Origin of the sequence: Hymenobacter setariae (genome assembly GCF_007713685.1) — a bacterium.
GTDB lineage: Bacteria > Bacteroidota > Bacteroidia > Cytophagales > Hymenobacteraceae > Hymenobacter > Hymenobacter setariae.
In genome coordinates this window covers 57,672-173,014 of record NZ_VMRJ01000005.1, presented here as the reverse complement: position 1 = coordinate 173,014, position 115,343 = coordinate 57,672, and the positions used below count along the sequence as shown (strand labels likewise).

Sequence of the window (115,343 nt, the reverse complement as noted above, 5' to 3'; positions counted from 1 at the left end):
TATCGGGTCGGGATCGGCGTCGTTTGAAATTATCCGCGACATCGTGGAGAAGCTGCCCGTGATGGTAACGCCGCGCTGGCTCAACTCGCGCTGCCAGCCCCTAGGTGTTCGCGACGTAGTTTTTTACCTCCAAGCTGTGCTCGACAACCCCGCTTGCCTGGGCCAGAGCTTCGACCTAGGCGGGCCTGATATTCTGACTTATAAGGAAATGCTGCTGGGCCTGGCTGCCGAGCGCGGCTACCGACGCTGGATAGTGACGGTGCCCGTGCTTACGCCGCGGCTGTCGTCGTGGTGGCTGTACTTGGTTACCAGCACCTCTTTTTCATTGGCGCAGAGCCTAGTCGAAAGCCTTAAGAACGATACTGTAGCCGACCCAGCGCGCAGCATCGAGCGCGTCATTCCGCACCAGTGCATGAGCTACCGGGCGGCCCTGGCGCTGGCTTTCCAGCGCATCGAGCAAAACGAAGTGGTAAGTAGCTGGAGCGATGCCCTGAGCAGCGGCACCCTGCGCCAGAACTACATGGACGCCATCCAAATCCCGAAGCACGGCATGTTCTTCGACCGCCAGAAGCGCAAGTTTACCCGCCCCGTGGCCGAGGTGCTCGACAATATCTGGCGCATCGGTGGCGACCGCGGCTGGTACAAAACCGACTGGCTCTGGCGCATCCGCGGCCTCATGGACAAGCTGGTGGGTGGCGTGGGTTTGCGCCGCGGCCGTCGCTCGCCCAGCCGCCTGCGCGCCGGCGACCCGCTCGACTTTTGGCGCGTGCTCGTGGCCGACCGCACCACCAAGCGCCTACTCCTCTACGCCGAGATGAAGCTGCCTGGCGAGGCTTGGCTGCAATTCCGCATCGTGGACCACGCCGATGGCTCCCATACCCTAGAGCAACTGGCAGCCTACCGGCCGCAGGGCCTCCTAGGGCGCCTGTACTGGTACTCGGTGCTGCCGTTTCACGGCATCATTTTCAAAGGCATGGTGGAAAACCTGATTAGCTACGGCGAAGGCGGTAGTTAAGAAAAACGTCTGTCATTGCGAGCGTAGCGAAGCAATCACACCTGTTCAGCCGCGCCATTCGAGTTCTACACTGGTGCGATTGCTTCGCTGCGCTCGCAATGACAGACGTTTTTCTACTAACTCATCACTCTGCACTCACCTCCTTCCCATCACCTGCAGGGTATCAAGAAAAGCCGAGCGATAGGTGTCGCCCAGCGGCACGAAGGTGTTGGTGCCTTTTAAGAAAATCTGGTTGCCATCGAGCGCCCGAATCTTGTCGAGCGAAACGAGGTAAGACTTGTGCACCCGCATAAACTGTCGGGCCGGCAACCGGTCTTCTAGGTCCTTGAGGTTGAGCAGCGTCACGATGCGCTCGCTATCGGTTTGAATGGCCACATAATTTTTCAGGCCCTCGACATACACAATGTCGGCAAAATCGACTTTGGCCATTTTGCCGCGGCTCTCTGTTTTGACGAAGACGTAGTCAGCAGCCGGCCCCTCGGACGGGGCGCTAGGGGGCGCCACGGCCGGGCGCGCCTTTTGCGCGGCTTTCAAAAAGCGCTCGAAGGCAATGGGCTTGAGCAGATAATCGAGGGCTTCGAGCTCAAAGCCCTGCACCGCAAACTCGCTGTAAGCCGTGGTGAGCACCACGCGGGTGTGGCCGGGCAACAGGCGTAGCAGGTCGAGGCCCGAGAGCTGCGGCATATGAATATCGAGAAAGAGCAAGTCTACGGGCTGGGCTTGCAGCAGGCTCAGCGCTTCGAGGGGGTTGGTGGTGGACCCGACCAGGGTCAGAAAGGGCGTTTTCTTAATAAAGGCGCACAGCAAGTCCACGGCACTTTGTTCGTCGTCGACGACCAGGCAGGATATCATATACTAAAGGTCTAGGGTCAGGTGGCAAGTGTACGCGTCGGGCGCGTCGGTAATAGTGAGGCAGTGCCGACCGGGATACACCAGCTCGAGGCGGGCGCGCGTGTTGGCCAGCCCAATGCCCGCCCGGTTTTCCTTAGGTCCGTGGCGCTTGCGGTTGTGCGTTTGAAAGGTAAGCCGGCCGGGCGCCACGTCCAGCTCGATGCGCAGCGGGTGGGCAGGGTCGGCCAGCTCACCGTGCTTAAAGCAATTTTCGACAAACGTAATGAGCACCAGCGGTAAGATGAGCACGAACTGGTCGTTGCCCGTGACCTCAAACTGCACTTGCAGCTGCTGGTGGTAGCGCAGCTGGTTCATGGCGATGTAGTTGTGCAGGTGCTGCACCTCCTGGCTGAGCGGCACCTTGCCCGCCGTATTTTCGTGCAGCGCGTAGCGCATGGTATCGGCCAGCAGCAATATGCCCTGCGCTGCTGGCTCGGAATGCGGGTACACCTGCGCGTAGAGAAAATTGAGCGAATTGAACAGGAAGTGCGGGTTAATCTGACTTTTCAAAAAGGCCAGGTTGGCCTCGTGTAGATTTTTCTCGGCCAGGCGCAACTGCTGCTCCTGCTCGCGCTTGTGCCGCTCGAGCTGCACCGCCCGGCGCGCGAACCAGTAGCCAGTACTGACGAACAGGAAAAACGAGCCGCGGTAGAGCGAGGCTACCCACTGCTGCCCCAAGGTGAAAGGGGCCAGGGGCGCCACTGCGCTAAGCCCTATTTGGGCGCGGCACAAGGCATAAACCGACGTAATAGCCAGGGTGAGGCTGGCGTAGCGCACGTAGTGGCGGCGCCCCACTAGGCGCGGTAGCAGCCAGTCACTATTACTGTAAAACAGCAGTGCGTTTAAGCCATAGTTCAGTAGTATCCAGAAAAAGCTAAGCCGATAGGGATTGATGAAAAACTGGGTCGACTGCTCATAAATGCCGAAGCTGACCCAAACGGCCAGATGAATTAGAACAGGTTTGAGAGAAGAAAGAAGGCGCGGCATCAAACGAAGATAAAGACCTGCCCATGCTGCCCGCTAGCAGCAACCCCTAATACATCCTAGCCACCAAGGGCGAAGTTGAGCTTCGCAGAGCAGTTTTATAAGCTGCTCTATTAGGCGTAGCCGAAGCCTCTTTTTAGCCCGGGAAGCTCCTTCTGCGCAGCGATATCCCATGCGAAAGGCCCGGTTGGTACCCGAAAACGGCGAGTTGGTGTAGCTTTTTTCACCTAGCCCTAAAGCCGAAATACGTTTGCCCTAGGTAATGCAAACGGTGTTGCCCGCGATAAAAGGAACAAGCCAGGCAACGGTTGCCATACCCCCTGCATCTGGGGTAGAGGTAGCAGCTAGCTCGTTTCTTTTTAATGAAAATTTTTCTGCCTACCCCGTAACGTTTGAGGAAAGCTTCGGTACTCGAGGTTGAAAAAGGCTGAAAGTTCCCGCCGAGAGAGCCAATTCAAAAAATATTTTCAGGTCAAAAACTGTGTTTCCAGCCCACCAATGCAGGTTTCGCTAAAAAGTTTGAAACAGTACTATGCGAAACAAAGTACCTGTTGTAAGTTTGTTCTATCAAAAGCCTAGTACTCCTCTTCAACCTACAACCTGGCGCCGCCCGGTTGTGCTTAGGAGGCCACCCTAGCAGCCGCCAACCGGGCGGCAGCCCCTCGCCAAAAGCGCTCCTCGCTGCTGGCCCACGCTAGCCCCCCTGCCTGTGGCAGGCTGGCTCCCTCCCCTTCTCTCGTGCTTTTTCAGGCACCGACGCTTCACCCCCCGGAACCGCGGCCGGCTGGGAACAGAATCGCCATGCCCTTTCAGAACGCCTTTTCTACGCTTCACATCATGGATTACTCGCTGAAAATCAACTCGCTCGTTCTCGCTGCTAGTTTCAGCACCTGGCTCGCCCTGCCCCAGGCAGCGCAGGCCCAGACCGCGCCGGCTACCCTCACTGGCACCGCTGTAGATGGCGGCGCCAAAGCCGAACCACTCGCCTTTGCCACGGTGCTGCTGCGCCGCGCCGAAGTAGCCGATACTAGCCTAGTAACCAGCACCCAAACCTCGCTGACTGGTGCTTTCGAACTAAACAAAGTACCGGCTGGCACCTACCGCCTGCGCATTCAGGCCCTAGGGTACCAGGGGCTGGTGCAGGCCGTGCGGGTGGCCCCCGGCCAAACCACCCTGGCCCTAGGTACCCTAAAGCTGCGCGCTGGCACCCAGCAGCTGGCCGAAGTGAAAGTGACCGGCCAGCAGGCTGTGATGCAGCAAGAGCTGGGCAAGACGGTGATTAACGTAGAAAAGGATTTGAGCAGCGTGGGCGGCACCGCCGTGAATGTGCTTGAAAACGTGCCCTCCGTGGCCGTAGACGCCAGCGGCACCGTGAGTTTGCGCGGCTCTTCTAACCTAACCATCCTCATCGACGGGAAGCCTGCCGGCACCAGCAATGGCGGCCCCGGCCCCCGCCTCGACCAGATTCCGGCCTCCCAGATTGCGCAGGTGGAGGTCATGACGAACCCCTCGGCCAAGTATGACGCCAGCGGCACCGGTGTCATCAACATCATTACGAAGAAGAACAAGAAAGAGGGCTGGAACGGCCAGGCCGCGCTGGTGGTGGGCACCCGCGACAAGTACTCGCCGAGCCTCAGCCTGAGCCGCCACCACGGCAAAGCGACCTGGAACCTAGGCTACGACGGCCAAGACCAGCAGTACCGCACCAACAACCGCAGCGCGCAAACGGCGCTGCTGCCCGAAGGCGGTAGCCTCTACACTACCCAGGAAGGCCTAGGCAACCAGCACAGCCGCAACCACACCCTGAACCTAGGGCTGAACTACGAGCTGACCAAGGAGCAAACCCTGAGCTTGAGCGTACAGCCGCACTACGAGCACCAGACCGAAATCGTGAACAACACCCTCACCCAGCAAGCGGTGGGCTCGCCCACCGTCACTACGCAGGTAGGCCAGGAGATAAACAACGTGAAGGTGAGCGTGATAGAAAGCTCGGCTGACTACCGCCACACCTGGGAGGCCCACAAAGGCCGCGAGCTGACCGCCAATGCTGGCATGGTGAACATCGACGCCAACATTCCGGTGAGCCAGCTGCTGACGGGCGGCACCGCGCCAGCCGGCTTCCGGCAGCAGCAAAAGGTGCAGGCCCAGATTTACTTTGGGCAGGTAGACTACACGCTGCCCAGCGCCGACAACAAAGGCAAGCTCGAAACCGGCGTGCGCATGCAGGCCCTGCGCAACAGTGGCTCTACGGCGCTGTTTGCGCCCACCGCCAACCCCGAGGATGATTTTGTGCGCGACGAGAATCGCTCGTTCGACTACAGCTTTACGCAAGTGATGCCCGCCGCCTACGCCACCTACCAGCGCACGCTGGCCCACGGCTGGAGCGCCCAGGGCGGCCTGCGCAGCGAAGGCACTTTCCTGAATGGCAGCGTAGCCGACGGCCGGGCCAACGTAAACCGCAGTTACATCAGCCTGTTTCCGAGCGCCACGGTGGCCCGCGAGCTGGGCAAGGAGCCGGGCCAGAGCCGCTTGCAGTTTAGCTACGCCCGGCGCCTCAACCGGCCCGACTTTATGCAGCAGCTGCCCATCCAGCTCTACCAAGACCCGCGCAACTACCGCCAGGGCAACCCCAACCTGCTGCCCGAGTTCAGCCACAACCTAGAGCTGGGCCACCAGCTAAACCTGGCAGGCGGCACCAGCCTCACGGCCACTGTGTTTGCCCGCTTCACGCAGAGCGCCATCCAGCGCATCCGCACCATCGACACCCTGGCCACCCGCATCAGCAACGTGGGCGTGGTGACGCAGGAGACCTTCCAGAACCTGGGCAGCACCACCAACCTAGGCCTCGAAATGACCTGGGCCCAGCCCTTAGCCAAGTGGTGGCGCGTGTCGGCCAGCGGCTCGCTCTTCCGCTCCGAAATCGCCGCCAACGCCCTGAACACCGCCAACCGCGCCGCCCTAGCCGGCTCGGCCCGCCTCAGCAACAACTTTACGCCCCGCAAAGGCCTCGACGTGCAGCTCACCGGCAACATTCGCTCGACGGTGCTCACGGCCCAGGGCCGGGTGCTGCCCACCGGCGGCCTCGACCTAGCCCTGCGCCAGCGCCTGTTCAGCGACCGCGCCGCTCTCACGCTCCGCGTTTCGGACCTACTCAACACCCAAGTGCGCCGCGTGCAGCTGGCCACTCCCGAACTACAAACCAGCCTCTACAGCAAGTACGAGACCCGCGTGGGCTGGCTGGGCTTTACCTGGTACATCGGTGCTACCAAGGCCAAGGCCGGCCGCATCGACGCGGCCCCCAGCGGCGGTGGCGGGTTCGGAGGCTAGCCCCCTCCCCCACTTCAAGTAGGGCATACCGGGCCCGCAGTGGTGGCTCGGGTGGATTATCCAATTCATGGCGCGAGCGAGTTGCGGCAGCGGGTGCGGTATGACCTATTTGAACAGACAAATTCTAAGTTTTTGGTCACACAAAATCTTTAAAATCAACACACTACCTTAATCAAGCCCAGCTAGCGGTAGCCTTGCTTTGCACCGCGTTCGCAGCAGTCTCTTTTTCTCTTCTTTCCCTCATCTTTTTCTTTCTTCGTCATGAAAACCACTGCCTTCATCTTCGCCACTACCCTGTTGTTTTCCACCCTAGGTGTTACCGCCCAAGACCTAGCCTTGGTACCCGATGCCCAAGCGCTGACCGGCGTGTATGCTGCTATGCCAGTTGCTAAAACCACCGCCCCGACCTCTGGCATCACGTACTTTGGCGTGGTCAACTCCCAAGACGCCAAACACGAGCAATACACGCAGCTGCGCCAGCTGTTCGACACCTACAAGCCCACGCTGGTGGTGGTAGAAAAACCCGACCTAGGCACTGCCGATACTGAGGAGGCTACCATCAAAACCAAGGGCGCCCCCGGCTATGCCCGCCTACTGGCCCAGCAATACCAAGTGCCCACCGAGCGCCTCGACGACCCAGTGGCCGAGTACAACTACCTGCTGACCAAGATCGATGCCGAGCAACTCAAGCTTTATTATCTGCTGCGCGAAGCCCGGCGCTTCCAGCAGCGCACGGGCGCCTCTAAGGCCTTTACCACGAAGGCCATGCAGCAGCTCATTGCCCAGAGCAAGTACTTCGTGCCCGGCACCGAGCACGTCATCCGGAACGTAAGCGAGCTTAGCGCTGCCTTCACCAAATATTGCCCCGATGGCGGCCAGTGGTGGAATGCTCCCGCTGCCTACTTCTGCCCCCAGGCAGCCACAGCGCTCTACCCCAGCGGCTCGTTTTGCCACACCCTAGGCAGCGCAATCAGTGAGTACCGCGAGCGGTACGTGTACAGCAAGCTGGCCGCCCGCGCCCAGGCCGGCGAGCGCATCTTGGTAGTCACGAGCTGCGACCAGCTGCCCAGCGCCCAGTCGGCCGGCACAGTTGCCGTGAAGTAATGGCCTAGCGCCGGCTAGGCGCGGACCCCACCCCGAGCCCCTCCCCTCCGGGAGAGGGGAGCCGACCGCAGGCATACGCTTGCTGACGTCAGGCTCCCCTCTCCCGGAGGGGAGGGGATGGGGGTGGGGTCTTCACATTAGTGCGTTTTTTCGCCCTTGGCCCGCCCTAGGTATGTAATGCAACTCCCTGGGCTGCGATTACTTTCTTGCACTTTCTTCCTTTTCCTTATGAACGCACGGCTCCTCTTTCTTACCGGCCTATTGGGCGTGGCCACCGCCGCCCGCGCCCAGCAGCTAAATACTGCCAAGCTCGATAGCCTGCTCACTAGCTTGGCTACTAATAATAAGATGATGGGCAGCCTAGCCGTGTCACGCAATGGGCAAGTGGTGTATAATCACGCGTTTGGCTTAGCGCAGCTGGCGCCCCCGGTGCCCGCCACCACCGCCACGCGCTACCGCATGGGCTCCATCACGAAGATGTTCACGGCGGTGATGATTTTTCAACTCATCGAGGAGAAAAAGCTGACCCTAGGCACGCCGCTGGCCACCTTCTTTCCGCAGCTGCCCAATGCCAAGACCATCATCATCGACCAGCTGCTGAGCCACCGCAGCGGGCTGCACAATCTCACGGCCGATGCAGCCTACCTAGGCTACATGACCCAGCCAAAAGTGCAGGCCGAGCTACTGGCCATTATGAGCAAGTATCCCCCGGACTTCGAGCCGGGGGCAAAGTTTGACTATAGCAATTCTAACTACATCGTGCTGGGCTACATCATAGAAAAGCTCGGCAAGCAGCCCTACGCCCAAGCCCTGCAAAAGCGTGTGGTGGCCAAAGCCGGCCTCCAAAGCACTTATTACGGCGGCAAAATCGACCCTAAAAAGCAGGAAGCATTCTCCTACAAGCCCACCGGTAGCGGCGGCTGGCAGCCCGACACCGAAACAAACATGAGCACCCCTGGCGGAGCTGGCGCGGTGGTATCGACTCCAGCCGACATCGACCGCTTTCTGGAAGCGTTGTTTGCGGGCAAGCTGGTGTCGGCGGCCAGCCTAGGCGAGATGAAAACCATCCGCGATGGTTTTGGGCGGGGCATCATGATGATGCCATTTCAAGGCAAGCCCGGCTATGGGCATGGCGGCATCATCGACGGCTTTCAGTCGCTGGCCAGCTACTTCCCCGACGACAAGCTGGCCATTACGCTGAGCACCAACGCCCACAACTATACTCTAGGTGACGCGATGGGTGACGTGCTCAGCATCTGCTTCAACAAGCCCTATAAAATTCCCGATTTTGCGGCCAGCACCTTTGCGCCCGCCGCGGCCGACCTCGACCGCTACGCTGGCACCTACGCGAGCCAGCAGATTCCGCTCAAGGTTACGCTGACCAAAGAGGGCGGCTCGCTCTCTGCTCAAGCCACGGGCCAGTCGGCCTTTCCGCTCGAGCCCGTGAGCCAAGGCGTATTTAAGTTCGACCAGGCTCGCATTCGCATGGAGTTCGACGCTGCCAAGCCTAGCTTTCTTCTCAAGCAGGGAGCCAATACCTATACATTTACGAAGGAATAAGTTGCCTTATTTGGCTACGACTTTCCACTGACGTGCTTCTTTCTTTTTTCTCTTCATGTCCAAACCTCTTTACCTAGCTACGGCGCTACTGTTAGCAAGCGCCGCCGTAGCCCAGCCTACCGTGCCCACCCCGGCCGGCGCCACCAAAGTAAAAACCAAGCATAAGCGCGGCCAAGCCGATGCGGCTACTACCACTGCCCCGATGGCCGCTGGGGCCGCTAGCGCCACCGACTACTCGCTGCCCTATGCTGCCAGCATCACGCCTGAGGGGTTAAAAACTGACCTCGACGTACTGGCTTCGGATGCTTACGAAGGCCGCGAAACCGGTAAGAAAGGTCAGAAAATGGCCGCCGACTACATTGCCAAGGCCTTCGCGGCCGATGGACTGGCCGGCCCAGTCCAAGGCTCGGACAACCCGTATTTGCAGCATTTTACGATGAACCGCGTGAGCATCGACCCGGCTTCGGCCATTCAGGTGGGCGGCAAAACGTACACGCAAGGCAAGGACTTTTACGTGCTATTACCGGGTGGCCTGATAGGTTCTACGGCTCCTTTAAAGCCCACCTTCGCGGGCTACGGCATTAAGGAAGCCAACTACTCCGATGCCACTCCTGCACCGGGCGGCGACCTAGTGGTACTACTAGGCCAGCCCCTCAATAAGACCGGGCAGCCGCTGCTAGGCGCAACCAGCGCGTATGGTGCCAGCGGCCTGCCAGCCCTGACGGCCCGCACCGGCGCCCTGCGCGCCGCACGGCCAAAATCGGTCTTTTTGGTGGCCCCCACGGCGGCAGCGTTTGCACAAACTCCCAAGGACTATGCTCAGCTACTCGGCCAGGAGCAGTTGGAGTTTACCGACCAGCCAACCCAAGGTGGACTCGGTATTGTGCTGGTATCGCCGGCCCTAGGCGCCGCCCTACTAGGTACTACTCCGGCTGGCCTCACCAAGTACGAGAAGGGCGTAACTGCCGCCGGCAAGCCCATTGCTGGTGAGTTCAAGCCTGCCTCTACCAATGTGCAGCTCAAGCAAAAGAAGGAGCCCTTTACCACTGAAAACGTGCTGGGCTACCTCGAAGGTGGCGACAAGAAAGACGAGGTAGTGGTAGTATCGGCCCACTACGACCACCTAGGTATCAAAGATGGCGTGGTCTACAATGGAGCCGACGACGATGGTTCGGGCACGGTGAGCGTGTTGGCTATGGCGCGGGCCTTCACCCAGGCTAAAAAGGACGGGCACGGCCCGCGGCGCAGCATCCTATTCTTGGCCAACGTGGGCGAGGAAGAGGGCCTGCTGGGCTCGCAGTACTACACCGACCACCCCATCTTCCCGCTGGCCAATACCGTCACCGACCTCAACATCGACATGGTGGGCCGCGTGGACAGCCTGCACCAGGGCAAGGGCGACTACCTCTACCTGGTGGGCGCCGACCGACTGAGCACGGAGCTAAACACGCTGAGCGAGGCTACCAACCAGCAGTACCAGCCGATAGCGCTCGACTACAAGTACAACGCCCCCGACGACCCCGAGCACATTTACGAGCGCTCGGACCACTACAACTTCGCTAAGCACAACGTGCCGATTATATTCTACACCAGCGGCTTGCACCCCCAGTACCACAAAGCCACCGACGACGTGGCCCTGATTGACTTTCCGGCCATGGCCCGGCGCGACCAGCTCATCTTCCACACCGCCTGGGCCGTGGCCAACCGCGACCAGCGCATACTGGTCGATGAGAAATTTCGCGCTACTGGCTTTGTGCCCTCGGCCACTGACCTCGACCGCTACGTGGGCACCTACGCCAGCGCGCAGATTCCGCTCAAAGTCACGTTTACTAAAGACGGCACCACTCTGAAGGCACAGGCCACCGGCCAGCCCGCCTTCGCGCTGGAGCCCGTGAGCCAAGGCATTTTCAAGTTCGACCAGGCGCAAATTCGGGTGGAGTTTGACCCAGCCAAGCCCAGCTTCACGCTCAAGCAGGGCGGCGGCAGCTTCGTATTTACCAAAGAGTAGCGCCTCGACTTGCACCTAGGGTTACTTCCAACTTTTTAGCGGACCTTCACCGGCTGCCAGCTCACCAATGGGCTGGCAGCTTTTCGTTTAGCCCTTCCGTTTCCGATGCGTCCTTTTTACTACCTAGGAGCCCTACTACTGCTAGCGGCGAGTGCCAGCGTGGCGCAGCCCACCCGGCCGGTCCCCAAACCCAAGCGCCTGCTCGCCGCCCCCGACTGGTCGGTGCTCTACGCCGCCCGCATTACGCCCCAGGAGCTGCGGCAAGACCTGACGGTGCTGGCCTCCGATGCCTACGAAGGCCGCGGCACCGGCCAAAAAGGCCAGAAGATGGCCGCCACCTACCTCGCCAAGGCCTTTGCCGCTGCTGGTCTGACGGGCCCGGTACCAAACTCCGACAATCCCTATTGGCAGCATTTCAAGCTGCACCGCGTGGGCCTGGATTCGGCTTCGTCCATAAAGATTGGGACCCGGACGTTCGTGCTGAACAAGGATTTTTACGTCATCCTGCGCGACCCTGCGGCGGCAATGGCCACCATTCAGCCCACGTTTGTAGGCTACGGTATCAGCACCCCGGCCTTCGCCGATTTCGCGGCCAATGCTCCCGACTTGCAGCACAAAGACTTAGTGCTGCTATTGGGCGAGCCTCAAACCAAAGCTGGCCAGCCGCTACTAAGCCAAAACGGCCAGCCTAGCCCCTACGGCACCGCGGGCATCGCCGAAATGGGAGCGCGCAGCCCAGCGCTCCGGTCGCTGGCGCCACGCGCTACGTTTCGCATCATGCCCAGCGCGGCGGCCTTCGCTCGCGTGCTGCAAGACTATCCTTTTATGTTTGGGCAAGGGCCCGACGACCAGATAACCTTTCCTGGTGAGCCGCAGTCCTCCCCAACCGGCCCAGGCAGTAACGTTTTTTTCCTTTCGCCCGAGATGGGGGCCGCGCTGCTCGGCACCACCCCCGCCGGCCTGGCGCAGTACCAGCAGGCCGTAGCCGCCGCTGGCAAACCCGTGGCGCCAGCCTTTCAGCCAGGGCCCATCGAGCTGCGGATAGCGAACCGAGCGGACGATTTCACCACCGAAAACGTGCTGGGCTACCTCGAAGGCACCGACAAGAAAAACGAAGTGCTAGTGCTGTCGGCGCACTACGACCACATCGGCCGCAAAAATGGCGTGGTATATAACGGGGCCGACGACGACGGCTCGGGCACGGTGAGCGTGCTAGCCATGGCCCGCGCCTTTGCCCAGGCCAAGAAGGCCGGGCACGGCCCGCGCCGCAGCATCCTATTCCTGGCCAACGTGGGCGAAGAAGCAGACCTGCTGGGCTCGCGCTACTACACCGACCACCCTATTTTCCCGCTGGCCAATACCGTGGCCGACCTGCACCTCGACATGGTGGGCCGCGTCGATAGCGTGCACCAGGGCCAGGGCGACTACCTCTACCTGATAGGCGACAACTGGCTTTCCGGCGAGCTGCGTGCACTGAGCGAAGCTACCAACCAGCGCTACCAGCACCTAGGGCTCGATTATAAATACAACTCCATCGCTGAGCCCAGCCATCTCTACTACCGCTCCGACCACTACAACTTTGCCAAGCACCGGGTGCCGGTCATTTTCTACGCCAGTGGCTTCCACGCCGACTACCACCAGCCCACCGACGACGTGGAGAAAATCGACTTTCCGGCCCTCACGCGCCGCACCCAACTCATCTTTCACACCGCCTGGGCCGTGGCTAACCGCGCCACTCGCCCGGCCCTCTCGGCCCAGTATCGCCCTACTGGTTATGTCGCTGCCCCTACTGACTTAGCCCGTTATGAGGGTATCTACAGCAGTACTCAGCTGCCCTTCAAAATTACAATTAAGAAGGGCAGCGCCGTGCTCACGGCCCAACCCACGCGTCAGTCGCCGCTGCTACTTGCGGCCATAAGCCCCGGCGTATTTGCCTGCGCCGAAGCTGGGCTGCGCTTCCAGTTCGCGCCCGACAAGCCAACATTTGCCCTGCTCGAAAACGGCAAGAACTATATCTTCACAAAAGATTAGCTGTGCTTTAGTCAGTTAGCGCCGAAAACTGATACCTAGGAAATACTCCCTATCGACGGAGTGCGTGAGGGGCATGTGCGCGCCGAAGTCGAGCTGCACGTTGTCGGAGATGTCGAGCTGCGGCCCTAGGTTCACCGAGCTGCGCCAGTTGGCTTGGCGGGTGTCCCAGTAGCCCACCACTTCCACGAAGGCCTGCACGAGCTTGTTGAACTGGTAGTCGGTAGTGACAGTGGGCGTGAGCTGGTAGAAGTGCTGGCCGGCGTCGGGGTCGAAGAAATAGTTATTGGCCACCTGGCCGCCCACGCTCCAGGTTTTGGTGCACTGAAATACGCCGGTGAGCGTGAGGCCGGGCTCGTAGCCGCCGTCGCCCACGGGGCCGCCGGTGGGTAGCTGCACGTAGCCCACTAGGCCTAGGGCCCCGCGGCTATCGTCGTCACCCACCAAGGTGTGCTTGAGGCGCAGCGTGATGTCGCCCACGCCCCGGTACAATTTGTTTTGGTCAAACGGGCTGCCGCCCTGGCTGTCGTCGAAGTTGTGCGAGTAGGTATACGTATCGAGCGCCACCTGAAAATCGGTGCGGTCGGTGAGGCCGATTTTCGCCAAAAAGTGGTTCACGTACCAGTCGTGGCCGTGCTGCGGCCCCTCGTGGCGCGTGAGCAGGCGCAGCACGTCGGTCTCATACTGAAAGTGGCCCGCATCGACCGAGTACGGACTTTCGGTGATGCCAGGGCGGTCGGGCACCATGGGGCGCATGTACTTGCGCGGCGTGGGGTTGAAGAGCGTGTAGTGGCTCTTATCCACGTCGATGGTATCGTTGAGCAACTTGTTTGATTGAGCCAGTGCCGGGCTAGCCATCATTAATGCCCCTAGGCAGCCCGCATAAAAATGGCGCATAGAACAACGTAAAAAAAGGTAATAGCCCGCATACGCAGCCCACTGCGCAGTGACTGAGCGTGACTACTGGCTCCACACCAGTCTTTCCCGGCGTGCTGCCGGGCGCGGCGGCAGCGCGCCCCAGCATCCTGGCCGTACCTTCGTCGTATAAGGCAAAAATTCATCAAAAATCCATGTTCAGCGTGTTCCCTTCCGTTCGTTATACCTTCTTGCTGAGCTTGCTGCTGGCCCTGGGCACAGCCGCTTGCGGTAAGAAGCCCGACGGCACGCCCTACGGCGTAGACCCCGCCCGACTGCCCGAAGGCCGCCGGAAGGCGCATCCGACTACGCTTATTTATAAAAAGGATATGCCGAAAGGCGCCGAGATGAGCGCCGTCACCAACGCCGCCAAAACGGGCCAGCCCACCAGCGCGCAGCCGCTGAGCCCGCCCACCCGCTAGCCCCCTAGGGCGGCAGGTAGTCGGCCCCAAAACCTACCTTTGCGCCGTAATGGAAAAACCCAGCATCCCGCAAGGCACCCGCGATTTTGGCCCGGCCCAAGTGGCGCGCCGCCAATATATTTTTAATGTTATCCGGCGCACGTTCGAAACGTTTGGCTATGCGCCGCTCGAAACGCCGACCCTAGAGAACCTCTCGGTGCTAACTGGCAAGTACGGCGACGAGGGCGACCAGCTGCTGTTTAAAGTCCTGAACTCGGGCAACTTCCTGGTAAAGGAGCGCCGCGGCGAAATCACACCGCTCGTGACGGCCGAGGACCTCGACGCCGGCCACAAAGCTGTGCTGCCGAAGATTGCTGAGAAAGGCCTGCGCTACGACCTCACCGTGCCCTTTGCTCGCTACGTAGCCATGAACCGCGGCACGCTCACCTTCCCCTTCCGCCGCTACCAGATGCAGCCCGTGTGGCGCGCCGACCGCCCCCAGCGCGGGCGCTACCGCGAGTTCTGGCAGTGCGACGCCGACGTGGTGGGTACCGACTCGCTGCTTTGCGAGGCCGAAATCGTGCTGATGATGGCGCAAGTATTCAACGGCTTGGGTCTAACCGATTTTACTATTAAAATCAACCACCGCGGGGTGCTGCGCAACATTTACCAAGCCTTAGGTGGCGAGGGCAATGAAACAGACCTCTTTGTGGCCATCGACAAGCTCGACAAAATCGGGCGCGATGGCGTGAGCAAGGAGCTGCTCGAAAAAGGCTTTTCGGAGCCGACTATCGACACGCTATTTGAGCTGCTAAACGTGGCCGGCAGCTACCCCGAAAAGCTGTCGCGCCTGCTGGCCGGCTTCGTGACCGCGGGCGTGGAGCCCGACGGCCTGCGCCCCGGCGCCGACAGCGAAGATGAAAGCACAGCCTTCTATAAAGGGTTGAATGAGCTGGCTGAGGTACGCGATATTTTGCAGGCCTCGGGCTTCACGCAGTTCGACCGGCTGGAGTTTGACCCCACGCTAGCGCGCGGGCTGAGCTACTACACCGGCTGCATTTTCGAGGTGAAAATCAACAACGTGCAGATGGGCAGCGTGAGTGGTGGCGGCCGCTACGACAACCTCACTGGCTCGTTTGGGCTGCCGGGCGTGTCGGGCGTGGGCTTCTCGTTTGGCGTAGACCGCCTCTACGACTGCCTCGAAAGCTTGGACCTCTTCACCGAAACCGGCGAAACGCCCACCCGCGTGCTGCTCACGCACTTCGACGCGGCCAGTGGCCGGGCGGCCCTACCGCTGCTGGCCGAGTTACGCGCCGCGGGCATCCCGGCCGAGCTGTACCCCGACGCCAGCAAGCTGCAAAAGCAGTTTAAGTATGCCGATGCCAAGGGCATTCCGCTGGTCGTTATCCTAGGTCCCGAGGAACTAGCGGCGGGCGTGGCGAAGATTAAAATTCTACAAACCGGCGAAGAACGCACGCTGCCACTAGGCGAAGTAGTGGGGGCGCTGACGGTATAATCCTAGCTATTCACAGCCAGTAGCGCGGGCTTTTAGTTTGCGAGTGGGTAGTTGCTGCTCACTCGCAAACTAAAAGCCCGCGCTACTATTTAATGATGGTACAATAAGCCTTGCCGCTAGCTTCTTTTATGCCTTATCTCTATCTCGACGAGCCACTTACACTATCCACCCTGGCCGCACTACTGCGCAGCCCAGAAGCCGTGCGCCTGCAGCCCAACGCTGCTAGTCCCTCGCCCGCTGACCCAACCGCTAAAAGCTTAGCGCCGGCCTCGGCGGCTGGCTTGCTCACTGCCCTAGCCGCGGGTACTGGCCCCGAGCTACCGGCTGCGCTGGTACGCCGGATGCTGCTACTGGCGGCCCACCGCCTAGGTCGGACCGATGCGGCCGCAGAGCCGGTAGTGCGGCGCTTGCTCGACTTCTACAGCCGCGAGGTGTGGCCGGTGGTATACGAGCAGGGCTCACTAGGCGCCGGCCACGACCAAGTACCGCTGGCGCACCTGGGGCTGCCCTTGGCCGGTTTGGGTGAGGTCAACTACCAAGGCTACCGCCTAGCCGCGGCCGACGTGCTGGGGCTGTTTGGCTGGGAGCCGCCGCAGCTAACGCCCACCCTAGCCCTAGGTCTACTGAGCGGCAGCGACTTTACTCTAGCCTACGCCACAGAAGCGCTAGAGCGGGCTGACCACTTGCTCCGCGCTGCCGCGGTGGTGGGCGCATTAGCAACCATTTCCGCCCACCTCGACGACCTGCTAGCTGATGCTCGGCAAGCCATTGAGGCTGCCTGCAATGCCACCCCGCCCGCCTTTACCTCCCCTACAGAGCTACTGACAACCAGCCTACCGGCCAGCGCCTTAGACCGTGCTCTTGCGCAGCTAACGCACGCGGCAGCGCAGGTAGGCGCCCAAGCTGCCCAGCGCACGGCGGCACTAATAACGCAGTCGGGGCACCTAGCCGCCGAGCCGTCGCAACAGCTTGGGCTGCTGGCTCTACCTAGGGTAGCGGCCAGCTTAGTGCAACAGTGTGGGGGCTGGACCGATGCGGGCGATGCTCGCCAACCTCTACAAGGTGCCGCCGCTGCCCAAGAAGCCCGCCGCATAGTCGAGCTGGCTGAGCAGATGCTAGGCATCGAGCTACTAGCCGCCGCCCAGGCGCTCGACTTACGCGAGCTAGCTGGGGGCGACCTAGGGCTCGTGCTTAGCCCTGCCTTGACGCAGGCGGTGGCGGCCTTCCGCCAACACGTTACCTTCGCGGCGCACGACCGGGTGCTGGCTCCCGACTTGCACCGGGCGGCGCGCTTTGTGCGCGAGCATGCCTGGGCACAAGAATAGAAGCCGCCCCTGCGTTGTGCTGCTGGTTATGAAAAAACTTTCCGCTTCTTTGGGGCTGCCGCGCCTGGGTTTACTGCTGCTCTTGTGGCTATCGGCCCTGGCCGCGCGCAGCCAAAACGCCTGCCCTACCCCACCCCCAGCCAGCTGCCCCGAGCCTTTTCGGGTGGTAGATGCTGGCACGGGCCAGGAGGTGCGCACCCTCACGGTGGGCTGCCCGGTGCGCTTTGTGCAGTCGGCCTGCCGGCCGGCCACCCGGTCCGACCTACTTTACTACCAGGTTGTGAAGGGCAGCAACGCCGTTCCGCCTAGCTGCCTACCCACCACGCAGGCGGGTGTTACGACCTATACGCCCACCGCCGCCGACGTGGGGCCAGTGACAGTATTTGAGCTTTCCAACCCCGACCCTAGCTCGGGCACGGGCGGCGCGGGCGTGGCCTACATTCGCAATTACCAAGTGGTATCGCCCACGCCGCCCGGCTTCACGGTGGCGGCCTGCGCCAACAACACGGCGCTAATTACGCTACTCAATTCGGGCTACGACCAATACACCGTGCGGGTAAACGGCGGGGCGGCGCAGCCACTTACCACGCAGCCGGTGACCATTGTGCCGGGCGGAACCAATACCTTTTTGGTGACGGGCAGCGTGGCGGGCAGCTCGTGCACCCAAAGCACCAGCCTCACCCTGACCTTGCCGGTGGCCCAGCCGCCGGTGCTGGCGCGCCTCACCCGCACGGGGTCCGCAGCTAGCGGTGGGCCCGCCCAGTTTTCGCTGGCCCAAATACCCGCGGGCTTCACCTACACCTTGCAGGCCCAAACCGCTGGCCAACCTTACCAGAATGTGCCGGGCACGCCGGCCAATATCGGCTCGCCCGTGGCGGGGTTTGAGGTTGGCCAAGTGCCCCCGGGCCGCTATCGCCTACTGCGCACCGATGCCTGCGGCAATACGGCGGCGTCGGCCGAACTACCGACCCTAGGGCTGAGCGGCACGGCCGACAACGGACGCAACACGCTCACCTTCGACCTTTACGGAGGGGCTACCGCCGTAAGCTACTCGCTGGCTCGCAATGATGGCGTGGCGCTTCCGCTGGCGGGCTCAGCTACTACCTACGTCGATGCCAACGTGCAGTGCGGCACAGTTTACACGTACCGCCTCACCGCCACGCTGCCGGGCGGCCAAACGGTGTCGAACCCCCTCACCCTTACTGCTCAATCATCTACCCCACCGCCCACGCCGCTGCTGGTGGCCTCGTTTGACCTCCGCAACCGGGTGGTGTTGACGGCCACGCCCGGCGCAAGCGCCACCACCTTTGGCGCCGGCGGACAGCTGACTATCAGTAAGCAGGCGGGTGGGGCGGCGCCAGTGGCCTACGCCCCGCTGCGCACCGGCCGCACGGGCGCGGCCAGCCTCAGCCTGCGCGATTCGACCGCCCTAGGTACGCTGCTGGCCGCGCCACCCTGCTACACGGCTACGCTGCGCGATACCTGCGGCAATGTCTCGGCCGCGAGCCCATCGTCGTGCCCGGCCTTGCTGACGGTGGAAGCCGCCGACCCCGAGGGGCAAACGGCCCGGCTGCGCTGGTCAGCGTTTCAAGGGCCCGGCGGCCCAGCCGTTGGGGCTACCTATCAGGTACTGACGCTGGCCGCCGATGGCACAGTGCTGGCCATCAGCGCGCCGCTCACTGGGCTCACCTATCTCGACTCGGCCCCGCCCCTCGACCGCCAGATTTTGCGCTACCGCGTGGTGGCTAGCGGCGCCGGCCTGCCTACGGGCGCCCTCAGTTACTCCAACGTGGGCACCCTCACGCGCCGGCCGCGGCTGGTGATGCCCACCGCCTTCACGCCCAACGGCGACGGCCTCAACGATGTGCTTGAGTTAAAAGGTAGATATTTGCAAAACTTCACCTTCATCGTCGTCGACCGCAACGGGCAGGAAGTGTTCCGCTCCACCGACCGCGCCCAAACCTGGGATGGCTCCATCAACGGCCATGCCCCGGTAAATGCGGCTTACGTATGGCGCTTCGACCTGCTGGGCGAAGACAACCAGCCTTTACGCCAAACCGGCACCATTACCATCCTTAAATAACCCTTCTCTTTTTCTCATGCCCGACCAAGACACTTCTAAAGCCGCCCGCTTCCAGGAAATCGCCGCCACGCTCGCCGAGCAAGGCTTCACTGTGGCCCAGCAGGACCAGACGCGCCCCTGGGGCGGTTTTTTCGTGATTGACGAAAGCCAGGCCCAGGCCTTTGCCGATAAGTATTTCGACGGCCGCTCGGTCGATGAACTGCGCATTTCGGGCAAGCTGAGCCCCAAGGTGCTGCTCGTGGCTCCCAACCAGCGCCTGAGCTGGCAGTACCACTTCCGCCGCGCCGAGATTTGGAAAGTAGTGCAGGGCCCCGTGGGCGTGGCCACCAGCCCTACCGACGAGGAAGGTGAAGTGAAATCGTACGAGCCGGGCGCCCTCATCGTGCTCAAGCAAGGCGAGCGCCACCGCCTGGTGGGCCTCGATGGCTGGGGCGTGATTGCCGAAATCTGGCAGCACACCGATGCCACCCAGCCCTCGGACGAGGACGATATCGTGCGTGTGCAAGATGATTTTGGCCGCTAGTCGCTAGTTGACGTAGACTAGCCCCATGAGAAAACGAGTGTTTTGCTTCCTTTAGGCCAGCAAAACACTCGTTTTCTTTGTTCTTAGAAAATCCCAGTTCTTACCGAGTACCAAACACTTTCTCTCATGTCATCCCCGAGCATTTCCCCGGCTACCTACCACCTAGGTCAGTACCAGGAGGCCATCACGGCCGAAATCAACGACCTGAACGCTAAGAATTTTACCGCCGGCTTCTGGCAGAAAGAGGCCACTTTGTGGACCGACAGCGCCGAAGGCCAAGAGAGCATCCGCAGCTTTATGGGTTGGACGCGCGTGGCCGAAACCATGCAGCAGGCTGTACCCGAAATCGAGGCGTTCGTAAAAGAGGTAAAAGAGGCTGGCTTTGAGCACGTAGTGGTGATGGGCATGGGCGGCAGCACCATGGCCCCAATTGTGTTCGAGAAGTCGTTTGAGCGCGCCAATGGTGGCCTGCCCATCTCGGTGCTCGACACCACCGACCCCGGCACTGTGCAGCAGATTGAGCAGTCGGTACCGCTCGACAAGACCTTGTTTATCGTGGCCAGTAAGTCGGGCACTACGGCCGAGCCGCTGGCTTTCGGCGATTATTTCTACGCCAAACTGAAAGAGATTAAAGGCGACAAGGCCGGCGAAAACTTCGTGGCCATCACCGACCCCGGCTCCAAGTTCGTGACCAACGCCACCAACGAGGGCTACCGCAAAATTTTCCTAAACTTCGCCGAGGTGGGCGGCCGCTTCTCGGCCCTCACCTATTTCGGCCTGGTGCCGGCCGCCCTCTACGGCATCAATATCGCTGAGCTGCTCGACCGCGCCGTGACCATGATGCGTGCCTGCGGCAGCGAAGGCGACGTGCAAGACAACCCCGGCCTGCAACTGGGCGCCACCATGGGCGTGCTCTCGAAGCAGGGCCGCGACAAGCTGACCCTGGTAGTACCCGACAAACTACACGACCTAGGTCTGTGGCTAGAGCAACTACTGGCCGAAAGCACCGGCAAAGAAGGCAAGGGCGTATTGCCCGTAGCCGGAGAGCCCCTGGGCACGCCCAAGGTTTATGGCCACGACCGCCTGTTCGTGTATGTGGGCTACGAAGACACCCCCGACACCGAAAACCGCAACAAGCTAAAGGCGCTGCAAGAAGCCGGCCACCCGGTGGTTATCATCCTCATGAAGGAGCCGCTCGACCTAGGCGCCGAGTTTTTCCGCTGGGAAGTGGGCACGGCCGTAGCCGGCGCCGTGCTGCGCATCAATCCCTTCGACCAGCCCAACGTGCAGGAAAGCAAAACTGCTACCGACCGCGTGATGAAAGTGGTGCAGGAACAGGGCCACCTGCCCGCCGGCCCCGCCGCTGCCGCCGAGGCCGATGGCGTGAGCTACTTCACCGATGCCAAAGGCGACGGCGCCGTGGGCACGCTGAAGGCCTTCTTCGCTCAGTCCAAAGCCGGCGACTTCGTGAACCTGCAAGCCTACCTCACCGAGTCGGATGCTATCAGCGCCGAGCTACAAGAGTTCCGCAAGCTGGTGCAGCAAAACCTGCACTTGGCCACTACCTCAGGCTACGGCCCGCGCTTCCTGCACTCGACCGGCCAGTACCACAAGGGCGGCCCCAACACGGGCTTGTTTGTGCAGTTCACGCACCAGAGCCCGGTTGAGTTACCGCTACCCGGCCGCTCCTACTCGTTCGGCACCTTCGAGAATGCTCAGGCCCAGGGCGACCTCGAAACCTTGCAGCAGTACAAGCGCCGCACCCTGCACATCGACCTAGGCGGCAACGCCGAGCAGACGCTGCCCAAAGTAGTAGCCGCCCTGAAAGAGGCGCTAGCTAAGTAAGCCCTAGGCTCTCCAAAAAAGCCGCTGCGGCCCCTGGTGTTCCCGGGTGGCGGCAGCGTCTTTTTTTATGGTCAAATCAGTAAACCGATGGGGTCCGCTGGCACTAGTTTAACTCAGGGCTGAACTGGCGCCAGCAACGGACAGCGACGCTACTTTTTGACAAAAGCGTAATCCTAAGCTAATCAACGCGTCATAGACTAAGTAGAATTTTGAGCCAGTACTACCGCGTATTCATTCCGGGGCAGTGCTGGCGGCTATGCGTATTCTCACGGCTTGGCAAAAATGGGTGACTCGCGATGCCCTCTACGTGGTGCTTCAACTAGCTTGGTGGCTGGTCGATGGCACCGCCCTAGGTGGCCTGCGCTCGGCTTTTCGGGGTAGTGCGCGCTGCGCGGGCCGGGCGGCGGTGCGGCCCCGGCGCATCAAGGCCTCGCCCTACCCTAGCGCTGCCTTATGAAGGCTACGCCCGTACTAGCTGCCCGGCGGCCCAAGCGGCGCCGGGTGCAGGTGGCCGTCATCAGCGACGTGCACCTGGGCACCTATGGCTGCCACGCGCCCGAACTGCTGCGCTACCTCAAAAGCATTCGGCCCGAGGTGCTGGTGCTGAATGGCGACATTGTAGACATCTGGCAGTTCTCGAAAAACTACTGGCCGCCGGCCCACATGCGGGTGGTGCGCCACCTAGCCGCCCGCGCCGCCAAGGGCACCAAAATCTACTACCTCACCGGCAACCACGACGAGCTACTGCGCAAATTCGCGGGCCTCAAGCTGGGCAACTTTCATCTCGACAATAAGCTGGTACTCGACCTGCCGCACGGGCGCACCTGGCTGTTTCACGGCGACGTGTTCGACGTGACCATGCGCCACGCGCGCTGGCTGGCCAAGCTCGGCGGCAAGGGCTACGACCTGCTCATCTTGCTCAATCGCTTCGCTAACTTCTTGCTTACCAAGGTTGGGCGCCCTAGGGTAGCCCTGTCGAAGTTGGTGAAGGAACGCGTAAAAACGGCCGTGGCCGCCATTACCAACTTCGAGCAAACCGCCGCCGACATCGCGGCCGATGAGGGCTACCAGTACGTGGCCTGCGGCCACATTCACCAGCCCGAAATCAAGACGCTGACCACCGAGAAAGGACCCGTTACCTACCTCAACTCCGGCGACTGGGTCGAAAACCTGACGGCCTTGGAGTACACTGCCGAGGCAGGCTGGCAGCTCTACCACTACCACCAGGACCTAGGGCTACCCCCCACTACCGAAGCCCTCCCCGACCCTACCGACCTCGCCGCCGATGCCGACGCGGCTACCCTGCTGCAAGGGCTGCTGGCCGAATTTAAGTTAAAATGAAAACCAGTTGTCGTTGCGAGGAGGCACGACGAAGCAATCTTTCCTTCACGTTAGCTAACGTAAGCAAAGCAGTTTAAGGAAAGATTGCTTCGTCGTACCTCCTCGCAATGACAGCATCTAGTAAATGAGAATACTGTATGCCATCCAGGGCACCGGCAATGGCCACCTTAGCCGCGCCCTCGATATAGTGCCACTGCTGCAAAGCCGCTGCGAGCAACTCGACATCTTGGTGAGTGGGCCGCCCGCCGACCTTTCGCTGCCCTTCGAGGTGCGCTACCAGGCGCGGGGCATGGGGTTTTTGTTTGGCAAAAAGGGTGGTATCAATTTTGTCAAGACGTTTCAGCAGTTCAACTCGGCGCGCTTTGTGCACGAGATACGGCACCTGCCTGTGCGCGACTACGACTTAGTTATCAGCGATTTTGAGCCCGTATCGAGTTGGGCGTGCCGGCTGCGGAGCGTGCCCTGCGTGGCCTTGAGCCACCAGAGCGCCGTGCTGCACCCCGCCGCCCCGCGCCCCAAGTCCGAAGACCCCGCCGGCCGGGCCGTGCTGCGCCACTACGCGCCTAGCACGGCGCAGTACGGCTTTCATTTCCAAGCCTATGCGCCGGGCATTGCCACGCCCGTCATTCGGCAGCAAGTGCGCGCCCTAAAGCCTACCAACGACGGCCACTACACCGTGTACCTGCCGGCCTTTGAGGAGGCTACCCTAGTAACTCAACTGCGCTACCTGAGCCGGCGCACCCGCTGGGAGGTTTTCAGCAAGCACAGCCAAGTACCTGCCACCCACGGCAATGTGCGCGTGTGGCCGGTAAGCGGGCCAGCCTTTCTCGACAGCTTGGCGCGGGCCGAGGGCGTGCTCTGTGGGGCTGGCTTCGAAACGCCGGCCGAGGCGCTATTCTTGGGCAAAAAGCTGCTGGCCGTGCCCATGAAGCAGCAATACGAGCAGCAATGCAACGCCGCCGCGCTGGCTAAGATGGGCGTGCCTATTATCAAAAATCTCAAGCACAAAAGCCTGGCCGTAGTCGATGACTGGCTGTGGCAAGGCCAGCCCGTGCCCGTGCACTACCCCGACCAAACTGCCGCCATTATCGACCGATTGCTGCACGAGCAGCGGCCGGCCGTTGTTCCTTCTCGGGCTACCCTTGCGTAGCCTGCCGTTGCCCATGCCTATCGTTTTAGATTCTGTGCCGGCCGACGCCCTGCCGGCTGCCTTCTTCCCGCCCACCACGCCCGCCGATTTTAGCCGCGCCGACTTCGGCCCTAGGTTCTACTGGGGCGCCTCCACAGCCGCGTACCAGACCGAGGGCGCGTGGCAGCACCAGGGCAAGGAGGCCAGCATTTGGGACGATTTTACGCGCCGCAAGGGCGTTATTCAGCGCGGGGAGCATGGGCGCGTGGCCACCGATTTTTACCACCGCTACGAGCAGGACTTGGACCTAGCTCAGGCAATGGGGCTCACTGACTTTCGGTTCTCGGTATCGTGGCCTAGGGTGCTGCCCAAGGGCGTGGGCGCCACCAACCGCCGTGGGCTCGACTTCTACGACCGGCTGGTCGATGCCTGCCTCGAACGCGAGCTACGTCCCTGGCTCACGCTCTACCACTGGGACTTGCCCAGCGCCCTGCAAGCCCGCGGCGGCTGGACCAACCGCAGCATCGTGGGCTGGCTGGCCGACTACGCCGCCACTATGGCCCACCACCTCGGCGACCGCGTAGGCCATTGGCTGGTGCTCAACGAGCCCATGGCGTTTGTGGGGGCTGGGCACCTATTGGGCGTGCACGCGCCGGGGCGGCGGCACCTAGGGGCCTTTTTGGCGGCGGCCCACCACGCTACGCTGGCCCAGGCCGAGGGCGGCCGGGCGCTGCGGGCTGCATTGCCCGCCTCGGCCCAGATTGGTACCACGTTTTCGTGCTCGTACCTCACGCCGCAGCGGCCCGACTCGGCCCGCGATGTGGCCGCCACCCGCCGCGCCGATGCCGTGCTCAACCGCTTTTTTGTGGAGCCCACCCTCGGCCTAGGCTACCCCACCGAGGAGCTGCCGGCCCTGCGCTGGCTGCTGGCCCGCTACCAGCAGCCCGGCGATGAGGCGCGCCTAGCGTTCGATTTCGACTTTTGGGGCGTGCAGAATTACACCCGTGAGGTGGTGCGCTTTTCGCCGTGGCTGCCGCCGCAGTGGGCCAAGCTAGTGCCCGCCCGACAGCGCGGCGTGGCCTGCACCGACATGGACTGGGAGGTGTACCCCGAATCGATTTATCACATGCTCAAGCAGTTTTCGGCCTACGAGAACGCCCCGCCGCTGGTCGTGACCGAGGCGGGCGCAGCTTTCCCCGATACCTGCGCGGGGGGCCGGGTGGCCGACCATGCCCGCCGCGCCTACCTGCGGGCAGCCATCGGCCAAACGCTGCGGGCCCAGCGCGAGGGCGTGCCGGTCGAGGGCTTCTTTGCGTGGTCACTTACTGATAACTTTGAGTGGGCCGCGGGCTACGGGCCGCGCTTTGGGCTGATACACATTGACTACGAAACCCAACAGCGTACCTTAAAAGACTCGGGCCACTGGTACCGGCAGTTTTTGACCGCCCCGCACCTAGCGCGGCGCAACTAGCGGCGGACGGCCCACGTTTCAGGGGCGGTTCATCTTTTACCGCTACTCCCGTGAAAGCCAACGAAATAATCTTCCGCCAGAATCGCATCGTGTATACACTGATGATAGTACTGGCCGGCCTAGGTCTGCTGTGGGGCTTCTGGGACCGCCAGCACAAGGCCGCGCAGGCGTCGCCTACTTCGGCCGCGCCCGCGGCACCCGTCCGCCCGGCGGCTACCGCCACCTTCTCCCGATGAACTTCTACGGGTAGCCGTTGTTTTTTGGGCTACGCTTACCTCCGGCGTTCGGCGGCGGTTGCGTTACCTTTGTTTTTTGGCACCTAGGGCTTTCTAGGCTGCCTTTTTCTATTTCTTACCAGCGCACCGAAGCAGCGGCTCGCCACTTGCTTCGGCTTGCGCATCAGTAGCATACGACTATGGCATTCGACATGATGGGCATGATGGGCAAGGTAAAAGAGCTGCAAGACAAGATGCAGCAGGCCCAAACGCAGCTCCAGCACATTACCGCCACCGGCGAAGCGGGCGGCGGCCTTGTAAAAGCCACGGCCAATGGCCACCGCCACCTAGTAAAGCTCGACATTGACCCTTCGCTACTGACTCCGGAAGACCGCGAAATGCTGCCCGACCTCGTGGTAGCGGCCACCAACAAAGCTTTGGACGCCGCCGCCGAGTTGGCCCGCCAAGAAATGCAGCGCCAGACCAGCGGCCTGCTCCCCAACATTCCGGGCCTCGACCTGAGCAACTTTGGCGGCTAGCACGTTGGAGCAGAACTCTCTAAAAGGGGCCGCTGCCGTAGCCGATGCTACGGCGGCGGCCCCTTCGCCAGTTAGCGACCTAGCGGAGGTTGCCATTGTTATTCTTAATTACAACGGGGCGCACTTCTTGCGCAAATTCCTGCCCGGCGTGCTGCGGCACGCCGACGGCGCCCGCGTGGTAGTGGCCGACAATGCTTCGACCGATGATTCCCTAGGTTTGCTACGCGCCGGCTTTCCGACTGTAGAGATACTGGCTTTTACCGAGAACCTAGGGTTTTGTGAAGGCTACAACCAAGCACTGGCCCGGCTCGATAGCCCCTATTTTGTGCTGCTCAACTCCGATGTGGAGGTACAGGCCGGCTGGCTGCGCCCGCTCTACACGCTGCTGCACGCTAACCCACGCATCGCGGCCGTGCAGCCTAAGGTGCTGGCCTACGACAACCCTACCCTGTTTGAGCACGCTGGGGCGGGCGGTGGCTACCTCGACGAGTTGGGCTATCCCTTCTGCCGGGGCCGCCTCTTCGACACCCTTGAAACCGACCGCGGCCAGTACGACGACCCGCGCCCCGTGGCTTGGGCCAGCGGTGCCTGCTGCCTGGTGCGCGCCACCACCTGGCGCGACCTAGGGGGCTTCGAGCCGGCGTTTTTTGCTCATATGGAGGAGATAGACTTCTGCTGGCGCGCCCAAAATGCGGGCTACGAAGTATGGTACCACGGCGGCGGCACGGTGCACCACGTGGGCGGCGGCACCCTCCCCAAAACCAACCCGCGCAAGACCTACCTCAACTTCCGCAACGGTCTGGCGCTGCTCTTCAAGAATGCTGCGCCCGGCGAACTGGCTGGCTTTCTTATCCTTCGGGTATTGCTCGATTGGGTGGCGGGGCTGCGCTTTCTGGCGGCTGGCAGTTGGCAAGAGGCACAAGCCGTGGGCCGGGCACATCTCCACTTCATCATGCGCCTAGGGTACTGGCGGCGGCGGCGCAAGCTTGCTAAGCCGCGCTTGCTAGCCAGCCAGCGGCCGGGCACCTACGCGGGCAGCGTGGTGTGGGCTTATTTTGGGCAGGGCAAAAAGCTATTTTCGCAGCTGCTACTTCCTTAGTAACGCTTCTCGCTAAAGATTCTCTTTGGTTTACCATTGGTCCACTATGAGAGCCTCCTATCTACTCTTCGTGCTGGTTTACCTAGCAGGCTGCTCAACTGATGATGCGGCAAAGCACCCTATTGCTTCGGTGGCCTCTACCAATTTACCCACGGCAGCTACCCAGTCAGTACCCGCCGCTAATAGCCCAGAGCAAGCCGTCCGCGATTATTTAAACTGGTATTCCGCCAACTACAACAAGCTGCCTACAAACTTTATAAAAACTGTTGGCGGCAATGATACCCTAGGTTACTACGCCGTCAACAGTCAGGTAACAGAAAACTGGCTGGCCGCCGTGCAAAAGAGCAACTTGGTCTCTGCTACTTTCCTCCAAAATTGGCGCAGCTATTTCAAGCAGTACGCCGATACGTTGCGCCTGCACCCACAAAACGATGGGCCGCCCAGTGGTTTTGACTACGATTTTCTTATGCTCTCGCAAGAAGCCGACACCAAGCTTACCGAGTTGCAGGCAGGCACCTTCACTACTAAGCTGTTAAATCCTGCTCGCGCCGTCGTAGCTGCGTTGGGGCCTCAGCACGATGGCTGGCGTGAGGGCATGACTTTTACGCTAGCAAAATCGGCTGCCGGCAAGTGGCAGATTGATGCGGTAAGTATTCCCGAAAACTTAATTCAGTAGTGGCTGAGCACGGGAGAGTGCGTCATGATAGGCAAGGCTTCTCCCCTTACAAATCCCACACGGTGCTGCGCTGCTGGCGCATGGCGTGGCGGATATTCATCCAGAATACGCCCGCGAAATAGAGCACGATGGGCGAGCCAAACGTAAAAAACGAAGCGTACACGAACGACAGCCGAACGCTGCGCGTGCTAAACCCCCAGCGCTGCCCTAGCGCCGAGCACAGCCCGAAGGACTGCGTTTCGATAAAGTCGGTGACGCGTTTCATAGGTGAATTTCGAAGAGGGTGGTGCAACTTTGCCAGCCCAAGATACAATGCCTGGCGGTTGCCCGCAATTTGTATCGCGCTTATTACCGGCAGATTACCTGCTAAAGTAGTGGCTGGTATACCTGCCTAGGTCGCTTTCTACGTTTAAGCTGCCGTAAAAGACGAGTCCGTTGCAACAAAAAAAACATTTATTTTCTGCCGGCCGCTCGGCTAGCAAGCTGAGCCGCTGGTTTTTGGTGCTGGCCCTGCCCACCGCCTGCTCGCCCTTGCCCAAGATGCTGAAGCAGGCCGAGGCTGGGCGGCGCGTGCAGGTATCGCCGACACCGCTCACGGCCGTGGGCGATGCGGTGCCTTTCGAGGCCACTGCCAAGGCCAATGCCAACCACCTAAGCAAAGGCGCCGTGTACGAAGTGGTGCTCACCTACCGCTACGACCACGACCTGCGCCTTGACACAGTGGGCCGGCTGTCCTTCGCCCACGGCGAGTACACCTACGATGACTCCGTGAAGGGCCGCCTCGTGAGCCGTAGCCGCTTCACCATCCGCAATACACCGCGCCACTCGCCGGGCCAGCTCATGGCTCGCGGCCAGGTGCGCGAAACTAAGCCCCACGGCAAAGTGCTGCGTGCCAGCACCGAAACCTTGGTAGCCCGCGGCATTTCGGACCCCGGCCGCCGCGTGGTAGTCGAAGACTCGGCCCTAGCGCTGCTACCCGAGCACGCCAGCAACGTGATGAGCGGCACGCGCCTGCTGCCGCTGTACTTCGACCAGGGCAAGTGGTTTATCCGCTCGCACCTAGGCACCAATATTGCTGCGCTGGAGGACCTAATTGATGCCAACCAGCACACGCAGCGCGTGCTTATCGCAGCCGGCCACTCGCCCGACTCCACCGATGCGCACCAGCCGGCCCTGGCCAGCAAGCGGGTGAAGATGCTGCTGTATTACTACAAGCAGCGGGTCAAAGGCTTTTCGTATCTCAATAAGGTTGAGAATATTAAATTCGACACTATCGCTTATCGTCGCAGCTGGGAGCTATTCCTGAACCAAGTGCAGAACTCGGTGCTCAAGCCCGCGCAGCAAGACTCGGTAGTGTCTATTATCAACGACACGCGCGGCTCTTTTGCCCAGAAAGAAAAGGCGCTGCATAAGCTTAGCTACTTCGACTATCTCGAAGAGTACATTTACCCGGTGTTGCGCTGGGGCACGGTGGCGGTTACCTACACCGCGCCGCCGCGCTACGACTCAGAAGTGTACTTGCTGAGCAAGAAAATGGTAGAGAAGCAGGCCGACATTGAGGCCCTCACGCCTGAGGAGCTGCGCTACTCGGCTACGCTCACACCACTGCTGGCCGAAAAGCAACGCATCTACGAGCTGTCGGCGGCCAGCACCGCCAATTGGGAGGCATTTTATAACCTAGCAACCGTGCTAGCCATGCGGGCCGCCAAAGAGCCCACCGAGCGCGTGCAGCGAGCCTACTATCACCGGGCAGCCGTCAACTTTACCCTAGCCGCCCACCGCCACCCCACGGCCGAGCTGTTTTACCGCGCGGCCACTGCCCACCGTCAGGCGCAAGAAACGCTCGAGGCCCTGCAAGACTATGACTATGCCATCAAGCTAGGCGGCTCACGACCCATGCTGCGCAAAATATTTTCGGACCGCGCCGCGCTCGAAATCCAAATTGGCCAGCCCGACCAAGCTCTGGCGAGCCTGCGCCTAGCCGGCCCTAGCTACCAGAACTACATGAATGAGGCCCTGCTGCTGGTGCAGCGCGGGGGCTACGATGCTGCCGCTGCTCAGTACACCCTGGCCCTCGACTTGCGCCCGCAGGCCGCGGCTCCGCACTACGGCTTGGCCGTAGCTGCCGCCCGCCGCCACGACGAGAACACCATGGCCCAGGAACTGCGCCGCGCTGTGCAACTCGACCGCAACCTCTCGACCCAGGCCGTAGAGGACCTAGAGTTTCAGGAGTACGCGCAGCGCCCAGCGTTTCGGGAGGCGCTGAAGTAGTTTTTTTAGCGGTTAGCTAATGGCGGCTAGCCGCTAGCTCTTGCCAAACGAGAAGCTAGCAGCTAACCGCTAAAACAGGCTTAACTTTACCCCGTAAAATACTTAATCAGATGCGTACTATTCAATTCCGCGAGGCCCTGCGCGAGGCCATGAGCGAAGAAATGCGCCGCGACCCGTCCATCTTCCTGATGGGCGAGGAAGTAGCCGAATACAACGGAGCTTACAAGGTGAGCCAGGGCATGCTCGACGAGTTTGGGGCTGAGCGCGTGATTGATACGCCGATTGCCGAGCTCGGCTTTGCTGGCATCGGGGTGGGCGCAGCAGCCAACGGGCTGAAGCCGATTATTGAGTTTATGACCTTCAACTTCTCGTTGGTGGCCATCGACCAGGTAATTAACTCGGCCGCTAAAATCTACTCGATGTCGGGCGGGCAGTACTCGTGTCCCATCGTTTTCCGTGGGCCTACCGGCAACGCAGGTATGCTTAGCAGCCAGCACTCGCAAAACTTCGAGAATTGGTTTGCCAACACGCCCGGCCTCAAAGTAGTAGTGCCCTCTAACCCCTACGACGCCAAAGGCTTGCTAAAAGCTTCCATCCGCGACCCCGACCCCGTTATTTTCATGGAGTCGGAGCTGATGTACGGCGACAAAGGCGAAGTGCCCGAAGAAGAATACATTCTTGAAATCGGCAAGGCTAACGTAGCCCGCGAAGGCAAAGACGTGACCATCGTGAGCTTCGGCAAGATGATGAAAGTTGCCTTTGGCGCTGCCGACGAACTAGCCAAAGAAGGCATTCAGGCTGAAGTGATTGACCTGCGCTCGGTGCGCCCCATCGACTACGATACGCTTATCGCCTCGGTGAAGAAAACCAACCGCATGGTGGTAGTAGAAGAGGCTTGGCCGCTGGCCAGCATCTCGGGCGAGCTGGCCTACATCGTGCAGCGCCGCGCCTTCGACCACCTCGATGCGCCGGTTATCCGCATTACTTGCGCCGACGTACCGCTGCCCTACGCCCCTACCCTCATTGAGGCCTCGCTGCCCAATGTAGCGCGCGTAGTAAAAGCGGTAAAGGAAGTAACCTACTCGGCCGCTTAGGTTCTTACTTGCCAAGACTACAAAAAAGCCCGTTAACGCGGGCTTTTTTGCGTACCATTCATACCAAATGGCCCTTCATGCTTACTAAAGCTGCACGCAGCTATCTTGGGCAAAAATGCTATTTTTCAAGTAGCATTCGCCTTATATGAACAAAGCAATATAAAATAGAAACAAACACATAACCATTTATTAATTAAGTATAAACATCTTATCTTAGGCTAAAACAAGGCTCTGGCTCAAAATAAGCCCATCTGTGTTTTAGCCAACTTTATTTAGCATGACACCTCCCACCCATTTACCATCAAGCACTTGGCCTATCGCATTCGCCGAGTCTAGCGCGCCAACGGCACTAGCTACCGAGCGCGAGCTTATTATCAAGCGCAACAATGTGCGGCTGATTGGGGAAGGCTCGCAAACCTTGCTGTTTTGCAATGGGTTTGGCTGTAGCCAGCAAATTTGGCGCTACCTCAGCACGCCGCTGGCCAATCGGTACCGCGTGGTACTGTTTGACTACGTCGGCACCGGCGATTCGGACCTAGGGGCCTATAACTGGCAGGAGTACAGCACGCTCAAGCGCTATGCGCAAGACGTAGTGGAAATCTGCCGGGTGCTGGAGCTGCATGAGGTGGTACTTATTGGGCATTCGGTGGGCGCTACCATTGCGATGCTGGCGGCCGGCCAAGCACCCGGCTATTTTGCTAAGTGCGTGCTCTTGACTGCTTCGCCTTGCTACCTCAATAAGCCGGGCTACTATGGGGGCCTCACCCTAGAAGATGTCAACCAGTTGTTCGCGCTGCTCGATGTCGACCAAAATAGCTGGGCCAACCTGTTCTCGGGCATGTTGATAGCACCCGAGCACGCCCCTACCATAGGCGAAGAGCTAGCCAGCTATTTCTGCAATCTTGATTCGAACGTAGCCAGGCATTTTGCTCGGGTAGCCTTTCTGGCTGATAACCGCGCCGATGTGTCGCAGCTGCAGCTACCGACCCTGCTGCTACAATGCGCCGACGACGCCATTGCCCCTACCGAGGTAAGCACATTTTTGATGGAGCACCTACCTCAGGCTACCCTTACCACACTTCCGGCCGTGGGCCACTGCCCACACCTGAGCGCCCCGCTTGAAACGATGGCCGCTATTGAAGCTTTTTTGGCGTCGCCCGACGGCAGCACATCTACTCCGGTGCCTGCTCGGAGCTAGGGGCCGCCTTTTTAGTCTTAGCAGCCTTCGAGGCTGGCGTTTTTTTGGGAGCCGCAGCTTGGGTGGGAGCTGCGGCTTTTTTAGCGGCTTTGGCTTTAGGCGCGGGCGGCGCAGCCTCACTGCCTAGGCCGGCGCGGCTCTTGAGGCTATCGGCCAAGCTTAAAAGCTGCTTTTCGAGGTCTTTGCGCTTGGTTTCGCCGCTACGCAGCAGGTCGTCCATTATTTTCTTGCCTTCCTGCTCGGAGATTTTGCTTTCTTGTACTAGCTTGTCGAGGGCCGTTTGCACGCGCTTATTGCCCTGCGAGAGAAAGCCCACGCCGGTATTGATGAATTTCTTGAACAGGTCGTCCATGAGCGAAGGAGTGGAAAGGGTGATGCCAGCAGAACATTGACTGCCAGCTGCTTGCTAAGCTACTAGAGCCGCGTCAATTTACCTAGGGCTGCTGCCCGCGCCGGCCCAGCCGATGGCCTCGGTAGCCCTTGATAGCCAGCGGTATCCAGCCCAGTATCGGAATAAAATATGCCAGTACCAACGGGTTGCGCCACAGCAGCTTCCAGAAAGCGCCGGGCCGGTCGAGGCCTAGGTTAAAGTTGCGCTCGCCATTTTTAACAAAGCGCCGCTCGAACTCGGTGAAGGCGGCTGGCCAGGCAAAGGGCAAGAAAAAAGGGAAATAACGCCGGTTTTCCTTGATGCGCTGCCACAGCTCGCGCCAGCGGTAGGGCTGCTGGCCGTGGGCCTGCACGGCAGCATCAAGGCCAGCCTGCATCTGCTGCCGAATGGTTTCGCTCAGAGCTAAGTATTCGTCGCGGGTCAGTTCGTTATGCTTTTTACTGGTCAGTTCGCTGGGCCGGATGCGGGTGCCCATCACGTAGGTAAGCTGAGCGGGCAAGGCCAAGTAAAACGCCCAAGGCTGCACTAGCACTAGCAGCAGCAGCAACGTGAGCGGCAAGAACGGAATCCCAATTTTTTTGGTCAGCCGATTTATTGGCTCGAAGCTGTAGGCATAAGGATTGAGGTACTCGGCGTTGACCGTATAAAACGGCATGATGTCGGTGCCATGCAGGAGACTCATGCGCAGCATGCTGGTAGCTAGGCGCTGGAGCTGGTATTTGCGGTTGAAACCTTTGCCGATGCCCGGCACACCCTCGGGGTACACCATGAGGTTGTGGCTCGGGTTGTACATCATGGTTTCGAAGTTGAGGGTCGTAGCTTCAACACAGCCGCATTTTTTCCAGAAGTGCTGCACCAAATACGGGTTCATAAGGGCCGTTTTGGAGAGCATGGGGGCTGACATGGGCCGCGGCATGGTGTGGTAGTGGTTGGGCAGCTTCCGAAAAAGGTGGGCCAGCACCACAATAGCATCCCAGGGGAAGGCCATGCCCGAGTGGTTGGAGGCAAAAATCAGTGGCCTGGCGAGGTTATTGCGCGCCGGAAACGGCTCGAAGCCCACCAGCCGCGAGCGAAACCACACCCGGTCGAGCAATTGCAGGATATTTTCATCAATAGTCCGCGTAAACTCCTCATCAAAGTAGTCGCGGTAAATATGCTGGTTGGCTTGAATAGCAGGTGGGGGCGTTTCCAATGAACAGCTAGCAAAGCACAAAGGCGCGGAAAACAGGTGCTGCTGCCAAGCCCTAGGTGCCAGCAGCAGCCCAAAGCTAAAGCTAGCCCCGGCAATGTGCGCGCCGCAAGGCGCGGCAGGCACCCAAGCCAACCTAGATGCGGCGGCGCAATTGCAGGCTTACCGAGTGCAGTTCGCCGTCAGGGCGGCGCAGCACTAGTATCAGGCGCTGGCCATCTTTGGCGCGCAGCAGCCGTGCTATTTCGGTGAGCGGCAACAGGCCGGCGGGCAGCAGATTGATAGCTACTAGCTCTTCTTCGACCACGATGCCCGCCTCGGCGGCCGGCGAGCCCGCCTCCACACTCTGCACTAGGCAGTAGCGGTAGCCGGGGCCAGCCGCCACTAGGCCTAGGCCGCTCATGTCGTGCTCGAAAGGCTGGCGGCCCTGCGCATTGGGGCGCAGCAGCAGGCGCTGATGCGGATAATCAATAACGCAGTTGAAGCGCTTGAGCAACTCGTAGCCTAGGTTGCCCTGGCGCGGAGAGTCGTGCTCGCGCAAGCGCTTGTGCACCTGCCCCGAGTCGGGAAAAGACGTGAGCACCCCCGGCACCCGGTAGCGCCCCAGCCGAATGGCACCCACCCGCCCAATGCTGCCCCGCACAATGCCACTTAGGCCACGGCCTAGGTCGGTGCGCAAGTGGCCAGGCGGCAGGTGCAGGCGCCGGTCGGCGTCGGTTTCGAGGCTGAGGGCGTGGCCGGCACCCGTATCTAGCACCAGGCGCAGCGGCAGGGGCGAGCCTGCGGAGCCGGCCGGCAACAGTTGCTCTACGCTGGCTTCTAGGTAGGCCTTGCCTCGGTTGAGGTGTAGTGGCAGGCTAGCCCAGCCGTGGCGCGGGGCACGGTAGCTGTCGGGCGCTTGGCACACCAGTTGCCCGCGCATGGGCCAAATGGTGACTACCATTGCGTGAAAGAGCTCGGCCCCCAGAATGCCATCGATACGGGTGCCAGCGTAGCCCGATAAGTTGAGGGCATCGTCGGAGAGTAGCAACCAGGTCATGCGCGGGGCTACTAGGCCAGGCAGCTCTACGCGCACATTATCGGTGCGGTAGGCGCGCAGCGGGGTGTCTTCGCCGCCCGTTCCTATCACGCGTAGCTCCTCGCCCCGCACTAGGTGCAGCGAGTCGGCCAGGTCAGGGTTGGTGAGCAGGCTAGTGCTCACCCCCGTATCGAGCAGAAAATGATACGGCCCGTGGCCATTGAGGCGAGCCGCTACAATGATGAGATTGCGCTGGGTATCAAACTTAACCGTGGCATGCTTGGCCCGCGGCCGCGTAAACTCAAACGCCTGAGTGCCCTGCGCCCACCCAGCCGGGCCTAGCACTAGCAGCCCGAGCAGCGCAGCCACGCACCCGCGCGCAGCACGCCCAAGCGTCCGCAGCTTTGCCACCAGAAGTACCAGATAAGTCATTGCGCACACCTATGCTAAGAAGGGTGCTTAAAGTTAGCTAACAGCTGTTAGTTTCTTGCTACTAACATGGCCGCTGTGCGCAAACAACTACCTGCTACCTACACGCCTAGGTCGGCTCCTCGGGGGCGGGCTCGCCCCAGGTGCCGGCGGGGTCGTAGTGCAGCGCTCCCTGCGCGATGCGCAGCGGCGCGGCCACATTGTTGTGGTAGAGCTGGCCGGTACCTAGGCCCTGCGCAAACCCCGCCACATCGTACTCACCCGTGAGCTGCGCCACCGCATTTAGGCCAATGTTCGATTCTAGGGCAGAGGTTATCCACCACCCTAGGTTGTGGGTTTCAGCCAAGGCAATCCAGCGGCGGGTGGCTGCGTGGCCACCTAGCAAGGTAGGCTTGAGCACCAAGTAAGCGGGCTGCACCGCCGCAAGCAGCTCCGCTTGCCGGTCCGGGTCGGTGAGGCCGATTAGCTCTTCGTCGAGCGCTATCGGAATGGGCGATTGGCGGCACAGCTCGGCTAGCGCCGCCCACTGCCCTGCCGCCAGTGGTTGCTCAATGGAGTGCACCCCAAAGCGAGCCAGCTGCTCCAGCTTACCTAGGGCCTCGGCAGGAGTGAAAGCACCGTTGGCATCGACGCGCAGCACAAGTTGCTCTGGCCCGGCCTCAGCCCTGATTTCAGCCAGCAGGGCAAGCTCGGTGGCAAAATCCAAGCTACCAATTTTGACTTTCAGACACGAATAGCCTGCAGCTAGCTTCTGCCTGATTTGCTCGCGCATGAAGCCAGCATCGCCCATCCACACCAGCCCATTGATAGGAATACTAGCTTGGCCTTGGCTGAATGCGTTGGTATACAACTGGTGGCGTCCACCTTGGGCCAGGTCGAGCACCGCTGTTTCGAGGGCAAAGCGCAGGGCGGGCTGTGTTGCCTTGGTCAGGCTGGCCGGCGCTATGTCTTCCAAAAAGCTATAACGCTGCTGGTTTACACTGTGGCAGAGCGCCTGCACCTGGGCTTCAAAATCGGGCCCAAAGTCGGGGCTGAGCCCAGCTAGTGGTGCTGCCTCGCCCCACCCCACCCGGCCCGATGTGCGCACATCGCGCAGCTCGAGGTAATAAGCGACATGCTCGGTAAGTGCGCCGCGCGAAGTACGGGCCGGAAAGTTGAAACGCAGGGCCCGCCGTTGGTAAGAAAGAGTTAGCATTAAACAAAGGTGGCAACCCGGAGTAGTAATTGCAGACTACACTAAACGCAAAGCGGCCGGGTAGCTGTGCTACCCGGCCGACTTACAAAATTCAACTTACAGACTATGCCTTACTTACGAAGGGCTGTCGGTTTTCTTTTTGCCGCGACGGCTAATCTGGCCGCCTTTGCGACCAGCTTCGCGCGCTTCTTCGGGCGAGAAGCGGTGGCCACGGCCGCTCTGGTGCGAGGCACGGCCGCCTTCGCTGGCAATGCGGCGCTGCTGCTCGGGTGACATAGCGGCGAAGCCGCGGCGGCTTTTCTCACCGATGCGGTTAGCCGGGCGAAGCGAGCGTTTAGCGTCGCCGGCAGTTGTTGCGGTTGAGGAGGTAGTTGCCATGGGAATTAGGAGGAAATAGGAGGAAATTGGGTCGTGTTTGTTTTAAGGATAGATGAAGCTAAGCACCGCCTTCCCCACCCAACAAATTAATGCTACTACCCCTTCAATAAATACCAGTTAGTACTTAGCTTGCTCTACGTACTTACCGTAGCGCTGTGCTTACTACTGCGGAAAACCGCTACTATTCGCGAGTACTAACAAGTTCTGCCAGTTAGTACTGACTAGTTGCAACCCTGCGTTCGTACTATTGGTTCTCGCTTTCCTTACTTGTCTCCCTTTCTCATGTCCAGTTCTTCCCCGTCACTTGCGCCAGTTCTTGCAGCACCGGCCCCCACTTCTTTAGCAACTCACTACCAAGCCGTGCGCACCCAGTCGGTGGCCCTAGTGCAGCCGCTGCTGCCCGAAGACACTGTGGTGCAGCCTACCCTCGATGTGAGCCCGCCCAAGTGGCACTTGGCCCACACTACCTGGTTTTGGGAAACCTTCCTGCTGAAAAACTACCTGCCCGGCTATGAGGTATTTCACCCCGAATACGCCTTCCTATTCAACTCCTATTATAATTCGCTGGGCTCGCGCGTGAACCGCGCCGACCGGGGCACCCTGTCGCGCCCGCCGCTGGCCGATGTGTACCGCTACCGCACCTATGTAGACGAGCACATGGCCACCCTGCTCGCCCGGCTAGCCGAGCTGCCGCCCGCCGCCACCGAGCTGCTAGAGCTGGGCCTGCACCACGAGCAGCAACACCAAGAGCTATTGGCTACAGATATCAAGTACATCCTCAGCACCAACCCTCTGGCGCCCGGTTATTTGACTGATGAGCAATTAGCGATGAGCAATGAGAAGTCTGAGCCGGCTGCCAACTCCTTACCGACGGCAGCCTGGCTACCAGTGCCGGGCGGCATCTATGCCGTGGGCCACCAGCAGGAAGGCTTTTCGTTTGATAATGAGCTGCCAGTGCATGAGGTGTTGGTGGCGCCATTTGAGTTGCAAAACCGGCTCGTGACCAATGGTGACTTCCTCCGCTTTATAGAGGCCGGCGGCTATCGGCAGTTTCAGTTTTGGCTGGGCGAGGGCTGGGACCTTGTAAACCGCGAAAGCTGGACGGCCCCACTCTACTGGTCACAAAATGCGGACGGCCAGTGGCTGCGCTACGGCCCCACGGGCCTGGCACCGCTCAATCTAGCGGCGCCCGTATCGCACATTAGCTTCTACGAGGCCGATGCGTATGCGCAGTGGGCCGGCGCCCGCCTGCCCACCGAGGCCGAGTGGGAAGTTGCCGCTCGCCACTTTGAGGCCACGCCGCAGGGCGGCAACTGGCTCGAAACTGGGCACTTCGACCCGCAGCCGCTGGCGGCCAATGCCGACCCTACGCAGTGTCACCAATTGCTCGGCGACTGTTGGGAATGGACCTACTCGGCCTACCACCCCTACCCTGGCTACCAGCGAGCCGCCGGCGCCCTAGGGGAGTATAATGGCAAGTTTATGCTAAACCAACTGGTGCTGCGCGGCGGCTCATGTGCTACCCCCGAGAGCCACATCCGCCTTACATACCGCAACTTCTTCCACGCCGACAAGCGCTGGCAGTTTACTGGGCTGCGGCTGGCGCGCTAGCAAAATAGAAGCCTAGGCGTTGTGAGCCCGAGCATACCAATTCTGTGCAGACTGGTATGCTCGGGCTCGCAACGCTTAGGCTTCTATTTTGCTAGCCGCAGACGCACGTAGAGTTGGCCATTGGCCTCGCGCAGGGCCAGCGGGGTGCCGTGTAGCTCAGCAATGCGGTTGCTGAGCCAGAGCCCCAGGCCAGCGCCCCCGCTGAGCACATCGGCTTGGTAGCGCGCAGTGGTGAGGCGTGCAAGGTCGCCGAGCGAGGCACGGATGGGGTTGCTAACCTCGGCATAGCAAAGGCCAGTTTCGGGTTCTTGACCTAGGGCCACTTGCACGGCCGCACCGGGCGGCGCGTGGCGCAGCGCATTGTCGAGCAGGTTAATAATAACGGTAGTCAGCTTGTCGGCGTCGGCCGCTACGGTATAGTTAGGCATATTTTCATCTACTGCCAAGTGCAGCTGCCGGCCTGCCGCGCGAAAGCGCGGCAGCAGTTGGTCGGCGGCGGCCAGTACTAGCTCGTCGAGGGCTACGGGGCGGCGCGTGAGCGGCAGTGCATCGGTGCGCAGGCGGCTTACCAACAGAAAATCCTCAACCAGCCGACCTAGGCGCTGTAGCTCCTGCGCTTGGGCATCGAGCGGCGCGCGCAGGCTGGCGGGCAGCTCGGGGGCTTGACGCGTCACGGCCAGGCCGGTTTGCAGCACGGCCAGCGGGGTGCGCAGCTCGTGGGCGGCGGCCGCCAGAAAATTATCTTGCAGCTCGGCTCCGGCTTGCAGGCGGTCGAGCATCTTATTCAGGGCTTGCGCCAGCTCCTGCACCTCATCGCCAGTGGCGGGCTCGGGCAGGCGCTCGGAGCCGGGGGCCGCCCCAATACGCCGCGCCTGCTGGCTAATGCGCCGCAGCGGCCGCAGTACCCACCAGCCTAGCACGGCCGCTAGCGCCGCAGCCAGCCCTAGGCTACCGGCCAGTGCCCCCCACAGCCCCAGCCGCACCCGCCCTAGGTCGGCCAGCAGAGGCGCGGCCGAATGCGCCAGCCAGAGCCGCACCTGCACCGGGCGGCCGGCCTCGTTGTAATCGGCGCGCTGCACTTCCACAACGCGCATGTTATCGGCTAAGCCAACCAGCGGTGCCGCAAAGCCCGGCGAATGAAACAGCTCGCGGCTGACCTGGCCGCTGGCCTCTATGACCACACGCAGCCGCTCGCCGTGGGCCGGCAGGGGCACCACGGGCACGGCTCGGTCTACCTCTACCCTGCTCAGTAGCGCTTCGGCGCGGGCACGCAGGCGTAGCTCGTCGCCCTGGTGCAGCACGCGGCCCACCTGCCGGTACTGATAAAGGCCGGCCAGCCCCACCACCAGCCCAAACACCAGCGCAAAAGCCAGCGCCAGCTGCCCACGCAAGCTGCGCAGCGCCTTCATCGGGCGGCGGCCGGGTCGTGCAGCCGGTAGCCGTGGCCCACCACGGTTTCGAGCAGCGGCGACAAGTGGGGAAAGGCGCGGTCGAGCTTGCGGCGCAACTGTGAGAGGTGCACCTCTATCACGTTGGAGCCCATATCGAAATCAACTTCCCACACCTTCTCCGCAATGCGGGTTTTGGTGACTACGCGGTTGGGGTTGCGCAGCAGTAGCTCCAGCAAGGCAAACTCGCGGTTGGTGAGCGTGAGAAGTTGGCCGGCGCGGCTCACGCGGCGGTGCACAAGGTCGAGCTCTAGGTCGGCGAGGCGCAACACCGGCGTTTCGGCCGAGGCCGTGCGGCGCTGCACTGTGCGCAAGCGGGCCAGCAGTTCCTCAAAGGCAAATGGCTTGCGCAAATAGTCAACGGCGCCGGCATCGAGCCCTTTGATGACGTGCTCGGTACCGCCGAGCGCGCTCACAATAATGACGGGCGTCGTAATTCCGAACTCGCGCAGGTTGCGCAGCACGTCGAGGCCGTTTTGGCCGGGCAGCATCAGGTCAAGCAAAATGACGTCGTAGGGCGTAGCAGCGGCCATTTCGAGGCCAGTAGCGCCGTTGTCGGCTCCGTCGGCCAGGTGGCCAGCCTGCCCTAGGCCCTGCCGCACAAACTCGGCTAGCCGCGGCTCGTCTTCAATTACCAGAATCCGCATTCGTTGAGAAAATTAAACTTGCTGAGCGGCCTACGTAAAGTAATGATAAAATGGCGTTAAGCACGCTTGTCAGGCTGAGCTTGCCAAAGCCATCACGTGGTACGCTAACCTAGGCGGTAGCAGCGCAACGACGAAGGTGCTTTGGCAAACTCAACCCGACACTAGCATTGGTCTTGAGCGGCTTACCGCACCAGGAACTGCACCCCGTCGAGGGTGATAGTTTGGGCGCGTACTACGCGCACGGGCTTGGCGGCTACCTCGCCGGGGGCGGGAGCGCGCAAGATGCCAGTAGCGGCCACGGTAGCGCCCGTTTTCAGCTTTTCGGCTAGCTGCTCGGCGGCATCGGGCGAGAGACGCACGATGGTACCATCATTCATTACCAGGGCGTTGGTGCGGCCGGTGGGGTCTTGGGTGAGGCGCTGCACGGTACCGCGCACCGTGGCAGCTTCTTCGGTGGGCGGGGTGGCGGGGCGAGCGGGCGGCGTGTCGCGCACGGTTTGGCCGCCAGCGGCGAGGCTTACGAGGTGCAGGGCGGTGCGGCCCTCGGGGTCGGTATCGCGGAAGCCCGACACGGTGACTTGGCTGCCGGCCTTAGCGGCGGCCATCAGGGCCTGGGCCAAATGGCGCGGGAACCGCACGGTTTCGGTGCCAGCGCTGGTTTTCAGGGTGAAGGCATCGTACACCTGGTCGTCATTAGCGGCAGTGTAGTCGGTGAGCGTGCCGCTAACATCGCGCAGCGCCTGCACGCCGGCCGGACGCGGGGCGGGGCCAGCGGCGCCGGGGCGGGGCGGGCGGGGGCCACCAGCGGGCGAGGGCGGCGGAGCTAGGGCAGCGCCCGCTGCATCGGGGGCCGGAGCCGCAGTAGCAGCTTGGGCGTGCTTGGTTTTAGTTTTGACTTTGCCGGTGGGCGCCTGCTGGGCGTGAGCCAAGGGGCTAGCCAGTAGTAGAGCCGCTAGGGCGGCTACGGTGGCGGTGTGCAGCGTGGGGTGCGACATGGTAGTAAAGGTGAATTAGAGCAGCGGTTCGTTCCGCTTTCCTGATTCAAAATTGTCAGCACCACCTTAGGAGCGCCTGAAGCTCTTATTAATTTTTCTTCAGGCCACCCTAGGTATCCTTCACGGCCTGTCTGCTCTGCACAAGCGCAAAAAGCAGTACCAAGCAAAAGCCCCAGCTACTCGGCTGGGGCTTACTTTATAAAACCACGTTCTAACCCCCAGTTGGTTGCTGGCGAACGGCAACGTTTGGCACCGAGGGGTTACGTCGTGCTGGGCGTCAGCCACTTCTCTAGGCGCAGGGGCTTATACTGCTCCATGGCGTCGAGCAGGGCGGCGGCGCTAGCGTTTTGCAGTACCTGATTGCGGTTTTCAACACGTAGGAAGGCCTCGCCGCTCATGTGGTCGAGCAGGCCCAGCAGCGAATCGTAGAAGCCTAGGGTGTTGAGCAAGCCCACAGGCTTGCCGTGCAGGCCAAGCTGCCCCCAGGTCAGTACCTCAAACAATTCCTCTAGGGTGCCAAAGCCGCCGGGCATGGCCACGAAGCCTTCGGCGAGGTCGGCCATGAGCAACTTGCGCTGGTGCATGGTCTCGACAACATGCAGCTCGGTGCAGCCTTTATGCGCCAGCTCCTTATCGGCTAGAAAACCTGGGATGACACCGATAACCTTACCGCCCTCGGCCAATACGGCATCAGCAATCACGCCCATCAGGCCCACACAGCCGCCGCCATACACGAGGGTAAGGCCCCGGCGGGCTAGCTCGCGCCCCATTTCCTGGGCTTGTTGAGTATATTCTTCTTTGTTGCCACTGCTGGAGCCGCAGTATACTGCTACGCTTTTCATCTTGCTTTGCTCTAAAAAAGCATAGAGACGCGGGGTTCCGCGTCTCTACATCTGGTTAACTACTAATGGAAATTATTCTTACATGCGCTCGGGCACGTCGATGCCGAGTAGCCCTAGGCTGGCTTTGATGGTCTGCGCCGTCTTAGCCGACAGTGCTACGCGGAAAGCTTTCTTGGTGGGCTCAATATCTTCTTTCAGAATTGGCACCTCGGTGAAGAAGCGGTTGTAGCTTTTCGCTACCTCGTAGACGTACTGCGCAATAACGGCGGGCGAAAGCGAACGCGCCGCTTCGGCTACCACGCTTGCGTAGCCAGCCAGCTGCTGTATCAACTCCTGCTCGGTGGAATGCAGCTCACCGTATTGACTAAAATCCGTGGTTTCAATAACGCCTTGCGCCAAGGCCTTACGCCTAATCGACGAAATGCGGGCGTAGGAATACTGAATGAACGGCCCCGTATCACCTTCCAACCGCACCGACTCGGCGGGGTTGAAAAGCATGCGCTTTTTGGGGTCTACTTTCAGCAGGTAGTATTTCAGGGCACCTAGGCCGAGCGTGTGGTAGAGTTGGGCCAGTTCTTCATCGCTCAGGCCTTCGGTTTTGCCTTTTTCGAGGGTCGCGGCTTCGGCGGCTTCTTCTACTTCCTTCACCAGCTCGTCGGCATCTACTACGGTGCCTTCGCGGCTTTTCATCTTGCCCGAGGGCAAATCGACCATGCCGTAGCTGAGGTGGTGGATAGCGTCGGCGTAGGGCTTGCCCAGCTTCTTAAGCGTGGCTTGCAGCACCTGCATGTGGTAGTTCTGCTCGTCGGCAATGACGTAGATGCTGCTATCGTAGCCAAAATCCTGGTACTTCAACTCGGCCGTGCCTAGGTCTTGCGTGATGTACACACTCGTGCCATCGGCGCGAAGCAGCAGCTTTTCGTCCAAGCCTTCGGCCTGCAAGTCAACCCACACCGAGCCGTTCTCTTTCTTGAAGAATACACCTTTTTGCAAGCCTTCTTCCACGCGCTCCTTCCCGAGGAGGTAGGTGCCCGATTCGTAGTAGAACTTATCGAAATCGACGCCGATGTTGGCGTAGGTGGCATTGAAGCCATCGTACACCCAGCCGTTCATGCGGTGCCAGAGGGCCATTACTTCCTCGTCGCCGGCCTCCCACTGCTGCAGCATCTGCTGGGCTTCGAGCATCAGAGGGGCCTGCTTTTTGGCTACCTCGTTGGTGACACCTTCAGCTTCGAGCTGCTTGATTTCTTCGCGGTAGTGCTTCTCAAACAGCACGTAGTATTTGCCGGCCAAATGGTCGCCTTTCAGACCCTCGCTTTCGGGCGTGGCGCCCGCGCCAAAGCGCTGGTAGGCTATCATCGACTTGCAAATGTGGATGCCGCGGTCGTTCACCAAGTTGGCTTTGGTGACGGTGGCGCCGGTGGCTTTCAGAATCTCGGCCACGCTGTAACCCAAGAAGTTATTGCGCAAGTGCCCTAGGTGCAGGGGCTTGTTGGTATTGGGCGACGAGTACTCGACCACCACTTTCTTGGGGCCGTCGAAAGGCACGGGCGCGCCGGCCGGCTGCTGTGCCAGCTCGGTAAAGAGCTTGAGCCACTCGGCATCGGCAATTTCAAGGTTTAGAAAGCCTTTCACCACGTTGTAGCCGCGCACGGCGGGCGCGTTGGCAGTTAGCCACTCGCCCAGAGCTTGGCCGATTTGCTCGGGGCCTTTGCCGAAAGCTTTGGTAAGCGGAAACGTGACGAGGGTAAAGCTGCCGGCAAAGTCTTTGCGCGTGGGCTGCAGCACGAGGCTGGCGGCAGGAATATCTTGGTTGAAAACGGCCTGCGCGGCGGCTTGCAGGGCGGTTTTGAGGTTTTGTTCAAGCTGTTGCACGAGGGCAAAGGTACGGCGGGCAAGGCGCAGACCCCACCCCCGGCCCCTCCCCTCAAACGGCCAGTGCCACCTCGGGCGAGGGAGGGGCCAGTTTTCCCTTGCGGTAATCCTGGAGGTAAAGCACACCTATCAGCAAGCACAGCACGCCCTCGGCTAACACGGTCGGCTGCACTCCAAAGCGCTCCGACGCCGCGCCCACCAGCAGGCTACCTAGGGGCAGCGCGGCCGTGTACACCAGCACGTAGAGGCTGATGACGCGGCCCCGCATAGCCGGGGCCACAGTGGTTTGCAGCAGCGTGACGCTGATGGTAGTTTGGGCCATCATGCCAAACGCCGTGACAACCAAGCAGGCCAGCGCTAGGGGGTACCACGGCGCGTAGGCGAACAGCAACAGCCCCACTCCAAATACAAACGTGGTACCAGCAATGACCTTGTTCAGGCTAGTAGTGGGCTTTAGCGATGCTAAGAAGAACGCGCCTACTAGCCCGCCCAGCCCAATGGCCCCGTCGAGCAGCCCAAACGTGGTGGCCGTGCCCCGGAAAATATCCTTGGCGTACACCGGCATCAGGTTGGTGAAGGGCAGCACGAGCAAGGCCGTGAGACCCAGCATACTAATAATAAACCGAATATTGGCGGTGTTCTTCACGTAGCGGAAGCCTTCGGCCAACTCGCCTAGGATGCTGTTGGTGTGCGGCTTGGCTACGTAGGGCGGCAGCTTCATTGCCAGCAAGGACCCTACCACGGCTACGAAGCTTACCGCATTGAGCCCAAAGCAGGCGGCGGCCCCTAGCTGCTCGAGCGCCAAGCCCGCGATGGCGGGCCCCAGCAGCTTCGAGAGATTGAGCATCATCGAGTTGAGGGCTACGGCATTGGGCAGGTCCTTCTTATCATCGACCAAGTCGTAGACCAATGACTGGCGGGCGGGCACGTCGAAGGCATTGATGAGGCCCAGCACGGCGCTCAAAACAATGATGGCCCACACCGCGCCGGGCTCCCAAAACACGGCCAGCGCCAGCAGGGCCGCCTGCACCATCGAGAACACCTGCGTGAGCAGCAGCACCCGGTAGCGGTTGTAGCGGTCGGACACTACACCGCCAAGTAGCGAAAACAGCGCCGACGGAAACAGCGTGGCAAACACGCTGACGCCGAGCATAAACTTGGAATGCGTTTGGGAATATATCACCCAGCTGACCGCCGTTTTTTGCATCCACGTGCCCAGCAGCGAAATGGATTGACCTGCAAAAAAGTAGCGAAAGTTGCGGCTGCGAAACGCGCGCATGGCTTCTATATCCATTCAGCTCTGGAGTGACGTAGCAAAAGTACGGGCGCGGTAGGGCACCTAGGGCACTCGGGGGCAAGCCGCCAGTTTTTACCAGCTGCCCGGAACGCGGGGCTAGCTGCCCGGCGTTGAGGAATACCTTCTAGCCCTAACTCTCTCTGCGCGTGTCGCTAATTCGCTTTTCACTTTTGCCGGGCCTAGGCCTCTGCCTAGCGCTGCTGGCGGCCCCCGCCTGCAAAAACAATACTCCCGCCCCCGATGCTAGCACGCCCGCGCCTACCGCGCCGGGCACTACCACCACGGTACTCACGGGCAGCAGCCTCCTTGGCGAGTACAGCACCTCGGCGCTCGCCTCGCGGGTATCGGCCATTCCGCTGGCCGGGGCGCTGGTGCAGTATCCCATTAAGGTGTATCGCCTCACCTACCGCACCCGCACGCCCGAAGGCCAAGAAACCACGGCCTCGGGCGCGGTGCTGGTGCCCACGGCCCCCACGGCGCTGCCGGTGCTTAGCTACCAGCACGGCACCATCGCGCCGAGCAGCGAAACCCAGGCGCCCAGCTACTACGCCCAGGGCAGCGATGTGTGGTCGGTGGTGTCGGTGCTAGCCTCAACGGGCTACGTGGTGTCGGCGCCCGATTACCTCGGCTACGGCGCTTCCAAGGCCCTGCCCCACCCCTACGAGCACGCCGCCTCGCTGGCCTCGGCCTCGGCCGATATGCTGCGCGCCACCCGCGAGTTTTGCCAGCAGCAGAACGTAAATGTTAATGCTAAAAACTTTCTCCTAGGATACTCGGAGGGCGGCTACGCTACCATGGCCCTGCACAAGTATCTGCAAGAAAACTACGCCACCGCGCTGCCCGTGACGGCCAGCGCGCCCGGCGCCGGCGCCTACCACAAGTCGGCCTTTGCCAAGTATGTGTTGCAAAGCACTCAGCCGCTCAGCTTCCTGAGCACCTATGTGTGGGTGCTGCGCACCTACGACCGCATTTACAACCTCAATCGGCCTTTATCCTACTATTACCAGGAGCCCTACGCTACGCGGCTACAAGCCGACCCATTTGCGGGGGTGCCTACGCAGCAGAGCCAACTGTTTACCAGCACCTTCCGCCAAGCAGTGCTGACTGACTCGGATGCGCCGCTCACGGCCTCCCTCACCGCCAACGACATCTACGACTGGAAGCCCACGGCGCCCGTGGCCCTCTTCCACGGCACTGCCGACGACTACGTACCTTTCTTCAACTCGCAGGACGCCTACGATGCCATGCAGGCCCGCGGCGCCACGCAAGTGACGCTACGGCCTATCCAGGGCGGCAATCACTTCTCGTCGGCCACTACCTATACCCTAGGCGCTTATGCCTTTATCAGCCAGTATAATCAGTAAAGCCGCGTTGCACGCGTCCCTACCCTCGGTCAACCACCTCATCTAGTTGCAGCCGCCGCTCTATTGCGGCGGTTGCTTTTTCCAGGATGTTGAAGGCGTTGTTCGCCATCGTATTCTCATTGTCGAGAGTCGGGTTGATTTCGCCCATTTCGAAGCACACCACGCGCTCGTTTTCGAGCAGGTCTTGGCACAGGTTTTCGCCTTCCGATAAGTACAGGCCGTTTTCGACTGGCGTGCCCGTGCCGTGGCTAAAGCTCGAATCGAGGCTGTCCACATCAAACGAGATGTACACCATGTCGCAAAAGCGCAGGTGCTGATAAATCTCGCGGGCCAGCTGGCGGCTGCCTTTCTCCTGAATTTCGGGTAGGCGTATCCACTTGATGCCTAGGCGCTCGATGAGGGCGTCCTCTTCTTCCTCAGTGTCGCGCACGGCCACGTACACTAAGTGTTCGGGGCGCAGCTTGGGACCGGGCTCGCTCAGGTTTTGGAGGCGGCGCCAGAAAAACTCGGTGTCGGCGTCGGGCTCGTTGCGCTGGCACACGCGGTTGTCCTCCCCTAGGGCGGCAGCTAGCGGCATGCCGTGCACGTTGCCGCTGGGCGTAGTGTAGGGCGAGTGAATGTCGGCGTGCGCATCTATCCAAATGACCCCTAGCGTTTTATGCGGGTGCGCGGCCTTGATGCCCGCAATGGTGGCGTTGGCGCTGCTATGGTCGCCGCTCAGCACCAGCGGAAACTCGCCGAAGCGCAGCGTCTGCTCCACGGCGCTGGCCACGCTTTTCTGCACAGTATAAATGGCATCGATGTGCCGGGCGTACGGAAACGGCGTGGCATCGAATAAGGCGTAGTTGAGGTCAGGCACCGCCACCGAGTTGTAGCGCCGAAAGTAGTCGGAACCCTTGTTGAGGCAGGCTACGCGCAGGGCATCGACGCCCATGCTGGAGCCACGGGTGCCAGCCCCTAGCTCGGAGCGAACTTCTAGAATCTTAATGCGTTTCATCGGGTGGGAATAGAAAGGAACGACAAAAGCAACCGGCACCGGGCCGCCCTCCCCTGCGGGAAGACGAGCGCTGCCTTGCGGCGCGGTTGCGCCGTAGCCATGTCGCTTTCTGCCCCCTAGGGCCGATGCGCGAAGCCGGACTGTTTCCGGCCTCCGGCGGTACTTTTGAACCGCCGGCTGTAAAGGTCGGCATTTTCTTTTAGTTGTCCGTTACTAGGTGGCGATTGCTCGGTGTTTCACACTCGGCAGCCCACACTCGTACTGACAATTAGCAACTGATATTTCAGAATGGATACCTACCAGGACCTCATCACCCAAACCTTCGATTTTCCAAACGCCGATTTTCAGGTGCGCGACAACGAGCTTTTCTTCCACGACATCGACCTGATGGCGCTGGTAGAGAAGCATGGCACCCCGCTGCGACTCACCTACTTACCCAAAATCAGCTCGCAGATTCAGCGGGCCAAGCAGTGGTTTGCCGAGGGCATTGCCCAGACGGGCTACACCGGCTCTTATTCCTACGCTTACTGCACCAAGTCGTCGCACTTCCGCTTCGTGCTCGACCAGGCGCTGAAGAATGATGTGCACCTCGAAACCTCATCGTGGTTCGACATCAGCATCATCCGCTCGCTCTACGAGCAAGGCAAGGTCGGTAAAGAAAAGTTTATCATTTGCAACGGCTTTAAGACCGAGGAGTACAAGCGCGACATCACGGCGCTGCTCAACGACGACTTCGTCAACTGCCTGCCCATTCTCGACTCGCCCAACGAAATCGAGTACTACCACGAGCACGTGCAGGCCGGCAAGCACGTGAAGCTAGGCCTGCGTTTGGCCTCCGATGAGGAGCCGCGCTTTCAGTTCTACACCTCGCGCCTAGGTATCCGCTACGCCGATGCGGTGCCGCTCTACGAGCAGCGCATCAAGGAGGACCCGCGCTTCGAGCTGACTATGCTGCACTACTTTATCAGCAGCGGCATCAAGGACACGTCCTATTACTGGACCGAGCTTTCGCGCTTCATCCACAAGTACTGCGAACTGCGCAAAATCTGCCCCACGCTCACGACCATCGACATTGGCGGCGGCCTGCCTATCCAGACCTCGATTCAGCTGGAGTACGATTACCCGTACATGATTTCCGAAATCCTGCGCACCATTCAGCGCATCTGCGCTGAGGAAGGTGTGCCCGAGCCTAATATTTTCACCGAGTTCGGCATCTTCACGGTGGGCGAAAGCGGCGCCACTATCTACTCGATTCTGGACGAGAAGCTTCAGAACGACAAAGAGCTGTGGTACATGATTGACGGCTCGTTCATCACCAACCTGCCTGATACCTGGGCCCTCAACCAGCGCTTCATCATGTTGGCTCTCAACGGCTGGCAACGCCCCTATCGCAAGATTCAACTCGGCGGCCTAACCTGCGACTCGCAGGACTACTACAACGCCGAGAAGCACATCTATCAGACCTTCCTGCCGCAGCTACAGCCTGCGCGCCAAGAGGCTACTACCGACCAGCCGCTCTACGTGGGCTTCTTCCACACCGGCGCCTACCAGGAAAGCCTCAGCGGCTACGGCGGCCTCAAGCACTGCCTCATTCCCGCGCCTAAGCACGTCATTCTGGACCGCGCCGACGATGGTACGCTTACCGACACCGTGTTTGCGCCCAAGCAAACGGCCGAGAGCATGTTAAAAATCCTCGGATATACTGAATAAATAAGTCCAGCGTTAGGAACCTAATTAGCCCGAAAAGTACTATTCAATGAAATAGCACTTTTCGGGCTAAAACCCTAGCTAATTAGCTTTCAGGCGCCCTATCTTTGAACCCTAAACTGAAAATTCTTAATTTTTTACTCTTTATGAAAAAGCTTCTTATCCTCGCAATCGGTGCTGCTACCCTAGGCCTAGGCGCCTGCAACAAGAGCACCTGCCCCGCTTACTCGTCGGCCAAATCGACCAGCGCGCCCATCACGGCCAGCACCGCTACGCCAGTGGCCCAGCAGTAGTTCGACTAATTACCCGTTAGTAAAAAGGCCCGATTGGCATGAGCTAATCGGGCCTTTTTTATTTGCTGCTGGCTCCAGTTTTATGTTTAAGCACGTAAAATCCTTCTTCAAAAAGAAGCAAACCGCGCCTAATGGGTTTGCAGGTTACGCTGACTTAGCTATACGCTTAATAACTGATAGCAATGGCCAGCTTGAAGACGGGCAAATAATAGCTTTACTCGAGGCAAATGGCATTCCGCGTACAGAAGCAGTTGAGCTTTTGCTTTTTCTGCCAATGGCTTTTTGCCGCCACCTGCTTCCAATAATTAATTGGCCTGACCACTACTTCGAATACATTTCGAAGGAAAAGCAAATAAAGCATTTATACTCAGACAATCAACGATATACCATTATTCAAAAAGCTTTACTGCATTACTTAGCTGGAAATTTCACCAATGCAGATTACTACAAGATTGCAGGACGTAGTGCCTCTTTTCACTCTATTAATCAGATACTACTAGCTAATCCAGAACGAAAAATATCAGAGGTGCTGGTTACTCCTGAAACTGTAATATATTAAATTGCTTTTTGAAAAGAAAATAGTTTATACTCTTTCTCCTATTCCTAAGCCGTAGCAATCGCCTGAATCCGCTCGGCCGATAACTCCGAGAAGTCCTGAATAACCAAGTCGGCCAACCTCGTGTCCTGGCCTGCCGAATGTGGACTGGCGTAGCCGATGCAGTAGATACCCGCCGCCTTAGCCGCGGCCATGCCGTTGGTCGAGTCTTCGATAACCACGCATTCCGATACGGGCGTTTCGGCTAGCTCGGCGGCGTGGAGGAAGATAGCGGGATTAGGCTTCGACTCCGCAAAATCTTCGCCGCTAACGATGTGTGTGAAGTACGGCGCCAGCCCAAACCGATTGAATACCCGCGCAATAGTGGCCTTTGAGGCCGACGAAGCCAGCACCAGTTGCACGCCGTGCGTGTGCAGGTCTTCGATGAGCGTGCGCACGCCGGGCAGCAGGTCCAGGTAGGGGTCCGAATCGAAACGCTCATTGAATATCTCACGCTTGCGCCGCAGCAAGTCGTCTATTTCAGGCCCTAGGTTGTATTTCTGCTTCAGTTGCTGAAACACGTTGCGGGTCGATTTGCCTAGGAAGGCAGCGTACTCCTCATCCGAAATGGTCAGGCCCAGCTCGCCAAACTGCGTGAAAAAGGCGTGGTGGTGGACGGGCTCGGTGTCAATAATGACGCCATCCATGTCGAAGATTACAGTACGAATCATGCGGATTAGTCGGTAGCGGGAGCTTCGCCGTTCTTAGTATTGAGCTGCTCCAGTAGGTTATCGGCGCTGATGCTATCCACGGCTTCGGAGCGGCGGCGACGCGGCTCGTACTCGGTGTAGCACACGTACTTGCGCTTGAGCGTGGGCGGCGGCTTGGGGAAGGGGCCGTAGTCGTAGTTCAGCTTTTTATCCTGGTACACCTTCTCCATGTAGCGACCGAAGATGGGCAGCGCCATGCGCCCGCCTTCACCCTGCTGCGAGCGCAGAAAGTGGATGCTGCGGTCTTCGCCACCTACCCACACACCGCTCACGAGGTCCTTGGTGAGGCCCATGTACCAGCCATCGGAGTAGTTGGAGGTGGTGCCGGTTTTGCCACCAATCTGGTTGTCTTTATGCCACAACTCAGGGAAATCCCAGAGGGCCTGTGAGGTACCACCGGGCTCCTCCATGCCGCCGCGCAGCATGTAGGTCATCAGCCACGCCGTTTCGGGCGAGATAGCGCGCTTCTGCACAGGGTCAAACTGCTGCAACACGTTGCCGTTGCGGTCTTCGATGCGGGTGATGAGGCGCGGTGTCGAGCGGAAGCCGCTGTTCATAAACGTCGAGTAGGCGTCTACCATCTCGTACACGCTCACGTCGCCACCCGACCCTAGGCCGATACTCGGCACCGACAGTAACGGACTGGTAATACCTACTTTATGTGCGTACTGGGCCACTTTGCCCCAACCTACTTTTTCGGTGAGCTGGGCCGTGACGGAGTTTACCGACCGCGCCATGGCGTGGCGCAAGGTCATGTTGATACCGGTGTACTCGCGGGTCACGTTGGCCGGCTGCCACTCCATGGGCTTGCCATCCTCGATGTAGTTAATAGTCACGCGCTGGTCACGGATACGGTCACAGGGTGAGTAGCCGTTATCGAGGGCCGTGAGGTACACGAAGGGCTTGAACGTAGAGCCAGCTTGGCGCTTACCCTGCCGCACGTGGTCGTACTGGAAGAAGCGGTAATCGAGACCGCCCACCCAAGCCTTGATGGAGCCCGTGTAGGGGTCCATCGTCATCATGCCGGCTTGCAAAAAGTGCTTATAGTAAGCCAGCGAATCGAGCGGCGACATTACCAGCGTGGTGTCGTGGTCCTTCTTTTTCCAGGTGAACACCTTCATCGGGCGCTTGGCATTCAGGGCCGAATCGAGGCGGGCGGGCTGGCCTTTGTAGCGGGTAGCCAGCGTTTTATACGACTCGGTGCGCTTCATCTGGGTTTCGATGAAATTCGGAATTTCGTTACCGTCTTCGTCTACCCAGGGGTTAGTGCGCTGGTTGCGCCAGAAGTTGTCAAAGGTCTGCTGCAAGGACTTCATGCGCTGGTCCACGGCCTCTTCGGCGTGTTCCTGCATGCGCGAGTCGATGGTGGTGTACACCTTCAGGCCGTCGCGGTAGAGGTCGTAGCCGTGCTCGTCGCACCACTTATTGGCCGCCTGGCTAATAGCGCCCCGGAAGTACGTATCGGGGCCATCGACGTGCTTTTCAACCTGATACTCGAGCACGATGGGCTCGGCCTGCATGGCCTTCACTTCGGCTGGCTTGAGGTAGCCGGCCTGACCTAGGCGCTGCAACACCACATTGCGGCGGCGAGTGGCGGCCACCGGGTGAAACTTGGGGTTGAAGGCCGTAGGGTTGTTCAGCACCCCGATGAGCACGGCAGCTTGCTCGGCCGTGAGGCTGTCGGGCGTGGTGCTGAAGAAGGTTTTGGCCGCGACTTTAATACCGAACGCATTGGAGCCGTACTCCACGGTGTTGAGGTACATCCGCAGAATTTCGTCCTTGGTGTAGCGGCGCTCTAGCTCCACGGCGGTCATCCATTCTTTGGTTTTGGCCACTACTGTGCCCACGCCGGGCACATGGCTGAGGCCGCCCTGGTTTTCGCCGCGCCGGATTTTATATAAGTTTTTCGCCAGCTGCTGGGTGATGGTCGAGCCCCCGCGCTTGCTGCCGCGCAGCGTGAAATACACCGTCGAGAGCAGTGCCTGTGGGTCGATGCCCGAGTGCTCGCGGTAGCGCGCATCCTCCGTGGAAATCAAGGCCTTGGTTAGCCAGGGCGACATCTGGCTGAGCGGCACTGGCGAGCGGTTTTCGCGGAAATACCGCCCTAGGAGTACGCCATCGGCGGTGTACACCTCTGAGGCTTGCTCGACCTTGGGATTTTCTAGCTCTTCGAGGCCCGGCGACTTGCCGAAGAGAAACAGAAAATTGCTCTTGACCAGCAGCGGATAGGCCAGCACCACGCCCACACCGATAAAAAAGACCGTCCAGGCCACGCGCACGAGGCGGCGGGTGCCCCGGCCAGGGCGGCGGCCCCGGCGGGCCGGAGCAGGAGTAGCAGAGCTAGGCGAAGCAGGTGGGGTGGTTTCGTCGGCCATGAACGGCAAGTAGCAAGAGCAAAGAAGGGCAAAGATACCAGCCAGCCTAACGCTAGGCGGCTTTTAACAGTGCCCGCAGGCCTGCACGGTCGCGGTAGCGGCGGTAGGCAATCTCGGCCAGCGCCGCCAGCGAAAACACTAACCCCAGCCGGTAGCTCCAGTCGAGGTAGCGCAATTGGCGCAGCGTGGGCGCCCCGTCGGTGGCCCGCAGGTAGAGCACCAGCCCCCACAATTCATCCATGATAGTGAACAGCCAGATGCCCACCGCGGCCCGCCGCCGGAAGCTGCCCAGCACCATCACCCACCGAAATAGGTAGAGCACCAGCCCCGGCAGCACGGCCAGCACCAGCAGCGGCCGGCCTTGCAACATGGGCACGCCCAGCAAGATGATGGTAGCCGTTTCTTTGGCTAGCTGAATAGCTGCGAGCCCCCGCCCAACGGGCGACAGCATTTTGGGCGACGGAATGGGGTGAGCGTGCGAACGAGGCATGAGCGCGGAAGCGGTATCAGCAGGCAAGATACTCGCCGCCCGGCAGTGCGCCGCCGCTGGCCACCTAGCGCCGTAGCAGCTGCCGGCTGGCTTGGTAGCGCCAAGTCAGCACCACAAGGAGCAGGCCTTTCAGCGAATCGAGCACCAGATTTTCAGGTCGCCCAAAAACGATGAAAATACCCACACCCAGGCCTATCCACTACAGCCCCAGCAAGTAGCACAAATCTGCGTAGCCAGGGCGTCGCCGCCACACTTGGGTCCAAGCTAGCACCGCCAACAGTGTCACGAGCAGCAAAAACCAGCCGGTGATGTACCCTAGGAACTGCGTTTCGGGGCCGTACTTCACCTTGAACTGCGCCAGGGTGAGCGCTGGGGCAAAGAACACCCCGCCCGTAAGCCCCAGCACGATAGAAATTGCGAGCACAAGTAGCAGCAGAGTTCGGGGCATAATGAGCGCACAGAGTAAGGCCAACAACACACTACCGCCGCCCGGCAGCGGGCGAATCTACTCATTTCGCGCTAACTACTCACTTATCCACCACCTAGGCCGGCCACATGGTCTAGCTTCGCTACCGAAATAACCATGCTACTATTGCCAGCACTAGCAGCAAAAACCAGGCAGCTAGCCCAAGGCCAGTCACTGCAACAAAGCCCAAGGCGGCCAGCAGCCAAACCCAACCGGACCCCGCACAAGCCCGCAGCCAGCGCCACGCCCAGCCTATAAATTGAAACGGCAAGGTTAGGAGCAGCAGCCACTCCAGGCGCATTAGCCACGACCGGGCGGCTGGTGTGTGCGGCCATAGCTCCGCGAAAAAAGCTAGGTTTAGGCCCCCGAAGATGAGGCTGGCCGCGGTCAGCCACAGGCGCCTACCTAAGGGTGGCGTTCGCGAAGGGCGGGCAGCCGACGACTCAAGCATAGCGCTGATTATAAACCACCTTAACTTGCTCGGCGGCTAAAATACCCAGCGCCCCTAGGGTATAGGCCAGCATGTCGCCCCACTCGAAGTGGTTGCCTAGCACCACGGCCGCCAGCCGCGAGTGCGCGAGCCCCATGTAGGTGAGCAGGTGCAGGTATTGCAGAGCCTCGATGCCATAGGCCACCAGCAGCACGGCCGCCACCGTGGGCCGCACGGGCGTAGTAACCACGCTTCGCACCAAGCAATACAAAAAGACGACGGCCAGCAAGTCGCCCACGTAGGGCCGCACAATACGGTCGTGCAGGAAAGCCGCGATGAATACCTCTACGCAGAGCAAGCAGCCAGCCCCGTATAGCCAGCTTTTATGAATTTCGGCCATGCCAGATTATTGAATAACTTATTATTTTACAGGATAATACAAACTCTATCGGGCCACCCGCAGGGGCGAGCCCGGCCACTGCCAGGCGCCCGTGGGGCCGGCGGGGCTAGCGGCCGGGGCCGCCGGCCCGCCGCGCAGTACCAGCGGCGCATCGGGCCGCTGCATCTGCTCCACACGGGCGTATTCGGTGGCAATAGCCGTGCAGAAGCGACCTAGGCCGTAGCCGCCGGCCCGCAGCGCCCGGCGGCAGCTCAGATACACCGTGAGGGCGGTGCCGGCCATCAGGCCGCGGTAAACTTGCTTCCAAAGCCAGCCGCTCAGCCAGTTGCGCTTAGGGGACAGCTGCCGAATAGCCAAGCAATGGTAGATGAGGTGCATCTCTTCATCGAGCAAGATGCGGCGGCACAGCTGCTGCAACAGCCCCGAAAACGTGGCCGTGTACAGCGCTCGGTAGAAGATGGTAGCCACTACCTCGGCCGTGAGAATGACGCGCACCATGTGCACCAGCCCCAGCGGGCGCCCTAGGCTCCGAAAAACCTCGTGCAGCCAGTGCGACTGCAACCGCGGAATGCCCTGGCGGTCCATAAACTCACCCAGCATATTGGCGTGGCCTTCCTCCTCCTGAATGAAGAGGCGCATGGCCGCCGCGTAGTCGGCATCGCCTAGCTGGTCGGCCAGCGCCTGTAGGTGGTCGCCGCCCGTGCCTTCACCCCGCTGGAAGGTTTGGAGCGAGGCGCTGATGGCCCGCTTTTGCGTGAGGGATAGTTGGTGTGGGTCGTCCCAGGCCAGGTCGGCAAAGCGGGCGCGGTTGGCTTGGAAGTAGGTGGTGATATCGGCAAAAGTCATGGCAGTACGCAGAGATTAGGGCTTTGTGAAAGAAGTGGGCCTGAGCGGCAACCTAGGGCCCCCAGCTGCCCGCACCCCCACCGTCGCACACCAGCAGCAGCGCCAGAAACAGCAACGCCAGGCACGACAACTGAAACAGAATGAGCAGCAGCGTCCAGCCGGCACTCACAAAACTGAGCCATAAGGGCTCGGTGTGCTCGGCCACGGTTTCCCAAGTGGTCAGCACCGATTTGTACCATATCAGCAGGTGCGCGGCAGCTGCGGTACCGAGTAGCAGCCAGTCGGCCCATACTTGGCTGGTGTCGAGCATCTTACTTAATAAGATACTGAGTAGTAACCAGCTTAGGACACTGGCTAATGCCCAGCTCATGCTACTTCGTAGCCACTCGGCAGGCGTAAGTGGCTTCTTGAGTTTGGCGGTTAAGGTTAGTTGTTCCATAAGATTGATGAGTGCGTCTGCCATGCAGCGCGCAGCGAAGCATCTCGCGTGCTGACGTTTATGAACGTTTGGTTTACTGCGCCACGCGAGATGCTTCGCTGCGCGCTGTATGACAGACGTGACGGTTACTGAAGCACCGGTAGCGGCAACAGCATCTCCGAGCTACTAGCGGGCGCGGGTGGCGCCCCTACCCCACGGCGCGGCTCAGTACCGCTGACTTTGCTCAGGATGGCTTCGAGCAAGGGGCGCATGGCGTCGAGGTGGCGGAACTTGATGACGAAATTCCAGAGCGGCTCAAATTTTTTCCAGCCGCCCGCGTAGGCGAAATGCTTGAGCTGGTGGCGCACGGTGTCGTGGACCAAGCTGGCTTTAGTGATGTTAGACCAGCTGTAGAAGTCGCGATAGGCCTGGTCGTAGCCATTTTTGAGTTGGCGAGCGGTGAGGTGCGGGCCGGGCTGGCACACCACGGTGCGGGTATCGTACTCGTTCCAGCGGCGGTGCAGCAGGCGGCCTTCGGCTTCCATGCGCTGGAAGAGCGCCGTGCCAGGATAAGGCGTAGCAATGTGGAAAGTAGAAGTGGTAATACCTTGATTGACGGCCCACTCGACGGTGCGCCGAAACACGTCGGGCCGGTCGTCGTCGAGCCCAAACACGAAGCTGCCGTTTATCATAATCCCTAGGTCGTGCAGGCGGCGGATGGCAGCGGCATAATCGCGCCCCAGGTTCTGGGGCTTATTGCTCGACTTCAGGTTGACCGGGCTCAGCGTTTCGAAGCCCACGAACAAGCTGCGCAAACCCGCCTGGGCGGCTTTCTCCAGCAAGCCGTTGTCGCGCAAGATGCTATCGACCGTGGCCGCCCCTTGAAAGAGCCGCCCCATGCCACGCATTCCCTCGAAGAGCCCGGCCGCGAAGCGCACATTGCCGAGCAGGTGGTCGTCGAGGAAGTAGAGGTGGCGGCCGGGCAGGCGGTCAATTTCGGCCAGGGCATCGTCCACGGTTTGGGTGTAAAACGACTTGCCACCCGCAAAAAAGGCGTCTTTGTAGCAGAAGTCGCAGTGGTGCGGGCAGCCCCGCGTCACCACTATCGAATTGGGCACGAGGTAGCGCGTGCGCTTGATGAGGTCGCGCCGAATGGGCGGCACGCCTACCAGCGAGCGCCCGGCCGTAGACACGTAGCGCGGCCGCGCCTGCCCAGCTCGCCAGTCGCGCAGAAACGCGGGAAACGTTTCCTCGCCCGGCCCCAGAAAGATGCTGTCGGCGTGCGGTGCGGCCTCTTCGGGCAGGCTGGTCACGTGCAGGCCACCTAGGCACACGTAGGCACCGCGGGCGCGGTAGTGGTCGGCCAGCGCGTAGGCCCGGTAGGCATTGGTGATATATACCTGAATGACAACCAGGTCGGGCGCATCGTCGAGGCGCAGGGCCTCCACGTGCTCGTCTTGCAGGTCGGCTTCCCAGTCGGCAGGCAGGTAGGCAGCCAGCGTGGCCAGCCCCAGGGGCGGGAAGAGCGAGTATTTGATGGGCCGCCAATAGGGGTTGGTGGCTTCGGTAAGGGCGGGCAGGATGAGCTTGACTTTCATAGCTTATTGAATTAGAAGTAGTCACCTATTGGCTCATGGCAGAAAATGTCCCACAGCGTCGCCACCGACATGAGCAGGATGATTCCCAAGTGGAGGACCAGGCCGAGGACCAGTACCACCCGCCATACCAGCATGAGCAGTCTAGCCCAAGAGAAAGCACCTCGGCGGGCATCGTGCAAAAGCACGGCAGAGCTGCCCGATAAGACGTTCCGCCAAATCAAGAAAATGCAGGCGGAACAGCTCCCCCACATCAGTAGCGCCACTAGCTCCGGCGCACTCGACGGCAGCATGCTTAGGTAGTCCCTTAGCACAGTCATAGCCTTAGGAAGCAGCCAAATACCCGCCTGGCATCCGCCTACCCAATATAGGCTGCGCAGTAGCCACTGCCCCGGCGTGAGCGGCACAACGTTGTATGCGCTTTGCTGCTCAGTCATGATTCACCAGCTGTTTGTAAGTGAACTCGCCCGCACCCGTCCGGCTCTGCCAATCCTGCTTCGGGTAAGCTTGCTGAAACTCTGCCACCTTCTGCCGCAATAGCTCGTGCGCCTGAGCCTTGTCCATGGTGTAGTAGTAGCCATCGCTGCCCTCGGCTACCAAGTGCGGTACTTGGTCGATGATGGTTTGGCGCGCGGCCAGCACCGGCAGCACCCTAGGGGGCATATTCAGCAGAAAGCCAATGTCGAGGCGCGCGAAGCCCGCTTGTAGGTTGTACTCGGCAATCCAGATTTCCCAGTTGCCAGCCGCTAGGCCCAGTATCACTGCGTATGCCGCCCACGAATTGAGGCGCACTAGATTAAAAGCTGAGCGCCGCTGCCAAATTTTGAGCAGCACTGTACCTAGGCCAAACAACGTCAGCAGCAAGAAGCCATACACGCCGATACGCTTGTAAGCCAAGCCCGTGTACACGATGTAGTAGTAGTTGCGCAGCCCCACCGAGATGGCCAACACCACGTTTTGCACCACCCATAGCGTGGCACCCCAGCGCAGCAGCGGCAAGCCGGGCTGATAAAAGTTGAGGTTGCGGCGGAAAAACCACAGCATGATGCCCGCCGCCAGCAGAATACTGAAAATCAGTATGTAGGTGCCCTCATGCACAAACTGCGTGAGGTCGAAGTTCGGCGCGGGCACGAAGCCAAACCACATCCAGTTGATGTCCACGACATTCACCACCAACAGCAGCGCGTTGAGCAGGCCGAAGCTCACCACGGCAGCCAGCCACTCCTTGCGCAAATCGAGCAGACGACGGCTAGTGTGTTGAAAATTGGGTCGCCGCACACCTAGGGACGCCACGCCATCGCGTTGCCGCCGCACAAACTCCCCGAAGCGCGACTCGTGGTCGGCAAAAAAGTGAATGGGCACTACCGCCAATGCCCCCGCCGCGCCTATCAGGCAGAGCACAAGAAACAGCAGGTGCGGCACCGAAATATCCGCAAATAACCGCCCTAGCAAGTCAGCCACCCCATTCCAAAACCGCGCGCTCAGCGCCGCGAACCTAGGGTTAGCCGCCGCAAACAACGCTTGAAAAACGCCCACCGCCAGCAGCGGCATGCCCAGTACCCGCCCATAAAACCAGCCGCGCTGCAACCGTCCGCCCAGTTGCCGCGGCGCCCGGATGCTGCCCACTACGGCCCCCACCGCCGGCAACACCCCCGCCGCTGCCGTGAGCACCGCGTAGCTGAGCTGCCGCAGTTGCGGCTGGTTTACGAATCCTACTAACAGTAAGCCCGAGGCCAACGCCGCCCACAGCGACGCGCTAGAGCCATACCACGCCACCAGCCCCCCACTCGCCACGCAGCCCGCTACCACTACCCAGAAGCTACTTAGGCGCCGCACTGGCGCGTGGCGCGGTAGCAGCACTAAGTGTGCCCCCACCAAAAACAACATGTAAACCAACACATTGAGGCCAGCCGACTCGTGCCAGAACAAGTAGTCGCTTAGCACCGCTGATAGCGCTACTAGGCTACCTAGCAAGGTGGAAATTCGGTAAGCGGGAGGCGCGGAAGCTGGCGTAGCAGACGCCCAAGAAGCTGTTGTTTCCATTTTTAAAGAACTTTGTATTTCAAAGCCGTAGTATCAAAAAAAGGCCGATTCAAGTCGGCTACGCTATTTTTTAGCCCATCCGCCATGCTGTGCACAGCATGATGGACGTAACTCTTGCGTCTATTTAGGTATTGATTAGCCTCGCAGTAGCTTCTCGAGCGCCGCTAGGTGCTCTTGGAATGCGGTTTTACCTTCGGCCGTGGCGTTATAGGTTGTATTCGGCTTTTTGCCAATAAACTGCTTGTTTACCAATACGTAGCCTGCTTTCTCGAGCGCGGCCACGTGCGAGGCCAGATTACCATCAGTGAGGTCGAGACTTTCTTTCAGGTCGTTGAAACTCACCGACTCGTTTGCCAACAGCACGGCCATTACGCCGAGCCGCACGCGGTGGTCGAAGGCTTTATTAAGCGTGTGGATGGCATATTTCACGGGCTCGCAAAGTTACGCCTGGCTACGGGAGCCCGCGGCGGGGCGCTCGTAGCGGTTATACATCAGCAGGCCGTAGCCAATGTGCCCCAGCCCGAAGCCCACTCCAAAGAGCAGCAGCCCATAGCCCGGCATCAGCAGCCCCAGCAGCCCGAGGGCCATTTGGGTTAGCCCTAGGTACTTTATTTCTTCCAGCGTGTACTTGCTGCCATTGAGCAGGGCGATGCCGTAGAACACCAACAGGCCCGGCACCACCAGCTCGGGCGCGCCGCTCAAGAATAGTTTAAGGCAAAAGAGCCCGCCCACCGCCAGCGGAATAAACAGCGCGGCAGCCAAGCGCCGGGCTGGGGCTGTCCACAGTGAGCGCAGGCCATCGCGCCGGGTGCGACGCAGCGTAAAGAACGCCGCTACCAGCAGAGCTGCCGCTATCATGGCTAAAGCCAGACCTAGGAGAAAAGGCAGCGCCTCCATCCGCTCGCCCAATGAAGTCTGGAACAGCCGCAGGTAGCCCTGCGCGCCGTACTGCGCGCTGCCATACTCTTGCAGCAGGTAGTAGTGCGCCACCACCGTGCCTACTAGCGCCACCACGCCAGCCCCTACCCCACTCAGCCCGCTGAGCGAGATGAAGCGCGAGCTGCGCTCCATAATGGCGCGGATTTCGGTAAGCTGGGCGAGCGGGTCCTGAGTGGCGGGCTTCATGCGAGGCGGTGAAGTACTTTGTACTGCAAAGCTAATACAGAAAAGATATGTCGCAGCATTATTTTCGATAATATTCTAAAAGCCATGCTTTACACAACTAAGGCCCTTGCCCATCAACAATTCAGGCTAACCTTTCTTGGGGGAATGGTACTGACACCAGCGGTGGCTTTAGCGTATGCGCTGCTGATGCACCATCCTTGGACCGATAACTGGCCAGAAGGTGCTTCACTTATCGCAAAAATTGGGCTTGAAATGCTTGGCCTGACCCTCGCCTTGCTTGGAACCGGAGCATTGCCAGCCCTACTGGTTGGCTGGCTGCGGCTGGCCCCCATGCGCTGGCTCTTTCACCAAACCCTACCTAGGCGCGGGGGCATTGCCTTGGCGATGGCGGGCACCCTGCTTCTTTTTGAAGCTACCGTAGTGGTGGCTGCACTCCTAGGAGGCTGGATAATAAGAGTAGAGTTTAAGCCGCTTTGGAGTATCTGCACGGGCTTTAGCCTGCCCTGGCTGCTTGCGGCGCTGTGGGCTACCCAACGGGTACTACGGCAGCATGCGCAACCCTCGATTGTCGTTGAATAACGGGCGTTAGCCGAGTGCGGGCGGGCAGAATCGCAAACTGGTACGTCTTTTGGCTATTGCAGCGCGGGCAACTTTTGCGGAAGCCCAACAGTTGCCTTACGAGCTGTTCTGCATCATTTCTGTTCTTAGCCCGCTCCCATTTTCCATTCCATTATGAAAAATCGTCTGCTCTTAGCTACTGTTGCCTTAACTAGTTTCACGCTCACGGCGCATGCCCAGATTAGCTTTCCTAGCAGCCTAGGCGGCCTGAAACTGCCCACCAAAAAGACGACGACTACAACTACTTCTTCCTCGACTGGCGTAGCAGGCCTTACCAATACGGAAGCCGCTAATGGCCTGAAGGAGGCGCTTATTCAAGGTATTTCGAAAGGCTCAGACCAGGCCTCGGCCACCGATGGCTTTTATTTAAATAAGCTTATCCGCATTCCCTTCCCGCCCGATGCACAGCGTATGGCCACCACCCTGCGCAAAATCGGCCTAGGTAGCCAAGTCGATAAGTTTGAGTTGTCGCTGAACCGCGGCGCCGAAGACGCGGCCAAAAGTGCCAAGCCCATCTTCCTCAACGCTATTAAGCAGCTAACCTTCACCGACGTGTGGAATATCTTGACGGGCCAGAAGGACGCGGCCACTCAGTACCTCAAGCGCACTACCACCTCGCAACTTACCACGGCCTTTATGCCCATCATGGAGCAGAGCCTCGGCAAAGTAGACGCCACCAAGTACTATACCTCGCTGACAACCACCTACAACAAACTGCCGCTGGTAACTCCCGTGCAAACCGACCTCAACCAGTACGCCACCGGCAAGGCCATCGACGGTTTGTTCACGCTCATCGCGCAGGAAGAGGCCGATATTCGAGAAAACCCCGTGGCCCGTACTACTTCGCTGCTGAAGAAAGTGTTTGGCATCGGTGGCAAGTAATATTTGCGTCTGACGCACCTATAAAACTGTCAGGCTGAGCTTGCGAAGCATCCTATCACGTCTAGAAAAACCTAGCGTGAGAAGATGCTTCGCGAGCTCAGCCTGACAGTCCTTTTTATGTCCCTATCTACTCAATGCGCCATTTGCCGTAAGGGCTACTTGTGAAGTTTCGCCTGCACCTGTTCGAGTTTGAAGACCAGCCGTGGTTTCCGGCCGTGCTGCGCGCGGGGCAAATGGACTACCTCCGCTTCATGATTTCGAGCCTGGGCATCTACCGTCCAGTAGCACCACTGCTGGCCACTGCCCTGCACCGCACCCAGCAGAGCCAGCTGCTGGAGCTAGGCGCGGGTGCAGGCGGCGGCACCGAAACCGTGCTGGTGGCCCTGCGCCAACAGCCAACCGCGCCCCCCCACCTAGGGCTACTGCTCACCGACCTCTACCCCCAGCCCGCCGCCTGGGCCGATGTGGCGCGCCGCACCAACGGCGCCATCCAGGGCCACGCCGCCCCCATCGATGCGCTGCGCGTGCCGGCCGACCTGCCGGGCTTCCGAGTTATTTTCTCAGCCTTCCACCACTTTGCGCCGCCGCAGGCTGAGGCGTTGCTACGCGATGCTGTGGTCCGCGGGGCAGGCATTGGCGTGTTTGAAGGGGCTGGCAAAAGTTGGCTCGAAATCGGGCTGGCGCTCACGGTGCTGCCGGTGGCGCAGCTGCTGCTCACGCCTTTTTTTCGGCCTTTCCGCTGGAGTAGGTTGTTTTTCACATACTTAGTGCCGCTCATTCCGCTTACTACTATCTGGGACGGGGTCGTGTCTATTTTCAGGATGTATCCGCCGGCCCAATTGCAGATACTGGCCCAGCGTGCCGACCCCGCCGGGCGCTACCAGTGGCAAGCCGGGCAGTTGCGCCATTGGTGGGGCCCACGCGTCACGTACCTCATCGGCACCCCAAACGGCAGCTAAGCCCTGGGTTTGGGCCCTAGGTTGCACATTTGCCGGCTACTTGCTTCTTGCCCCTTGCTCCTTAGCCATTACCTCCGGGCGCTGCGGCTGCTGCGCATTCCCTTTTCGCTGTTCCTGATGCCCATCTTCTGGTTCGGGCTCAGCGCGTTGCGTATGCCGTTTGGCTGGGGGCGGGCGGCGGCGGTGTTTGGCATTCTACACTTACTGGTGTACCCCGCATCTAACGGCTATAATTCCTTCTATGACAAAGATGAGGGTAGCATTGGCGGGCTAAAGACCCCACCTAAAGTCACCCCCGAACTGCTGCACCTCGTCTGGCTATTCGATGCGTTGGCCCTAGGTTGCTCGCTGCTACTGAACTGGCCCTTTGCGGCGCTGGTGCTGGTATACCTGCTGGTTTCTAAAGCCTACAGCTACGAGGGCATTCGCCTCAAAAAATACCCCTTGGTAAGCACGGTGGTGGTAGTCGTGTTTCAGGGCGCTTTTACCTTTTTGATGACCCAAATCGGGGTGGGCACCACAACACCTCAACTTACCGAACCTACCAACCTACTGTTGGCTCTCGTGAGCACCTTGTTCCTGTGTGGCTCCTACCCTCTCACTCAAATATATCAGCATCAAGAAGATGCACGCCGCGGCGACCGCACGCTCAGCCTACGGTTGGGCATCCGGGGCACGTTAGTTTTTGCGGCAGGTGGGCTGCTGGTGGGCGCCGCGGCTATGAGCCTAGCCTATTGGCTGCGGGGCGAAGCGCGTAATATTCTGATTTTTCTACTCGCCACGGGGCCAGTAGTGGCACTGTTCGCGCGCTGGACCTGGCTGGCGTGGCACGACCCCGCGCACGCCAATTTTGAGTGGACCATGCGCATGAACATTGTGTCGTCGCTGTGCTTGAGCGCCGCTTTCATCGCCATGCTGCTTTTGGCGCTGTAGCTACCTAGGGCTGCCGGGTCGTGATGAAGACCATGCCGTTTTGCGCCCGGGCACCACCAATAGCAACGGCTTTTTCACTGGCTAGCAAAGAAACTTCTTTTATCTGCCGCCGCGCCACCAGTGGCTGCCACCGCAGTGTGTCAGCAGGTACCACTACCTGCCCATCAATCATATACAGCAGTACTACTCCAACGGGCCGGGGGTCGTTGGCTTCAGCTTGACGCTGCTTTTCCTGCGCGGCCCGAAAGGCTCGCTGCCCTTCTGCTGTAAGACAAGGTACGCACACCGCGGCGGCTGGCACTGGGCCTCGCACGCGAGCATCGCAGGCCAGGCGCTGGCGCACTGCTGCTACCTGCTTCTTCAGTGATAGCTGCTGCGTGGCTACTATCCAGGCATCGGAGGCTGCTACCGTCGTATAAACCTTGCATGGCGGACCTAGGAGACTATAGGCTAACAAGAGCAGCTTCATAGCTATCGTGCTTCCCGTAGAATGAGGCACGGGCTCGCCCAAAATTCATCAATAAAATGCTGTTCGACCTTATACCTTGCCCTAAGAAGCTGAGTTAGCACTAATAGCGCGGGGCTGGGCCCTGTGCTGACTATCATCAGGCCTCCGGCGTGCGCGACAGCAAGCGAAAACAACGATTGCAGGTCAGAGGACTAATAATCGGCAGGGGGCCATGAGCATGAATATTGTGTCGTCGCTACACCCGAGCTTTTATCGCTATACTCCTGCTGCCTAGGGCTGTTTAGTGGTTATCACTACTACCCCGCTTGCACCTCGGCTACCATAAATTACCGCTGCTCCAACACCCTGCAAAAACTCTATTTTGCGCACTGCTTGAATTGTTACAAGCTTCTGAAAAGCAGTCACTCCTGCTAAGTCTTTTGTAAAGAACTGGCCATTTACTATATACAGCAGTGAAAAGCCCTTAGCCCGTGTATCGGCCGAGTCACGCTTGTGCTGAGCCGCTGCATACGCCCGCCGGCCAGCGGGCGAAACGCCCATCAAGCATACTTGGGGCTCAAAACTGATATCACGAATGGCGGTATCGCAGGCCACGCGCTGACGTAAGGCCAATACCTGCTGCCGCAGTGGCAATTGCTGGGTTTTCGTAATCCACGCTTCGGAGGCCGCTGCATCAGTAAAAATTTGACACGGCAAGGTAGTTTGACCAATCACTAGGTAAGGGGCAAACAACAATAATGCATTCACTAACAACCTAGTAAACATCTTCTCTCGGAGCGAATTAAATCTCTGTCAACTTGGCAAATGTAGATAGCAAGGCATATATGACCCATAAAACCGAGACGGGCGGCAAGCGGCGTAAAAGCCAACTTACCGCCCGTCTTAGGGTCACTAATCAAAAGACTTAGCCGTTCATAGCCAGCAAGAACTCTTCGTTATCCTTGGTACCTTTCATGCGGTCCTTCAAGAACTCCATGGCTTCGGTAGCGCTCATGTCGGTCATGAATTTGCGGAGAACCCACACGCGGCTTAGCTCGTCGCGGCTTATTAGCAGGTCTTCGCGGCGGGTGCCGGAAGCCGGAATGTCGATGGCCGGGAACACACGCTTGTTGGCCAGCTTGCGGTCAAGCTGAAGTTCCATGTTACCGGTGCCTTTGAATTCTTCGAAGATAACTTCGTCCATCTTCGAGCCGGTTTCAATAAGCGCCGTGGCAATAATCGTCAAAGAGCCAGGGCCTTCGATGTTACGCGCCGCGCCGAAGAAGCGCTTAGGCTTCTGTAGAGCGCCAGCGTCGATACCACCCGACAGAATACGCGAGCTGCTGGGCTGCACCGTGTTGTAGGCCCGGGCCAGGCGCGTGATGGAATCTAGCAGAATCACTACGTCATGGCCGCACTCTACCAGGCGGCGCGCTTTGTCAAGCGCCAACTCCGCAATTTTGACGTGGCGGTCGGCCGTTTCATCGAAGGTCGAGCTGAGCACCTCGGCTTTCACCGAGCGGGCCATGTCAGTTACTTCTTCCGGGCGCTCGTCGATGAGCAGGATGAGCAGGTATACCTCAGGGTGGTTCTCCGAAATCGAGTTAGCAATTTCCTGCAGCAATACCGTTTTACCAGTCTTGGGCTGGGCCACGATGAGGCCACGCTGGCCTTTGCCGATGGGCGCAAACAGGTCGAGCACGCGGGTGCTCACCTGGGTGGGCTTGGTGCTGAGCTTCAACTTCTCATCGGCAAACAGCGGCGTTAAGTGGTTGAAGGGCACCCGGTCGCGTACTTCTTCTACAGTGCGGCCATTGATGCTATCCACCCCAACGAGAGCAAAATATTTCTCATTTTCACGGGGCGGGCGCATGGTGCACTGCACTGTATCACCGGCTTTCAGCCCATACTGCCGCACCTGCTGCGGCGACACGTAGATGTCGTCGGGCGAGGTCAGGTAGTTGTAATAAGGCGAGCGCAGGAAGCCGTAGCCACCATCCGGCATCAGCTCTAGGGTGCCCGAGCCGGGCACCGTCAGGTCGAGCTCGGGGGCGCGGGGCGGGCGCGGTGCTTGCTGCGGGCGCTGGCCTTCAGCGGTCTGGCCGTTTTGGCCATTAGCGCTAGGTACTTGACTCGCTGCACCTTGCTCACCAGCAGGCTGGCCTTCGGTGCCTAGGCGCTGGCGCTCTTCGCGGCGCTGCTGGCGCTGGGCTTCCCGCTGGGCATAGCGCTCCTCGCGGCTCAGGCGGGGCTGGTCGGTAGCACCGGCGCCGTTGATGGGGCGCGCCTCGCGGGGCTGGTCATTAGAGAAGCGCGACTGGCCGTTTTCGCGGGGCTCGCGGTTTTCGCGGAAGTCATTGCGGGGCTGGCCGTTGGTACGGTCGCGGTTTTCGCGAGGCTCGCGGCCATCCCGGTTTTCACGGTCGAAGCGCTGCTCGCGGCTTTCGCGGCGGTCAGCATATGCGTCGGGGGCAGCCTGCTCAGCTACTGCCTCGGTGGCAGCTACTTCAGGGGTAGTAGCCTCTTCAGTGGCTGCTACAGCAGCCGTGGCAGGGCGGTCTTCGCGGCGGGGCAAGGGCCGGCCGGCGCGGTCTACGCGCTCGCGGCGGTGGCGAGGCTGGGCCGTAGAGTCGGCCGAGTGCGTTTCGGCAGTGGGGTTAGTTTCGGTGGGGGGCACGGTAGCCTCCTCAGCGGCTACCGACACATTAGCTACATTTTGCTCATCGGCCTCCACTACGTCGAGGCGTGTAGGCTGCGGAGCCTCAGCTACTTCTTCATAAGCTGGCGCTGGTGCCACGGGCTCTGCTGCCACAGCGGCGGGGGCTTCGACCACTGCCGCCGGCACCTCAGGTGCTTCAACTGTGGCTGCGGGCGCTGCCACGGCGGGGGCCGCAGCGGCTACATCGGAAAAAGGCTGCTCGGCCACCGGCGCCGCAGCGGGGCGGCGGCGGCCGCTACCCCCGCGCGCACCCCTAGCGGGGGCAGCGGCCGGGGCTGGGGCCGCTGCCTCTACTACTGCTTCAGGAGCCGCAGCGGCAGCAGGGGCCTCGGCTGGGGCCGCAGTAGCGGGCTTTTTGCTAGGCAGCTGGTCGGCCGGCAGAATGGCTTGCTGGTCGAGGATTTTGTAAATCAAATCCTGTTTGCTCAGGCGTTTGAAATTGCCAACGTGTAGTTGCTCAGCAATTTCCTTGAGGTCGGACAGCAGCCGGTCCTTCAGCTCGTTAAGGGTATACATAGGGGGAATTAGGAGAATCTGCGCGAAGGGCTCGGCCGTCCGACGGCCGCTGGCCCGGGGTCCCGGCCGCAAGCAATTTGTCCGAAGCCAATGGCCCGGCCCAACTTCCAAAAAGCAGCAATGCGCAACACAACCAGCAAAGCGGCGGGCAACAACAGGAAATAGTAAGGTATAAGAGGGGCGGCCGGCAGCTCCACCAAGGCAAAAATGTCGGTCCGGCAACGCAACGGGTGGACCCAGGGCCTGCCCTACCAGCCCCATGGGCCAGCTTGCAGTTGCAATATTAACGCATTACGGACAAACTGCCAACTTGGGTACGTTGGCGGCGCCTCATTGCGTAAATTTTAGAAAAAGATGCGTTCTGCGGGATGAGCCCCGCGCCGCCTAGGTCCTCTTGGCTGCTCAACGCGCACCTAGGGCCGGCTGGTTCCGCACTGGCGACCGCCGCAATACCTTTGCGCCCACTATGCTACAACTTTCTGTACTTAAAGAGCAGACCGACCGCGTGCTGGCCGGCCTGGCCAAGCGCAACTTTAAAACCGCTGAGGCTGATGTGGCGGCGGTGCTCGACCTCGACCAGCGGCGCCGGGCCTTGCAAACGCAGCACGACACTGCTCAGGCCGAAGCCAATGAGCTGGCTCGCCAGATTGGCGGCCTCATGAAAAGCGGCGACAAAGCCGGCGCCGAAACACTTAAAGCCCGCACCTCGGAGCTAAAAACCCAGATTAAGACGCACGCCGACGAACTGGCGGCCCTCGAAAAACAGCAAACCGAACTGCTGTATAAAATTCCGAACGTGCCGCACGAAAGCGTGCCCGCTGGCCGCTCGGCCGAAGACAACGAGGTAGTGCGCGAAGGCGGCACCAAACCCGACCTAGGGCCCGGCGCGCAGCCCCACTGGGAGTTGATTAAGAAATATGATATCATTGATTTTGACCTAGGTATCAAAATCACGGGCGCGGGCTTTCCAGTGTACAAAGGCCAGGGTGCGCGCTTGCAGCGGGCGCTGATTAATTTCTTCCTCGACCAGGCCCGCGACGCGGGCTACGTGGAGGTGCAGCCCCCCATCTTGGTGAACGAGGCCAGCGGCTACGGCACGGGCCAACTACCTGATAAGGAAGGCCAGATGTACCACGACAAGGCCGATAATCTGTACCTAATTCCGACCTCGGAGGTGCCGATTACCAACCTCTACCGCGACGAAATTATCGCTGCCGATAAGCTGCCCGTGCGCAACACCGGCTACACACCCTGCTTCCGGCGCGAGGCTGGCTCGTGGGGCGCCGATGTGCGCGGACTGAACCGCCTGCACCAGTTCGACAAGGTAGAGATTGTACAAATCACCCAGCCTGAGCACTCCTATGCCGCCCACGAGCAAATGGTGGCCCACGTAGAGCGCCTGCTCCAGCAGCTTGAGCTACCTTACCGCGTGCTCCGCCTCTGCGGTGGCGATATGGGCTTCACCTCGGCCCTCACCTATGACCTAGAAGTGTGGAGCGCGGCCCAGGGCCGTTGGCTCGAGGTATCGTCGGTGAGCAACTTTGAGACTTTCCAGGCTAACCGCCTCAAGTGCCGCTACCGTGGCGAGGGCGGCAAAACCCAACTGCTGCACACCCTCAATGGCTCGGCCCTGGCGCTGCCCCGCATCGTGGCCGCACTACTAGAAAATAACCAGACGCCAGAAGGTATTAATCTGCCTAGCGTATTGCACTCCTACTGCGGGTTTACACAGATTAAGTAACCCTTCACTAGTAAAAACCACTTGTTGAACGAGATTGCCCGCGAAGAGCCACCTTCGCGGGCAATCTCGTTTTTAGCATTATTTTTATCTTCAATAGAAGCCTGAATGCTTGCATTTTAGCCTTATTGAAGACAGAATATAAACTTTATTCTTTATTTAGAATAAGCGCTACTATACTAGTTTTTTGTGTCTAGCTTGGTCACGTCGATTTAATCCTTTTCCAGCTATGCCAAAATTTACTTTCTCCTTTTCTGCTGGCATCGCCCTGGTGGCCTTCGCTCTGGCAGCCCCTGCCGCCCAGGCCCAGACCAGTGATTTTGTATCTATTTCGCTGGCAAGCAACACGCCGGTGCTTACCAGCAACCAGCCCGGTCTATCCATCAGCGAGGAACCCGTGCAACGCCTCAGCACCCCGTCGGCCCCCGCTGCGCATGCCGATTATTTCAACGACTCACACAAAGATTTGAAGCAGGCCCTGGCTTGGATGCAGGAAACCAACGCCATGCACCCCGAGTACCAGACTATGTACACCGAGGCGCGTATTCGCTTGCAGCTCAAAGACTATGCTGGCGCCCACGCCACGGCGCTGGAGGCCCAGAAACTGGCCCTGGCTGCCGCCAACAGCGAGTATGCCCGCCACAGCGAGGAAGTAGCTATTCAGGCTAAGGCCAAGCTGAAATAACCTAGCGCGCGGCTACGCCGCCCTAGGTCACGCAGCCGCTGCTTGGTACCCCAAAGCCCGCCCACCCGGCGGGCTTTGTTATTTTTGGCCTTTCAACTCCTTTTCTCCCCACTAAAATGACTAGAATTGCCATGCACTTGACCACCGCCGTGGCCCTTACGGCTACCGTTCTCACGGCTTCCGTGGCGCAGGCGCAGATTGTGACCCCGCAGCCCAGCCCCAAAAGCACGGTAATGCAGCGCGTGGGCCTCACCGACGTGACTATCACCTACAGCCGTCCGTCGCTAAAAAACCGCGAAGTATTTGGCGCCAATTCGCCGCTGGCGCCCTACGGCAAGCGCTGGCGCACGGGTGCCAATGCCACCACGAGCATTAAGTTTTCGGACGATGTGACGATTGAGGGCAAAAAGGTACCAGCTGGCGAGTACGGCCTCTACACCGTGCCCACGGCCACTGAGTGGACGGTAGTACTCAACAAAAGCCTCAAGCAAGGCGCTGATGTTGATGGCTTTAAAGATGACCAGGACGTAGCACGCTTCACCATCAAGCCTTACAAGCTGGCTAGCAAGGTGGAAACGTTCACCATCAGCTTTGCTGAGCTGACGCCCGCTACCGCCAACGTGGACATGCTGTGGGGCCTCACGGGCGCCAAGTTCAAAATTGTGTCTGACGTAGATGCCAAGGTAATGGCCCAGATTGAGGAGAAAGTCATCAAGAATGCCAGCCCCTCGGCCAATGACCTCGCCGCTGCTGCGGTGTACTACAATGACAACAACAAGGACTTGAAGCAGGCCCTGGCGTGGATTCAGAAGGCCAACGCCACCGACCCCAAGTTCTGGAACGTGAATACGGAAGCCAAAATCCGCCTGAAAATGAAGGATTACAAAGGCGCCGTAACGGCCGCAGAGCAGTCGAAGAAGCTCGCGCTGGCTTCTACCCCGCCCAACGCCGAGTACGCTAAAATGAACGACGAGCTCGTGGCTGAGGCTAAGAAGGGCGGCAAATAGTCCCCTAGGTCTTAAGACCACCCACAACTTTGACATAAAAAGGCCGCACAACGAGTTCGTTGTGCGGCCTTTTTATGTCAAAGTTGTGGCGCTCAGCGCATCAGGCTCAGCGCCTATTACTGCGCGGCGGCTGGCAACACCTTCACTACCAGCTGCGAGGCGTGCGCCGGGTTATGATATAGCTGGTGCGTTTGGGCTTTGAAGTCCGTCTCATTGGCCTCGTAAATGTTGGGCACGTAGGTCTGCGGGTTGCGGTCGACGAGCGGAAACCAACTGCTTTGTACTTGCACCATCAGGCGGTGGCCTTTTTTGAAGGTGTGCAGCACGTCTTGCACGGTGAAAGGCACGGTTGTTACCTCATTAGCCACAAAGGGCTTGGGAGTAGTAAAGCTCTCGCGGAAACGGCCGCGCATCACTTCGGAGCGCACCATCTGCTGGTAGCCACCTAGGTGCACGCTGGCGGCGGTGCGGGGGTTGTCGGGCGTGTCGTCGGGGTACACGTCAATGATTTTCACCACCCAGTCGGCATCGGTACCGGTGGTAGCCACTTGCAGCTTGGCCAGGATAGGGCCAGCCAGGGTCAGGTCTTCGTCGAGCGGCGGGGTTTGGTAGGTGAGCACATCGGGGCGGCGGCTAGCAAAGCGCTGGTCGTCGGTCATGTACTCGCGGGTCATACCCACAGCAGTAGCTTCCGTGAACGGTACCGGATGGGCCGGGTCGCTCACAAATTGGTCGAACTCGAAGTTGACCTCAGGGCGACGGCGCTCGTTGTTGCCATCGGTGGGCGGGCTAAAGCTGAGGCCCCCAGCTTGGCGGAAGTATAAGGTTTTCTCCTGCACTGGCTTGGGCGGCCACGCATCGAAGGTGCGCCAGCGATTGGCGCCGCCCTCAAACATGATAGCCTCGGGCAGGTCCGAACCAGGCTTGGCAGCTTTCAAGTACGATTTAAAAAATGGCGCCTCCACGTTTTCCTGGTACCAGAGCGAAGGCGACGGGCCATAGTTGACGTTGCCCACCATCTCGCCGGTGCCGCGGGCCCAGCCGCCGTGCACCCAGGGCCCCATCACAATGCGGTTGCTGAGGCCAGGGTTCTTCTGCTCAATGGTTTGGTAGGTGTTGAGGGCGCCGAATAAATCCTCCGCATCATTGAAGCCGCCTACCGTGAGCACGGCCGTGTTGAGGTTGTGCAGGTGCGGGCGCAGGTTGCGCGCCTGCCAAAAGGCGTCGTAGTCGGGGTGCTGCATCAGCTGGTTCCAGAACGCGACCTTGCCTTGGTAATGCCGCTCATTAGCATTCTTGAGCGGACCTAGGCGCAGAAAGAAGTCGTAGCCATCGGGCGTGCCGTGCTTGAAGCCAGGGTTGCCGGTTGGCGTAGGCTGCGGCCGCGCCTGCCCAAAGCTGTAGAGAAAATTGAAGGCGTGAGGCAGGAAGAACGCACCATTATGATGGAAGTCATCCCAAAACCAGTCGGCTATGGGCGCCTGCGGTGAGGCTGCTTTCAGCGCCGGATGCCGGCTCAACAACCCCGCTGATGTGTAAAAACCGGGGTAAGAAATGCCCCACTGACCTACGCGGCCGTTGCTCCTTGGCCCTTTTTTTAGCAGATACTCGATGGTGTCGAAGGTATCAGTACCCTCGTCGGTATCCTTCTTCGTGGCGTGCTTTTCTAGCTCGGGGCGCATGTCCAAAAACTCACCTTCCGACATATATCGCCCCCTAACGTCTTGGTAAGCAAATATGTAACCTTCGCGCATCATGCTACTGCTGGGGCCTAGGTTATACTTATACTTCTTGCCATAAGGCCCCACTGAGTAGGGAGTGCGGTTGAGCAAGATGGGGTAGCGCACCTTGTCTGCATCCTTGGGCGCATACACGATGGTATAGAGTTTTACCCCGTCGCGCATCGGTATTTGCAGCTCCGTTTTGGTGTAGTGCTGCTGAATGTATAAGGTGTCGGCCAGCACCTTAGCCTGGTTTTGGGCATCGGTGACGGACTGCGTGGCTGGGGGTAGCGCCAGCGTTTGGGCACGGGCGGTGGTGGCAGCCAGACCTAGGGCAAGCAGAAAAGCAGCGTACGTTTTTTTCATGAGCGAATAGGAGTTGTCCTAGCCACAAAAGAACGTCAGGCTGGTCATTCTGCGTGCTTCGCAAAATGACCAGCCTGACGAACAGGCTCTACCTAGGCTTGGTGAGCGCTAGCTTGGCAGCTTAAAGCTGTTGTTCAGCGCAATGATTGCGTTCTTATAGTCCTCACGCCCAATCACAAACTGAATATTTACCTTGCGCAGTGCAAAACCTGCGCTGCTGATATTGATGCCGGCTTCGGCCAGCGCGCTGGCCGCCTGAGCCAGCAAGCCGGCCCGGTCAATGTTAGAGCCGATGAGGCAAACCAGCGCCACCTTCTCGACGGCCACTTTTTCGTAGCGCGCTTCTAAGGTTTCAAGCAGTTGCGGCTTCAGGTCCTTTTGCCAAATCACTAGCGAGATGCTGTTAGCACTGGTAGCTTTGAAGATGTAGCTTACACCTAGGTCGTTGAACGCCTGCATCAAATGCAAGTCAAAGCCGGCGGCCCCCACCATCAGCGGGTCGTAGATATCGATGATAACTACCTTCTCGGTACCTGTAATAACCTCGATGTGCGTGGAATCGGCTACGTAGTCGCGGGTAATGAGTGTGCCGGGGTGCTCGGGCTCAAACGTATTTTTAATACGCAAGTCGATAGCGTTGATTTCTAGCGGCTTCGACGCCTTGGGGTGAATGGCCTCCATGCCCACGTCGGCGAGTTGGTCGGCCACGTCGTAGTTAGTAAAGCCTACCGGGCGGCAGTGGTCGATGCCCACCATCATGGGGTCGGCCGAGCAGAGGTGGTATTCCTTATGAATGATAGCCTCTTGGGGCCTCACTGCTACAGCTATCTTACTGAAAGTCACTTCCGAATAGCCGCGGTCAAACTCACGCATAATACCTTCAGTGCCTTTGGTGTAGCCCGTGGCAATGCAGATGGTGTTGGCGAAGTCGATACCCGAGAAAGCCTGCTGAATACGCTCGTCGATAGTCAGGGCCCGCGCGTCGTCGAAGCCGCTGAGGTCTACTAGGGTGGCATGCACACCCTTATTCTGCAAGATGTTGACCGAGTTGAAGGCCGAGTGCGCCTCCCCTATCGAGGCCAGAATCTCGCGGGCGGCCTGCAGGATGTTGTAGCTATTGACATAGCCCGAGGCCAGCACATTAGTAAGGCTTTCGAGGTAAGTTTGGGCTTGGTCGATGCGCTGCTGAATAAAGGCATCGGCCACTGCCAAATCGAGGCCTAGGGGCGCGTAGTGCGTATTCAGTTCTTTGAGCTTGGCTGCTACTTCTTGCAGCGCCGCCCGAAACTCTTGATTTTGGGTAATGTGATGGTAGACGCCGGGCGCCCCGGTTTTCTTGTTCTCCAACAGCCAGTTGGTGACATTGGCATAGGCCGACACCACAAAAATGCGGTTGTACAGCGCCTGACCTTGGCGGCCGTGGAAGATGATGTTCTGCAGAACATCAGCGAAGGCGGTCATGGATGTACCGCCGATTTTTTCTACTGTGAGCACGGTTGAGTGGAGCGGGATTGCCCGCCGCAGTGGTGGCTTGCACTCAGCTTCTGCGCCATACCAATGACCTATTACGCAGAAAGCGAAAGCGAAACGAAGTAAGCAATAGTACCTAAACAAGCCGCTGGCGCAAGAGCCAAGCGACCTGCAAAGTAAATGCAATGTGCGTAAACCACGCACTTTAAGCTATACCCTTGCTTACTCAACGGCGCGGCGCGCTCCACATCGGGCCCTTTACATGGCTTGGCGCGGGCGCAGAGGCGAGGGGCGCCGCCGGGGCTTGGTTGTGGGCTGCGGCAGCAGCGGGCACTCAGGCGGGGGCTGCGGACCGGCCAACGAAAAAACTGCGCAATACTTGGCGGCCCAACAAGTGGCACAGCCCACAACTGGCCCCGTAGGCGCGGGGTCTTCTGCTAGCAGGAAGCTGATGGTATCAGGTAACATAGCGAAAGGAACTGACTAGCTGATAGTCAGTCAAAAAGGCAGTGGCAGAATAGTAATTGCTAGCGGGCACCCTTGTGTGGTAGCTGCTGTTTCAAAGTTCTCACCGCCTTATGGTACTATTCCGGTCTTTAGGTACGAACTGCTCTTTTTCGACTTCAAACGCCATTTATCACTATCTGAATTAAAAACCCCTGCGTAATACGTACTACTTGCTTGATAATCTTATCTTAATATAGCGACAGCAATCCCGCCGTTATACCATTACCGGGTGCTTTCTAGCAATCAGCCACTCAGCCGCTTATAGCACCTGCCCTAGGTAGCGCGGGTGCCTCTTAGGGCCCTAGGATGCACCCGTATCTTTGATGTATATGTTACCCTCTCCCCTAGTAGCCGCCCCGGTACTGGCGCCGGTTTTCACCCGCACTTTCCTGGCTGAGGTGGCCCACGAACTGCTGGCCACCTACGACGACGATACGCTGGCCGACCTAGTGGTCATCGTGCCCACGCGCCGCGCCGTGGTGTACCTCAAAAACGAATTGGCCCTAGCCACGCCCGACGGACAGGCGCTGTGGGCACCGCGCATCGCGGCCATGGAAGACTACATGGTGGAGCGCGCCGGCGTGCAGGTAGAGGAGCCTATAGCCTTGCAGCTCTTGTTGTTTGATATTTTCCGAGGCATCGACCCCGACTTGAGCTTTGACCGCTTTGTGGGCTGGAGCGGGCTGCTGCTACAAGACTTTTCGAACCTCGACCAGAACCTGGCCGATACCAAGGAGGTGTTTCAGTACCTCTCCGAAGCGAAGGCGCTAGAGCGCTGGGAGCTCGACCCCGAACGTGGCAAAACCGACGGGCTGATGCGGTACTTCGGCTTTTGGGGCCAGCTGGCCCGCGTGTACCGCGAGCTCAAGCGCCGGCTAAAAGCCGACCACCTCGCCTACCCCGGCCTAGCCTACCGCGAGGCCACCCAGCGCCTGCAAGCCGAGCTGCGCGACCCCGCCCGGCCGCTGCCCGCGCACCACGTATTTGTGGGCCTAGGTGGCCTTAGCAAGGCTGAGGAGAAGTTTATCAACCTGCTGCGCAAAGCTGGCCGGGCCGAGCTGCGCTTCGACGCCGACCCGTTCTACCTAGAGCAAGACTCGCCCAACCGGGCTGGCCAGCACCTGCGCCGCTACTGGCAGAAGTGGGATTTGCCCCGCGACAGCTTCACGCTGCAAGAGCACCTGCGCGGCCGGCCCCACCACGTGCGCCTGCTAGGAGTGGCCAATGCTAGCATGCAGGGCAAGCTAGCCGGCCAGCTGCTAGCCGAGGCCCGCCAGCGCAACCCCGACGCCACCGTGGCCGTGGTGCTACCCGACGAAACCCTGCTACTGCCCGTGCTGCACGGCCTGCCGTCAGCCGAGGTGGTACCCGATTTCAACGTGACGATGGGGTTGAGCTTCCAGAGCACGGCCTTGTTCAACCTCGTCGATTTGCTGTTTGAGGTGCACCTCACGGGCATTCGGGAGGGCGAGCCAGGCCGCGACTACGGCGTGCCTAAATACCACCACCTAGCTGTGAGCAAGCTGTTGGCGCACCCGTTTCTGCGTCGCTACCAGCAGTACCTGAATGAACAGCCAGAGGAGCCGCAGTACCACGGTCTGCTCGACCACATTTGCCAGCAGATTGTGAAGAAGCACCTTGTGCTGCTGCCCGCCACCGAGCTGCTGCGACTGGGCGAAGGCCACTCGCTCATCAAGGCGCTGTTTCAGACCTGGGATAATTGCGACCATATTATCGACGCCTGCTACACCATTATCAACCTGCTCAAGCAGGTATACGAGCACGAGCACACGGCCATCGAGGCTGAGTACTTGTACTTGTTTTACACGATGATACGGCAGCTGCACTCGGCCTTCGACTGCCAGGAGCAGCGCCTGAGTGTACGCTCGTTTCGGCGCTTCCTCTACGAGCAGATGCGCAACACGCGCCTGCCCTTCGCGGGCGAGCCGTTGGCCCAGGTGCAGGTAATGGGCTTGCTCGAAACGCGAGCGCTGGACTTCGACCACGTCATCATCTTGAGCTGCAACGAGAACGCGCTGCCTGCCCCCAAGCGGCAAAACTCGCTGTTTCCCTACGACGTGCTCACCGAGTTTAAGCTGCCTACCTACGCCGACGCCGAGGCTACGGCCGCCTACAACTTCTGGCGGCTGCTGCAGCGCGCCGGGCGCGTAGACCTAGTGCACGTGCTGCCCGGCGCCGAGGGCGTGCGCACCGGCGAGCGCAGCCGCTTTCTGCGGCAGCTAGAATTTGACTTGGCCGCCCAAAACCCGATGCTGACGCTGGAAGACCAGGTAGTGGAGGTGCAGCCCGCGGCGGACGCTTCCCCTGTTAGTGGCCCCGCCTTAGAAGAAAGCAGCACCCTCACGAGCGAACTGTCCAATGACCTCGTGCTCCACAAAGACCCGGCGATGCTCGCCGCCTTGCGCGGCGTGCTTGAGCGTGGCTTGTCGCCTTCGGCCCTTAATGAATACCTGGCCTGCACGCTCAAGTTTTACTTTTCGCGCCTGGCCCGCTTTCAGGAAAATGAGGAGGTGGAAGAGGCCCTAGGGGCCGATGGCTTCGGCACGGTGGTGCACGACGCGCTGGAGCACCTGCTAAAGCCCTTCGAGCTGTTGGGCCGCGAGCTCACGGCCGACGACCTGCCCGACCTGCTGCGCAAGGTGCCCGCCGAAGTAAATCGCCAGCTGCGCCAGGAAGAGTCTGACCGTCAGGCCCGCCCCGACGATGGCCTCAACCACGTGCTGGGCCAGGTGGCGGTGCGTCTCATCCGCAAGTACCTAGAGAGCCTGCCGGGCCAGCCGGGTTTACTGCCGCTGCGCATTGTGGCCCAAGAAACGGAGATGGCGGCCACGGTCTTTGCCGACATTCCGGGCGAGGCCGAGCCGCTGCCCGTGCGCCTCTTTGGCCGGGCCGACCGCATTGATGCGCTGCCCGATGGCCGCCGCCGGGTGGTAGACTACAAAACTGGCCTCGTGGAGCAGCGCGAGCTCAACCTACGCGGCAAGGTGAAGCCCCTCAGCGCCGCCGAAACCGTAGAGCGTCTACTCACCGAAAGCTCGTCGGGCGCCGACAAGGTGCGTCAGCTCTGGCTCTACCGCTTTATGCTGGAAAGCGACGTGCGTCACCCCGCCCCGCCCGGCTCGGAGGCAGCGATTATGTCGCTACGCAAGATTGACGAGGGCTTGCTCACGGCGCCGCTCGACTTCATCACCGAAGGCACCGGCGAGCCCGACTTTCTGCGGGCCAGCGCCGGGTTGGTGGCACGGCTGGCGCGGCGCGTGCTCGACCCTACCGAGGACATTCGCAAAACCGACGACCTAGCAAAATGTGACTATTGCCCGTACAAAGGTATTTGCGCCCGGTAGGGTTTTTGCGCAAATCATGTAGCATTGCATAGCAGAACAATAAAGCAGCCCTCGCTAGGCGTTACCCCAGCGCCAGCGAGGGTTAGCCAATGTATTCAAAGCAGCTTCCTTATTGCTTAGCTACGCAGTGCCCCTAGGGTACCACTTAGGTTCATATGCGGCACTAGATGAGAGTAATTATCTGATAACAATAACCTTATATTTCCTATATCCACTAGGGCTTTACTGTTGAGCTCTTCCGCTTATGGCTCAAAAACGCATCTATCGCCTGCTCAATCCTTTCTTGCTGTGGCGGCTGCGCCACGTAAGCGAGCGGGTGTATGTGGTGTGGCTGGCGGTGCTGGTGGGTGTGCTGGCGGGCCTGGCGGCGGTGTTGCTCAAAACGGTTATTCACTGGCAGCAGCACCGCTTGGCGGCGGCCGTGACCGAGCCCAACCGGGTATTTGCGCTGTCTATCTACCCAGTTATCGGCATCACGCTCACGGCGCTGGTGACTAAGTACTTGCTGGGCGGCAACCTAGGGCGGGGTATCGGGCCCATCATCTACAGCGCGGCTCGCGAAAATGCGGTGGTGCCGCGCTCTAAGCTGTATTCGCAGCTCGTCACAGCCTTCTTGACGGTGTCGTTTGGAGGCTCGGCGGGTACCGAGGCGCCCATTTCGGTGACGGGGGCAGCTATTGGCTCCAATGCGGCGCGGGTGCTGCGGGCGGGGCGGCGGCGGCGGCGCCTGCTCACGGGCTGCGGCGCGGCGGCGGGCGTGGCGGCCATCTTCAACGCGCCCATTGCGGGCGTACTGTTTGCGGTCGAGGCCATTTTGCTGGAGCTGCCAGCGCAGTACTTTATTCCGCTGCTCATTTCGTCGGCCACCGCCACGGTGGTATCGAAGGCGCTCTACGCAGGGCAGCCATTTACGCTGATTACCAATTCATGGGTGCTGAATACGGTACCTTTCTACGCACTCCTAGGTCCGATTACGGCGCTGTTTTCGGTGTATATGATTCGCACTTACCACTGGTTCGACCACTTTGTGGAGCGCTGGCCGGGCCTGCGCTGGCAGAAGGTACTGGCGGGCGGCGCGGCGCTGGGGCTACTCATTTTTCTGTTTCCGCCGCTCTATGGCGAGGGCTACACCACGGTGGTGCAAAAGCTACTCGACGGCCACGCTCAAGACCTCACCGATGACAGCCTGTTTTCGGTGTACGGCGACAATAACGTGTGGTGGCTGCTGGTGCTGGTCTTTTTCACGATGATGATGAAGGTGGTGGCTACCAGCATCACGGTGGGCGCGGGCGGCAACGGCGGCATGTTTGGCTCGTCGCTGGTGGCGGGGGCGCTGTGCGGGTTCTTGTTTGCACGGCTGGTCAACCTCACCGGGCTGGTGGCCTTGCCCGAGGTGCACTTTGTGGTGCTAGGCATGGCGGGCGTGCTGGCGGGCGTGGTACACGCACCGCTCACCGCCATTTTCTTGATTGCCGAAATCACGGGTGGCTACGCGCTCTTTGTGCCACTGATGCTCGTCACGAGCTTCTCCTACCTCATTACCAAGCACTTCGAGCCCTACTCGGTCTACACTCGCAAGCTGACGCTGAAGGGCGTGGACGTGTACGCCAACCGCGACCAAGACCTGCTCTCTCGCCTCGACCTGCACCGCCTTATCGACACCAATTTCCAGCCCCTGCGCCCCGGAGCCACCCTAGGCGAGCTAGTGGAGGTATTTCGCCACGCCCACCGCGACGTGTTTCCGGTGGTAGGCAAGAGTGGGCTGCTGCGCGGCATCATTACCCTCGACATGGTGCGCGACACGCTCTTCGACGGCGCTCACTACACCACCACCCGAGTCCGCGAGCTGATGCAGCCGCCCCCCGCGCTCATCCACCCTGCCGACACCGCCGAGCACGCGCTGGCGCTGCTAGAGCGCACCGCTACCTCCGCCCTGCCCGTGTGCGACACCGATGGCCTCTACCTGGGCTTTATTACCAAGAATGTCATCCTAGCTCGCTACCGCCGCGAGCTCATCGAGGAAGGACAGGCATAATGGTTAACTATTGCTGGGGCGAGTTTAGCGCAGTGTAACTCGCCCCAGCGCGACAGGCTTAATAAACCGCTAAAACTCTATCGCGGCAGTGGGGCGCTGGTGGCTGATAATGAGGCCAACCATCATCAGCAAGCTAGTGAGCAGAATGACGACGAACAGAATGCTTTCGCTAACATCGCCGAGCAGGTGCTGGGTCGGAATGCTGTAGAACAGCAACACCGTAATCAGTCCCTTGGGCGCAATGAACAGCTCGGGTATCAAATCGGTGTGGGCCACAAAGCGCAGGTAGAGGTAGCGAATGCCCGTGAGCACGGCCACTATCAGCACGCCCTGGCCGAGCAACTGCCAGCTGATGAGGTTGGCCAGGGTAATAGAATAGCCGAAGAGCAGAAAGAAGAACGTGCGAATCAGAAACGCCGACTCGGCGGTGATACTCTTGAGCTGGTGCAGGTCGGGGGCCAGCGCTTCGGTGCTGATGCCCTGCCAGCCGGTGCGCCGACGCACCCAATTCAGTAGCAGGTCGGCGTTGTTGACGGCCAGTCCAAAGGCCAGCACGAGCAGCAGCGACGACAAGTGCAGCTTTTTGGCGAGGCTGTAAATGAGAATCAAAAACGAGAACAGCAGGAAAAACTTAACGTGCTCGCGTAGCCGCGCCAGCAAAAAGCCCAGCACCAGCGTGCTCAGCACGGCCACCACTATTATGAGCACCACGCCGCGCCCGAAGGTGACCAGCGAGTGCCCCTGCGCAAAATCCTCTTGGTCAACAAAATTGAAAAGCATGATACCTAGGATGTCCGAAAACGTACTTTCGTACACAATAAACTCCTGTTTTTCGCCCGAGAGGTTGGCCACGCTCGGGATGGCGATGGCGCTGCTGATAACCACCAGCGGCACGGCATTGAGCAGGCAGGTTTGCCACGGGGCACCTAGCCACAGGTGCAGCAGCGTGCCAATGGCGGCAGCCTGCCCCATCAGCATCACGGCCGCCGCCAGAAAGGAGCGCCGCACTAGCGGCACCTTGTCGCGGCTCAGGCGCAGGTCGAGCGCACCCTCTAGCACTATCATAATGAGGCCGATAATGCCAAATATTTCGAGCAGTGTTTTGGGCACCAAAAAATTGATATTCTGGTAGTCGGCCCACTGCCGCAGCCCGATGCCCGTGAGCAGCAGCAGTAGCACCGAAGGCACCCGTGTAGCCCGCGAAGCGAGGTTGAATACGTAAGAAAGGATGACGGCCAAGCTTAGGCCAATCAGGATGCTGTAAGAACTCATAGAGCTCAAGTTACGCGGCCCACGCCGCGCCGTTGCCCGACCTTTGTGGGGCATGCCCGTTTGCAGGCCGCTAGCCACGGGTAACGCACTGCGGGCACCCCGAGGCACTTCACGCGCATTTATCGCTAGCAATCAATATATTACTTCTATGAGCAACCCCTCTACTACATCGGCGCCACTGGTCGTTATTGTGGGGGGCGGGCCAGCGGGCTTACTAGCCGCTCAGCACCTGGCCGAAGCGGGCTTGCGCGTGCAGGTGTTTGAGCAGAAGGCCACCGTAGGGCGCAAGTTTCTGGTGGCCGGTCACGGCGGCTTTAATCTCACCAATGGCGAGGACATAGCGCCCTTTGCGCAGCACTACGGCGCAGCAGCGCCGTTTTTTGCGCGAGCCTTGGCGCACTTCTCGCCCGCCGCCCTGCGCCAGTGGGCCGCCGACCTAGGTATTGGCACCTTTGTAGGCACCAGCGGGCGTGTATTTCCCGATGCCCAGCACAAACCCGCCGACTTGCTGCGCGCCTGGCTGCGCCACCTGCAGGACCTAGGCGTGGAGCTCCGAACCCGCCACCGCTGGCTGGGCTTCGTGGGCGAGCGCGGCCTGCGCTTCTGCAACGAAGCTACCGGCGCAGCCTTTGTGGTGGAGCCCGATGCCACGCTGCTGGCCTTGGGCGGCGCTAGCTGGCCCCAAACCGGTTCCAATGGCCACTGGACCACTTTTTTGCAAGAAATAGGCATACCGTGCCAGCCCTTCGCGCCTTCCAACTGCGGGGCCGAAGTAACATGGTCTTCGTTTTTTAAAGAGAAAGTAGGCCGTGCGCCGCTTAAAAATATTGCCCTTAGCTGCGGCGGCCACACAGTGCGCGGCGAAATCATGCTCACCGACTATGGCCTGGAGGGCACGCCCGTATATGCGCTCACGCCCCAGCTGCGGGCCGCGCTAGCGGCGGGCGCCCCGGCTTGGCTGCATCTCAACCTAAAACCCAACCTAGGCCCGACCGATACGCAGCGACGCTTAGCGCGCCGCCGGCCAGGCGAGTCGCTGGCATCGTTCCTAGGTAGCGCGTTTAGCCTGAAAGCACCCGTACCTACGCTGCTGCGCGAACTAAACGCGCCTGCCGACCTAGGAGCAGCGCTCACGGCCTTGCCTATTCCGGTGATGGGCCTGCGCCCGCTAGACGAGGCTATTTCTTCGGCAGGTGGCATACCCTTTTCGGAAGTAGATGCAAACCTGATGCTACGCCGCCGCCCTGACACCTTTGTGGCCGGCGAAATGCTAGATTGGGAGGCCCCCACAGGTGGCTACCTCTTGCAAGGCTGCTTTAGCACCGGCGCCTGGGCGGCAAAGGCAATAAGCCAAAACCTGTAAAAAAGAGCAGTTTAAGAGTCAGCTTGAAGCTGCTTATTGCGCCTTCTTGATAGCAGCAGCTTTCTCCTCGGCTTCTTTCAATAGCTGGCGCGCCTCGCTAAGCAGGCGGCGGCCGGGGTCCAGCTCATCACGAGCAATAAGCGCAAACAGCAGCAAAAATGATACGATGGGCAGCAGCCAGCCCAGCGCAAACCACACCCAGAACGAGCGGCCCCGCGAAGCAGCGCAATAGCCCGTCATGATTGGAATAAACGAAATGGCCACCACCATGACCAGGAGCATGTCGACAAAGAGCATAGGCTGAGCAGGATGGGGAGTAAGAAACTAGTCGCCCAGGCTGGCGACTGCTAGCCCGAAGATACGATTTTTTACGCACTTTTGGTGCAAGAAGCCGCCGATAGATTACTGTTTAGTCCAATTTTACGTAAGCGTTCTACTTGGCTGCTATTTGGTACCATGACTGCTTCCCCGCCGGCCCCACTCTCGGCTCGCCCCACCGCTTCTTTTCTGCCCCCTATGTGGGAACACCAAAGCTTGTTTCGTGTTTCGGCTCAGCTCTTTGCCGAAGGTATTTTCAATTTGCTCGACCGCAACCTGCGGCCAGAAGTCTTTCTGCTGGGCCTCGCCTCGGGCCGCGAAGAAAATGACCCGCACAGTGTGGTCATCGAGCCTCCTACGCTGCGCTATAGCCCCGCCGATTTTGCGGGCATCAAAACGCTGGCCGCCACCTTTGAGGCCGATGCTGGCCCACGCGACAATGTGTATCACCTGCACCCGCAGGACCACGACCGCATGGAAAAGCAGCACTGGTACGAGCTAGTGTGCCGCGCCACTGAGCAAACCCTGCTGGAGTTGGTAGAAAGCCGCCAAGAAGCCCGCCGCTCCTTTTGCTCCACGCCACTCAGCCTTAATGGCTACTTGGTAGTGTTGGTGGTGCAGCTAGCCGCTGGCCCCTACAATGCCTACTACACGCTGCCGGGCAAGGCTACCTCGACACGCCCGGCCTCGCTACCCCACGCGGCGGTGCTAGAGTTTCTGCACGAGTGTACTCGCGCCCTGCGCGAAGCTGATACTGCCGACAACGAGCAGCCAGTACTCGACCGCGACTACAACGAAGTGCTGCGCGGGGCAGGCCGCCGCCTCATGCTGCGCATTTCGCCGGGTAGCGCCCACGGCCTCTACGATGCCTGCCTAGGTATTGCGGCGCTACGCCACGAGGGTGGCGAGGGCCAGGGCACCATGCTACTGGCCCGGCGCCAGCACGCAGCCATTGTGCCAGTGCTGACCCTGGAGGCGCCCGTGCCGCTGCGCGACCACCGCTCTATCCGCAAGCTGCTAGAGCTGACCGAGGGTCGCACTGGCCTAGTGTCAGACGCCTCGCACGTTTTCGGCCTAGGCTACATGGTAGAGGAAGACGACGAAAAATACGAGCCGCTAGCCACCGTACAGTTTACCAACCACTACGGCTGGGAGCTGCGCCACGGCGGTCACACCCTCATGCGGGTGGTCAGCAACACGCCGCGCTTGCCCCAAAGCAAGGTGCAGGCCGACAACTTCGCCCGCGTGGCCCACCAGGTATTTCCCGATTTAACGACGGAGGAAATTTCTTTTCTGTGGGAGCTCGCCCTCGAAGCCTCTAACCAGAGCCACGGCACCATGCTCTGCATCAGCACTGGGGCCAAGCCCGAGGCCGAGCGCCTGCGTCGCCAGTGCTTCCGGGTGGTGCCTAGGGTAATGACCACACCCGTGCTGCGCCAAGCCAGCAGTATCGACGGGGCCGTGCTCATCGAGCCCAACGGCACGTGCTACGCCATTGGGGTAATTCTCGACGGCCAGGCCACCGAAAAGGGCGATAGCAGCCGCGGCGCCCGCTACAACTCGGCCGTGCGCTACACCAGTTCGTCGCCCTACCCCTGCCTGGCCGTGGTAGTGAGCGAAGATGGCTGGATTGACTTGCTGCCCTCGGCGCTGCACGCCTAGTTTTTTTGGGCGGCCAGCAAAGCGCTAGCTCTTAGCTGCTAGCGCTTTGCTGGCCGCTATTTTTTTAAATAGCTAGTGTCAACCAGCTAGCCGTTATTTTAGCGCCTTGTTCGCGCCCGCGTCTAGCTGGCTGCACGGCAGATTTCCTCTCACCTAAAAGCTAACGGCCAATAGCTAATAGCTAACAGTTCAAAAAAAACATGATACTCATTGCCGACGGCGGCTCTACCAAAACCAACTGGTGCCTACTCTCCGACGAGGGCCAGCGCGTGTACTTCAACACCCAGGGTTATAACCCTGATTTTGTGGACACGGCATTCATTACGGCTTCGCTCGACAAAGACCTGCCCGACGACATGAACCGCGCCGAAGTGCGCGAAATTTACTTTTACGGCGCCGGGGTATCGAGCGAGGCTAAGGCCGAAACCATCGCCGCCGCTATGCGTCACACCTTCCCCAACGCCAACCGCGTGGAGGTGACCGAAGACCTGCTAGCCGCCGCCCGCGCCCTGTTGGGCCGCAAGCCGGGCTTTGCTGCCATCCTAGGCACGGGCACCAACTCGTGCATCTATGACGGCGATAAAATCACGTACAACGTGGATTCGCTGGGCTACTTCTTGGGCGACGAAGGCAGCGGCTCCTTCTTAGGCAAGCGCTTGCTGCGCGACTACCTGCGCGGCTCACTGCCCGACGGCCTAGGCGAGGCCCTGAAGTCGGAATACCACCTAGGCTCGCGCAACGACATCATCGACCAGCTGTACAACAAGCCGCTGCCCAACCGCTACCTGGCCAGCTTCGCCAAGTTTGCCTACGACCACAACAACGTAAGCTACTGCCGCCAAATCGTGGTGGAGGCCTTTGAGGCTTTCTTTCAGAACATTGTGCTGCACTACCCCAACTACCAAGACTATACCTTCAACTGCATCGGCTCGGTAGGCTACAACTTCCGCGACGCCCTCACGCAGGTGGCCAACAGCCACGGCATGCAAGTTGGCAAAATCATTCGCTCGCCTATCGACGACCTCGTTAGCTACCACGAAAGCTAGGATACCTAGCTACCTAAAAAAGCCCGGCTGCTCACGCAGCCGGGCTTTTTTAGTGCTAAGGCAGGTATTTAATACTTACCCTTTGTAAAACATCCATTTCGACAGTTCGCGGTAGGTGACCTTCTTACCATACATCAGGATGCCTACCCGGTAGATGCGCGCGGCCACCCACACCGTGCCCACAAAGCCTACCACGAGCAGCGCAATAGAAAGTGCCAGCTGCCAGGTTGGCACCCCAAACGGTAGCCGAATCACCATCGCCACTGGCGAGGTAAAGGGTATCATCGACATCCAGAAGGCCACCGGCCCGTCGGGGTTGCGCAGGATGACCGAGAAACCCAGCACGTAGCTCAAAATGAGCGGCATCGTAATCGGAAACATGAACTGCTGCGTGTCCGTCTGGTCGTCTACGGCCGCACCCACGGCCCCAAAGAGGGCCCCGTAGAGCAAATAACCACCTAGGAAATAGACAATAAAGCCGAAGACGATGGTCCAGATGGGGATGTTGAGCTGGCTGGCCTTCTCGAAGGCCCCACTTATCACGTTAGCGCGCTTAGCGGGGTTCATCTGCTCGGCCGAAACGGCGGCTTGGTCAGCTACAGTGGCAGAGCCCGCATTAGCGCTCGGGCTGGTAGCGGCCACCTCGGTTTTCGCTTTGGTCACTTCATCCTGCATCACTAGTGGCACCACTACCGCCGTAGCGCCCCATGAAAGCAGCCCCCACAGCAAAAACTGCGTGAGACCTACCGCCGCAATACCCACGATTTTGCCCATCATCAGGTCAAACGGCTTCACAGCGGAGAGCATTACTTCCATTACTCGGCTCGACTTCTCTTCTCCTACCCCGCGCATAATCTGCACGCCATAGAGGAAGATGAAAAAGTAGATGAGTATTGCCAGTGCCGAGGCAATGCCTGTTGTCACACCTGAATTGCTACCCTTCTCTTTACCAGCCTCGTCGAGGCTCACTGAACTCAGTGGCACTTTAGCCCGCAATTGGTCGAGTTGGGTTTGGGTGAGGCCTGACTTTTGCATTTTCAGCTCGGCGAATGCATCCGTGAGGGCCTTTTTCACGCGGTCCTCTTTGCTGAGGCTAATGTTGCCTTTTCCAAAAAACTGCACTCCTTTGGGGTCCTGCACATCGAGCCCCTCGGGCAGGTAAAGCAGACCGGCGTGCTTGTCTTTCTGAAAATTATGCTTGGCCTCGGCCAGCGAGCCCGTCACGGGCAAAAACTGGAGCTGCGGCGTTGACATCTGCGTGAGCCTTGTGGCAACACCTAGGCCGCTGGTGTCGCGCACGTCCACTATTTCGGTACTCTCATCAGAGCTAGCCAGCTTGCCTATCAGCACCCCAAAGCCTGCGATAATGAAAGGCACCAACAGCGTGAGCACCACAAACGCCTTCTTGCGCACCCGCGTCAGATATTCGCGCTGGGCAACGAGTAAAAATTTAGAAGCCATAGGATTACAGGAGGGCGTTAGCGGTTTCGTGTAGCGTTTCGGGCATGGTTTCGCGCACGCGCCGAATAAATATTTCGTTGATGCTCGGCACCTGCTCGCGGAAGGCTTGCACCTCGACCCGCCCAATGAGGTAGCGCAGCAGGTCGTTTGGCGTGGTGCCGGCGTGCAGTTGAATGCGGGCGTAGAAGTGGTCGTTTTCGCGCTCGCGCTGCTCTATCACCTCAAAATCGGGGTGCACTACCATCAGCTTGCCCTGGCCCTCTACCTCGTAGGTGTTGTTTTTAAACTGGTTGCGAATGGCCGTTACGGGTCCATCGAGCACCTTGCGCGAGCGGTTAATAAGCGCAATACTATCGCACATCTCCTCTACCGACTCCATGCGGTGGGTCGAGAAAATGATGGCCGCGCCCTCCTGCTTCAGCCGCAAAATCTCATCTTTAATGAGGTTAGCATTGATGGGGTCGAAGCCCGAAAACGGCTCGTCTAGAATAATCAGCTTAGGCTCGTGCAGCACCGTGGCCACAAACTGCACCTTTTGCTGCATGCCCTTGCTGAGGTCCTCCACGTTTTTCTCGGCCCAGGCCTTGATGTCGAAGCGGTCGAGCCACTTCTTGATGCGCTGCACCGCGTCGGCGCGGCTCAAGCCACGTAGTTGGGCCAGGTAGATGAGCTGCTCCCCCACCTTCATCTTCTTGTAAAGGCCGCGCTCCTCGGGCAGGTAGCCAATGTCGGCGATATGGCTCGGGTTGAGCTTCTCGCCCCGAAAAAACACCTCCCCCGCATCGGCACCAGTTATCTGGGTAATGATGCGGATGAGCGAAGTTTTGCCGGCGCCGTTGGGCCCGAGCAGGCCGAATATACTTTGCTCGGGCACGGCCAGGCTCACGCCATCGAGGGCGGTGTGCGCGGCGTACTGCTTGCGCACGTTGCGCACCTCCAAGATGGGAGCAGCGGTAGAGTGTGGCATGAGAAAAAAGGAAATGAGAATAACGTGGGTAAATGTAGCAACCTAGGGCAATGGGCCGCAACCAGCAAGCGCCAAGCGGTAGCAGCCGGCCCTCAACCAGCAAAAAACGCTTCTGAACGGTTAGCGGCTTTCTGCTACCCCAGGGCCGGTGCCCTCGTCCAGTTCGTGCAGCTGGCCCTCAAGCCGGTCGAGGTGCTGGCCATAGAGGCGCTGCATATACCAGCGCGTGAAGTACACCACGCCTACTTGCACCACGGCCCCTAATACCAACAGTATGCCGCCCGCCAGCGCCCAAATTTGCCAGCTGTACTTCGCCTTGCCCGCTAGCAGCTGCCCCGTAAAGAACCCATAGATAAGAATCAGCGTCCAGGGCAGCACCCACAGCGTCAGCTTGTAATTGAAACGCAGCATCTGGCGCAGCCCGGCACAAAGCTGGACTAGGTGGCGCCGCACACTGCTGCTAGGCTCGTCCATCTGGCGCAGCATAGCCAGCAAGCGGTAGTAATAATAAACTAATACGAGCATCAGCAGTAGCGAAAAACCCGTGTAGAGCCGATATACCGCTTTGTGTAATAATATAAACCCGCCCAGCATCAGCCCAGCCATGAGCACAGCCAAGGCCATTTCCCAGCGGGCATTGCGGCGCATTTTATCCGCCAAGTTATCGCGCTGCCGAGCCAGCATTTCGCGCAGCTGGGTAGCACTAAGAGCCGCGGCGCTCGGCTCGGGCTGCTGCCACTGGCGGCGCAGGTCATCAAGTTCCATACTAAAATCGCGGTTAGAAGATTAATGGGGCACGAGCAGCTTGCGGAGCTTCTCTTGCACGCGGTGCATTTTCACGCGCACGTTGTTTTGAGTGATACCTAGGATGTCAGCCATCTCCTCGTAGGGCCGGTCCTCCAGGTACAGCAGCACGAATGCCTTATCCACGTCGGAGAGCCGCCCAATAGCGGTGTAGAGAGCCGCCGTTTCTTCGGGCTCGTAGGCGCTGCCCTCGGTGGGCTGGGCTAGGTAGCGGGCGGCCTCGTCTTCCAGCCCTACTGAAGCAGGCCGGCGGGTGCGCTGCCGTAGGTTCGAGATGGCTACGTTTAGTGCGATGCGGTAGAGCCAGGTACTCAACTTGGCATCGGGCTGGGGCACGTAGCGCGGCCAGGCGCGCCACAACTGCAAGACTATCTCCTGAAATAAATCTTGTCGGTCGTCGGCATCCTGGCAATAGAGCCGGCACACGCGACGTACCAACGGCTGGTACTCGTGCAGGGCAGCCAAAAAATCGGCAGAAGGCGCAGCGCTCATGCGAGGTAAAGGTTTCGGGAAGTTATTCGCCGAAAGTCGACTCGCATTACACCGCAGATTCAATTGATTTACTGAATAGCGCAGCTACCCCACTAGTGGCGGGCTGACTAAGTAGCTACAACCATAAAAAAAGGCCGCCCTATTGGGTGGCCTTTCTCACATTGACAGCTAGTTGCCTACTCAGCCTGCTGCTAGCAGGTGCAACTGCGCTATTCAGTAAATCAGCGATTACGCGAAGTATTCTTTCACTTTCTCGAAAAAGCCTTTTTCATTCTTGCCGGGGTGCGGCGTAAAGTTGTCCGAGTCGCGCAGTTTTTCTAGTAGCTCGCGCTCCTGGCTGCTCACGTTCTTAGGCGTCCACACATTCAGATGAATCAGTTGGTCGCCGCGGCCGTAGCCATTCAGGTCTTTGATGCCCTTGCCACGCAGGCGCAGGATTTTACCCGGCTGGGTGCCAGCATCAACTTTGATTTTCACCTTGCCTTCGATGGTAGGCACCTCCAGGCTGGTACCTAGGGCCGCATCTACGAAGCTGATGTACTGCTCAAACATGATGTTGTTGCCATCGCGCTTAAGGAACTCGTGCGGCTCTTCCTCAATCTGGATGAGTAGGTCGCCGGGCACGCCGCCGCGCTCGGGGTAGTTGCCTTTGCCGCTCATACTCAGCTGCATATCATTAGCTACGCCGGCCGGAATGTTAATCGGAATTACTTCCTCATTCAGCTGGCGGCCCTCGCCTTTGCACACGTCGCAAGTCGTGGAGATGGTTTTGCCTTCGCCGTGGCAAGTGGGGCAAGTGTTGGCGCTCACCATTTGGCCGAGCATCGTGTTCACCACCTTCTTCACCTGGCCTTGGCCCTGGCAAGTGGGGCAGGTCTTCAGCTCAGTGCCGTTTTTGGCGCCGGTGCCACTGCACGGTGGACAGGCCACGTAGCGCTTCACCTTAATTTTTTTCTCTACGCCGTTAGCTACTTCCTCTAGGTCGAGTTTGAGCTTGATACGTAGGTTAGAACCTTTCTTCACGCGGCGGCCACCGCGCTGCCCGCCCCCAAAGAAACCTTCGAAGCCCCCGCCTCCGCCGAAGATGTCGCCGAACTGCGAGAAGATGTCTTCCATATTGGGCCCGCCACCGCTGGCGCCGCCCATGCCCTGGTGGCCAAACCGGTCGTAGCGCGCGCGCTTATCAGCGTCCGAAAGCACCTCGTAGGCCTCGGCGGCTTCCTTAAACTTATCCTCGGCCGTGGGGTCGTCGGGGTTTTTATCGGGATGGTACTTAATAGCCATCTTACGGTAAGCCGACTTAATCACGTCGCCCTCCGCATTTTTTGCTACTCCTAATACTTCGTAATAATCGCGCTTTACCGTTGCCATTTTGCAGAAATGTTATCTCACCTACACTCGTTATACTGGGCTTGCAAAGCCTCTCACTTAGACGACTAACCTCAAATTTAAGAAGTTAGTGCGCTAAGCTGGATGCTTCACAAGCCCAGCATACTAAAATAATTAAACTACTGACCCAAAATCACTTTGGCGTGGCGAATAACCTTATCGCCTAAGTAATAACCTTTCTCAATTTCGTCTACAATCTTGCCCCGCAGGTCGTCGCTCGGCGCCGGAATCTGCGTGATAGCTTCGTGCAGCTCGGCGTCGAAGTCGCCGCCTTTGGCATTCATCGGGGTCAGGCCCTTCTGTTCCAACGTTTTATTGAGCTTGTTATAGGTAATGTCCAGCGCATTTTGCAGCGCGGCCGGGTCAGTGGCGCCCTGCGTGTGCTGGCGCGCCCGGTCGAAGTCATCGAGCACGGGCAGCAAGGCTACCATCAGCTCCTGGTTGGCGGTCTTGAATAGGTCGGTGCGCTCCTTGGCGGTGCGGCGCTTGTAGTTTTCAAACTCAGCGGCTAGGCGCAGGTATTTGTCCTTAAGGTCAGCTAGCTCGGCTTCGGCGCGGCTGGCGCCTTGCGCGGCACCGGCCGTAGCAGCGTCGGTACCTAGGTCTTGCTCGCCGGCAGTGTGGTCGGCGGCGCTGTCAGTCAGGGGCTGGTCGTCAGGATTCATCGGTTTATCGTCGGTCATTTTCTGGAAAAAATGGCGGAATCGGCTAGAGAAGGGAGTTGCCATAGGGGCGGCAGGTCAGGCGCAAGGAGTTTGCCAAAGCAAAGGAGGGTGACAAGTTGGCACATTGACCAACACTATCTTTCGCTTATATCTACTCTAGTAAGTTAAGTATGTATCACTTTGAAGACTTACTAAATCACTTACTAGCGGTCGTTTTCATAGACGAGGCCGATGGTAAAGAAAGATGGCAAGTACAAACTGGCGTTGTTGTAGCCGCCGAGGAAGGTTGTGCGTTTCTAATTCCGCCAAGCACCCATCCAGCTTTTCGACTCCTACCCGAATGGGCAGAACGGCTAAAGCCTATCCCTCAAAAACTTCGTCAGACATTAGGCAACTCTGAAGCTGACTTTGCTATTTACGTGCATGTGGTAGCGCTGCCAAAGGATGCTGACCTAGGTGACTACTCACCCACGGGCATTAATTTGAACGCGTAGCACTCACTACTCGTGCAGCGCCTTCCAAATCATATCTTTCAGCGGCTGAATATTCTTATTCGTGAGGCTGGAAATGAAGATGGTGGGCGGCATATCGGCGGGCAGCGAAGCGAGCAGCTCGGCTTCCAATTCCTCGTCCAGCATATCCGATTTGGTGATGGCAAGCAGGCGCTTTTTATCCAGCAGCTCGGGGTTGTGCTGCTCCAGCTCGCTGAGGAGTATGCGGTACTCAGCGGCTACGTCGAGGCTGTCGCAGCTTATCATAAAGAGCAGCATGGAGTTGCGCTCGATATGACGCAGGAAGCGGGTACCTAGGCCCTTGCCTTCGGCTGCGCCCTCAATGATGCCCGGAATGTCGGCCATCACAAACGACTGATAATCACGATACGCCACCACGCCTAGGTTAGGTACCAGCGTCGTAAAGGCGTAGTCCGCAATCTTGGGTTTGGCCGCCGACACTACTGAGAGCAGCGTGCTTTTGCCCGCGTTGGGGAAGCCTACGAGGCCCACGTCGGCCAGTAGCTTCAGTTCCAGAATCACCTGCTCCTCAATGGCCGGGCCGCCGGGCTGCGCGTACTGGGGGGCCTGATTGGTGGCCGACTTGAAGTGGTCGTTGCCCAGCCCGCCTCGCCCGCCAGGCGTAAGGATAAGGCGCTGGCCGTGCTCGGTTATTTCGAGCTTGACCTCGCCGGTTTCAGCATCGCGCGCCACGGTACCTAAAGGCACCTGAATCACAATATCTTCGCCCTGGGCGCCGGTACGCAGGTTTTCGCCACCGCCTTCACCATCTTGGGCAAAGAGGTGCTTGCGGTATTGTAGGTGCAGCAGGGTCCAAAGCTGCGAGTTGCCTTCCAGAATGATGTGACCGCCGCGGCCGCCATCGCCGCCATCGGGGCCGCCATTGGGCAGGCCCTTGGCTCGAAAGAAGTGGTGCGAGCCCGCGCCGCCCTTGCCCGAGCGGCAGGTTATTTTAACGTAGTCAATGAAGTTGTTATTAGCCACTGGGGTAAGTCTGTAGTTACTAAAAAACTATCATCCTGAGCCTGCGAAGGACCTTATCAAAGTCCGGGTCATTGGCAATGCTATCCAACGATTCCAGCCGTAATAAGGTCCTTCGCAAGCTCAGGATGACAGACGGATTTTATAAAAGGGGGCCGCCCTAGGCTTGCACCTCGCGCGTAGCCGCGGCCGGCGTTTCGGCATCGGCGGCTTTGTGCTGGTCAATCAGCGTGCAGATTTGCGTATAAATAGCCTCAATCTCACCGATGCCGTTGAGGGCATGAAACTTTTGCTGGCCAGCGTAGTAGCCAGCTACTTGCGCGGTTTCGGTGTTATACACTTGCACGCGGCGGCGGATTTTGGTTTCGTCTTGGTCATCGACGCGGCCACTGGTTTTGCCGCGCTCGAGCAGGCGCTTCACGAGCTCCTCCTCCCCTACTTCGAGGGCTATCATGCAGGCAACTTTGGTGTTGTGCTGAGTCAGGAGTTGGTCGAGGCTTTCGGCCTGGGCCACGGTGCGCGGAAAGCCGTCGAAGATGAAGCCCGCTGCCTGCTGGTTTTTGCTCAGGGCGTGGCCAATCATCCCGATTACTACTTCGTCGGGCACAAGCAGGCCTTCATCCATCAGCTTTTTGGCTTTCAGGCCAAGCTCGGTGCCCTCTGCAATCTGGGCCCGGAGCAGGTCGCCGGTGCTCAGGTGCACAAGGTTGTACTGGGCAATCAGCTTCTGGCTTTGCGTGCCCTTGCCCGCGCCGGGAGGACCGAATAAAACGATATTTAGCATAAAAAGAGGTAGTAAAGCAGGGCGCCGGAGCAGGCAAAAAGGGGGCTGGGCTACGTAAAAATAAAGCTACGCCGCCACGTAAACGTCGGGGAGGTTGCGACCTAGGCCGTCGTAGTCGAGGCCGTAGCCCACTACAAAATCATTTGGAATCTCCATTGCCATGTAGGTTAGCGTCAGGTCATAGCGTAGGCTAGCTGGCTTGTAGAACATGGCCGCAATCTCGATGGAGGCAGGCTGGTTGGCTTGTAGCGAGGGCAGCAGGTGGTGCAGGGTGGTGCCCGTGTCCACAATGTCTTCGACCAGAATAATATCACGGCCTTGCACGTCTTCGCGCAAGCCCAGAATCTCCTGAATCTTACCGGTGCTCTCGGTGCCTTCGTAAGATGCCACGCGAATGAACACAATCTCGCACTCGCCAGTGAACCGCTTCAGCAAGTCGGTGGCGAACATGAAGCCGCCAGTGAGCACTACCACAAATAGCGGGCGGCGGCCAGCGTAATCAGCATTGAGGCGAGCTGCTACTTGGTCGATAGCTACGCCTATTTCGGCGGCCGACAAATAAGGCCGGAAAGCCTTGTCGTGAAGGGTAATAAGGGGGTGACCCATGCGCTAAGAAGCGGCCCGAGCGGCCGTTTGGGGTGCAAAGGTACGCTGAATGCGGAATGAAGAATTGAGGCGGCCAAATTTCCTAGGTTACCTAGGTAGCCACCGCTCTCCTCAATGTCCTTGGTGCAGCACGGTGCGCAGCACGGCCTCAGCGGCGGGAGTGAACTGGGCAAAGCGCACCCTAGGCTGGCTTAGCTCCAAGCTTTGGGGCAAGTGCACAGGGGCTACGCTGCGGGCATCGCCCACGCGGGCAATGTGCGGGGCAATAACGAGCGATACAATGCTCATGAGCTTGATGAGAATATTCATGCTCGGGCCGCTCGTGTCTTTAAATGGGTCGCCCACGGTGTCACCCGTCACACTGGCTTTGTGCGCATCAGAGCCCTTAAACTGCATTTTGCCATCGACCATCACCCCCTTCTCAAACGACTTTTTGGCATTGTCCCAGGCACCGCCGGCGTTGCTCTGAAACATGGCCATGAGCACGCCGCTCACCGTGACGCCGGCCAGCGTGCCACCTAAGACCTCGGGCCCAAACAAAAACCCGACGGCAATGGGCGTGAGAAGCGCAATGGCGCCCGGCAAAACCATCTCCCGAATAGCGGCCTGCGTACTGATGGCTACGCACTTTTCATACTCGGGGCGCCCGGTGCCTTCCATGATGCCCGGAATCTCGCGGAACTGCCGCCGCACTTCCTGCACCATTGCCATGGCAGCCCGGCCCACTGCTGAAATAGCCAGCGCGGAGAAGATGAACGGTATCATGGCCCCCACAAATAGGCCGGCCAGCACCCGCGCGTTCGAAATATCAATAGCATCGATATGTGCCGTGCCCATAAATGCCGCGAATAGCGCCAGCGAGGTGAGCGCCGCCGACGCAATGGCGAAGCCCTTGCCAGTGGCCGCCGTAGTGTTGCCTACCGCGTCTAGAATATCGGTGCGCTCGCGCACTTCCTTGGGCAGCTCGCTCATTTCGGCGATGCCACCAGCGTTGTCGGCGATGGGGCCAAAGGCATCGATGGCTAGTTGCATGGCGGTAGTGGCCATCATGCCAGCCGCCGCAATGGCCACGCCATAAAGGCCAGCCGCCTCATAGCTCAGCACAATGCCTGCCGCCAGCACCAAGATGGGCAGCACGGTACTTTCCATGCCCACGGCCAACCCGCCTATCACGGTGGTAGCGTGGCCGGTGCTGCTTTGCTGCACAATGCTAAGGACCGGGCGCTTGCCCATAGCGGTGTAGTACTCCGTGATGATGCTCATGAGCGTGCCCACGGACAGCCCCACCAATACGGCGTAAAACACGTGGTTGGCATCGAAGGTGAAGCCGCGCACGGTAATGTCGCCGGCCGGCAACAGCCACTTTATCAAGAAATAGGAGAATACTGCCGATACGATTACTGAGGCATAATTACCAAAGTTGAGGGCTGCCTGCACGTTGCCGCCTTCCTTCACCCGCACTAGCAAGATGCCCACTAGCGAGGCTATAATACCTAGGCCAGCCACTGCCATTGGCAGCAAGATGGGTGAGAGCCCGCCAAACTGGTCGGGGCTGCCTAGGTGCACCTCGCGCCCCAGCACCATCGTGGCCAGAATGGTGGCCACGTAGGAGCCAAATAGGTCGGCGCCCATGCCCGCTACGTCACCCACGTTGTCGCCCACATTGTCGGCAATGGTAGCCGGGTTGCGGGGGTCATCTTCCGGAATGCCAGCTTCTACTTTGCCCACGAGGTCGGCGCCCACGTCGGCCGCTTTGGTATAAATACCTCCGCCCACCCGGGCAAAAAGTGCGATACTTTCGGCACCTAGGGAAAAGCCGGTGAGCACTTCCAGCGCTTTTTCCATTTCCACGCCGCTGGCCGTGCCGTGCAGTCGCACCACAAATAGCTGGTAGAACACGATAAACAATGCACCTAGCCCCAGCACGGCTAGCCCCGCCACGCCCATGCCCATCACCGAGCCGCCCGAAAACGACACGCTCAGCGCTTGGCTCAGCGATGTGCGCGCTGCTTGGGCCGTGCGCACGTTGGCTTTGGTCGCGATTTTCATTCCGATGAAGCCCGCCGTAGCCGAAAACACCGCGCCAATCAAAAAGGCAATGATGATAACCGGGCTGGATTTCTCGCCCGTGAAGCCTAAGTAGCCCAAAAAGACCGAGGCGATAAGCGCAAACAAAGCCAGCACCTTATACTCGGCCTTGAGGAAGGCAATGGCCCCGTCGGCAATGTAACCGGCAATGGTTTGCATATGGGCATCACCGGCATCTTGGCGGGCTACCCAGCCTGCACGCAGCCAGGTATACAGGAGCGCTAGCAGGCCCAGCGCGGGCACGGCGTAGAGAATAGTAGGCATAAGCTGAGTGAGCTGAGTGGGAAGAAGTTAGGCTGGTAAATGTAAGCGAATTTGCTTTTCGAGCAAGCTCACTGGCTTTTGCCGCCCCACGGCTCTCCAATACCTACCTAGGCGCCGCGCCAGCTCACCGGCGGCCAGCCGGAGTAGCTACCCGGCTTTCCTCATAAGAAACTGCCGGTTGAATGTTGGTATCAGCTACTAAGTACAAGGGGCGCTGGCGCACATTAGCCGACAGCCGCCCGATGTACTCACCGATGATGCCAATGGCAATCAGCTGCACACCGCCCAAGAACAGAATGCTTATCATGAGCGAGGCCCAGCCCGGCTGGTAATCGTGCGTGACGAAGCGCGAATACAAGGTGTAAAGCATAACTAAGAACGAAATGCCGGACACCACAAACCCACTGAGCGACGCTAGCTTGAGCGGAAAATCCGAAAACGCCGTGATACCGTCAATTGCCAGCCGCAGCATTTTGCTGTAGGTGTAGCCCGTTTCACCGCCGGCGCGCTGGGCCCGGTCATACTCTACATAGGTTTGCCGAAAGCCAATCCAGGATATCTGGCCGCGCAGAAATTTATTTTGCTCGGGCATGAGCTTGAGCGCCTCCACCACCTTGCGGGAGATAATGCGGAAATCGCCCGTATCGACCGGAATCGACACATGGGTGATAGCCGCCAAGGTGCGGTAAAACAGCTTAGCTGTCATGAGCTTGGCTGCGTTTTCGCCGGGCCGCGACAAGCGCTTGGCATATACTACCTCGTAGCCCGTCAGAAGCTTATCGTAGAGCTGCGGTATTAGCTCCGGTGGGTCCTGCAAGTCAGCATCAATAATAACTACAGCCGCCCCGGTGCAATTATCTAAACCAGCCGTGACAGCAATCTGGTGGCCAAAATTGCGGCTGAGGTCGATATAGCACACCTGCTGGTCGCGGCGGCTTAGCTCGTGCACTAGTGCCAGCGTGCGGTCGCGCGAGCCATCATTGATGAACACAAACTGATAGCTAACCCCCATGGCATCGACCACGGTCTTCAACCGCCGATATAACGCCTCAATATTAGCCTCCTCATTATAGAGCGGCACCACAATGGATAAGTCAGGCGAAATCTGTTGAGTAGGCGTTGGTACCATCGGGTATAGATTAGTGCGCCCCTACTACCTGAAAGCAGGGTTAAAGGTTAAGAAGCGTATTCGAGCGGCAGCCAAACTAAGCGCTACTAAATACTTAAAACAACTTAAGTGACTCAGCCATGCACGCTGCCCAGCTATCTACCTAGGGCTTATAGCTCGCGCATTAAGACCTGGTAGAGTTGAAGCATGCTGGCTATGTCACGCTTATCAACCAGCTCGTTGGGCGAGTGCACCTCCGCTTCAGGCGCGCCGACAAAGCACCAGTCCCAGGCCCGGTCGCTTCGCTGCAGCTCTTTAGCATCGGAGCCACCCGCGCCTTCTACCTCTAGCTGGTGCGGCACCCCGCTAGCTTTCGCTATTCGCCGAATGCGCTCGACGTAGCTGCGGCGCGGAATGAGCGAATCGCGCAGTGAAATGACGCAGCCCGCCCCTAGGTGTACGCCTTCCGTCACCCACGTGATGTCCGAAATTAGCGCTTGCCGCACGCCATAAGTATCGTGGATATAGCGCGCCAGATAGGGTACCGACCCGCCACCGTGCTCCTCCCCGCACGAAAACGCAATGATGCCGTGCTCGAGCGTTTCGGCTAGCCGTAGGGCATTCCAGACACCTAGGCGGTTGTCGAGGTAGCAGCTTTGCACGGTCGTATCCGTTTCGCGAAAGTCGCAGGCAAATGTGAGGCTGGTACCGCGCTCGATGTCGCGGCTGAACTCATAGCCCAGTGCCTCGGTTTCTTCCTCAACTGTCAGCGTACATGCTATATCCCCTTGCGCATCGCATCCCACCAGTCGATAGCCCGTCTTACCCTCCGGCCCACCAATGGGCACCAGCTCGCGCCCGTAGCGCACCGTGAAGCCAACGCTGTCGATGTGCGCAAACACGGCTGTGCGCGGCTGCCCAAACACCAGCAGCAAGCAGTCCTGAAACTGGGCCTCGTCATGGATGACTTGCGGCGGGTGTTGCCACCCAGGGCCGTGCTCTTGCACGTAGGCTAGCAGAAAGCGAGTTAGCGAAGCTTCTTCGCCCGAAGGCGCCGGTATCCGGCAAAGTGTTTGCAGCAAGTGCATTGGCATGTATAACCCTAAAAACCAATCAAAGCTAGGTTCGCCGCCGTACTTTCGCCTAGCCGCAGCCAGCTTTCCACCCTTGGCCCCGCGGCCTTCTGTCGCTTCTTCTGTTTCTATGCCTGCTCTGTTTCGGCTTTTGCGCCTGCTTTCGTTGCTGCTCCTGCTCAGCCCAGTCTTGCAAAGCTACGCCCAGCAAACGCCCGCCGACACCACCCGGCGGCGCGGCGCTGGCCAAAACTCGGCCATTCGCAATGTAGAGCTTAGTAATGTAGATGTGCTGCCTAACACGGATACCAAAGGCTGGCTACTGCTCGACAAAGACATTCAGCTAGAGCTCGATGGGGCTGTGCAGAATCTTTACAATTTCAAGTACGACAAAGCCGAAAAGCAATTTCGCTCGTTGCGCCGCCGCTACCCGCATCATCCCATGCCGTATTTTCTGCTAGGGCTGAGCACGTGGTGGAAGATTATGCCGACCAACTTCCAGACCAAGCAGTACGACAAGATATTCTATGCGTACATGGATACGGCTAACACCTACAGTGAACAGTTGGCCAAGGCTGACCCCAAAAACTACGAAGCCTATTTTTTCTTATCGGCTGCCAACGGCTTCGATGCCCGCCTCAACGCCGAGCGCCACAACTGGCGAAAGGCTACCGTCAGCAGCAAGCGCTCGCTCAACTACCTACAAAAAAGCCGCGAAGCCAATGGCCTGAGTCCCGAGTTTCTGTTTGGTGAGGCTCTCTTTAACTACTACGCCGTCTGGATTCCGGAGAACTATCCGCTGCTTAAGCCTGTGCTGCTTTTCTTCCCCAAAGGCGACAAAAAGCTTGGGCTCGACCAGCTGCGTACTGTAGCCACCAATGGCTTCTACACCAGCGTCGAAGCCAAAGTATTTCTCATGCGCATTCTGCACAATGAAGAACACCAAACTTCGGCGGCCTTCCCCGTTGCTCAGGGCCTAGCCCGCAAATACCCTGATAATGGCTATTTCGAGCGTTTTTACGCTTACCTCTGCTTCGACCAAGCCCAGTTTACCGAGTGCGAGCGCGTGAGCCGCGATATTCTGGAAAAGATAAATACCGGCATGCCCGGCTACGAAGCTTCCAGCGGCCGCTACGCTAGTTATTTTTTGGGCTACCTCATGCAGTTCAAGTATAAAGACTTGGCAAAAGCTAAGGACTTTTATCAGCGTTGCATTGTCTTTGCCGAAAGCAACGGTGAAACTGAAGGCGGCTTCTACCTCTTCGCCAACGCCAGCTTAGCTAAGCTCGCCGACCAGGCCAACGATAAGGAAGCCGCCCGCCGCTACTACGCCGTGGTAGTCGACAAAGCCGACCATAAGTCAACGCAATACAAAGAAGCCAAAGCATGGCTCAAAAAGCATAAATAGCTATGCCACAGATGGAATTATCGGACCTCTTCTGGGGTCTCCTCTACTTGGCCATCTTCTACGCTCTGGCCTATATGGTACGGTCCTCCGTTACCAATAAGTACACGCGACAGTTTTTTATTCCTGCCCTTACGCTCAAGTTTGTTGGTGCGATTGGCCTAGGTGTTATCTATCAGTTCTATTATCATGGTGGCGACACCTTCAATTACTTCTACCACGTCAAAGTAATTGGGTCGGCCTTTAGCCAGTCTTTTGGCACCGGCTTTAAGATGATATTTGCTGCTACCTCTAAAGACCCTTCCTTCACCCCTTATGTATCACGCATATTCTGGCAAGTTGATTCTACCGAATATTTCGTTGTGCGCATTGCTGCCTTTTTCGGCATTCTTTGCTTCAACAGCTACATAGCCATTTCTCTCTTCTTCGCTGTGGCGAGCTTCAGCGGTATTTGGGCGCTGTACATGACAATGGCCAAAATCCGGCCTCATGTCTATAAAGAGCTGGCTTGGACTATGTTCTATGTGCCTTCGCTGTTTTTCTGGGGCTCAGGGCTAATGAAGGACTCCCTCTGCATAGGTGCCTTAGGGTGGTTATTTTATGGCTTTTACCGAGGCACTATCGAAAAACGAAATGTAGGTAAAAGCTTGTCTATTGCTCTGCTAGCGGCTTATCTCTTGCTGCGTATCAAAGTATACATTTTGCTATGCTTCTTACCCGCTGCCCTGCTGTGGGTTTTCAACGAAAATAGTGCTCGCATCAAAAACGCAACCCTGCGAATGCTAGCTAAACCGGTTTTTTTCGCCCTAGGAGGTATTATCGCTTTCTATGCTGCTACCAACCTCACCAAGGGGGATGAGCGTTTCGACGTAGACAAAATTGGTGAGCGCAGTAAGATTACAGCCACTTATCTATACGAAACTAGCGTCAAGCAGGAGGGCTCGGGTTACTACCTAGGCAAGCAAGATGGTACGCTGGGTGGCATGGCTAAGCTGGCGCCCCAGGCTATCATCGTATCGTTATTTCGGCCTTTTTTATGGGAAGCGCGCAACCCCGTTATGCTGCTCTCAGCTTTGGAAGCCGGCTTTTTTCTCTTTTTCACTCTGCGCATCTTTTGGCGCACTGGCGTTGGAGCTACCTTCAAGCTCATTGGTAGTACCCCAATATTGCTGATGAGCTTTGTATTCTCTCTCATATTTGCCGCTTCTGTTGGCATCACCAGCGCCAATTTTGGCACGCTGGTGCGCTACAAGATTCCGCTGATTCCATTCTACCTAAGTGCACTGTACATATTACAGAGCATTGCCAATGAGAAGCGGCGGGCACCAGTCCGGCGAGTGGCTGCGGCACCTCAACGGCAATTGGCTTAACAATTAAGCAAATAGCTGCAGAAAATTAGTTGTATTAGCTAGCACCGAGTATCGCTCTATCACTGTGGTCCGCGCTGCTTTCCCTAGGTGCTGCCGCAAGTCAGGGTTTGCGAGTAGCTGGCGCAGACGAGCCTCCCAGTCAGCGGCGGTGGCGCATACATAGCCATTATACTCATTCTGCACTACTTCAGTGTTCATTCCTACTGGTGACACAAGCGCAGGAATACCTAAGGCCATGTATTGGAGCGCCTTAAAAGCGCACTTTCCCTTGGCCCATAGGTCATCTTCCAGAGGCATTAGCCCCACGTGAAAAGCTAATAGGTCGGCTATTTCAGTGTCTTTTCGCCAAGGCACGAATACCAATGACCGCAGAGGCAGTGCAGGAGGTTGATTGGATATAACTCTAAATTCAAAATCCAATCCTTCCGCTTCTAGCTGCGCCAACACTGGCACCACTTGGTCGAGGTATTTTAGGGTAGAGTGTGTACCGGTCCAGCCTATTACTAAACGACCAGGCACACCTTGGTCGCGCACTTGATTGTGCAAATGCTCGGTATCAATGGTAGTAGGGTTCACTACGGTATTTGCATTGAACTGTCCGGCGTAAGCAGCTAAATAAGAGTTACCACAGCTGTTTTTATAAGCCCACCGACAAATACTAGCTACTTTCTGGTGCCACTTCAGACCCGCCGCTAGGCGGTTGGCCTCCGACGTATTAGCGAGCCAGATGGCATCGTCAAAGTCATAGATAATTTTCTTACACCATACTTTAGCGATTAGCCACTCCAGGACTGGGGGCCCTATAGGCGCCGCCTCACGATGAATAAATACAAAATCGTATTTACCTAGGGTCAGCAGCAGGGCCAAGCGCCGGACAAATCCACTCACGATACCCACTACCTTGGCTACTGTGTGCCCCGGCTTATATAGAATAGCCCAAGTAGCTTCATCCAAAAAAGAAGCCAGCTGATATGTATAACCGCGGTGAGCGAGTATATCTAGATACTGCTCAAAGCGGAAGCGTTGCGAAGGAGCTCGGCCGGGTGGATAAGGAACTATAAAAAGGATACGCACCAGAATGACCTTGGTAGTACAGACTATTTTTATACTGGTAGCACGTGTCTATCAAAGGGCTAGGCCCCCTAAAAATACGGCCGTAGAAATCGACCCAAATTAGGAGGGGCGCAACAGTGCATCATAAGCTTCGCGGGCACGAGCCACTGAGCGATGCTTTACCGCTAATTGTTTAATACGCTGGCGATAGTCGGCTGGAGCCAGTAAAGTGGTTAATTGCTCTAGGGCCACCTTCAAGCTTGCGGGCTTGGCTAGGTCGAATACGGCTCCCCCACCCTCTTGCTCGGCAATCATAGAGTCGTCACCAATGCCTGGAGGTAACAGTACTGGTAGCCCGTTGGCCCAATACTCCCCTATTTTAATAGCTGAGCAAAATAGTCGGCAAGGAGCTGGCTTGATGGTAGCAAAGGCAAAATCGGCCGCCGAAAGATAGTTAGGTACTTCAGCATGAGGCGCTTTCGTAATAAATGTTTGCCCGAGTGTTAAGCCACTGGCTTGTAGTTTAGTCTGTATCTCGGCCTGTGAATCAGGTGTGAGCAGGATAAGGCGGAAAGACGGACCAAAGTGGTCGGCAGCAGCACGAAACACGGCAAATGCCTCTTCATCGTAATAGATGCCTCCAAATTTTCCTACATATATGCCTACTATATCACCAGCACCAAACCCTAAACGTTGCCGCACGCGTTGGCGGGCCCCCAAGTCAAAAGTAAACGAGTGGGCATCTACCGAGCATGGCACTGTAGCAATACGGTCAGCGGGTACTCCCTCAGCCACAAGTTGCCGACGATAGTTTTCGGCCACTGGCATCAGGCCGCGCGCCAGTTGTTTCTGGCGCTTTTCCCAGTGCCGCTGAAATAAATAGCGGGGGTCATATGGCCGCCATACCCCCGATTCCAACATATAATCGGCATGGGGCTCGAACGATTCGACGTAGAATGGCAACTTAGTTTTCTGCCAGACTAGATAAGCTAAAGCTCCGGCTGGCGCCCCCCTAGCCAACAAAAAATCAGGCTTAAACTCGGCCACCTGCTTGATAAGCTCAGCCGGGAATCGCGTAAAATCTTCTATCTTATTTAATAACACATTGCTACTTGGCCGGGAGCACAGTGGCTGGAAGGATATTTTATTGGCCTCAAAGTCAGGCGTAAACTGCAGTGGGGTAGGCGCCTGAGTGTCCCGTTCAATAGTCACTAAGCGTATAGCATCTACATCTTCGCGAGCCTGCAACAGGCGCAAATGAGGAAATATAGTACTAGTTGTCAGCCCATCATACAGCCCCCAGTAGCCCAAAAATAGAATACGCATAAGTATACTAACAATAAGAAAAGTCAGGCATCTATCCCTTAAGCCAACCTACTAACTGAGGCCCTAGCAATATGCGGGCAAAGAGGATAACGGCTGTTTTGCGACTAAGTCCGGCTGCCGCTTGCCGCGCAAAACCTAAGGCCTGCTTGCGGTGCCCGTCGGCATAGGCATGGATTGCACAAAGGTAGTATACCCGCCCTAGCAAGCGGCTGCGCTGGCTAGGTGCGAGCGTCAAATGCTGCTGCATCCAGTCTGCCGCCAAAGCCAGCCGCCTTATTAGCCCCTGATTGTCCGCACGCATTGAGCGCTGGTCGTGGTCATTCATGGTTAGCGTCACAGCATCCACTAGCTGCACAGCCGCTCCATGCTGGGTATTTTGCAGCATAAACATCCAGTCTTCTACGGCTGCATAGCGGCGGTCTTCCTCAAACTTATATAAAGTTGGGTTCTGGCGGCGTACACACACATTACAGGCCAGCACATTACCAGCTAAAAATGTTTCAAACCCCAGTGGCCCAGCAGGTAGCGGCGCCATATCACTAGGCCGGCGCTGTCCGTCGCGATCAAAATCGTATTTAGTAGCAATAAAATCAGGTAGAATCTGTTGGCTGGTAATCGTCGCATGCAACGTACCTAGATGGTTGGAATGAAGGAGGTCGTCTGAATCCAAGAAAATGGCGTACTCGCCTTGAGCATGGTCAAGGCCGTAGTTACGGGCAGCCCCACGTTCGGCATTAGCTTTGGGCAGATACTGAAAGCGGGCATCGGCCATAAAAGGCCTCACTATGTCGGCTGTATTATCCTCACTCCCATCATCTACTACCAGCACTTCAAAGCCTGCAAAATCCTGCGTTTGTACCGAGCGTAATGTAGCAGCGATTAACTCAGCACGATTGTAGGTCGGGATGATTATACTGAAAAAAGGGCTAGTCAGACTCATGCTAGGGTGTAATACTAGACAAAATAACGCACAAAAAAGGACCGACTACTTGGCCGGTCCTTTTTTGTTATACTACGTTGGCAGGTAGCATAAGCTTATTCGTGGTAGTTGTACACCTTGTGGCCGCCCTTCAGCAGATAGGCATCGCGGCGGAAAAGTTCTACGTCAGCCGTCATCATGTCCTTTACTAGTGAGGCCAGGTCATGTTTAGGCTCCCAGCCTAGCTTAGTCTTGGCCTTAGTGGGGTCACCGATAAGTAGTTCTACTTCTGTGGGACGGAAGTAGCGGGGGTCAATTTCTACTACTACATCACCTACCTGAGCTTTGCAGTCGGGATTAGTGCATTTTACTACGTGGCCCTTTTCATCTACACCTTCACCTGTAAATTCGACTTCAATTCCCACTTCGGCAAACGACATTTTCACGAAGTCGCGCACGGTCGTAGTCACACCAGTTGCGATGACGTAATCCTCTGGCTCGTCCTGCTGCAAAATGCGCCACATGGCTTCCACGTAATCTTGCGCATGACCCCAGTCGCGCTTCGCGTCGATGTTACCGAGAAAAACCTTATTTTGAAGACCTAGCGAAATACGAGCTACACCGCGAGTAATCTTACGGGTTACGAACGTCTCGCCGCGTAGTGGGCTCTCATGGTTAAACAAGATGCCATTACAAGCATACATACCGTAGGCTTCACGGTAGTTCACCGTAATCCAGTAGCCATACAGCTTAGCTACAGCGTAAGGCGAGCGTGGGTAGAAAGGCGTCGTTTCGCTCTGCGGCACCGCTTGCACCAAGCCATACAGCTCAGACGTTGAGGCTTGGTAGATACGTGTTTTTTTCGTTAGGCCTAGGATGCGAATGGCTTCTAACAGGCGCAGTGTACCAATACCATCCGCATTAGCCGTATACTCCGGGGTATCAAATGACACCTTCACGTGCGACATAGCCCCAAGATTATAAATCTCGTCGGGCTGAATTTCCTGCACGATACGGATGAGGTTAGTCGAGTCGTTCAAGTCGCCGTAATGCAGCGTGAAGCGCACATTGCTCTCGTGCGGGTCTTGGTACAAGTGGTCAATACGGTCGGTGTTAAACAGCGACGAGCGACGCTTAAGGCCGTGTACCTCATAGCCTTTTTTGAGCAACAATTCGGCTAGATACGCGCCATCCTGGCCCGTTATCCCTGTAATGAGGGCAACTTTCATGAAAGAATGAGTTTATAAAAAGTGATTGGGAATATATTGAAGCAAGAGCGATGTCAATCACGAAAGTACGATGAACTAGCGGTATGTTTAGTTTGCCTTAGCAGAAAGGACCGCTAAATCAGTCATCAATACATTCGCTATCCGTTGCGCATTCGATTCTGAGCCAAACTTCTGACGCTCTACCCCTTGTACAAACTGACGCATAGCTGCTATATACTTACTATATTCAGTATAAGGCATTTGAGACAAGAAGCGTGCTAGTTCCGCATCCGTAGAAAATGCTCTCCGGTCTATAAAGCAGTCTTGGGGCACAAACTGCTTTATGTTTGGCTCACCTAGGTAGACGGGTACGCACCCCGCAAATAAGCAGTCAAATAACTTTTCTGAGATGTAGCCAGGAGTACTAGTATTCTCATAACAGACCACGAATCTATAGGAGCGGATAACGGTGAGTTTATCAAGTGGTGGCACCGGCCCTCGATTTATCGCTTCTACTGCTCGCCGGCGTTGGGTAGCTACCGCGTCAACTAGACGGTTGGTAATTACGCGGGGTAGCACTCGCTTCAGCACTCCCAACCCTCGGAAGCTTCGATACAAAGCAGGGTCAATGCCTCGGCTATAAAAAGCAAACTGCTCGGGCATATGCTGCCCAAACCAGCGCAATGTACGGTAACGAGTGTATAGAAGAGAGCGCGAACCAACTTTAGGTGCAGTAAACTGGAACATGCCCGCCATGAGCACCAACAGCTTACGACGGTTAAATTCAGCCTCACTTACCTCTTGAAAAGGCGGATAATTATCGAGGTCGATGGCAAAGTAGTGATGGATATATTTCTCACCATCTGCTAGTGTATAATCCCAAGTAAATGTTCTATCAAATGGAGCATGATTTTCCTTCTTCCATACCTCAGGGTAGTATGTAGCAGGCTCGTTAAGTAGCAGATATAGTAATTGGCCAGGGCGACGTTGGTAGGTCTGGAAATAGTCTACTACATCTAGGCTTATAACTAAGGTTGACTGTTCAGGAGGGTGTAGGTCCTGGGTAGCTAGGTCTATTCCATGCTCTGCTAATTGCCGACGCAATTCGGCAAACATATACCCATAGTTTTTAACCCCATTAATAGGTAAATCAGAAAAGATGCGGTTCTGCAAGAAATCCGCTTCATTGAGCACTACTAAGGTAGCTTTCATAACTAATACCGTAGATTATACAGAAGACCAACTCTTCTCAATGAAACGGGTCATCGACATAGCATTATTGAGTCAGCTTATACTTCAGCTTTAAGTAATATTTCTGCAATGGGCTATTAAATACTAGCTTGTCCATTGCAGCGAGTAGTGAGGGATGACGGTCATATTGGTGCACTATTGTAGGGCGAGTACCCTTACCATCCAGTACAAAGCCAGCTGCATCCAGTTCGAATGTAGGCTCCGCCCCTATTGTCAACACCGGTGTATCCTCATTATATAATTTAATTACGGGCTCTAGCTTTCCCTGCTGCAATAATCTATTGTGTACGGCTTGGTCGGCACAGCCGTACGCATCGCGCAGCCCTATTATCTCATTCAGCAGCGTTTCTAGGTAGGCTTTGATTCGAGTTGTCGGGCCGAGCGTAGTACCAGCGCAGCTGATAACATGCGGAGCCATTTCAAGCATTACTTCATCTCCATATCCCTTCTTTATCCACTCAGTATTATACTGGCAATCACCCGTAATTCGACTGCGACTTTCCATTGCAACATACAGCGCATCTTGCATGTCAAAATCGAAAGGGTCGCGTTGGAACACGACATCGCGGACATCAGTCAATAGTACTTTGTCGAATTCGCCCTCATGCTTCAGCAGATAATCATAATACAGAAAATGGCGGAAATTGTAGATGTGAATGGGGTCAGGTAGCCTTTTGAAATTAGCCGGGTGAGGATTGGGCACATATGGAAAATCGGCCGTATAGCGGACTACCTCCACTCCAATAGCATGTAGAGCTTTAATGGATTGTTCGCCCGTATTAGGGCCGGCAAATAATACTGCTCTTCCCCGAAATGGGGTTTTGAATAGAGACAAGAAAAAGCGAGATAAATGAAAGAAATTATAGTTATCACTTATCGTTAGAATAAGGTTGTGTTCCATAGTAAGGAGCTTATAGATGAGCTAAAGTGTGCGCCAAGACGGCGAAATCAACCAGTATGTCTTCGCTATTAGGAATATGAGCTGCTCCGGTACCTATCACTGGCGCGCATGGTACAGCATAATAGTCAAGTTCTAGGTTAGATGCTAGATGAAAGTAGCATGGGTTACAAATAGTTTGGTTAAATAGCTCGACTATTTTTGCTCCAGTAGCTAGAAAAAGCATATTAGTTAGATTAGCTCCGTGCACGCCCATTAACAGTTCCACGTTTTGCATCGCTTCTACCTGCTGTTCAAAATCCATATCTTCAAAATAAATAGTCTCTATTGCGTACTGTGCTAGCAAAGCCAGCAACTCATTTTCGTTAGATAATCTTCTGATAATTTGCTTACTGCGCGATACATACAGGCGCTTACCAGGTGAAGCAGCTGCGATAGTGACAGGCATCACACTTTTAGTAAGCTCTTGACGGAGTTGGCGCATTAATCCGGGATCTTGTTTACCTGGAGGCGCAATATGCGAAGGCATAATTAGCTTCTGCACATTCACAAAATATCCTCGTGGCACGGCCTGCACCGCTTTAAATCCCAAAGCAGCGATAGTCGTTTTCATATAGCTACGCACAGGCTCTGGTACTAAGAGCACACAGTCTGGGTAGCGTTCGCGAAGTAGTAGTAATCTAGGTAAGGTATCCACTAGCCAATGGTAGTAGTTACTATAAGCCCAGTAGTCATATACGAGGCCTGTTACCTTATCTGACGCCAAACTCTTTGATAGCCACTGACGCACTAGAAAAGTACCCGTAAATTCATCAGCGTATGTATGGTGAGCTAGACTCGGCACAAACAGCTGCAAGCCACGTACAACAATACCGTGCCAAGAGACCCGCACCGCTGTCAACTCGTGCAAAATCTGGTCGGGCAAAATAACATCTTCAGCAAACCACTGCTGTATATCTGCCGGTAAGTCTAATAGATTTTTAGGAGGTGGCTGACGTCCATAGTCTTGGCCATAGTGCATCAGGTGGTCTACCACCGCAAATGGCTTAGCTAAAGCTTGGCTACGCCTCCGAATAGCTTTATCTAATATACCTTTTACTTTTCCCAGCAGTGTCTTCATTTTTTCGCTTCTTACTATTTTCTTAACTGTGCCACTGGGTAATACAGCATCTTAATTCATTACTAACAATCTATTATTTGTTTCTTACCATAAATGTTTCAATTTAATAATCTACTGATTTATGTTACATATACCTGTTGTGTATACCTAAATATGATGTAGAACTTAACTCATTAATTAGGACTGTGTCTCAGGCTATCACTCGTTCCTTTTCGGCGCATATAGATTATCAGCAGGTGACGCTACGCTATCCAAGAACATAACCTACGCAAAGTTCACAACTTAATTTCAAATAATATATACGTCTAATACTACAATTTATATCCGAAGGCAGAAATATATGGACGCCAAAAATCTAGATTATAACGCCACCAAGCATGGCAACCCATAGGCAGAACTTTGTTGTTTATATTAAATAGAACTTCTGGATTAGTCTCAAAACTAAATTGAATTGCGTCTTCAATAGGCGAGACTGTGAAGCTCTTTTCATAAAGTGGCGCTACTTCACTAAAAAAGACATCTTCATTATAATGAAAATTCTTTTGAACTGTATAATTTTCACCTATTTGGTTCAATAACCAACGTACCGGAGCTTTCAAATAAGCTTTAAGTAAACTAAATCTGCTTCCACCATACTCTAAAGGATTCTTATAATATATATTACTTAACACCTTTCTGACTGTAGTTATTTTCCTTAATGAAAATCCTGAATTACCCACTCCAATTATCTTATCATTGGGCCCTGCCTCAATATAATTTTCGAACCAAGGCGCCCCAACATAATCGTAATTTTTATCACACCAATACATTAAATCATCTCTAAACACAAAAGCATCTAGTTCATAAGTAAGCATGAAATCATAATTTTCAAAAATATTATAAAAGAACCTACTGGTCTTCAATTTATTATATTGCTGAACATTACTTTGCCATTTTGGCGCAATGAATATTGTATCAAAATTAACAACTATTTTTTGATAGTTCACAAGTGATAATCCCTCTGGTGCCAGCACTTTTATAGGATAGTTTCCTAATATCTTGAAACATTGTTCAAATGATATCAATTCATAGGCAGAAGGATTTGGTGTATGAATAGGTATTACTACAACTACCTTATTATATATCTTTTTATGAGCCATTTTGAAACTAGTTAATTCTGAGATATATCATATATTTGTACACAATGCAGTTATGCATTTCGAAGTGCCATATAAATGCATACTATTCTAGCAAAGAATTTTTGATAAGATTTAAGAAAGCTTTTTCTGGATAAGTTTCAGTAATAGTAACAGTGTGCTTAAAAGCGTTTTCGCCCATTTGCTGCAATTTCTCACGTGAGTCCCATAACTTTTCAAGCCCTAAAGCGAGATATTTTGCTTTGGCTACAGGCACTAAGAAGCCGGTCTTGTCTTCTAGAACATAACGGTCAACAGCACCTACATCTGTACCTAAAACAGGCCGACCCGAAAGCATTGCCTCTACCACCACCATAGGCACTCCCTCAGTAGTGGAAGATACAATAAGCACTTGATTTTCCTCCCATATAGAATCTACATCGGCTACGTGTCCTTCTAACGTAACCTTCCCTTGTAGGCCATAAAAATTAATCAAGTGGTGTAAGTATTGCTTATCAGGGCCTGAGCCATAGATTTTCAATCTAAACTCTCTACCCTGCCAAGTATTACTGCTCAATGCCTCTAACAACAAATCTTGCCCTTTGATATCACAATCTAAGGAGCCCACAGATGCCATTAGTAACTTATCAGATTGTGGAAATGATTTGACAGCTACCCCACGTATACTTATAGGGTTACTTACAACCTTATAATCTCGAAGGCCATGTGCCAATTGCCGTTCCGCTCCCTGGCGATTACGTTCGGAGACAAAAAGCCGTTGCGCAGCTTGGTCAAGTATCTGAATTGCATAGCTACGCACATCTTCTGCAACTACACCGCCATAATCTAATGTATTATGGCTAAGCATAATATAAGGCTTACTAATGAAGCTGCTTATAATGTTACGACTGCGAGTAAAATCCCATACTGAGCCGTTAGAAATCACAAAAATGTCGGCATCAAGTATTGGAATAATTTCAGATTTAGGTTTTTTTAAGCCAAGCTTAACAGCCACACGGTCTACAATATTCCGACTATCATTATAGTAGAAATGAGTTATTACGCCTGCATCTTGTAACTTCTTAATTCTTGTAGAAGTGGATAGCCCCCAGTCGCAAGTCAAAGAAAAAACTGTATGCCCCTCGGTCAAGGCGAGTAGCGCTGTTTTAGACCACAATTCTTCACTGCCACCCCATGGGGAGAAGCGCATTAAGGAAATGAATGCGATTTTCATAGAACACGCATTAAACTAAGCAACTGCTTCATAAAGCATAAATTAACCTTTGTGCTTACGCTTATACCTATTTTGCCAAATGTATCTTGCATAATAACGCGCTAGCCATATTGTGTCACGAGAAAAAGGCTTCATCTTTATACACCTAGATAGATACAGATACCCTATTCCTACAGCCATATTCTTATCTATAAGTTGCAAAAGAAATGTTTTACAAGCTTCATACTCTTGCACACAAGCCTCCCTATTACTCAGCTGAACTTGACCAATTGGAAGCCGATTTAGATGTTTACGATAGAATACATCAGCATAAGTCAACCAAGAATCATTATAGCTACCTAGCGAGAAGTGCGTAACACTTATTTCTAGCGATACACATATCCGATATTCTTGTGATATAGTTGCGCAAAAATCCACATCATAAAAGTGAAAGCCGGGAAACACTTTTTCATCAAAAGGAAACCTTGCCCAGACCTCCTTACGCGCGCATATCCAAAGCCCATCAACAGCGGCAACATCTACTAGATTTTTGTCTTCAGGATTAGAGTAAGTATATCTGCTATACTCACCATTGCTGCTTTGGTCTAGAACATTTGAGCTTAAATATTTATTGCCACAAGACCACCAGGTACCCGGTGCATTCGGAAGCCATTTGCCACCTGTGATTCCTAAAACACCTATCGAATTATCTAGTAATATTCTTTCAACAATATTGCCCCACCCAGTAGTTCTAAAGGCAATATCCTCGTGCATGAAGCACAATATGCCATATTGTGCTCGTGTTGCACCAATATTATAAGCTTCGCAAATTCCATACTCATTTTTACTATTATCAATCGCAATTACTTCATAGGGTACTCCAATACTACCAGCAACACTTTCAATGGTGCTTTGCCGAAAAGATTGCCCTCTTGAACATATTATTATTGAAATCATAATAAAAATTTATTTAACACTATTACTGAGCATCAATCTCAGTTGATTAAAAATATACTAATTTCTATTGCTTGATTTATGAATTTAATGATATGCTCCTAATCACAAATACGTTATATAACTTAATGCTATTCGGGACAAAGCTATTGGTGAATAGTTAAATGCATCTACTTAAAAGTATGTATACTTAACTACTATTCTACCTTAATTTTACTACTCCAGTGCGATGATGTTCTTGCATTTTTATAATAATATAATTGCTCCTCAGTTAATGACTGTGTATTCTCATACCAAGGCAGATGACGAGCACTATATGGAAACTTAGTTCGGAAAGCTGACAACATTCCAGCTGGCCCAAAAGTGTTAGGCTTGTATAAGGCAAATGTGGTGTCTACTGGGGCAGAAAATGCTAGTCGTTCAATCCCTTCCACTTGATGCCTTTTTTCCCACTCCTGGACCTCTGCTTTATTAGCGTAGAAATCTGGTAAATCATTAGTTGGCAAAGAAAGTCCTACTTTGCCTAAGGAATATTTGTGAAGCAGATAATGCATTATAACCATAAAATCGTCTGGGCATTCATCAACGATTTCTAAATCGCTATCCGTATAAACATAATATTGGTCTTTAAATGATTCGAATATTTGAGTATCCCATAAAGCGCAGAATCCAACGTTGTTGGACAGACGGAAAACATTATATTTACTATGCTCATAAAAATCGAGCAGGGGGGGATAAGTAGAGGCATTATCAATAATATGAATATTATGATAGCCACGTTTCTCTAGTGAATTTATAAGTCTCTTCAAATAAGTAACGTGGTTTTTATTGTTGATAATGATGGGAATGGCTAAACACTCCTTTTGATGCTTTTTCTTATATTTAGCTAATTCAATTTTAGACCGCAGAGACCTCAATATATATTTTGCTGTACCATAATCAACCAATTTACCTATGGCA

At 57.8% G+C, this 115,343-nt stretch carries 100 protein-coding genes (2 of these 100 cut by a window edge); 43 read left to right on the top strand and 57 right to left on the bottom strand.

Translation table 11 applies throughout. From position 1 onward, the window contains the following. Positions 1-1,015 carry the 3' portion of an SDR family oxidoreductase gene (locus FNT36_RS19365; RefSeq protein ID WP_144851149.1) on the top strand. The gene continues 458 nt to the left of window position 1, outside the view, so 1,015 of the gene's 1,473 nt are visible here — the last part of the coding sequence; its start codon lies beyond the left edge, outside the window; it ends in the stop codon at positions 1,013-1,015. Positions 1,016-1,150: 135 nt separating this feature from the next. On the opposite strand, the gene FNT36_RS19360 is transcribed toward FNT36_RS19365, so the two are convergent. Further along, entirely contained in the window at positions 1,151-1,867 is a 717-nt protein-coding gene (locus FNT36_RS19360; RefSeq protein WP_144851147.1) for a LytR/AlgR family response regulator transcription factor, read from the bottom strand. Between the two features lie 3 nt (positions 1,868-1,870). Further along, entirely contained in the window at positions 1,871-2,893 is a 1,023-nt protein-coding gene (locus FNT36_RS19355; protein ID WP_144851145.1) for a sensor histidine kinase, read from the bottom strand. Positions 2,894-3,727: 834 nt separating this feature from the next. Between FNT36_RS19355 and FNT36_RS19350 the strand changes: the two genes are divergently transcribed. From FNT36_RS19350 to FNT36_RS19330, 5 genes are all read left to right on the top strand, one after another. Then, the gene (locus FNT36_RS19350; protein WP_233636072.1) at positions 3,728-6,217 is read left to right on the top strand and encodes an outer membrane beta-barrel family protein; all 2,490 of its coding nucleotides are present in this window, start codon (positions 3,728-3,730) and stop codon (positions 6,215-6,217) included. A gap of 261 nt (positions 6,218-6,478) precedes the next feature. Then, entirely contained in the window at positions 6,479-7,321 is an 843-nt protein-coding gene (locus tag FNT36_RS19345; RefSeq protein WP_144851141.1) for a hypothetical protein, read from the top strand. Between the two features lie 228 nt (positions 7,322-7,549). Then, positions 7,550-8,881: a serine hydrolase domain-containing protein gene (locus FNT36_RS19340; protein ID WP_233636071.1), complete on the top strand. Its 1,332-nt coding sequence runs from the start codon at positions 7,550-7,552 to the stop codon at positions 8,879-8,881. Positions 8,882-8,936: 55 nt separating this feature from the next. Continuing rightward, complete coding sequence (locus FNT36_RS19335; RefSeq protein WP_144851137.1) at positions 8,937-10,889, top strand: M28 family peptidase; 1,953 nt, start codon at positions 8,937-8,939, stop codon at positions 10,887-10,889. 105 nt (positions 10,890-10,994) lie between these two features. Then, a complete protein-coding gene (locus tag FNT36_RS19330) occupies positions 10,995-12,920 on the top strand; it encodes a M28 family peptidase (protein ID WP_233636070.1) in 1,926 nt (641 codons plus the stop codon). Positions 12,921-12,935: 15 nt separating this feature from the next. On the opposite strand, the gene FNT36_RS19325 is transcribed toward FNT36_RS19330, so the two are convergent. Beyond that, positions 12,936-13,814 carry a transporter gene (locus FNT36_RS19325; RefSeq protein ID WP_144851135.1) on the bottom strand — a complete coding sequence of 293 codons (879 nt, stop codon included), beginning with the start codon at positions 13,812-13,814 and terminating at the stop codon, positions 12,936-12,938. A gap of 59 nt (positions 13,815-13,873) precedes the next feature. On the opposite strand from FNT36_RS19325, the gene FNT36_RS19320 reads away from it, so the two are divergent. The 14 genes from FNT36_RS19320 to FNT36_RS19255 all read left to right on the top strand — a co-directional run bounded on the left by FNT36_RS19320 (position 13,874) and on the right by FNT36_RS19255 (position 27,995). After that, a complete protein-coding gene (locus FNT36_RS19320) occupies positions 13,874-14,254 on the top strand; it encodes a hypothetical protein (RefSeq protein WP_144851134.1) in 381 nt (126 codons plus the stop codon). A 49-nt stretch (positions 14,255-14,303) separates the two neighbouring features. Continuing rightward, positions 14,304-15,749, top strand: a complete 1,446-nt coding sequence (gene hisS / locus FNT36_RS19315; protein WP_144851132.1) for a histidine--tRNA ligase — start codon at positions 14,304-14,306, stop codon at positions 15,747-15,749. A 128-nt stretch (positions 15,750-15,877) separates the two neighbouring features. Next, positions 15,878-17,074, top strand: a complete 1,197-nt coding sequence (locus tag FNT36_RS19310) for an aromatic amino acid lyase (protein WP_144851130.1) — start codon at positions 15,878-15,880, stop codon at positions 17,072-17,074. Between the two features lie 28 nt (positions 17,075-17,102). After that, entirely contained in the window at positions 17,103-19,157 is a 2,055-nt protein-coding gene (locus FNT36_RS19305) for a T9SS type B sorting domain-containing protein (protein WP_233636069.1), read from the top strand. Positions 19,158-19,173: 16 nt separating this feature from the next. After that, the gene (locus tag FNT36_RS19300; protein ID WP_144851126.1) at positions 19,174-19,680 is read left to right on the top strand and encodes a cupin domain-containing protein; all 507 of its coding nucleotides are present in this window, start codon (positions 19,174-19,176) and stop codon (positions 19,678-19,680) included. A gap of 126 nt (positions 19,681-19,806) precedes the next feature. Then, entirely contained in the window at positions 19,807-21,525 is a 1,719-nt protein-coding gene (locus FNT36_RS19295; RefSeq protein WP_144851125.1) for a hypothetical protein, read from the top strand. Positions 21,526-21,781: 256 nt separating this feature from the next. Next, positions 21,782-21,982 carry a hypothetical protein gene (locus tag FNT36_RS19290; protein WP_144851123.1) on the top strand — a complete coding sequence of 67 codons (201 nt, stop codon included), beginning with the start codon at positions 21,782-21,784 and terminating at the stop codon, positions 21,980-21,982. Continuing rightward, positions 21,979-22,866, top strand: a complete 888-nt coding sequence (locus FNT36_RS19285) for a UDP-2,3-diacylglucosamine diphosphatase (protein WP_144851121.1) — start codon at positions 21,979-21,981, stop codon at positions 22,864-22,866. Before FNT36_RS19290 ends, FNT36_RS19285 begins: the two co-directional genes overlap by 4 nt. Before the next feature lie 124 nt (positions 22,867-22,990). After that, positions 22,991-24,016: a glycosyltransferase family protein gene (locus FNT36_RS19280; RefSeq protein ID WP_144851119.1), complete on the top strand. Its 1,026-nt coding sequence runs from the start codon at positions 22,991-22,993 to the stop codon at positions 24,014-24,016. 13 nt (positions 24,017-24,029) lie between these two features. Next, on the top strand, positions 24,030-25,466 hold the full coding sequence (locus FNT36_RS19275) for a GH1 family beta-glucosidase (protein WP_144851116.1): 1,437 nt from the start codon (positions 24,030-24,032) through the stop codon (positions 25,464-25,466). A 50-nt stretch (positions 25,467-25,516) separates the two neighbouring features. Then, positions 25,517-25,702, top strand: coding sequence for a hypothetical protein (locus FNT36_RS19270; protein ID WP_144851114.1), 186 nt, complete (start codon positions 25,517-25,519; stop codon positions 25,700-25,702). 179 nt (positions 25,703-25,881) lie between these two features. Further along, positions 25,882-26,220 carry a YbaB/EbfC family nucleoid-associated protein gene (locus FNT36_RS19265; protein WP_144851112.1) on the top strand — a complete coding sequence of 113 codons (339 nt, stop codon included), beginning with the start codon at positions 25,882-25,884 and terminating at the stop codon, positions 26,218-26,220. Between the two features lie 4 nt (positions 26,221-26,224). Beyond that, positions 26,225-27,319, top strand: a complete 1,095-nt coding sequence (locus FNT36_RS19260; protein WP_317129619.1) for a glycosyltransferase family 2 protein — start codon at positions 26,225-26,227, stop codon at positions 27,317-27,319. A 46-nt stretch (positions 27,320-27,365) separates the two neighbouring features. After that, positions 27,366-27,995 carry a hypothetical protein gene (locus FNT36_RS19255; RefSeq protein ID WP_144851110.1) on the top strand — a complete coding sequence of 210 codons (630 nt, stop codon included), beginning with the start codon at positions 27,366-27,368 and terminating at the stop codon, positions 27,993-27,995. Positions 27,996-28,041: 46 nt separating this feature from the next. Here the strand turns inward: FNT36_RS19255 and FNT36_RS19250 are convergent, their stop codons facing one another. Continuing rightward, positions 28,042-28,260 (bottom strand): PspC domain-containing protein, encoded by a 219-nt coding sequence (locus tag FNT36_RS19250; RefSeq protein WP_144851108.1) that lies wholly within the window; start codon positions 28,258-28,260, stop codon positions 28,042-28,044. Between the two features lie 170 nt (positions 28,261-28,430). Here FNT36_RS19250 and FNT36_RS19245 point away from each other — a divergent pair, with 170 nt between their 5' ends. The 3 genes from FNT36_RS19245 to FNT36_RS19235 all read left to right on the top strand — a co-directional run bounded on the left by FNT36_RS19245 (position 28,431) and on the right by FNT36_RS19235 (position 32,558). After that, the gene (locus FNT36_RS19245) at positions 28,431-30,266 is read left to right on the top strand and encodes a tetratricopeptide repeat protein (RefSeq protein WP_144851106.1); all 1,836 of its coding nucleotides are present in this window, start codon (positions 28,431-28,433) and stop codon (positions 30,264-30,266) included. A gap of 110 nt (positions 30,267-30,376) precedes the next feature. After that, positions 30,377-31,360, top strand: a complete 984-nt coding sequence (locus FNT36_RS19240; RefSeq protein WP_144851105.1) for a pyruvate dehydrogenase complex E1 component subunit beta — start codon at positions 30,377-30,379, stop codon at positions 31,358-31,360. Positions 31,361-31,637: 277 nt separating this feature from the next. Beyond that, positions 31,638-32,558, top strand: a complete 921-nt coding sequence (locus FNT36_RS19235) for an alpha/beta fold hydrolase (RefSeq protein ID WP_144851103.1) — start codon at positions 31,638-31,640, stop codon at positions 32,556-32,558. Here the strand turns inward: FNT36_RS19235 and FNT36_RS19230 are convergent. The 5 genes from FNT36_RS19230 to FNT36_RS19210 form a co-directional block, all read right to left on the bottom strand. Then, a complete protein-coding gene (locus tag FNT36_RS19230; protein ID WP_144851100.1) occupies positions 32,533-32,910 on the bottom strand; it encodes a phasin family protein in 378 nt (125 codons plus the stop codon). The two genes, FNT36_RS19235 and FNT36_RS19230, sit on opposite strands and share 26 nt — an antisense overlap. 82 nt (positions 32,911-32,992) lie before the next feature. After that, the gene (locus FNT36_RS19225) at positions 32,993-34,141 is read right to left on the bottom strand and encodes a lysophospholipid acyltransferase family protein (RefSeq protein WP_233636068.1); all 1,149 of its coding nucleotides are present in this window, start codon (positions 34,139-34,141) and stop codon (positions 32,993-32,995) included. Between the two features lie 133 nt (positions 34,142-34,274). Then, positions 34,275-35,588, bottom strand: a complete 1,314-nt coding sequence (locus FNT36_RS19220; protein WP_144851097.1) for an aspartyl protease family protein — start codon at positions 35,586-35,588, stop codon at positions 34,275-34,277. A 106-nt stretch (positions 35,589-35,694) separates the two neighbouring features. Continuing rightward, positions 35,695-36,780 carry an o-succinylbenzoate synthase gene (gene menC / locus FNT36_RS19215; protein WP_144851094.1) on the bottom strand — a complete coding sequence of 362 codons (1,086 nt, stop codon included), beginning with the start codon at positions 36,778-36,780 and terminating at the stop codon, positions 35,695-35,697. A gap of 114 nt (positions 36,781-36,894) precedes the next feature. Further along, positions 36,895-37,158, bottom strand: a complete 264-nt coding sequence (locus FNT36_RS19210; RefSeq protein WP_144851091.1) for a con-10 family general stress protein — start codon at positions 37,156-37,158, stop codon at positions 36,895-36,897. A gap of 282 nt (positions 37,159-37,440) precedes the next feature. Between FNT36_RS19210 and egtB the strand changes: the two genes are divergently transcribed. Beyond that, positions 37,441-38,769 carry an ergothioneine biosynthesis protein EgtB gene (gene egtB, locus FNT36_RS19205; protein ID WP_144851089.1) on the top strand — a complete coding sequence of 443 codons (1,329 nt, stop codon included), beginning with the start codon at positions 37,441-37,443 and terminating at the stop codon, positions 38,767-38,769. 83 nt (positions 38,770-38,852) lie between these two features. Here the strand turns inward: egtB and FNT36_RS19200 are convergent, their stop codons facing one another. The 6 genes from FNT36_RS19200 to FNT36_RS19175 all read right to left on the bottom strand — a co-directional run bounded on the left by FNT36_RS19200 (position 38,853) and on the right by FNT36_RS19175 (position 45,870). Further along, entirely contained in the window at positions 38,853-40,178 is a 1,326-nt protein-coding gene (locus tag FNT36_RS19200; protein WP_144851086.1) for a HAMP domain-containing sensor histidine kinase, read from the bottom strand. Further along, complete coding sequence (locus FNT36_RS19195; protein ID WP_144851083.1) at positions 40,175-40,864, bottom strand: response regulator transcription factor; 690 nt, start codon at positions 40,862-40,864, stop codon at positions 40,175-40,177. Before FNT36_RS19195 ends, FNT36_RS19200 begins: the two co-directional genes overlap by 4 nt. A gap of 182 nt (positions 40,865-41,046) precedes the next feature. Beyond that, positions 41,047-41,859, bottom strand: coding sequence for an OB-fold nucleic acid binding domain-containing protein (locus FNT36_RS19190; protein WP_144851080.1), 813 nt, complete (start codon positions 41,857-41,859; stop codon positions 41,047-41,049). A 260-nt stretch (positions 41,860-42,119) separates the two neighbouring features. Beyond that, positions 42,120-42,701 (bottom strand): LOG family protein, encoded by a 582-nt coding sequence (locus FNT36_RS19185; RefSeq protein ID WP_144851077.1) that lies wholly within the window; start codon positions 42,699-42,701, stop codon positions 42,120-42,122. Positions 42,702-42,779: 78 nt separating this feature from the next. Further along, complete coding sequence (gene argS, locus FNT36_RS19180; protein ID WP_144851074.1) at positions 42,780-44,576, bottom strand: arginine--tRNA ligase; 1,797 nt, start codon at positions 44,574-44,576, stop codon at positions 42,780-42,782. Positions 44,577-44,628: 52 nt separating this feature from the next. Next, positions 44,629-45,870: an MFS transporter gene (locus tag FNT36_RS19175; protein WP_144851071.1), complete on the bottom strand. Its 1,242-nt coding sequence runs from the start codon at positions 45,868-45,870 to the stop codon at positions 44,629-44,631. A gap of 149 nt (positions 45,871-46,019) precedes the next feature. On the opposite strand from FNT36_RS19175, the gene FNT36_RS19170 reads away from it, so the two are divergent. Further along, the gene (locus FNT36_RS19170) at positions 46,020-47,237 is read left to right on the top strand and encodes an alpha/beta hydrolase family protein (protein WP_233636067.1); all 1,218 of its coding nucleotides are present in this window, start codon (positions 46,020-46,022) and stop codon (positions 47,235-47,237) included. Positions 47,238-47,256: 19 nt separating this feature from the next. Here the strand turns inward: FNT36_RS19170 and FNT36_RS19165 are convergent, their stop codons facing one another. Then, positions 47,257-48,234: an arginase gene (locus FNT36_RS19165; RefSeq protein WP_144851066.1), complete on the bottom strand. Its 978-nt coding sequence runs from the start codon at positions 48,232-48,234 to the stop codon at positions 47,257-47,259. A 288-nt stretch (positions 48,235-48,522) separates the two neighbouring features. Between FNT36_RS19165 and FNT36_RS19160 the strand changes: the two genes are divergently transcribed. The 3 genes from FNT36_RS19160 (at position 48,523) to FNT36_RS19155 (ending at position 50,793) form a co-directional block, all read left to right on the top strand. Next, positions 48,523-49,944 carry a type III PLP-dependent enzyme domain-containing protein gene (locus FNT36_RS19160; RefSeq protein WP_144851063.1) on the top strand — a complete coding sequence of 474 codons (1,422 nt, stop codon included), beginning with the start codon at positions 48,523-48,525 and terminating at the stop codon, positions 49,942-49,944. Between the two features lie 143 nt (positions 49,945-50,087). After that, the gene (locus FNT36_RS25660; RefSeq protein ID WP_233636066.1) at positions 50,088-50,234 is read left to right on the top strand and encodes a hypothetical protein; all 147 of its coding nucleotides are present in this window, start codon (positions 50,088-50,090) and stop codon (positions 50,232-50,234) included. 82 nt (positions 50,235-50,316) lie between these two features. Beyond that, positions 50,317-50,793 (top strand): hypothetical protein, encoded by a 477-nt coding sequence (locus tag FNT36_RS19155; protein ID WP_144851060.1) that lies wholly within the window; start codon positions 50,317-50,319, stop codon positions 50,791-50,793. A gap of 44 nt (positions 50,794-50,837) precedes the next feature. On the opposite strand, the gene FNT36_RS19150 is transcribed toward FNT36_RS19155, so the two are convergent. The 11 genes from FNT36_RS19150 to FNT36_RS19100 all read right to left on the bottom strand — a co-directional run bounded on the left by FNT36_RS19150 (position 50,838) and on the right by FNT36_RS19100 (position 61,727). Beyond that, a complete protein-coding gene (locus FNT36_RS19150) occupies positions 50,838-51,500 on the bottom strand; it encodes an HAD family hydrolase (protein ID WP_144851057.1) in 663 nt (220 codons plus the stop codon). A gap of 5 nt (positions 51,501-51,505) precedes the next feature. Next, entirely contained in the window at positions 51,506-53,914 is a 2,409-nt protein-coding gene (locus FNT36_RS19145) for a transglycosylase domain-containing protein (RefSeq protein ID WP_144851054.1), read from the bottom strand. Between the two features lie 52 nt (positions 53,915-53,966). Then, positions 53,967-54,404 (bottom strand): hypothetical protein, encoded by a 438-nt coding sequence (locus tag FNT36_RS19140; RefSeq protein WP_144851051.1) that lies wholly within the window; start codon positions 54,402-54,404, stop codon positions 53,967-53,969. Between the two features lie 199 nt (positions 54,405-54,603). After that, positions 54,604-54,828: a hypothetical protein gene (locus FNT36_RS25655; RefSeq protein ID WP_233636065.1), complete on the bottom strand. Its 225-nt coding sequence runs from the start codon at positions 54,826-54,828 to the stop codon at positions 54,604-54,606. Positions 54,829-55,313: 485 nt separating this feature from the next. Beyond that, positions 55,314-55,700 carry a ribosomal maturation YjgA family protein gene (locus FNT36_RS19130; RefSeq protein ID WP_144851048.1) on the bottom strand — a complete coding sequence of 129 codons (387 nt, stop codon included), beginning with the start codon at positions 55,698-55,700 and terminating at the stop codon, positions 55,314-55,316. Between the two features lie 45 nt (positions 55,701-55,745). Then, a complete protein-coding gene (locus FNT36_RS19125) occupies positions 55,746-56,546 on the bottom strand; it encodes a ferritin-like domain-containing protein (RefSeq protein ID WP_144851043.1) in 801 nt (266 codons plus the stop codon). A gap of 52 nt (positions 56,547-56,598) precedes the next feature. Further along, complete coding sequence (locus FNT36_RS19120; protein ID WP_233636064.1) at positions 56,599-56,856, bottom strand: hypothetical protein; 258 nt, start codon at positions 56,854-56,856, stop codon at positions 56,599-56,601. 254 nt (positions 56,857-57,110) lie between these two features. Then, positions 57,111-58,562 carry a B12-binding domain-containing radical SAM protein gene (locus FNT36_RS19115; protein ID WP_144851038.1) on the bottom strand — a complete coding sequence of 484 codons (1,452 nt, stop codon included), beginning with the start codon at positions 58,560-58,562 and terminating at the stop codon, positions 57,111-57,113. 426 nt (positions 58,563-58,988) lie between these two features. Beyond that, positions 58,989-60,602, bottom strand: coding sequence for a DUF4153 domain-containing protein (locus FNT36_RS19110; RefSeq protein ID WP_144851035.1), 1,614 nt, complete (start codon positions 60,600-60,602; stop codon positions 58,989-58,991). A gap of 135 nt (positions 60,603-60,737) precedes the next feature. Then, positions 60,738-61,031, bottom strand: coding sequence for a winged helix-turn-helix domain-containing protein (locus FNT36_RS19105; RefSeq protein ID WP_144851031.1), 294 nt, complete (start codon positions 61,029-61,031; stop codon positions 60,738-60,740). A gap of 12 nt (positions 61,032-61,043) precedes the next feature. After that, on the bottom strand, positions 61,044-61,727 hold the full coding sequence (locus FNT36_RS19100) for a hypothetical protein (protein ID WP_144851028.1): 684 nt from the start codon (positions 61,725-61,727) through the stop codon (positions 61,044-61,046). 144 nt (positions 61,728-61,871) lie between these two features. Here FNT36_RS19100 and FNT36_RS19095 point away from each other — a divergent pair, with 144 nt between their 5' ends. From FNT36_RS19095 to FNT36_RS19080, 4 genes are all read left to right on the top strand, one after another. Next, positions 61,872-62,306 carry a hypothetical protein gene (locus FNT36_RS19095; protein WP_144851025.1) on the top strand — a complete coding sequence of 145 codons (435 nt, stop codon included), beginning with the start codon at positions 61,872-61,874 and terminating at the stop codon, positions 62,304-62,306. Between the two features lie 153 nt (positions 62,307-62,459). Continuing rightward, positions 62,460-63,227, top strand: a complete 768-nt coding sequence (locus tag FNT36_RS19090) for a DUF4197 domain-containing protein (RefSeq protein ID WP_144851022.1) — start codon at positions 62,460-62,462, stop codon at positions 63,225-63,227. A gap of 161 nt (positions 63,228-63,388) precedes the next feature. Beyond that, positions 63,389-64,186, top strand: coding sequence for a class I SAM-dependent methyltransferase (locus FNT36_RS19085; RefSeq protein ID WP_144851019.1), 798 nt, complete (start codon positions 63,389-63,391; stop codon positions 64,184-64,186). A 54-nt stretch (positions 64,187-64,240) separates the two neighbouring features. Further along, positions 64,241-65,119 (top strand): UbiA family prenyltransferase, encoded by an 879-nt coding sequence (locus FNT36_RS19080; RefSeq protein ID WP_144851016.1) that lies wholly within the window; start codon positions 64,241-64,243, stop codon positions 65,117-65,119. Between the two features lie 4 nt (positions 65,120-65,123). Here FNT36_RS19080 and FNT36_RS19075 read toward each other — a convergent pair whose 3' ends face one another. Both FNT36_RS19075 and rho read right to left on the bottom strand, forming a co-directional pair. Beyond that, positions 65,124-65,588 (bottom strand): hypothetical protein, encoded by a 465-nt coding sequence (locus FNT36_RS19075; RefSeq protein ID WP_144851013.1) that lies wholly within the window; start codon positions 65,586-65,588, stop codon positions 65,124-65,126. Positions 65,589-66,492: 904 nt separating this feature from the next. Next, the gene (gene rho, locus FNT36_RS19065) at positions 66,493-68,802 is read right to left on the bottom strand and encodes a transcription termination factor Rho (protein ID WP_144851007.1); all 2,310 of its coding nucleotides are present in this window, start codon (positions 68,800-68,802) and stop codon (positions 66,493-66,495) included. Positions 68,803-69,268: 466 nt separating this feature from the next. Here rho and serS point away from each other — a divergent pair, with 466 nt between their 5' ends. From serS to FNT36_RS19050, 3 genes are all read left to right on the top strand, one after another. After that, positions 69,269-70,543: a serine--tRNA ligase gene (gene serS / locus FNT36_RS19060; RefSeq protein WP_144851671.1), complete on the top strand. Its 1,275-nt coding sequence runs from the start codon at positions 69,269-69,271 to the stop codon at positions 70,541-70,543. Between the two features lie 226 nt (positions 70,544-70,769). After that, complete coding sequence (locus FNT36_RS19055) at positions 70,770-71,225, top strand: hypothetical protein (RefSeq protein WP_144851004.1); 456 nt, start codon at positions 70,770-70,772, stop codon at positions 71,223-71,225. A 116-nt stretch (positions 71,226-71,341) separates the two neighbouring features. Further along, a complete protein-coding gene (locus tag FNT36_RS19050; protein ID WP_144851001.1) occupies positions 71,342-72,232 on the top strand; it encodes a DUF2911 domain-containing protein in 891 nt (296 codons plus the stop codon). A gap of 116 nt (positions 72,233-72,348) precedes the next feature. On the opposite strand, the gene FNT36_RS19045 is transcribed toward FNT36_RS19050, so the two are convergent. The 3 genes from FNT36_RS19045 to FNT36_RS19035 all read right to left on the bottom strand — a co-directional run bounded on the left by FNT36_RS19045 (position 72,349) and on the right by FNT36_RS19035 (position 76,257). Then, positions 72,349-74,319 carry a CocE/NonD family hydrolase gene (locus FNT36_RS19045; protein WP_144850998.1) on the bottom strand — a complete coding sequence of 657 codons (1,971 nt, stop codon included), beginning with the start codon at positions 74,317-74,319 and terminating at the stop codon, positions 72,349-72,351. 108 nt (positions 74,320-74,427) lie between these two features. After that, the gene (locus tag FNT36_RS19040; protein WP_144850995.1) at positions 74,428-75,813 is read right to left on the bottom strand and encodes an aspartate kinase; all 1,386 of its coding nucleotides are present in this window, start codon (positions 75,811-75,813) and stop codon (positions 74,428-74,430) included. Positions 75,814-76,047: 234 nt separating this feature from the next. Next, positions 76,048-76,257: a hypothetical protein gene (locus FNT36_RS19035; protein ID WP_144850992.1), complete on the bottom strand. Its 210-nt coding sequence runs from the start codon at positions 76,255-76,257 to the stop codon at positions 76,048-76,050. A gap of 368 nt (positions 76,258-76,625) precedes the next feature. Here FNT36_RS19035 and FNT36_RS19030 point away from each other — a divergent pair, with 368 nt between their 5' ends. Beyond that, positions 76,626-79,661, top strand: coding sequence for a PD-(D/E)XK nuclease family protein (locus tag FNT36_RS19030; RefSeq protein ID WP_144850989.1), 3,036 nt, complete (start codon positions 76,626-76,628; stop codon positions 79,659-79,661). A gap of 244 nt (positions 79,662-79,905) precedes the next feature. Beyond that, the gene (locus FNT36_RS19025) at positions 79,906-81,696 is read left to right on the top strand and encodes a chloride channel protein (protein ID WP_144850986.1); all 1,791 of its coding nucleotides are present in this window, start codon (positions 79,906-79,908) and stop codon (positions 81,694-81,696) included. A 69-nt stretch (positions 81,697-81,765) separates the two neighbouring features. Here the strand turns inward: FNT36_RS19025 and FNT36_RS19020 are convergent, their stop codons facing one another. Next, positions 81,766-82,968 (bottom strand): cation:proton antiporter, encoded by a 1,203-nt coding sequence (locus FNT36_RS19020; RefSeq protein ID WP_144850983.1) that lies wholly within the window; start codon positions 82,966-82,968, stop codon positions 81,766-81,768. Positions 82,969-83,116: 148 nt separating this feature from the next. Here FNT36_RS19020 and FNT36_RS19015 point away from each other — a divergent pair, with 148 nt between their 5' ends. Next, complete coding sequence (locus FNT36_RS19015) at positions 83,117-84,331, top strand: BaiN/RdsA family NAD(P)/FAD-dependent oxidoreductase (RefSeq protein WP_144850981.1); 1,215 nt, start codon at positions 83,117-83,119, stop codon at positions 84,329-84,331. A gap of 33 nt (positions 84,332-84,364) precedes the next feature. Here the strand turns inward: FNT36_RS19015 and FNT36_RS19010 are convergent, their stop codons facing one another. Next, positions 84,365-84,628: an ATP synthase subunit B family protein gene (locus FNT36_RS19010; RefSeq protein ID WP_144850978.1), complete on the bottom strand. Its 264-nt coding sequence runs from the start codon at positions 84,626-84,628 to the stop codon at positions 84,365-84,367. Between the two features lie 159 nt (positions 84,629-84,787). On the opposite strand from FNT36_RS19010, the gene FNT36_RS19005 reads away from it, so the two are divergent. Together FNT36_RS19005 and FNT36_RS19000 are read left to right on the top strand one after the other, a co-directional pair. After that, positions 84,788-86,311 (top strand): diadenylate cyclase, encoded by a 1,524-nt coding sequence (locus tag FNT36_RS19005; protein WP_144850975.1) that lies wholly within the window; start codon positions 84,788-84,790, stop codon positions 86,309-86,311. A 200-nt stretch (positions 86,312-86,511) separates the two neighbouring features. Beyond that, entirely contained in the window at positions 86,512-87,357 is an 846-nt protein-coding gene (locus FNT36_RS19000; protein WP_144850972.1) for an N-acetylglucosamine kinase, read from the top strand. A 75-nt stretch (positions 87,358-87,432) separates the two neighbouring features. On the opposite strand, the gene FNT36_RS18995 is transcribed toward FNT36_RS19000, so the two are convergent. From FNT36_RS18995 to FNT36_RS18970, 6 genes are all read right to left on the bottom strand, one after another. Further along, on the bottom strand, positions 87,433-88,818 hold the full coding sequence (locus tag FNT36_RS18995) for an ABC transporter permease (protein ID WP_144850969.1): 1,386 nt from the start codon (positions 88,816-88,818) through the stop codon (positions 87,433-87,435). A 4-nt stretch (positions 88,819-88,822) separates the two neighbouring features. After that, complete coding sequence (locus FNT36_RS18990) at positions 88,823-89,785, bottom strand: ABC transporter ATP-binding protein (RefSeq protein WP_144850966.1); 963 nt, start codon at positions 89,783-89,785, stop codon at positions 88,823-88,825. 120 nt (positions 89,786-89,905) lie between these two features. Then, entirely contained in the window at positions 89,906-90,550 is a 645-nt protein-coding gene (locus FNT36_RS18985; RefSeq protein ID WP_144850964.1) for a hypothetical protein, read from the bottom strand. A gap of 21 nt (positions 90,551-90,571) precedes the next feature. Next, complete coding sequence (locus tag FNT36_RS18980) at positions 90,572-91,081, bottom strand: RNA polymerase sigma factor (RefSeq protein ID WP_144850959.1); 510 nt, start codon at positions 91,079-91,081, stop codon at positions 90,572-90,574. 228 nt (positions 91,082-91,309) lie between these two features. Further along, positions 91,310-92,452 (bottom strand): molecular chaperone DnaJ, encoded by a 1,143-nt coding sequence (gene dnaJ / locus FNT36_RS18975; RefSeq protein ID WP_144850956.1) that lies wholly within the window; start codon positions 92,450-92,452, stop codon positions 91,310-91,312. A gap of 137 nt (positions 92,453-92,589) precedes the next feature. Beyond that, positions 92,590-93,153: a nucleotide exchange factor GrpE gene (locus FNT36_RS18970; protein WP_144850953.1), complete on the bottom strand. Its 564-nt coding sequence runs from the start codon at positions 93,151-93,153 to the stop codon at positions 92,590-92,592. A gap of 152 nt (positions 93,154-93,305) precedes the next feature. Between FNT36_RS18970 and FNT36_RS18965 the strand changes: the two genes are divergently transcribed. Continuing rightward, positions 93,306-93,629 (top strand): hypothetical protein, encoded by a 324-nt coding sequence (locus FNT36_RS18965; protein WP_144850949.1) that lies wholly within the window; start codon positions 93,306-93,308, stop codon positions 93,627-93,629. Between the two features lie 6 nt (positions 93,630-93,635). On the opposite strand, the gene obgE is transcribed toward FNT36_RS18965, so the two are convergent. The 6 genes from obgE to FNT36_RS18935 all read right to left on the bottom strand — a co-directional run bounded on the left by obgE (position 93,636) and on the right by FNT36_RS18935 (position 100,566). After that, positions 93,636-94,631, bottom strand: coding sequence for a GTPase ObgE (obgE, locus tag FNT36_RS18960; protein WP_144850945.1), 996 nt, complete (start codon positions 94,629-94,631; stop codon positions 93,636-93,638). Positions 94,632-94,788: 157 nt separating this feature from the next. Further along, entirely contained in the window at positions 94,789-95,412 is a 624-nt protein-coding gene (locus FNT36_RS18955; RefSeq protein WP_144850942.1) for an adenylate kinase, read from the bottom strand. Positions 95,413-95,478: 66 nt separating this feature from the next. Continuing rightward, positions 95,479-96,018, bottom strand: a complete 540-nt coding sequence (locus FNT36_RS18950; protein WP_144850939.1) for a phosphoribosyltransferase — start codon at positions 96,016-96,018, stop codon at positions 95,479-95,481. A 111-nt stretch (positions 96,019-96,129) separates the two neighbouring features. Continuing rightward, positions 96,130-98,370 (bottom strand): sodium-translocating pyrophosphatase, encoded by a 2,241-nt coding sequence (locus tag FNT36_RS18945; protein WP_144850936.1) that lies wholly within the window; start codon positions 98,368-98,370, stop codon positions 96,130-96,132. 124 nt (positions 98,371-98,494) lie between these two features. After that, complete coding sequence (locus FNT36_RS18940; protein ID WP_144850931.1) at positions 98,495-99,499, bottom strand: glycosyltransferase family 2 protein; 1,005 nt, start codon at positions 99,497-99,499, stop codon at positions 98,495-98,497. Positions 99,500-99,648: 149 nt separating this feature from the next. Beyond that, positions 99,649-100,566: a M20/M25/M40 family metallo-hydrolase gene (locus FNT36_RS18935; protein WP_144850929.1), complete on the bottom strand. Its 918-nt coding sequence runs from the start codon at positions 100,564-100,566 to the stop codon at positions 99,649-99,651. Between the two features lie 115 nt (positions 100,567-100,681). Here FNT36_RS18935 and FNT36_RS18930 point away from each other — a divergent pair, with 115 nt between their 5' ends. Both FNT36_RS18930 and FNT36_RS18925 read left to right on the top strand, forming a co-directional pair. Beyond that, positions 100,682-101,959, top strand: coding sequence for a tetratricopeptide repeat protein (locus FNT36_RS18930; protein WP_144850926.1), 1,278 nt, complete (start codon positions 100,682-100,684; stop codon positions 101,957-101,959). 2 nt (positions 101,960-101,961) lie between these two features. Then, positions 101,962-103,326 (top strand): hypothetical protein, encoded by a 1,365-nt coding sequence (locus FNT36_RS18925; RefSeq protein ID WP_144850923.1) that lies wholly within the window; start codon positions 101,962-101,964, stop codon positions 103,324-103,326. Positions 103,327-103,329: 3 nt separating this feature from the next. On the opposite strand, the gene FNT36_RS18920 is transcribed toward FNT36_RS18925, so the two are convergent. The 11 genes from FNT36_RS18920 to FNT36_RS18870 all read right to left on the bottom strand — a co-directional run. Beyond that, the gene (locus tag FNT36_RS18920) at positions 103,330-104,280 is read right to left on the bottom strand and encodes a glycosyltransferase family 4 protein (RefSeq protein ID WP_233636062.1); all 951 of its coding nucleotides are present in this window, start codon (positions 104,278-104,280) and stop codon (positions 103,330-103,332) included. Positions 104,281-104,499: 219 nt separating this feature from the next. Beyond that, positions 104,500-105,705 carry a glycosyltransferase gene (locus FNT36_RS18915; RefSeq protein ID WP_144850917.1) on the bottom strand — a complete coding sequence of 402 codons (1,206 nt, stop codon included), beginning with the start codon at positions 105,703-105,705 and terminating at the stop codon, positions 104,500-104,502. Positions 105,706-105,736: 31 nt separating this feature from the next. Next, on the bottom strand, positions 105,737-106,645 hold the full coding sequence (locus FNT36_RS18910; RefSeq protein ID WP_144850914.1) for a glycosyltransferase family 2 protein: 909 nt from the start codon (positions 106,643-106,645) through the stop codon (positions 105,737-105,739). A 95-nt stretch (positions 106,646-106,740) separates the two neighbouring features. Next, positions 106,741-107,853 carry a GDP-mannose 4,6-dehydratase gene (gene gmd, locus FNT36_RS18905; protein ID WP_144850911.1) on the bottom strand — a complete coding sequence of 371 codons (1,113 nt, stop codon included), beginning with the start codon at positions 107,851-107,853 and terminating at the stop codon, positions 106,741-106,743. Between the two features lie 87 nt (positions 107,854-107,940). After that, entirely contained in the window at positions 107,941-109,044 is a 1,104-nt protein-coding gene (locus FNT36_RS18900) for a glycosyltransferase family 10 domain-containing protein (RefSeq protein ID WP_144850908.1), read from the bottom strand. A gap of 64 nt (positions 109,045-109,108) precedes the next feature. Further along, on the bottom strand, positions 109,109-109,984 hold the full coding sequence (locus tag FNT36_RS18895; protein ID WP_144850906.1) for a hypothetical protein: 876 nt from the start codon (positions 109,982-109,984) through the stop codon (positions 109,109-109,111). A gap of 10 nt (positions 109,985-109,994) precedes the next feature. Then, positions 109,995-111,101 (bottom strand): glycosyltransferase family 61 protein, encoded by a 1,107-nt coding sequence (locus tag FNT36_RS18890; protein ID WP_144850904.1) that lies wholly within the window; start codon positions 111,099-111,101, stop codon positions 109,995-109,997. A 311-nt stretch (positions 111,102-111,412) separates the two neighbouring features. Then, complete coding sequence (locus FNT36_RS18885) at positions 111,413-112,240, bottom strand: DUF5672 family protein (protein WP_144850902.1); 828 nt, start codon at positions 112,238-112,240, stop codon at positions 111,413-111,415. Between the two features lie 82 nt (positions 112,241-112,322). Next, the gene (locus FNT36_RS18880; protein WP_144850900.1) at positions 112,323-113,450 is read right to left on the bottom strand and encodes a glycosyltransferase family 4 protein; all 1,128 of its coding nucleotides are present in this window, start codon (positions 113,448-113,450) and stop codon (positions 112,323-112,325) included. 42 nt (positions 113,451-113,492) lie between these two features. Next, positions 113,493-114,386, bottom strand: coding sequence for a glycosyltransferase (locus tag FNT36_RS18875; protein WP_144850898.1), 894 nt, complete (start codon positions 114,384-114,386; stop codon positions 113,493-113,495). Positions 114,387-114,580: 194 nt separating this feature from the next. After that, a protein-coding gene (locus tag FNT36_RS18870) for a glycosyltransferase (protein ID WP_144850895.1) crosses the window boundary here: on the bottom strand, positions 114,581-115,343 show its 3' end. It continues 767 nt past the right edge of the window; the window shows 763 of its 1,530 coding nt (coding positions 768-1,530); its start codon lies off the right edge, out of view; it ends in the stop codon at positions 114,581-114,583.

Bases quoted from the DNA above. Each gene is read 5' to 3' on its own strand.
- FNT36_RS19095 (WP_144851025.1), top strand. From the start codon at position 61,872: ATGGTACTGACACCAGCGGTGGCTTTAGCGTATGCGCTGCTGATGCAC.
- FNT36_RS19350 (WP_233636072.1), top strand. From the start codon at position 3,728: ATGGATTACTCGCTGAAAATCAACTCGCTCGTTCTCGCTGCTAGTTTC.
- FNT36_RS18955 (WP_144850942.1), bottom strand. From the start codon at position 95,412: ATGCTAAATATCGTTTTATTCGGTCCTCCCGGCGCGGGCAAGGGCACG.
- FNT36_RS19360 (WP_144851147.1), bottom strand. From the start codon at position 1,867: ATGATATCCTGCCTGGTCGTCGACGACGAACAAAGTGCCGTGGACTTG.
- FNT36_RS19185 (WP_144851077.1), bottom strand. From the start codon at position 42,701: ATGAAAAGCGTAGCAGTATACTGCGGCTCCAGCAGTGGCAACAAAGAA.
- FNT36_RS18925 (WP_144850923.1), top strand. From the start codon at position 101,962: ATGCCACAGATGGAATTATCGGACCTCTTCTGGGGTCTCCTCTACTTG.
- FNT36_RS19310 (WP_144851130.1), top strand. From the start codon at position 15,878: ATGCCTTATCTCTATCTCGACGAGCCACTTACACTATCCACCCTGGCC.
- FNT36_RS19110 (WP_144851035.1), bottom strand. From the start codon at position 60,602: ATGGAAACAACAGCTTCTTGGGCGTCTGCTACGCCAGCTTCCGCGCCT.
- FNT36_RS19010 (WP_144850978.1), bottom strand. From the start codon at position 84,628: ATGCTCTTTGTCGACATGCTCCTGGTCATGGTGGTGGCCATTTCGTTT.
- serS (WP_144851671.1), top strand. From the start codon at position 69,269: ATGCTACAACTTTCTGTACTTAAAGAGCAGACCGACCGCGTGCTGGCC.
- FNT36_RS19240 (WP_144851105.1), top strand. From the start codon at position 30,377: ATGCGTACTATTCAATTCCGCGAGGCCCTGCGCGAGGCCATGAGCGAA.
- FNT36_RS19335 (WP_144851137.1), top strand. From the start codon at position 8,937: ATGTCCAAACCTCTTTACCTAGCTACGGCGCTACTGTTAGCAAGCGCC.
- FNT36_RS18965 (WP_144850949.1), top strand. From the start codon at position 93,306: ATGTATCACTTTGAAGACTTACTAAATCACTTACTAGCGGTCGTTTTC.
- gmd (WP_144850911.1), bottom strand. From the start codon at position 107,853: ATGAAAGTTGCCCTCATTACAGGGATAACGGGCCAGGATGGCGCGTAT.
- FNT36_RS18985 (WP_144850964.1), bottom strand. From the start codon at position 90,550: ATGGAACTTGATGACCTGCGCCGCCAGTGGCAGCAGCCCGAGCCGAGC.
- FNT36_RS19250 (WP_144851108.1), bottom strand. From the start codon at position 28,260: ATGAAACGCGTCACCGACTTTATCGAAACGCAGTCCTTCGGGCTGTGC.
- FNT36_RS19000 (WP_144850972.1), top strand. From the start codon at position 86,512: ATGATACTCATTGCCGACGGCGGCTCTACCAAAACCAACTGGTGCCTA.
- FNT36_RS19050 (WP_144851001.1), top strand. From the start codon at position 71,342: ATGACTAGAATTGCCATGCACTTGACCACCGCCGTGGCCCTTACGGCT.
- FNT36_RS19195 (WP_144851083.1), bottom strand. From the start codon at position 40,864: ATGCGGATTCTGGTAATTGAAGACGAGCCGCGGCTAGCCGAGTTTGTG.
- FNT36_RS18900 (WP_144850908.1), bottom strand. From the start codon at position 109,044: ATGAAAGCTACCTTAGTAGTGCTCAATGAAGCGGATTTCTTGCAGAAC.
- FNT36_RS18895 (WP_144850906.1), bottom strand. From the start codon at position 109,984: ATGGAACACAACCTTATTCTAACGATAAGTGATAACTATAATTTCTTT.
- FNT36_RS19345 (WP_144851141.1), top strand. From the start codon at position 6,479: ATGAAAACCACTGCCTTCATCTTCGCCACTACCCTGTTGTTTTCCACC.
- FNT36_RS19155 (WP_144851060.1), top strand. From the start codon at position 50,317: ATGTTTAAGCACGTAAAATCCTTCTTCAAAAAGAAGCAAACCGCGCCT.
- FNT36_RS19255 (WP_144851110.1), top strand. From the start codon at position 27,366: ATGAGAGCCTCCTATCTACTCTTCGTGCTGGTTTACCTAGCAGGCTGC.
- FNT36_RS19090 (WP_144851022.1), top strand. From the start codon at position 62,460: ATGAAAAATCGTCTGCTCTTAGCTACTGTTGCCTTAACTAGTTTCACG.
- FNT36_RS18970 (WP_144850953.1), bottom strand. From the start codon at position 93,153: ATGACCGACGATAAACCGATGAATCCTGACGACCAGCCCCTGACTGAC.
- FNT36_RS19235 (WP_144851103.1), top strand. From the start codon at position 31,638: ATGACACCTCCCACCCATTTACCATCAAGCACTTGGCCTATCGCATTC.
- FNT36_RS19300 (WP_144851126.1), top strand. From the start codon at position 19,174: ATGCCCGACCAAGACACTTCTAAAGCCGCCCGCTTCCAGGAAATCGCC.
- FNT36_RS18930 (WP_144850926.1), top strand. From the start codon at position 100,682: ATGCCTGCTCTGTTTCGGCTTTTGCGCCTGCTTTCGTTGCTGCTCCTG.
- FNT36_RS19210 (WP_144851091.1), bottom strand. From the start codon at position 37,158: ATGGCAACTACCTCCTCAACCGCAACAACTGCCGGCGACGCTAAACGC.
- FNT36_RS19015 (WP_144850981.1), top strand. From the start codon at position 83,117: ATGAGCAACCCCTCTACTACATCGGCGCCACTGGTCGTTATTGTGGGG.
- FNT36_RS18995 (WP_144850969.1), bottom strand. From the start codon at position 88,818: ATGGCTTCTAAATTTTTACTCGTTGCCCAGCGCGAATATCTGACGCGG.
- FNT36_RS19075 (WP_144851013.1), bottom strand. From the start codon at position 65,588: ATGAAGCTGCTCTTGTTAGCCTATAGTCTCCTAGGTCCGCCATGCAAG.
- FNT36_RS19025 (WP_144850986.1), top strand. From the start codon at position 79,906: ATGGCTCAAAAACGCATCTATCGCCTGCTCAATCCTTTCTTGCTGTGG.
- FNT36_RS18945 (WP_144850936.1), bottom strand. From the start codon at position 98,370: ATGCCTACTATTCTCTACGCCGTGCCCGCGCTGGGCCTGCTAGCGCTC.
- FNT36_RS19035 (WP_144850992.1), bottom strand. From the start codon at position 76,257: ATGTTACCTGATACCATCAGCTTCCTGCTAGCAGAAGACCCCGCGCCT.
- FNT36_RS19355 (WP_144851145.1), bottom strand. From the start codon at position 2,893: ATGCCGCGCCTTCTTTCTTCTCTCAAACCTGTTCTAATTCATCTGGCC.
- FNT36_RS18980 (WP_144850959.1), bottom strand. From the start codon at position 91,081: ATGAGCGCTGCGCCTTCTGCCGATTTTTTGGCTGCCCTGCACGAGTAC.
- rho (WP_144851007.1), bottom strand. From the start codon at position 68,802: ATGTATACCCTTAACGAGCTGAAGGACCGGCTGCTGTCCGACCTCAAG.
- FNT36_RS19150 (WP_144851057.1), bottom strand. From the start codon at position 51,500: ATGATTCGTACTGTAATCTTCGACATGGATGGCGTCATTATTGACACC.
- FNT36_RS19165 (WP_144851066.1), bottom strand. From the start codon at position 48,234: ATGAAACGCATTAAGATTCTAGAAGTTCGCTCCGAGCTAGGGGCTGGC.
- FNT36_RS19280 (WP_144851119.1), top strand. From the start codon at position 22,991: ATGAGAATACTGTATGCCATCCAGGGCACCGGCAATGGCCACCTTAGC.
- FNT36_RS19200 (WP_144851086.1), bottom strand. From the start codon at position 40,178: ATGAAGGCGCTGCGCAGCTTGCGTGGGCAGCTGGCGCTGGCTTTTGCG.
- FNT36_RS19190 (WP_144851080.1), bottom strand. From the start codon at position 41,859: ATGTCGCACCCCACGCTGCACACCGCCACCGTAGCCGCCCTAGCGGCT.
- FNT36_RS19120 (WP_233636064.1), bottom strand. From the start codon at position 56,856: ATGCTCGACACCAGCCAAGTATGGGCCGACTGGCTGCTACTCGGTACC.
- FNT36_RS19230 (WP_144851100.1), bottom strand. From the start codon at position 32,910: ATGGACGACCTGTTCAAGAAATTCATCAATACCGGCGTGGGCTTTCTC.
- FNT36_RS18875 (WP_144850898.1), bottom strand. From the start codon at position 114,386: ATGATTTCAATAATAATATGTTCAAGAGGGCAATCTTTTCGGCAAAGC.
- menC (WP_144851094.1), bottom strand. From the start codon at position 36,780: ATGCTAACTCTTTCTTACCAACGGCGGGCCCTGCGTTTCAACTTTCCG.
- FNT36_RS19285 (WP_144851121.1), top strand. From the start codon at position 21,979: ATGAAGGCTACGCCCGTACTAGCTGCCCGGCGGCCCAAGCGGCGCCGG.
- FNT36_RS19275 (WP_144851116.1), top strand. From the start codon at position 24,030: ATGCCTATCGTTTTAGATTCTGTGCCGGCCGACGCCCTGCCGGCTGCC.
- egtB (WP_144851089.1), top strand. From the start codon at position 37,441: ATGTCCAGTTCTTCCCCGTCACTTGCGCCAGTTCTTGCAGCACCGGCC.
- FNT36_RS19045 (WP_144850998.1), bottom strand. From the start codon at position 74,319: ATGAAAAAAACGTACGCTGCTTTTCTGCTTGCCCTAGGTCTGGCTGCC.
- FNT36_RS19005 (WP_144850975.1), top strand. From the start codon at position 84,788: ATGACTGCTTCCCCGCCGGCCCCACTCTCGGCTCGCCCCACCGCTTCT.
- FNT36_RS19160 (WP_144851063.1), top strand. From the start codon at position 48,523: ATGGATACCTACCAGGACCTCATCACCCAAACCTTCGATTTTCCAAAC.
- FNT36_RS18880 (WP_144850900.1), bottom strand. From the start codon at position 113,450: ATGAAAATCGCATTCATTTCCTTAATGCGCTTCTCCCCATGGGGTGGC.
- FNT36_RS18885 (WP_144850902.1), bottom strand. From the start codon at position 112,240: ATGGCTCATAAAAAGATATATAATAAGGTAGTTGTAGTAATACCTATT.
- FNT36_RS19220 (WP_144851097.1), bottom strand. From the start codon at position 35,588: ATGACTTATCTGGTACTTCTGGTGGCAAAGCTGCGGACGCTTGGGCGT.
- dnaJ (WP_144850956.1), bottom strand. From the start codon at position 92,452: ATGGCAACGGTAAAGCGCGATTATTACGAAGTATTAGGAGTAGCAAAA.
- FNT36_RS19140 (WP_144851051.1), bottom strand. From the start codon at position 54,404: ATGCCTCGTTCGCACGCTCACCCCATTCCGTCGCCCAAAATGCTGTCG.
- FNT36_RS19100 (WP_144851028.1), bottom strand. From the start codon at position 61,727: ATGAAGCCCGCCACTCAGGACCCGCTCGCCCAGCTTACCGAAATCCGC.
- FNT36_RS19020 (WP_144850983.1), bottom strand. From the start codon at position 82,968: ATGAGTTCTTACAGCATCCTGATTGGCCTAAGCTTGGCCGTCATCCTT.
- FNT36_RS19265 (WP_144851112.1), top strand. From the start codon at position 25,882: ATGGCATTCGACATGATGGGCATGATGGGCAAGGTAAAAGAGCTGCAA.
- FNT36_RS18950 (WP_144850939.1), bottom strand. From the start codon at position 96,018: ATGGGTCACCCCCTTATTACCCTTCACGACAAGGCTTTCCGGCCTTAT.
- FNT36_RS18990 (WP_144850966.1), bottom strand. From the start codon at position 89,785: ATGCCACACTCTACCGCTGCTCCCATCTTGGAGGTGCGCAACGTGCGC.
- FNT36_RS19115 (WP_144851038.1), bottom strand. From the start codon at position 58,562: ATGAAAGTCAAGCTCATCCTGCCCGCCCTTACCGAAGCCACCAACCCC.
- FNT36_RS19055 (WP_144851004.1), top strand. From the start codon at position 70,770: ATGCCAAAATTTACTTTCTCCTTTTCTGCTGGCATCGCCCTGGTGGCC.
- FNT36_RS18935 (WP_144850929.1), bottom strand. From the start codon at position 100,566: ATGCACTTGCTGCAAACACTTTGCCGGATACCGGCGCCTTCGGGCGAA.
- FNT36_RS18890 (WP_144850904.1), bottom strand. From the start codon at position 111,101: ATGAAGACACTGCTGGGAAAAGTAAAAGGTATATTAGATAAAGCTATT.
- FNT36_RS18915 (WP_144850917.1), bottom strand. From the start codon at position 105,705: ATGCGTATTCTATTTTTGGGCTACTGGGGGCTGTATGATGGGCTGACA.
- FNT36_RS25660 (WP_233636066.1), top strand. From the start codon at position 50,088: ATGAAAAAGCTTCTTATCCTCGCAATCGGTGCTGCTACCCTAGGCCTA.
- FNT36_RS19290 (WP_144851123.1), top strand. From the start codon at position 21,782: ATGCGTATTCTCACGGCTTGGCAAAAATGGGTGACTCGCGATGCCCTC.
- FNT36_RS19340 (WP_233636071.1), top strand. From the start codon at position 7,550: ATGAACGCACGGCTCCTCTTTCTTACCGGCCTATTGGGCGTGGCCACC.
- FNT36_RS19145 (WP_144851054.1), bottom strand. From the start codon at position 53,914: ATGGCCGACGAAACCACCCCACCTGCTTCGCCTAGCTCTGCTACTCCT.
- FNT36_RS18940 (WP_144850931.1), bottom strand. From the start codon at position 99,499: ATGGTACCAACGCCTACTCAACAGATTTCGCCTGACTTATCCATTGTG.
- FNT36_RS19130 (WP_144851048.1), bottom strand. From the start codon at position 55,700: ATGGCCGAAATTCATAAAAGCTGGCTATACGGGGCTGGCTGCTTGCTC.
- FNT36_RS19175 (WP_144851071.1), bottom strand. From the start codon at position 45,870: ATGGATATAGAAGCCATGCGCGCGTTTCGCAGCCGCAACTTTCGCTAC.
- FNT36_RS19125 (WP_144851043.1), bottom strand. From the start codon at position 56,546: ATGACTTTTGCCGATATCACCACCTACTTCCAAGCCAACCGCGCCCGC.
- hisS (WP_144851132.1), top strand. From the start codon at position 14,304: ATGGAAAAACCCAGCATCCCGCAAGGCACCCGCGATTTTGGCCCGGCC.
- FNT36_RS19295 (WP_144851125.1), top strand. From the start codon at position 19,807: ATGTCATCCCCGAGCATTTCCCCGGCTACCTACCACCTAGGTCAGTAC.
- FNT36_RS18910 (WP_144850914.1), bottom strand. From the start codon at position 106,645: ATGAGTCTGACTAGCCCTTTTTTCAGTATAATCATCCCGACCTACAAT.
- FNT36_RS19305 (WP_233636069.1), top strand. From the start codon at position 17,103: ATGAAAAAACTTTCCGCTTCTTTGGGGCTGCCGCGCCTGGGTTTACTG.
- FNT36_RS19325 (WP_144851135.1), bottom strand. From the start codon at position 13,814: ATGCGCCATTTTTATGCGGGCTGCCTAGGGGCATTAATGATGGCTAGC.
- FNT36_RS19330 (WP_233636070.1), top strand. From the start codon at position 10,995: ATGCGTCCTTTTTACTACCTAGGAGCCCTACTACTGCTAGCGGCGAGT.
- FNT36_RS19030 (WP_144850989.1), top strand. From the start codon at position 76,626: ATGTTACCCTCTCCCCTAGTAGCCGCCCCGGTACTGGCGCCGGTTTTC.